Genomic DNA, 114165 nt, shown 5'->3' on the forward strand with positions numbered 1-114165 from the left:
GAGCTCGAGGTGCCCGTCATCGCCATCTCGCAGCTGAATCGTGGCCCGGAGCAGCGCACGGACAAGCGCCCCGCGATGAGTGACCTGCGTGAGTCGGGCTCCATCGAGCAGGACGCCGACATGGTGATCCTGCTGCACCGTGAGGACGCGTACGAGAAGGAAAGCCCTCGCGCGGGCGAGGCTGACCTCATCGTGGCCAAGCATCGCAACGGCCCGACGGACACGATCGTCGTCGCCTTTCAGGGGCACTACTCGCGCTTCGTGGACATGGCTACCGGCTGACGCCCCTTGTGGTGTGTACGTCGTACACGGCAAGCTGTGTACGACGTACACACCGCTGCTCGAGGAGACGTCCATGCCACACCACCAGCTGAGGGCGCGCACCGCAGGCGCGCTCTACCTCGTCACCTTCGCCTCCTCGATCCCCGCCCTCCTGCTCCTGGGTCCGGTTCTGGCGGGAGGAGGCGCCTATGTCACCGGCGCTGACGCCGATGCCCGTGTCACCGCGGGCGCTGCTCTCGACGTCGTCAATGCCCTGGCCTGCATCGGCACCGCCGTCGCCCTCTACCCGCTGGTCAGCACCTGGGCCCCAGGGCGTGCCGTGGGCTTCGTGGCCTCACGCGTTCTCGAAGCGGCTGTGGTGCTCACCGGGGTGGCCTGCGTACTTGGCGTGCTGGCCCTGCGGCAACAGGTGGCCGCGCGAGGTCTCGACGAGACAGCGGCGCAAGCTGCCGCCGCGGGCCTCATCGCCGTTCGGGATGCAACGTTCCTGCTCGGGCCGGGACTCATACCCGCCCTCAACGCCGTCCTGCTCGGCTCAGCCCTCCTGGCCGCGCGGGCGCTTCCGCGGATCATCCCTGCGGCGGGGCTCGTCGGTGCACCGCTGCTGCTCGCCTCAGCGACAGGCACCCTCTTCGGGGTCACCGGCCAGACGTCCTCGCTGGCCGCTGTCGCCGTCGTCCCGATCTTCCTCTGGGAGCTCTCCCTGGGCCTGTGGATGCTGGTGCGCGGGCTGCACCTGCCCACCGTTGACACCATCGTCGACGGCGCCCCTCGCGCCCGAGGCCTCAGGAGCGGCGCGAGGGCCACCCTGCCTCGTGGAGCCGCTCGACGGCGTCGAGCACGAGGTCCAGTGCGAAGCTGAACTCGAAGTCCTCGTCGCAGCCCTGCCCCACGGTGGTCAGATCGCCGCCGGTTGCGGCCAGGGCGATCGCGACGATGTGCGGGTACTGGGCGCTGAAGGCCGCAACCTCTGCCGCCGAGGGCGCAGCCGCAGGCTCCGGCAGCCCCCCCGACACCGACGGAGGTGGAGCGGTGAACGCCTCAGGGCTGAAACCCCACACGCGATGGCCCAGCAGGTGCATCGCATGGTGGGTGAGGTCTGCGGAGACGCCTCCTGCCATGAACGCGCCCGCCACGCGGTCCAGATGGGACAGCACCGCCGGGCTGCGCACCGTGCTCGTCTCGATGAGGCGGCGCAGCCACGGATGCTGCTGCAGCACGGCACGCGCCGACAGCGCATGTGAGCGGACCGCCTCCTTCCACGGCAGGCCCGGTGCGGGAGCCGCAAAGCGGGAAATCATGGCGTCGACGAGGCCGGCCATCAGGTCGTCCTTGCCGGCCACGTGCCGGTAGAGAGCCATGGGGACGACGTCGAGCTCGCCCGCCAACCGACGCATCGTGACGGCGTCCGTGCCCTCGGCGTCAGCCAGCGCCGTGGCTGCAGAGAGGGCTCGCTCGCGCGTCAGCGGTGTGCGGGCGCGGTCAGGCGGGTCCGGTGAGTCAGACGGCTCGGACGACTCAGAACGCTCGGACGACGCGGAGTGCACCGCTGCATCCTCGCCGCTCGCGCCGACGTCGGAAGAGTGTCAGGCCACGTCAGCGTTCATCGCCGCGACGAAGTCGCGCTTCACCTCGCGCCACGCCTCGTCGGTCATGGTGCGCCGCCAGTACGGCGAGCACGACATCGCCGACCGCTCCAGGCCGCGCTCGGCGAGCAGGTGGCGGCGCACCGCGCGGATCTCCTCGGCCTCGCCGTGCACAAAAGCGTGGACGACGCCGTCGCGCCAGGTCAGCGCCCGTGTCGCCTCCACCAGCAGCGCGCCGTCATGGGCCGCGTCGCCGGTGCGGTGGAGCCACGCGACGTCGGCGCCGTCGGGCGCGACCAGCGGCACCTCGTGCTCCGGGCCGTCGCACACGAGCCGCACCACCACGGATGCGTCGTCCGGAAGCACCTCCAGAGAGGCAGCGATGGCCGGCAGAGCCGACTCGTCACCGAGCATGACGTGCCAGGCGGCCTCGGGATCTGGCCGGTACCCGGAGGCAGGTCCCTCGAAGACGAGCACGTCGCCGGGCTGAGCCGCCGCTGCCCACGGCCCCGCGACGCCCGAGGTCCCGTGGACGACGAAGTCGATCGCGAGCTGGCGGGCGTCGTCGTCCCACGAGCGCACCGTGTACCGCCGCCGCGCCGGCATCTGCTCGCGCGGGAGGCCCGCCTCACGCAGCGCCTGGGGGTCGAACACCGGGCCGTAGGCGGCGCCCGGCGCGGGGATCGCGATGTTGACGTAGGCGTCGGTGCCCTCGGCGGGCCGGAACCCGTCAAGGCCCGGCCCATCGAGGACGACGCGCACCAGCGTCGGCGTCAGACGCTCGACTCGCACCACTTCACCATGCATCCCGCCATGCTAGACGGAATTTAGGTTACCCTTAGTTCAGCCCCAGCACTGCTTCGAGGCCCAGTCGGTGCCCTTGCTGTAGAGGCCGTCCGCGGGCTTGTCAGTGACCAGCTGGGACCCCGTGTTGAAGAACGCCAGCCCCGGGGAGGACTGCGGCACGTCGCCCGTCAGGGCGTGGTCGATGACGGCGTCGATGCCCAGGCGCGCCATCCGCAGCGGGAACTGCATCGCCGTCGCGCCGATCGCCCCGTCAGCGGTGGCTTTGATGCCCTCGCAGCCGCCGTCGATGGAGACGACGACGACCTTGTCCGCCCGGCCCGCTGCGACGAGCGCGGTGTGAGCGCCCAGCGCGGAACCCTCGTTGATCGTGTACACGAGGTTGATCGCCGGGTCCTTGGCGAGCAGCTTCTCCATGGCGGCCTGGCCGCCCTCCTTGTCCCCGTTGGTGGTCTCGTGCCCGACGATGCGCGGGTCGGACTCGTCACCGATGACCTTGGGGTCAGCGAGGTCGATGCCGAAGCCCGTCAGGAACCCCTGGTCACGGGCGACGTCCACCGGGACGTGGGCGGGGGTGAGGTCGAGCATGGCGATCCGCGCCGTCGCCGGGTCGACCTTCGTCGCGGCCCACTGACCGATCGAGCGGCCCGCGGTGAAGTTGTCCGTGGCGAAGGTCGTGTCGACGGCGTCCGCCGGGTCCGTGGGCGAATCGAGCGCGACGACGAGCAGCCCGGCCTTGCGGGCCTCGGCGATGGCCGGCAGCACATCGGCCCCAGACGGGGTGATGAGGATGCCCTTGGCGTCGGCCGCGATGAGCTTCTTGATGGCATCGATCTGGGTGGCGGTGTCGGTCTCGCCCTTACCGGCGTAGGAGCGCACGTCGACCCCGAGGGCCTTGCCCTCCTGCTCGGCGCCGGCGCGCAGCGCCTTGAAGTAGCCGCTGTCAGCGGACTTCACGATGATGCCCACCACGGGCTTGTCGGACGACGCGGCGTCACTGGATGCGGCACCGCAGCCCGCGCTTGCGAACAGTGCGGCGCCCGCGAGGGCCGCGGCGACGAGCCGGGCGCGGGTGGGGCGCACGGTGCCGGTTGAGGTGGACGAGGGGTCAGGGGTGGTGGAGGCGGTCATGGCTGCTCAGCTCCGGGACGTCGGGGGAAGTGTGGGGGCGGCGATCAGACGCTGATCGGCGGCGCGGATCACGTGCGGCTCAGTACCGGAACTGGGCCAGGTTGTCGCGCATGGAGACGGACAGCTCCGACAGCTCCCGGGACGACGAGCTGGCGGTGGACGCCGCGCCCTTCGTCTGGTTGCTCGTCTCGACGACGGCCGCGATGGCCTGCGCGATGCTCGTCGACTGCGACGAGATGTCCGTGACGTTGCGGGCCATCTCCGCCGTCGTCGCGGACTGCTCCTCCACGGCTGAGGAGATGGTGAGCTGCTTCTCGTGGATGGTGCCGATCACCGAGCTGATCTCGGCGATCCGCTCCACCGCGAGCGCGGTGGTCTTCTGGATGGCGTCGATCTTGGCGGTGATGTCCTCGGTGGCGCGGGCGGTGCCCTGCGCGAGGTCCTTGACCTCGCTGGCGACCACCGCGAAGCCGCGACCGGCTTCACCGGCGCGTGCGGCCTCGATGGTGGCGTTGAGCGCGAGGAGGTTGGTCTGAGCGGCGATCGTGGTGATCGTCTGGATGATCTCGCCGATCTCGGTGCTCGCGGTGTCGAGGTCGGCCACGGCCTGGGAGGTCTCGGCGGCAGCGGTGACGGCACCGGAGGCGACCTGGGAGACCGAGCTGGCTTGCTGGGAGATCTCGGCGATGGAGGCCGTCATCTCCTCCGTGGCGGCGCTGATGGTGGACGCGGCGATCGAGACCTGCTGTGCCGAACCCGCGACGACGCTGGTCTGGGCAACTGACGCTTCTGACGCCGTCGTGAGGTCGACGGCCACGTGGTCCATGCCCTGGGAGGCCTCGGCCAGTGTCGAGGCTGACTGCGAGAGGGAGGCGATGGTGCCGCGCAGGGAGCGCAGCGCGGCGCCGAGGGCCCGGCCCATGTCACCGATCTCGTCACGGTCGTGTTCGTCGACCTCGGCGGTCAGGTTGCGCTTCTCGACCTGCTGCAGGGAGGAGACCATGCGGCGCACCGGCACGAGGACGGAGCGGCCGACCCACACGTTGGCGACGATGAGCACGATCAGGCCGACCAGGCCACCCACGCACAGCCCCATGACGGCCCGGGAGCGGATCTCTTCGGCCTGGGCGCGGGCCTGGTGCGCCTCGGCGTCGATGAGGTCACCGACCACCTTCTGCTGCAGCGTGATCGCAGCGGCGGAGGCGGCGAGCTGGCCCAGCATGGACCGGCCCAGGTCGCTGCGGGGGTCGACCTTGGGGAGCACGGCCATCTGCTCCTGCGCGCTGGCCATGTACGCCTCGTAGTCCGTCTTGAGCGGCGTGACGGCGTTGCGCGTCCGCGTCGAGAGGATGCTGGTGTCGAGGGCCTTCCAGTCGTCAGCGGAAGCCTTCTGCGCTGTCGTGAACGCGGCCATGGCGGCGTCCGCGTTGGTGCCGCCGCCGGACAGGAGCGCGTCACGCAGTGATACCTGCGCCTGCTCGATGCGCTCCGCGAGCGCCGTCATCCGCGCGTCGGCCCCGCTCAGCTCGAGCGCGTGCGTGCTGCTCGCGGAGACAGAACCGAGGGTGGCTACGGCGGAGCCCGACAGCGCGGCGACAAGGACGGCGCCGGTGCCGGCCAGCAGCGTGAGCTTGGCCTTGATGGTGAAGCGACGGCGCTTCAGGGCGCTGAGGGGCACGAGGACCTCCGGACGGGCCGGTGTGCGTCTCACACCGATGTGTCCCAGATCGGCCCCTCAGCGCTCCACTGAAGCGATGACGAGTGAAGGTCCCCCCAAGGGGGTGCCTCCACGGGGTTCGATGACCGCTCCGGTCAATCCCCTGGTCACTGGCTGCGCGAGCGCAGCAACCACAGCGGATCGTCGAGGAAGCGGCGCGCGCACTCCAGTGATCCCGGGAGTTGGGCGTCGAACAGGCCCGGCGGCAGGGCGTCGGCGCGGTGGCCGGTGGTCCAGCCCAGCATCTGCACCCGTCGCAGCATCGACAGGGCGCAGGCGTGCAGCAGGTCTGCCTCCGACAGCGGGGCCACCTCCCGGTAGCCCGCCACCCACGCCTGGGCCATGGCCGGGGCGTAGGGCTCGTGCTCGACGAAGCTCAAGGCGGCGGCGAAGTCGTAGAGGTAGTAGCCGAAGCCGCAGTCGTCGAAGTCGATGACGGTGAGGGCGCCGTCGTCGTCGGCCATGATGTTGGAGGGGCGCAGGTCCGCGTGGATGAGTCCCCAGTGGGGCGGCTCGGCGGGTAGATCGGCCAGCAGCTCCAGGGCTCGGTTCTGGGCGCGTCCGAGCAGCAGCTCGTCCTCGAGGTGCTCGACGGCGGGCTCCCACGGGCCCCAGCGGGCCGTAGGGCCGACCAGGTCGGGGATGCTCCACGTGAATCGCTCGAAGTCGTGCGGCGCCTCCCACTGACGCGAGTGAGCGTGGAAGAGGGCGGACCAGCGGCCGATGGTGCGGTAGCAGGAGGCGGGGTCGTCCAGGTCTTCCAGCGGCGAGCCGTTGACGAAACGCGTGGAGACACACGCCCAGCCGTGGCCGCGGGTGTCCTTGACGACGGCGGTGAACCCGCCCCGCAGCGTGAGTACCGGGTCGATGAGGCGCACCTCGTCGAGGGAGTGCAGTGCTCCCAGCCACGCGAGCTCGCTGGCGATGGCCGCGGGGCCACCCACGTATCCCGGCTGCGACACGCGGACGACGCCCACGGGTCGTCCGTCCAGGTCGAGGCGGAAGGTGGCGTTCTCCGAGACGGTGATGAGCGGCATGTCCACCCGCATCGGTTCCAACCCCCACGCCGCGCACACGCCGCGGTGGAGCCAGTACGGAGCGGGCGCTCCCTGCGACAGCGCGTCGAAGGCGTGCAGCGAGACCTCGGTACGCGGCTGGCCTTCCTCGGGAACAGGCTCCCCGCCCGGGGCTGTCATGGCGGTCACCACGTCAGCCTCGCCGTCGGATGCCCGCCGAGGTGGCGGCGAAACAGGTCCTTAACTCGGCTGCCGCAGACTCCGCCCGTGCCCACGCGCTCGACCATCATGGACACCAACAGCTTCCGCCCTGAGGACGCCGAGGGAGTCAGCGAGCGCACGCTCGCCCTCACGCGCCGCCGGTCGCAGCTGCTGGGCCCGGCCTACCGCCTCTTCTACCGCGACCCGGTGCACCTCGTGCGGGGCATCGGGAGCCACCTGTTCGACGTCGACGGCGAGCGCTACCTCGACGTCTACAACAACGTGGCCAGCGTCGGGCACTGCCACCCCCGTGTCGTCGCGGCCGTGCAGGAACAGGTGGCCACGCTCAACACCCACACCCGGTACCTGCACGAGGCGGTGCTCGACTACGCCGAGGACCTGCTCTCCACAGCACCCGACGAGATCGGCCAGCTCATGCTGCTGTGCACGGGCTCGGAAGCCAACGACCTCGCCGTCCGCGTGGCCCAGGCTCATACCGGTGCGCGCGGCGTGATCATCTCCGCCGAGGCCTACCACGGCAACACCGACACCGTCTCGCAGCTCTCGCCGGCCCTCGGGACCGCCCAGCCGATCGGCACCTGGGTCCGCACCGTGCCCGCTCCGGATGCGCGGTTGGCTGCCGCAGAGGGCTCCGACGACGTCGCGGTGTGGTTCGCGAGCAAGGTGGCAGCCGCCGCTGACGACCTCGCCGCCGCAGGTCACGGCGTCGCGGCGCTCCTGGCCGATTCGATCTTCTCCTCCGACGGCGTCTACCCCGACCCGGCCGGCTTCCTGGCCCCCGCCGTGGACGCCGTGCGCGCTCGCGGCGGGGTGTTCATCGCCGACGAGGTGCAGCCCGGCTTCGCACGAACCGGCCGGGCGTTCTGGGGCTTCGCGGGACACGGGGTGGTGCCGGAACTCATCACTACCGGCAAGCCCATGGGCAACGGCATCCCCGTCTCGGGGCTGCTCGCGCGCCCGGAGGTGCTGGCGTCCTTCGCCGGGCACCTGCCCTACTTCAACACCTTCGGGGGCAACCCGGTGTCCGTCGCCGCCGCGCAGGCCGTTCTCGACGTCATCCGCGACGAGGACCTCCAGGGCAACGCGCTCCGTGTCGGCACCGCTCTCCAGGACGACCTGCGCACGCTGGCCGCCCGCACGGACCTCCTGGGCGAGGTGCGCGGATCCGGCCTGTACATCGGCCTGGAGGTGGTCGACCCGGAGACCGGCGCCGGGTCGAAGGCGCTAGCCCTCGACGTCGTCGAGGCGCTGCGGCAGCGCCGCGTGCTGACCTCGGTCTGCGGTGCCGGCGGCGACGTCCTCAAGTTGCGTCCGCCGCTGGTGTTCAGCCGCGCGGACGCCGCGTGGCTGCTCGAGGCCCTGGACGATGCTGCGCGCGCCGTCGGCTTGACCCGCAGGGCCGCAGGTTGAGCCGACGGTGCTGGTGAAACCGTGCTAGCGGGCGGACGAGGTCAGACGGACAGGACGGTGCCGACGCTCAGACGGTCGGGGTTGGACCCGATGACCGCGACGTTGGCGGCGTGCAGCGCCTGCCAGGTCGTGCCCGTGGAGGCGGCGATGCGCGACAGGGTGTCGCCGGGCTTCACGGTGTAGCTGTTCCCGGAACCCGCTGTGCTCGCTGCGGATGCGGTAGATCCGGCGGACCCAGTGCGCTGGCTGGAGCGTGAGGCAGCCGGCGCCTCGCGGGAGGCAGTCACCTCCGAGGCGCTGCCGTCGCGTGCATCGGCTGAGGTGAGGCCGAGCTTCGCGGAGCATGAGGGCCAAGCTCCCCACCCCTGGGCCGCGAGCACCTTCTCGGCGACGGCGATCTGCTGCTCGCGGGAGGCGAGGTCGGCTCGGGAGGCGTACTGAGCACCGCCGAACCCGCGCCAGGTACTGGCGGAGAACTGCAGGCCTCCGTAGTAGCCGTTGCCGGTGTTGATCGACCAGTCGCTGGTGCTCTCGCACGCGGCGAGGCGGTCCCAGGTGCTGGGTGAGGCGGCCTGCGCTGCGGTGCCCGACAGGGCGACCAGAGGCGCTGCGGCCAGGGATGCGGCTGCTGCGAGGGCGAGCAGGCGACGGCGGGTGCTTCGGACCGGGGCGGGTGTCTGCTGCGTCATCAGGGGGCCCAGGCTGACACACATCACGGAGAGTGTCGAAGATGGTCTTCAAAGGCCTCTGATGTCACTACCGGTGACGAATGGGTGGGAGGTGCTCCCGCCGCAGGTCAGATGGAGAGAACCTGTCCGACGAAGATGCGGTGCGGGTTGCTCCCGATCACGGAGGCGTTGGCCGAGTAGATCGCCTGCCAGGTGGTGCCCTGGGCCGCGGCGATCTTGCCGAGCGTGTCACCCGGCGCGACCGTGTACGTACCGCTTGCGGCGCGGTCAGCGGAGCGGGACACCGACGGGGTGCGCTGCGCGGCGACGTCCTCCGTCGAGGGTGCGGCCCCGGCTGAGCCGGCCTTGTCCGCGGCGCCCAGGCCCAGCTTGCGCGAGCACGCCGGCCAAGCGCCCCACCCCTGGGTGTCGAGCACCTTCTCGGCGATGGCAATCTGCTGCTCGCGGCTGGCCAGGTCGGCGCGGGAGGCGTACTGGCCTCCACCGAACCCCTTCCAGGTGCCGGCGGAGAACTGCAGGCCGCCGTAGTAGCCGTTGCCGGTGTTGATGCCCCAGTCGCCCGTGCTCTCGCACTGCGCCAGACGGTCCCACGTGGCACCCGAGGCAGCGGAGGCCGGCGCAGCAGCAGCGACCACCGGCACCACAGCCACGGCCGCCGTGGCTGCCACGCCGACCGCCGTGCGGGTCAGTCGGCTGGGCTCGGGCTGCGCGCGGTGGCGGGCGGTACGGCTCACAGGTGACCTCCGTGTCGACGCTGGTGCCGACGGTCCTCGGGGTCCGGCGAGCTCCTGCTCGACCGGGCGTTCACCCACAACCTACGGACGGGCTGTCCGCGCCTGGGGGCTTTTGGGTGAACTTGTGGATGACGCGCCGCCATCTGCCACGCCGTACCGTCATGAGGTGCCCCCGGATGGCCCAGCGCGCACCGATCCGCACACAAGCTCTCCCGGCGAGGCTGGCGCGGTTCCGCGGACGGTGCTGCACGTCGACCTCGACGCCTTCTACGCGTCCGTGGAGCAGCGCGACAAGCCGTCGCTGCGAGGCAAGCCCGTCGTCGTCGGGGGCACCGCCTGGCGCGGGGTGGTGGCCACCGCCTCCTACGAGGCCCGGGCCTTCGGTGTCGGGTCAGCGATGCCCACGGCGGCAGCCCGACGGGCCTGCCCCTGGGCCGCCTACCTGCACCCGCGCTTCGCCGCCTACCGCGCCGCGTCCGCGCGGGTCATGGCGCTCCTGGCCGAGCTCGCCGGGCCGCCGGGCCTGCTGGAGCCGCTCTCGCTCGACGAGGCGTACGTCGAGCTGACGGCGTCGTCTTCCGGTCCCGACGACGAGGCGGTGCTCGCCGCGGCGGCCGCCTTCCGTGAGCGCGTCCGCATCGAGGTGGGGCTCACGGCGTCGGTGGGGGTGGGCACGAGCAAGCTCGTGGCCAAGATCGCCTCCGACCTGCGCAAACCCGACGCGCTGCTCGTGGTGCCCGCGGGTGCGGAGCGCACCGTGCTGGCGCCGTTGGGCGTGCGCGCGCTGCCCGGGGTGGGACCCGCCACCGAGGCACGCCTGGCGACGCTCGGGGTGAGCACGGTGGGGCAGCTGGCGGCCACCGACGAGCGCGAGCTGGTCTCGCTGCTGGGACGGGCCTCGGGCACCGCCCTGCACGCCGCCGCCCTCGGACTGGATCCGCGACCGGTGGTACCCGAGCGCGAGGCGAAGTCCGTGAGTGCCGAGGAGACGTTCACCACCGACGTCGTCGACAGGGGCGTGCTCGCAGCGGAGCTGGCGCGTATGGCGGCTCGAGTGGCCGACCGATTGCTGGCCTCGGGGTTGCGGGGCCGGACGGTGACCGTCAAGGCCCGCCGCTACGACTTCTCCACCCTCGCCCGATCGGCCACCACCGGCCCAGGCAGTGGAGGTGCGGGCAGTGGAGGTGTGGCGACCGCGGAGGAGATCGTCGCCGCCGCCACCCCCCTGCTCGCGGCCATCGACGCCACTGGCGGGCTGCGGCTGCTCGGCGTGGGTGTCTCGGGGCTGGTCGGTGCTCTGGACGGGCTCGAGGAGCCGATCCAGGGTGACCTGCTCGCCGAGCTCGACGCACCGCTCGTCCGCGCCGCGGAGGGCGACCACAGCGGTCACGAGCACGAGGGCAGGGACGATGACGACGACGGCGGCGACGTGCCGCCACCTCCCCCGCCTCCCGCAGAGCACCCGGAGGTCCTCGAGCGCCCGGGACGCACGGCGGTCACCTGGATCCCCGGACAGGACGTGGTCCACGTGGATCACGGCATGGGGTGGGTACAGGGATCCGGCGTCGGCAGAGTGACGGTCCGCTTCGAGGGGCCGCACACCGGTGTCGGGCGGGTGCGGACCTTCGCCGTCGACGACCCCGATCTGGCCCCCACCGACCCACCGGAGTGGGTGACGTGGTCCGATCGGTCGCCTACAGGCCGCAGCCGATGATGCGCCTGGGGCTGTTGAGATTCCTGAGGTGAATGTGGCGTGCCGATACCCGGGGAGCCAGATCATGGGGCACACTGGGGGTGCGCGGCAGTGTCCGAAGCACCAAGCCACAGCTCCGAGTGACAGTCCCGAGCTGGCAGCTTTCCCCGGACCGCCCACCAGATCACCTCTCGCGCCGCGCCGGCGTGACGCCCCGGCGAGAGGTGGCCCGCCACCCAGTGCCGCCCCGGGACGACCCCGGCGACGCGCGCCGGACAGGCCCGCGCCGCGCCCCTCCGCGCGCCGGGGCCCGAGAGGAACCTCCTGACCATGTCGCCTGTCAACACCCCCGGCCACAGCAACCCCGGCCACCACAACCCCGGCCACGCCTCCCCGGGCCGTGCCGCGGGAGGCGCTGCCCGCGAGGGCGGCGCTGAGGGCGGCGCTCCGCGCCGTCGCCGCGGCGGTCGCGGGCGCGGCAACGGCGGCCAGGGCGGCTTTCAGGGCGGCGGCCAGGGTGGATCCACCACCGGCGCCGCTCAGGGTCGCGCCACGTCGTCCCGGTCCCTCGCACCCGGGTCCCTCGCGCCGGGCGCTCCGCCGGTGGGGTCCGCCCAGGCCGCGACCTCGCTACCCCCGGCTCAGCGCAGCGCGCAGGTGCCAACCACCCCGGCGGCTGCCCCCTCCACGTCGGCTCCCGTCATCCCGGCGACCCCGGCAATCCCCGCAACGGCGCAGGTCGCCGGCACCGGGGCCTCCTTCGCCGAGCTCGGCGTGCCGGCCCCCCTCGTCGCGGCGCTCGAGGCGCGCGGCGTCACCAGCCCGTTCCCCATCCAGGCCGCCACGCTGCCGGACACCCTTGCCGGGCGCGACGTGCTCGGCCGTGGTCGCACCGGGTCGGGCAAGACCATCGCCTTCGCGCTGCCCCTCGTGGCCCGGGTGGCCGCCGGCCCGGCCCCGCGCAGCCCGCGCCGTCCTCGCGGTCTTGTGCTGGCCCCCACGCGTGAGCTCGCCACCCAGATCGCCGCGACCGTCGAGCCGCTGGCCGAGGCCGCCGGCCTGCGCACCACGGTCATCTTCGGCGGCGTGCCGCAGGGCCGCCAGGTCAGCGCGCTGGCCGCCGGTGTCGACCTGCTCATCGCCTGCCCCGGCCGCCTCGAAGACCTCCTGCGTCAGCGCGAGCTGACGCTGGACGGCGTCGAGGTCACCGTCCTGGACGAGGCCGACCACATGGCCGACCTGGGCTTCCTGCCCGGCGTCAAGCGCCTCCTGGAGGCCACCCCTCGCGGTGGCCAGCGCCTGCTGTTCTCCGCAACGCTGGACAACGGTGTGGACGTCATCGTCAAGCGGTTCCTCGTCAACCCGTTGACGCACTCCGTGGACAGCGCCGCCGCGCCGCCGCCGGCGATGACCCACCACGCGCTCCACGTGGCCGACGCAGGCGCCAAGACCGACGTGGTCCAGCACCTCGCCTCCGGCACCGGGCGTCGTGTGCTGTTCCTGCGGACCAAGCACCAGGCGAAGAAGCTGGCCAAGCAGCTGACCGCCGCTGGGATCCCCGCGGTGGACCTGCACGGCAACCTCTCGCAGAACGCCCGCGTGCGAAACCTCGACGCCTTCACCTCCGGTGAGGTCAAGGTCATGGTCGCCACCGACATCGCGGCCCGCGGCATCCACGTCGACGACGTCGAGCTCGTCGTCCACGTCGATCCCCCGACCGAGCACAAGGCCTACCTGCACCGATCCGGGCGCACCGCCCGCGCCGGGTCCGGCGGTGACGTCGTGACCGTCGTGCTGCCCGAGCAGGCCCGCGAGGTGGCGCAGATGATGCGCCAGGCGCGCGTCTCCGCCGAGCAGCACCAGCGCACCACGGCGGCGTCGCCGGTGGTGATCGAGCTCACCGGTGAGGTGGCCCCGCACGTCGAGCCTGCGCCGCCGGCGCCCCCGGCCGCTCCGGCGCGCTCCGGCGCTCCCCGGTCTTCCGGGGCATCCCGCAACGGCGCTAACGGCGGTAACGGTGGCGGCGCGCGACGTGGCGGCGGGCGTTCGCGCGGTGCCGCGGGGACGGGCGGCGGAAGCCGTCGCGGCGGCCAGGAAAGGCTCACCTCATATCGCTGAGGGCAGCCTCACCGAATATCGAAAGGGTCTCGTGATTTATCACGATCGGGCGCTGACCAGCGGCGTTGCATAAGGCGAAGTCAATCTCGAGCCGATATGGTGAAGGCACGGAATTCTTCGTCAACACCCTGGAGGTCACCGTGGCCACGCTCGAGATGCCCCCTGTCACCGAGTGCACCGTCGCCGGTTGCTCCTACAACCACGATGGCTGCCACGCCTTCGCGATCACCGTCGGCTCCGCTGACGGCTCCGCGGACTGCGGCACGTTCATTCCGCTCGGCACCAAGGGCGGCCTGGACAAGGTCGTGGCCCAGGTGGGTGCCTGCTCGCGCAGCAACTGCACCTTCAACGCCGACCTCGAGTGCACCGCGAGCTCGATCCGCGTCGGCGCCGGGGCCAGCGGCTCCGACACCGCAGCCTGCCTGACCTTCACCGCCGCCTGACCTCACGGGCGCTTCACGTCCAGACGACCGCCGGTCGCCACCTCGGGTGGCGGCCGGCGGTCGTCGTTGGTGACGCAGGGCGCACACTGGTCCTGACATGCCGCCCACCACCGCCCCCGTCCCCCCGTGGCGCGCCTGGTTGGTCTGGGGCGTCGGCGTGGCCGCGTACGTCGTCGCCATCCTCCAGCGGACGTCCTTCGGTGTCGCCGGGCTCGACGCGGTGGACCGGTTCGACACCACGGCTGCCGCCGTCTCGGCGTTCACCGTGCTGCAGCTGCTGGTCTACGCGGTGCTCCAGGTGCCCGCCGGGGTGCTGCTGGACAGGTTCGGCACCCGCCGCCTCGTGGTCACCGGTGGCCTGCTCATGGCCGGTGGCCAGCTCGTGCTGGCCTTCGGGGAGGTGCTACCGCTGGCCGTGGCCGGTCGCGTGCTCGTCGGCGCCGGCGACGCACTCACCTTTATCAGCGTGCTGCGCCTGGTGGGCGCGTGGTTCCCGGCGCGGCAGGCGCCCGTGGTCACACAGCTCACCGGGCTCCTCGGCCAGATCGGACAGATCCTCTCCGCGGTGCCGCTCGTTGCGCTGCTGTCAGGGTCGGGATGGACGGCGGCGTTCACCTCGGCGGCGGCGCTCGGCGTACTCGCCGTCGTCCTCGTCGCTGTCGTCGTCCGTGACGCGCCCCACACCCGCACCCGGTCGGGCCCTCCACTGAGCTGGGCCACCGCCGGCAAGGACCTGACCCGCGCCTGGAGCCAGCCCGGCACGCGCCTGGGGCTGTGGAGCCACTTCGTCACCCAGTTCCCCGGCACGGTGTTCGCCCTCATGTGGGGCTTTCCCTTCCTCGAGCGAGGGGAGGGCGTGCCGCAGGAGGTCGTGAGCACGTTGTTCACGGTGTACGTCGTCGCGGGTCTGGTCGCGGGACCGCTCCTGGGGGTGCTCGTGGCGCGGCACCCGCTGCGCCGCTCGTGGCTCGTGCTGACCATCGTGGCGGCGAATGCCGCCGGCTGGACAGCGGTCATCGCCTGGCCCGGGCCGGCGCCCCTGTGGCTGCTGACGCTGCTCGTGCTGGCCCTCGCCAGCGGCGGGCCCGGGTCGATGGTCGGCTTCGACTACGCGCGCACCTTCAACCCGGCCGATCGCCAGGGCACCGCCACGGGCATCGTCAACGTCGGCGGTTTCGTGGCGAGCCTGGTCACCGTGCTCGCCGTGGGCGTGGTGCTCGACGCCACCGGGGGTGACTACTCCCTTGACGACTTCCGCACGGCGTTCAGTGTCCAGTACGCCGTCTGGGCTGTCGGCGTGGTCGGCGTACTCGTGAGCCGGCGTCAGGTGCGCTCCCGCCTGGCTGCGGAGGGAGTGGTGATCCCTCCCCTGCGGACCTCGCTGGCGGAGCGGTTCAGGCGGGAGGGACGGGGATGACGGGCAGCGAGCCCGTGGTCACCGGGTCCGGCGGGGCCAGGTCGCTCGGGCGCAGCCGGTACACGCGCAGGTGCAGGTCGTAGTACTTGTCGGTCTCGCCGACCCATTCCATGCCAATGCGCCGAGCGCTCCACTCGCCGCGCTCGTTGCCCGGCCGCACCACGGCGAACACCTCGGCCGCACCCTGGGCGAACGCCCACGCCGCCAGCGCCCGCGCGCCCTCGGTGGCGTAGCTGTGCCCCCAGTGCTCCGGCGCCAGCTGCCAGGCGATCTCGACGTCCTCCCCGTGGGGCGGCATGGTGCGCAGGACGAGTGCGCCGACCACGACGTCATCCTCCTTGCGGGCCAGGGCCCAGCGCCCGACGAACTGGCCGGCGTCGTCTCCCGGGCGTCCGTGTTCGGCGCGCCACTGCTCGATGAGGGCGGACATGGCCGCCTCGTCGGGCACGGCGTCGGCAGCCGGGGCGAGCCAGCGAGAGACCTGCTCGTTGCCGAACACCGCCAGCGCCGCGGCGGCGTCGGAACTCTCCCAGTTGCGCACGACGAGGCGTTCGGTGGTCACCAGGTGGGTCACGCCGACACCGTAGCGAACGCTGCTGAGGTGGCTATCCGAGGAAGATCGCTACCCGGTGGGTGACGATGCTGGGGTGCCCGGTTCCGAACGACGTCCCGACAGATGCGTCCGCGACGCCGACGTCGTGCTGCTCGGCGGCGGCGGCGCGGGCATCGCGGTGCTGCACCACCTGGCGCTGCACCTGCTGCGCCAGCAGCATCGGCGCCCGCTGCGCGTCGTCGTCGTCGATCCCCTCGACAGGCTCGTCCACCGGCCTTCCGATCGAACCTGGTGCTCGTGGCTGCCGCGAGGCGGCCCGAGCGAGGCGGTGCTGGCGCCGGCCGTGCACCGCTGGTGGGACACCGTGCACCTGGTGGCCGCCGACGGCACCGACGTGCCGTTGGACCTCGCACCGCTGCGCTACGTCATGGTCCGCGGGGAGGACTACTACGCCCACGTGGCGGAGGTCGTGGGGCGCGCGCAGGCGAGTGGGAGCCTGCAGCTGGAGCATGCGGCGGAGCTCGCGGAGGGCGTCGAGGAGCACGACGACGGCGTGCGCGTGATCTTGCCGCGGGCAGCCCTGCGGACGCGCACCCTGCTCGACTCCCGGCCCGCGCCGCCGTCCCGGCCGGGTGCGTCGAGCCTCGTGCAGGAATTCCTGGGACGCCGGTTCCGCCTGCCCGGCGCGGGGATCGACGCCGACCGCGCTGTGCTCATGGACTTCTCCGTGCCCCAGCCTGACGTCGGTCTCGCCTTCGGCTACTGCCTGCCGACCGACTCCGCGTCTGTGCTGGTGGAGCACACCGCGTTCGTCCCCCGGTCCCTGGGGCAGGTGCACCACGCCGCTGCCCTGGACGCTTATCTGCCCCGTGCTCTGGGGACGACGGCGAGCGCCGACCTGCGCGTGGAGCACGAGGAGACCGGCACCATTCCCATGACCGACGCGCCGTTCCCGCAGCGCCCGCCCGCTCCTCCCGGAGCACGCCGCAGCCGTGTGGTGAAGCTGGGGACGGCGGGCGGCGCGGTACGTCCTTCCACGGGATACGCCTTCAGCGCTATGCAGCGCGCAGCCCGCGCGCTGGCCGGCCAACTGGCAGCCGGGGTACCGGGGGACCGGCTCGACCTCCCGCGCCCGTACCCGCGCAGGCACGCGTGGATGGATGCGCTCCTGCTGCGCGCCCTCCTCGACGGGCCGCGGCGCGGGGGCATCGACGGTCCGGAGTTCTTCGTGAGGTTGTTCACCAGCAATCCGCCGCAGCGCGTGCTGCGCTTCCTGGACGGGCTGACGTGCCCGACCGAGGAGCTCGCGCTGATGGCCACCTCCCCGCGCGGGCCGATGCTGCGGGCGGCGGCCGCGGACGCCGCCTGGCGCCTGGGGGTTGGCCGATGAACCTCTCGACCGACGCACCTCTGCACCGGCGGTGGTCCGTCCGGCGGCTTCTGCTCGTGGCGGCAGCCGTCCTGGTCGCGGCAGTGGTGGCCATCGGAGCAGATGTGCTGCACCAGGGCCTTCTCAGCCGCCTCGACGCACCGGCGAAGGAGCTGGGGGAGCGCCTGCGCTCCCCGGACCTCACCCCGGCGGTACGCCTGCTCTCCGACCTCGGCACCACGCCGTACCGGGCAGTGCTGGCCGCTGCGCTCGTGGTGCCCCTGGCCGTGCGGTGGCGAACGTGGCGACCCGTCGTCTATGGCGTACTCGTGGTGGGCCTGGCGCCGGCGGTGAGTGCGAGCACCAAGCGGCTCGTCGACAGACCGCGCCCGCCGGCGGCCGACGCGCTCGAGGCGCCGCTGGACCCGTCCTTCCCCAGCGGTCACGCCACCGCCTCGGCGGCGCTGGCCACCGGCATGGCACTCCTGGCGGTCTGCGCGGTGCGCTCCGCGTGGGCGCGGATCGCCGTCGTGGCTGCGGCCGGGGTGTTCGCCCTCGTCGTGGGGCTCACGCGGGTGTACATCGGGGCGCACTGGATCACCGACGTCCTCGCCGGGTGGTGCACCGGGGCGGCCGTCGCCCTGGTGCTCGCCGCAGCGGTCAGGCCATGGGTCAGGCCGGGGGCCGATTCTGTCAATTCTTCTTGACAACCCTCGCCAGCGTCAATCAACCTTGACGTCGTGGGAGTCCACGACGAGGAGGTGGCGGCCTTGGCGGCACTGGTGTCGCGAGCCGGTGATGACGACCCGCTCCAGGCCCTGGCAGCCCTGGCCGCTGCTCGCCGGGAGCTGGAGACGCTCGAGATGCTCGCGGTGCGCCGGGCGCGTGTGCGTTCGGCATCTTGGGCCGCGATCGCTCAGGCCATGGGCGTGACCCGGCAGGCCGCCCACCAGCGGTTCCGCCTCTCCCGCTGGGGCGATCGCTGAGCGCGTCCCCGGCGCCCGCTGACACCGCCGCGCCGCAGTCGACGGTGCGGCGCGAGGGGCTGCGGAGCCTGCTGCCCCACCTGCGGGATCACCGGCGGCCGCTCGCGGCCGCTGCCGCGCTGTCGCTGGTCACCGCTGCGGCGGGCCTGGCGCAGCCTCTGCTGGTGCGCCGCGTCATCGACGGCGTCCAGGTCGGCGCTTCCGTGGGGACGGCCGTGGCGGCCGTCGTCGTCGTCCTCCTCGCGGGGTCGCTGATCGGCGCGGTTCAGCAGTACCTCCTCCAGCGCACGGCGGAGGGTGTCGTCCTGGCGACCCGCCGCCGCCTCGTCGGCAGGTTGCTGCGCCTGCCCGTCGCCGAACTCGACGCTCGCCGCACGGGCGACCTCATCTCCCGGGTGGGCTCCGACACCACCCTGCTGCGCGCCGTCGTCACCTCCGGCCTCCTCGAGGTGGCCTCCTCGGCGCTGCTGGCCATGGGGGCGGTGGTGGCCATGGCCCTGGTGGATCCGCTGCTCCTCGGGGTGACCCTCCTCGCCGTCGGCGTGGGCGTGGCCGCCGGGGTGGGCGTGGGTCGCCGGCTGCGCGAGCTGGCCCGGACGTCGCAGGAGCGGGTGGGGGCCATGACGGCCGCCGTCGAGAGGGCCCTCGGTGCGGTGCGCACGCTGCGCGCCTCGGGCGCGACCGACCGGGAGGTCGACGCGGTCGGCCGTGCCGCCGAGCAGGCCTACGACGCAGGGGTGCGAGCTGCCCGGGTCCAGGCGGTGATCTCGCCGCTCGTCGGTGTCGCGGTGCAGGGCGCCTTCGTCGCGGTGCTCGGCGTGGGTGGCTACCGGGTGGCGAGCGGATCCATCAGCGTGGCCGACCTCGTGGCCTTCATCCTCTACCTGTTCCTCCTGGTCATGCCCCTGGGGCAGCTGCTCGGCGCGTACTCGCAGCTGCAGCTGGGCCTCGGGGCGCTCTCCCGGGTGGAGGAGGTGCTCGCCCTCGGCGAGGAAGACCCCGGACCGCGCGCCGACCCGCCGCCGGCCCGTTCCGCGACGCCCGGCCCGGCGGCCCTGCTGGAGCTGGACAGCGTCTCCTTCACCCACCCGGGCAGCCAGACGCGCGTGCTCGACGGCGTCTCGTTCCGCGTGGAACCGGGCACACGGACGGCGCTCGTCGGGCCGTCGGGCGCGGGCAAGTCGACGCTGCTGGGGCTGCTGGAGCGCTTCGCCGACCCGACCTCCGGCAGCATCCGGCTGGACGGCGTCGATCTGCGCGACCTTCCACGGGCCGCGCTGCGCGCCCGGCTCGGGTACGTCGAGCAGGAGGCGCCCGTCCTCGCCGGCACCCTGCGGGAGAACCTCCTGCTGGCCGCCCCGCGCGCCACCGATGACGAGGTGGCCGGGGTGCTCGCGGCCGTCGGGCTCTCGGCGCTGGTCACCCGCTCGCCGCTGGGGCTGGACGCGCCGGTCGGCGAGGGCGGCGTGCTGCTGTCCGGTGGCGAGCGGCAGCGGCTCGCCATCTGCCGCTCCCTGCTGGCCAACCCCGACCTGCTGCTGCTCGACGAGCCCACCGCCAGCCTCGACGCCCGCAACGAAGCAGCCCTGGCCCGCGCCCTCGACGCCGTGCAGCAGCGCTCCACGGCCCTGATCGTGGTGGCACACCGGCTCTCGACCGTGGTCGACGCCGACCAGATCGTGGTACTCGACGCGGGGCGCGTGGTGGGCATCGGTCGCCACGAAGAGCTCCTCGAGAGCACACCGCTCTACCGGGAGCTCGCCATGACGCAGCTGCTCGTGGCCGACTGACCCGCCGGAGGTCGGAGCAGGTCAGGTCAGGCCGAGCGGCCCCGCGAGGTACTGGTACCCGACGAAGGCGACGACGTCGAGCAGCGTGTGCGCCACCACGAGCGGCATCACCCGGTGCGTGCGCCAGTAGACGAGGGCGAACACCACCCCCATGACGAGGTTGCCGAAGCCCGGTCCGTAGCCCTGGTAGAGGTGGTAGCTGCCGCGCAGCAGCGCGCTCGCGGCGACCACCCACATGACCGTCCATGCCGATGGCGACAGGCGGCCCAGCCAGCGCGGGCGGCGCAGGCCCAGGCGTGGTAGCCGGTCGAGGAGGTAGGCGACCACCAGCACCTCCTCGAGCAGCGCGTTCTGCAGCGCCGAGAGGACGAGCACCGGAACCGTCCACCAGGCCTCGTTGAGCGCCGATGCCTGGACCTGCGCGGTGAAGCCCAGCGCTCGACCGGCGACGTACAGACCGAGCCCGGGGATCCCGATGACCGCTGCCAGGCCGACGCCGTGCAGGAGATCGCGGCCGGGGCGGCGCAGGTCCAGACCGATCCGGTGGCAGACGCGAGCCAGCGCCGGGAGCAGCGGCCCGCGGCCCGACGTGCCGCCGGCCAGCAGGAACAGGCAGAGGAGCACGGGCACCAGGGCGAAGCCGATGCCGAGCAGCTGGTACGTGAGGTCGAGGTACGGCCTGGGGCTGCGGGAGGGGTTGAGGGTGGCGGTGCCGGCGGCGACACCGCCCGCCGCCGTGGCCAACGCGATGAGCTGGACGACGGCGTAGACGCCCGAGCGACCCAGCGACAGCGCCGCGACGAGCAGGACCTCGCCGAGGACCCGCCCCCGCTCGAGCGGCTGGTCGTCGACGGAGACCGGAGCAGCTCCGGTGCCTACGGCGGTCGGGGCGTCATCGGAGGAGCCGGCGGCTCCGCTTCGCTCCACCTGCGTCACGGTGCCAGTGTCCGTGCGGGCGCTGGAAGCCCGCTGGGAGGGATCGACCCCCCGGGCAGCGGCCCTCAGAGCATGGCCAGCGTGGCGCGCGACGTCGCGAAGGGATCGTCGATGTCCCAGCCGTTAAGCGGCTGAAGGGCAGACGCACTCATCTCACGGTCTTACCGTGGAGGGGTGAGCACCGGCATCGTGGGCTTCGTCCTGTGGGGCACCATCCTCGTCATCGCGCTGTTCATCGCGCTCGTGGCCCGCGCCGCCTCCAAGGAGCGCCGCGAGGGCCCGAGGAAGCACCTGCGCGAGCCCGTCCTCAAGGGCTGGGACCAGGTGGCGCCGCCCGGCCAGGAGCGTCCCCGCTCCTGACGCCTCAGACCGTGCGGGCGAGCTGCTCCGCGATGCCCGTGTACGTGCCGGGCGTCAGCGCCAGCAGGCGCTCGCGGGCGTCGTCGGGCAGGCCCAGGCCGGACACGAACGTCCGCATGCCCTCGGCATCGACGCGGCGACCGCGGGTGAGCTCCTTGAGGCGGGAGTACGGGTCGTCCATGCCGGGCACTCCCGCCACCGACGCCGCGCGCATCACCGACTGGACGGCCTCACCGAGCACCTCCCAGTTGGCGTCGAGGTCGCGGGCGAGAGCGGCGTGGTCGACGTCGAGACCGGCCAGGCCCTTGCGCACGTTGTCGATGGCCAGCAGGGAGTGGCCGAACGCCGTCCCGATGTTCCGCTGCATCGACGAGTCGGTGAGGTCGCGCTGCAGCCGAGACGTCACGAGCGTGGAGGCGAGCACGTCGAGCAGGGCGTTGGAGACCTCGAGGTTCGCCTCGGCGTTCTCGAACCGGATCGGATTCACCTTGTGCGGCATGGTGCTCGAGCCGACGGTGCCCTGGCCGCGGACCTGCGCGAAGTAGCCGAGCGAGATGTAGCTCCAGACGTCGGTGCACAGGTCGTGCAGCACGCGGTTGAACCGGGCGACGTCGCTGTAGAGCTCGGCCTGCCAGTCGTGGCTCTCGATCTGGGTGGTGAGCGGGTTCCACTGCAGGCCCAGGCCCTCCACGAAGGTGCGGGACACCTCCTGCCAGTCCGTGGTGGGGACGGCGACGACGTGCGCCGCGTACGTGCCGGTGGCGCCGTTGAGCTTGCCGAGGAACTCGGCGCGCTCGACCCGGCGCAGCTGCCGGTCCAGGCGCGCCGCCGTGACCGCGAGCTCCTTGCCGAGCGTGGTGGGGGTGGCGGGCTGGCCGTGGGTCCGGGCCAGGGCGGCGGCGCCGGCGGCGTCGTGGGCCATCTGAACCAGCTGGGCGTGCAGCGCCCGTGCGGCGGGCAGCCACACCTGCTGCACGGCTCCACGCACCATGAGCGCGTAGGAGAGGTTGTTGACGTCCTCGCTGGTGAGGCAGAAGTGGATGAGCTCCACGAGGTCGGCGGCACTGCCGGCGGCCAGCTGGCGACGCAGCCACACCTCGACGGCCTTGACGTCGTGCACCGTCTCCCGCTCGATGGCGGCCATCTCCTCGACGACGACGGGCCCGAACCCATCGACCAGGGCGCGCAGCGACGCCGTCTCGGCGTCGGTGAGCCGACGGGCGCCAGGGACAGCACCGACGGTGGTGAGGTGCACCAGCCACTCGACCTCGACCCGGAGCCGCTCGCGGTTCAGGGCAGCCTCGGACAGGTGCTCGACGAGGGGGGCGACGGCGCCGCGGTAGCGCCCGTCGAGCGCGCCGAGTGCGTAGCCGGCCTCGGCCAGGGGCGCCGAGGACGACGGCAGCGAGGACGACGACGGTGCGGCAGCAGGCGTGGAGGTGCTCACGGAGCCTCATTCTCCCAGGCGCGAGAACGCCCCCGCGCCATGCGGCACGGGGGCGTTCAGAGCAGAGGCGGCGCTTGCGGTGGACGGACGCTCTCGTCGTCGTCCTCCGAGGTCCTCAGTCGACGGAGACCAGGCGGACCGGGACGCCGGCGGCCAGACGCAGGCGGGGCGTGTCGACCAGCACGAGCTGCACCTGGGGCTCGGCGACGGCGCCGGAGCAGCCCGCGGCCCCGACGACCTGACCGGGCAGCACGCGGTCACCCCGGCTGACGCGCACGGAGCCGCGGCGCAGGTGCGGCATGACGGCGTACCGGCCGGCCCCGCAGTCGAGCACCACGTGGTTGCCGAACACGGCGCGAGCGCCGACCAGCTCGCGTACCGCGTCGAGCAGGCCCCCGGCGAAGCGGGCCAGGTGCCCCTGCCGGCAGGCGTGGTCGCGGGAGCCGTCCACCACGCGCAGCACCGTGGCGTCGGCGGGTGCCAGGACCGGCTCGCCGAACGTGGCGGCGTCGCCCACCGGCAGCAGGCCCACGCGGCGCGCGAGCGCAGCGCGGCGACCGGGCACCGGCACCGCGGCCGGGTCGGGCACAGCGACGTCGAGGACCAGGCCCACGGCGTGCGCCCGGCCGTAGGAGCCGGCACCCGTGGAACCCGACTCGTCGACCTCCACGCAGCGTCCGGACAGCGGCGAGGCCAGCACCTGCACGGAGCTCCACCGGCCGCGGGGCGCCGCCACCGACAGCAGCGCGGCGAGCGCGACCAGCGCGACGCCCGCCAGACCGGCGGCGGTGGCCGCGTCACCGGCCAGCACGGGCCAGGGGAGCGGCAGCAGGTGCAGCGCCACACCGGTCACCACGAGGGCCGCACCCGCCGCGGAGGACACGCCGCGCAGGCGTGCGCAAGCACGCACCGTGAAGGGGGTGCGGGTCGGGGTGGTGACCACCTCCAGGCGGTCGCGATGCGGCTTCTGCGGGGTTCGGGGTGCAGGGAGGCCCGGCGGCGCGCTGGGCGCTGAGGAGACCAGAGGGGCACCGCCCTCGAGCAGCACCAGCTCGTCGAGCAGCGAGCGGGACGGGTGCGGGATCTCCGGCACTGCGGTCACTTCGTCACGCTAAGCACACGGGGGTCCGATTCCTCGGCGCCACGCCGTGAGCGTGTCGTTGCGTTGCGCGACTGCTCTCTGTGACCGTTCCCCGCTGCTGGCCGTCGCTGCTGGTCGATCCAGGTCAGCCGGTCAGCTCAGGTCAGCCGGTCAGCTCAGGGCAGTGGGCGGCCTCCGCGAGGCAGTACGGCCGATCCGGCGCGCGCCGGATCGAGCGGGACGTCGCTGAGCAGCAGCGCGGGCCCGCGCCGCAGGCGTCCCGAGCTCAGGGGCTCGCACCGCAGGCCACCCCGTCCCCGCAGGGCGGCGTGAGCACCCGGCGCCAGCTGCCGGTCCATCCACGCGCACGGGGCCGCCTGCCGCCGGCCTGCCAGCAGCACCGGACCGTCCCCACAGTCGATCGCGAACACCCTGCCCCGCAGCGGTTCCAGCTCGGCGCCCCGGAGGACGACGTTGCGCCGGGCCAGCAGCGGGTCGAAGGCGGGGACGGCGAGCTGCGCGGCCACCGCCTCCAGCGCCTCCACGGCGAGCAGGGTCACGGCAGCGTCCAGGTGGGCCGCCTTGCCGAAGAACCGGTCCCCGACGATGCCTCGGCCGGCGACGACGTCGGCGATCTCACGGTCTTCGGAGGTGGCTTCGTCGACGGGGAGCGGGCCGTCCTTCGGGCGGCCGAAGTAGCGGTGCACCGGAGAGACGAGCAGGTGCAGCACGTCCACGGGCGTCGAGTGCTCGAGCTCGGCGAGCGCGTCCGGTGGTGGTCCGCTCACCGGCGCAGGGGGCCGGGGCCGCAGTGGACCGGCACCTGGGCCACGCGCCACCCGCCGCGGGCCGCTGCGGCGAGCACCTCCTCGGGGCTGGTGTCGTCCAGGGCAGTGAGCAGCTGGCGCCGGCACGCCAGGACGCGGGCGGCGTCGGTGAGGCGCAGCGGCGGGCCGCTGGCGTCGTGTCCCGCCGCGGCGCTCTCGGCGGCGAGGTGGCGGTTGAGGCGCCGGGTCGCGGCGGCGTCGAGCAGGCGCCGGTGGGGCGGCCAGCAGGACAGGGAGGTCATTCCCCAGCCGGCGCGGCGCAGACCCACCACAAGGTCGGCGCTGCCCCGTGCGATCGGCTCGGCGAGCCGGTGCAGCTCACGGGGGTCCACGCCGCTGCGACCGTCGAGGAGGACGACGACGGGCGCGGTCGTGCGGGCCAGGCCCGCCGCCCAGGCGGCGCTGAGGCCATCGGGGGCGTGGGCGTCCAGGGGGGCGACGACGCCGCGGTAGCCCTCGGGGAGGCGGTCCAGCACCCACCGCGGCGCCCGGCCGCCGGCCGCGGCGAGCACGGCGTCGACCCGGGCCGTGCCGGGGGGCGGGGAGCAGGCGAAGGTCGGTTCGAGGTCGCCGGTGGCGTCGTGCAGCCTCTCCACGGGGCTGACGGTACGGGGCGGCGGGGTGTTCGTGCGCACGTCGTCCGCCCACAGGCGTGGCGGCGGGCCGCGTCATCCACAGGCTGAGCTGACGGCGCTGGGCACGGCGGACCCATCGACCGACGATCGGCGCGTGCCCAACCTCAGTGGCCATGTGCCGAACCTGGGGGGCGTCCGCGCCTCCCTCGCCGCAGGTGATGACCTCGCGCAGCTGGCGGCGCGCCTGCACGGCGCTGCCGAGGCCGTCCGTGGTCAGGAAACCGTCCATCGTGAGCTGCTCGCGCTCGACTGGCAGGGTTCGGCCGCGTCGACCTTCAGGTTCGTCGTCGCCGGACGCGTCGAGAGGCTCGTGCGGCTTGCCGGCGAGCTGGACGAGCTCGCGCACAGCGCCGAGTGGCGTGCGGCCGCCGGTCAGGCGTTGCGTGCGGCCGAGGGCTGGCCGCAGTGAGCGCCGACGCCAGCGGGCTCGATGTCGTGGGAGGCGCCGGAGGCGTCGGTGCTGACCTCGACGAGGTGGACGTCGCCGTCACCCGCCTGCATCGCTGCGTGGCGGAGCTCAGCGACGCCGCCGAGGCCCTGGGGTGGGGCAGGAGCCTGCTGCAGGGGCTGGACGGCGCCGTCGTCGACCCGGGAGCGGTCATCGAGCTGGAGATCACCCTGACCCGTCTCCACCGGGAGATGAACGACGTCGCCTTCGACACCCTCACCCTCTCGGAGGCCGTCGCCGTGTGCGCCACCGTCTACCGCGATGCCGAGGAGGTGCTGCGCAACCGGTGGGGCGCCCTGGGCGCGACCGTGGGTACTGCCGTCAGCATGGAGTTCGGCCCGCTGCCGATGCTGGCCGGCGTGGCGCTGGTGACGGCCCTTCCGCGGCTGAGCATCCTCATCGACGGGGTCATGGACACCGTGGGTGAGCTGACCGGAGAGAAGCCAGCTGCCACGCAGGGGTTGACGGGCCTGCTTCCGGCCAGCGCCGAACCTCAGCTCACGCTCCCGCCCGGAAGTGCTGTCCCGCCGCTGCCGTCGCAGAGCGGGCCTCAGCTCACGGGCCCTGTCCCGTCGGGAGCCCTGGCAGCTGCGAGTTCTCCGGCCAACCAGACCTCCCTCGACCAGACCTCCCTCGACCGGGAGCCGCCCTCTGCCCTGCAGCGTGAGCTGCGGGACCTTGGCAACGCCGCCAGGGAACCCGCTGTGGCGTTCGCCGCCGGGTTCCTCGCCGGTCCTCTCGCGATGGCAACGCCCCCGGCCCCGCTGCTGGCCCGCGGCGCAGCCCGCGCGGGAGCAGCCCAGGGCATCGGGGCCAGCACCGACGTCGTCGTCGTCCCTCGCGCGCTTCCCGCGTCGGTGAGCGCAGCCGGGCCGTCCCGTGGCGTCGGCGACACGATCCGGCGCATCCACGCGGCGGATGACGGATCGGGGCCCGACGGCCGCATCCGTGTGGAGCGCATCACCCACAGCGACGGGAGCCGGGCTGCCGTGGTCTACGTGCCCGGGACGCAGGACTGGGCCGAGGGCTCTCCGCTCCCAGCGTCCTCGGACGCGATCCTGCGGGCAGTGGCAGGCGACACCTCCGCCTACAGCAACGCCGTGCTGGGAGCTCTGGTCGAGGCGGGCGTCACGCCGGGCGAGCCGGTGATGCTGGCCGGTCACAGCCTCGGAGGCATCGTGGCGGCGCAGATGGCCGCCGACCCGTCCGTCCGGGCGAGCTACGACGTCGAGGCCGTCCTCACCGCCGGGTCACCCATCGGAGCGATCGACATTCCGGCCGGTGTTGACGTGCTGGCGCTGGAGCACACCAACGACCCCGTGCCCGACGCCGAAGGTCTCGAGAACACGAAGACCAACAGCCACCTGACCACCGTGACCGCTCCCACCCCTCAGGGGTTGGACGCGCACGGCACCGACGGCTACGCGCTGCTGGGTGACGCGGCGGACACCTCGACGGCCCCGTCGCTGGTGGCCTACCGCGACGCGACCTCGCAGTTCTTCGCGGAGTCCGGATCGACGTCCCAGGTCACCGAGGTGGTCGCGCGGCGCATCGGGCCGTGACGCGGGTCCACCTCGGTGCCTGGACGCGGCACTCAGGCGTGGGTGCGGGCGCGGCGCTCCACGTGCAGGTCGTCCATGTCCTCCAGCTCGCGGCCCTTGGTCTCCGGCACCGCCTTGAGGACGAAGAAGAACGACAGCACCGCCAGTGCCGTGTACAGCCCGTAGGCGACCGGGAGCCCGATGGAGGCGAGCGTCGGGAAGCTGGTGCTGATCACGAAGTTGGCGATCCACTGGGCAGCCGCGGCCACCGCGAGAGCGGCGGCGCGGATCCGGCCGGGGAACATCTCACCGAGCAGCACCCAGACCACGGGACCCCAGGTGATGCCGAAGGCGACGATGAAGAGGTTGGCGGCCACGAGGGCGATCGGACCCCACGGCGCGGGCAGCGAGACCTGGTCTCCGTTGACCGCGCCCTGCGTGAAGGACAGCGCCATGACACCCAGCGACACCGCCATGCCCACCGAGCCGGCGAGCAGCATCGGGCGGCGACCCACCTTGTCGACCAGGGCGATCGCCACCAGGGTCACGAGGACGTTCGTGATGGCAGTGACGACCGAGAACAGGCTCGCCTGCTCGGGGGCGAAGCCGACCGAGCTCCACAGCGAGGTCGAGTAGTAGAAGATCACGTTGATGCCGACCGCCTGCTGGAAGACCGACAGGAGGATGCCCACCCAGACGATGGGCTTCAGCCCCAGACGCGGCCCCTTGAGGTCGCGCAGCGACGGCTCCCGCTCGGCCGCGAGGTGCTTGGCGATCTCCGCGATGCGGCGCTTGATGGTCCCCCGGTCCTTGAGGCCCTGGATGCTCGCGAGGACCCGCCCCGCCTCTTCCTGGCGGCCCTTGGCCACGAGGTAGCGCGGAGACTCCGGCACCGCCAGCGCCAGGGCCGCCCACACCACCGCCGGCACGAGGCCCACGAGGAACATCCACCGCCACGCCGCCAGGCCCCACCACAGCTCGGCGGCAGCGTCGCCGTCGACGAGGTTGGAGAGCAGCGCGTTGGAGATGAGCGCCGCCAGGATGCCGACGGTGATGGCGAACTGCTGCAGCGAGCCGAGCCGGCCGCGGATGGCGGCCGGGGAGACCTCCGCGATGTAGGCGGGGGCGATCACGGATGCGGCGCCGATGCCCACCCCGCCGATCGTGCGCCACAGGATGAGGTCCCACACGGCAAAGGCCAGCCCGGACCCGACGGCGCTGACCGCGAAGATGGCCGCGGCCATCACCATCACGCGGGTGCGGCCGTACTTGTCGGCCAGCGGACCGGCGAACCAAGCGCCCACCGCCGCTCCGAGCAGCGCGCACGAGACCGCGAAGCCCTGGAGGACTTCGCCCAGGTCGAACTGCTTCGCGATGGCCTCGACGGCCCCGTTGACCACCGAGGAGTCGAAGCCGAACAGGAACCCGCCGACGGCGGCGACCACCGCGATGGCGATGACCTTCCCGGTGGTCTTCTCCTCGCCGGTGCGGGAGACCCCACCGCTGCCCTGGGTCGTGCTGCTCATCCGTGAACAGTGCGCCTCACCTCTCGCCAGCGCACGCTGACTACTCTCATGATCACACTCATGGGTGCCTCGGTGTTCGCCCTACCGTGGCCGCGTGAACAGCCCGTCGTCCTCTCCGTCGTCGTCGCCATTGGCGTCACCCCGCGTGCGCGCGGCGATCAGCGCCCTGCCCGGGTACGTCCCCGGCCGACCAGCACCGGTGGCCCCCGACGGCACCTCCTACAAGATCTCCTCCAACGAGAACCCCTACCCCCCGTTGCCCGCCGTGCTGGAGGTGGTGCAGCGCGCGGTCACCGAGATCAACCGCTACCCGGACATGGCCTCGACCCAGCTCGTGTCCGCGCTCGCGGAGCGCCTCGACGTGCCGGCGCCGCGCATCGTCACCGGCACGGGCAGCGTGGGGGTGCTCAGCTCGTTGCTCCAGGCCGTGTGCGAGGCCGGTGACGAGGTCGTCTTCGCCTGGCGCTCGTTCGAGGCCTACCCGATCGTCGTAGGGCTGTCAGGGGCGACAGCCGTGCCGGTGCCGCTGGACGGCGCGGGGCGTCACGACCTCGACGCCATGGCCGACGCCATCACGGAGCGGACGCGTCTGGTGCTCGTCTGCACGCCCAACAACCCCACCGGACCCGTGGTGGGCGCCCAGGAGCTGGAGGCATTCCTCGGGCGCGTGCCGCGTGACGTGCTCGTCGTCGTCGACGAGGCCTATCTCGAGTTCGTGCGCGACCCCACCGCTGCCGACGGCCTGGCCGTCCACCGCGCGCACCCCAACGTCATGGTGCTGCGGACCTTTTCCAAGGCGTACGGGCTCGCTGGGCTCCGGGTCGGGTACGCCGTGGCGCACGAGCCCGTGGCCGAGGCGCTGCGCCGGGCCGCGGTGCCGTTCGGGGTCTCGAGCATCGCGCAGCTCGCTGCTGTGGCGTCGCTGGAGCAGGAAAAGGCGCTACTGGAGCGGGTCGACGGCATCGTCGACGAGCGGGAGCGGGTGGCGGCGGAGCTGACCCGCCAGGGGTGGCGCCTGCCACGGTCGGAGGCGAACTTCGTCTACCTGCCGGTCGGTAGTGCCACCCCGGACCTCGTGGCCGCCTGCGCGGAGGCCGGTCTGTCCGTGCGCGGCTACGGCAGCGACGGCGTGCGAGCGACGGTCGGTGACGCGGCCGCTGATGACGTCCTGCTGGAGGTCTGCGGGGCATTCCTCCAGCGGTGGAGCCCCGATCGGGTGGGCTGAAAGGGGTTGCTGCTCCAGGTGGCGCGCGTCGCTTCCCCTGGGGACCTACGGAACCGTAAGGTACGGTTCCGTAGGTAGCCCAGCACAGGAGGTCGTGTGCCCCTCGTCGCCCCCGCGCCGCAGGCGCCGGTGCAGCTGCTCGACCCCACCGGGGTGCGCCGCCGTGCCGACCAGATCGACGAGCCCGAGCTCGCCGGGTACGCCCAGCTGGTCGCCTCCGTGGACGCAGAGCAGCTACGGGCCCGGTACCGCGACATGGCGATGGTCCGCCGGTTCGACGTCGAGGCGACCGCCCTGCAGCGCCAGGGCGAGCTCGCCCTGTGGGCCAGCTGCACCGGCCAGGAGGCCGCCCAGGTGGGCGCCGGCCACGGCCTCGCCCCGCAGGACCACGTCTTCCCCACCTACCGCGAGCACGGCCTCGCCTGGGTGCGCGGGGTCGACCCCGTGCAGGTGCTCCAGCTCTACCGCGGCGCGAGCCACGGCGGGTGGGACCCGGCCGACCACGCCTTCCACCTCTACACACTGGTCATTGGCGCCCAGCTGCCCCACGCCACCGGGTACGCCATGGGCCTGCAGCGTGACGGCCTCGTCGGCACCGGAGACCGCTCCCGCGACAGCGCCGTCATGGCCTGCTTCGGTGACGGCGCCAGCTCCCAGGGCGAGGTCAACGAGGCGCTGAGCTGGGCCGGCGTCTTCAGCGCACCGGTCGTCTTCTTCTGCCAGAACAACGGCTGGGCCATCTCCGCCCCCGCTTCCCGCCAGAGCGCCGCGCCGCTGCACCTGCGGGCCGCCGGCTTCGGGATGCCCGGCGTACAGGTCGACGGTAACGACGTCCTGGCTGTCGAGGCCGTGATCCGCGCCGCCTCCGACCGCGCGCGCAGTGGTGGCGGCCCGACCCTCGTGGAGGCCGTCACCTACCGGGTCAACGCCCACACCACCTCCGACGACGCCGGGCGCTACCGCTCCCGCGAGGAGGAGGAGTCCTGGCGCCCGCGCGACCCGCTCACCCGCGTCGAGGCACACCTGCGGGCCATCGACTGTGCCGACGAGGCCTTCTTCGACGCCGTCCGCGAGGAGTCCGACGAGCTCGGCGCCCGCGTGCGCCGAGGGGTGCGTGAGATGCCCGACCCGGAGCCGACCTCGATGTTCGACCACGCCTACGCCGCCGAGCACCCGCTGGTCGCGTCCGAGCGTGCCTGGCTGCAGACCTGGCTGGCCACCGAGCCGGAGGAGGCCCGATGAGCGCGACCACCACCCGACCCGCCGCCGCGGACTCCGGCCGGCCAGGGTCGAGCACCAGCGCCGTCGCCGGGCCGACCACGCTCTCCCTCGCCAAGGCCATCACCGCCGCCCTGCACGACGCGATGGCCGCCGACGAGAAGGTCCTGCTCATGGGCGAGGACATCGGCCGCCTGGGCGGGGTGTTCCGGATCACCGATGGCCTGCAGGCGACCTTCGGGGAAGACCGTGTCGTCGACACCCCGCTCGCGGAGGCCAGCATCCTCGGCACCGCCATCGGGCTGGCGCTGCGCGGCTACCGGCCCGTGTGCGAGATCCAGTTCGACGGTTTCGTCTACCCCGCCTTCAGCCAGATCGTCTCCCAGCTGGCCAAGATGCCCGCGCGCATGGCGGGCACCGCGCAGCTGCCCGTCGTCGTCCGGATCCCCTACGGGGGCGGTATCGGCGCGGTGGAGCACCACAGCGAGTCGCCCGAGGCGTACTTCGCGCACACGGCGGGGCTGCGCGTCATCAGCCCCGCCACCCCGCAGGACGCGTACTGGATGCTGCGCCAGGCGCTCACCCAGCCCGACCCGGTGATCGTCATGGAGCCCAAGCGGCGCTACTGGGAAAAGGGCAGCGTCGACACCTCGGCCGAGGCGCTCAGGACCGCCCCCGGCCTGCACTCCGCCCGCGTGGCCCGGCCCGTGAACGGTGCCAGGGCCAGCGAGGGCGGCGCGGTCACGGTGGTCGCCTACGGGCCCACGGTGCGGGTGGCCCTCGACGCCGCCCTGGCCGCCGCGGAGGAGGGCGTCGAGCTGGAGGTCATCGACCTGCGCAGCCTGTCCCCCCTCGACATCGGCGCCGTCGAGGCCAGCGCCCGGCGCACGGGCCGCGTCGTCGTCGTCCACGAGGCCCCGGTGTTCCTCGGGACGGGGGCCGAGATCGCCGCGCGGGTCACGGAGAGCTGTTTCCACTCCCTCGAGGCGCCTGTGCTGCGCGTCGGCGGGTTCGCGGTGCCCTACCCGGCGGCACGCATCGAAGAGCACTACCTGCCCGACGCCGAGCGCCTGCTCGACGCCGTCGACCGCGTCCTGGCCTGAGCTGCCCCGACCTGAGCTGTGCTGACCACGAGGAGGCGCCCATGACCACCCAGACCACCACCCCGACCAGCACCCAGACCAGCACCACGAGCACCCAGCACTTCCTCCTGCCCGACGTCGGCGAGGGCCTCACCGAGGCCGACGTCGTCCGGTGGACCGTGGCCGTGGGCGACACCGTGACCGACGGCGACACCGTGGTCGAGGTCGAGACGGCCAAGTCCCTCGTGGAGCTGCCGATCCCGTTCACCGGCACCGTGGTCGGCCTGCTGGTCCCCGAGGGCACCACGGTCGCCGTGGGGACCCCCATCATCGCCGTGGAGACCGCTGCCCCGGGCGGGTCAGCCGCGCCCGAGGCGCCCCGTGACCACCCGCACCGGCCCGCGCCCGTCGCGCCGACCGGGCAGGGCGGCTCCGGCCTGGAGGGCGGACCCGTCTCCGCCGTCGAGCACGAGCACGAGGTGGAACGCGAGGCCGTGCTCGTCGGCTACGGCGTGCGCCCCGCCACCCACGGGCACCCCGCCCGCCGTCGCCGGACCGTGCGCCGCCAGGCTCCGGTCGGCGCTGGTGCGTCGGTTCCCGTGTCGCGTCGGCCCCAGCAGGACGGCACCGACAGGCCCCTCGCCTCGCCGCCCGTGCGCGCCATGGCCCGCGACCTCGGCGTCGACCTGGCCAGCGTCGTCGCCACCGGTGACGGTGGCGTGGTCACCCGTGACGACGTCCGCGCCTTCGTCGATGCCCGCGGCGCCGCTCCCGAGGCACCCCCCGGCCAGCGCGACGTGGTGGTGGAGCTTCCCACCGAAGGTGTTGTCGCCGACGGGCGCGAGACCCGCATCCCCGTGCGCGGTGTGCGCCGCGCCACCGCCCGCCAGATGGTGGCCAGCGCGTTCACCGCGCCCCACGCCACTGCCTTCGTCACCGTGGACGTGACCCGCTCCATGAAGATGCTCGAGCGCATCCGCGCCGAGCGGGAGTTCCGCGACGTGCACGTCTCCCCGCTGCTGCTCGTGGCCCGCGCCGTGTGCCTGGCGGCCGCGCGGCACCCCGGCATCAACGCCAGCTGGGACGAGCTCGCGCAGGAGATCGTCATCAAGCACTACGTGAACCTCGGCATCGCCGTGGCCTCCCCCCGGGGGCTGCTCGTGCCGAGCATCAAGGACGCCCACGACATGTCCCTGGTGCAGCTCGCGCACGCCCTCGGCGACCTGGTCTCCACCGCGCGCGCCGGACGCTCTCAGCCGGCCGACCTGTCCGGCAGCACCCTGTCGATCACCAACATCGGGGTCTTCGGCGTCGACTCGGGCACCCCGATCCTCAACCCCGGCGAGGCCGCGATCCTCTGCGTCGGTCAGGTGGCCAAGAAGCCGTGGGTGCACAAGGGCAAGGTCAAGCCGCGCGACGTGGTGGAGCTGTCGGTCTCCTTCGACCACCGACTCGTGGACGGCGACCTCGGCTCGAAGTTCCTCGCCGACGTCGCCCGGGTGCTCGAGCGGCCCGACACCGCCCTGCGCTGGGCCTGACCCGCACCGTGCGGACCGCAGCCGGGCGCCCGGCTGCGGTCCGGAGGCGGCTCTGGACCGCAGCGAGGCGCTCGGCTGCGGTCAGGAAGGGTTGAGGCGGCCGGCGAGGTAGCGCAGCGCCGCCAGGTAGCCCTCCGGGCCCATGCCGGCGACGACGGCCGCGGCCACGGGGGAGATGTAGGAGTGCGCCCGGAACGGCTCGCGGGCGTGCACGTTGGTGAGGTGCACCTCCACCAGGGGGGCGGTGAGCTGGGCGCAGGCGTCGCGCAGCGCCACCGACGTGTGCGTCCACCCCGCGGGGTTGAGCAGCACGCCGGCGCCGAGGTCGGCCGCCTCGTGGACCCATCCGATCATCTGGCCCTCGGTGTCGGTCTGGCGGCAGGTGAGCTCCAGGCCCAGCTGCGCGGCGACCTCGGTGCACTGCGCCTCCAGCCCGGCCAGCGTGGTCGAGCCGTACACGGCGGGCTCGCGCAGTCCCAGCCGCCCGAGGTTGGGGCCGTTCAACAGGAAGACGGGTGCGGTCACGCCGCCTAGGGTGCCAGCCGTGGCGAGGACTCTTCAGGTGAGCGTGCTCCAGGTCGGCTACGACGACGACGAGCCGGTCGCCGCTCGCGTCGACCGCGTCGCGGCACTGGTGGCTGAGCAGCGCGGAGCCGACCTTGTGGTGCTGCCCGAGCTGTGGGCCCCGGGCGGTTTCTCCTACCGGGAGTGGGAGGCGCGCGCCGAACCCCTCGACGGGCCGACCGTGCGGGCCCTTGCCGACGCCGCCCGCGCCGCCGGCTCCGTCGTCCACGGCGGGTCGCTGGTGGAGCGCACCGAGCAGCCCGGGCCGCAGGGCCGGCACCTGTGGAACACCTCGGTGGTGCTGGGACGCGACGGCGCGCTGCTGGCCAGCTACCGCAAGGTGCACCGGTTCGGGTTCGGGGCGGGGGAGCCGTTGCTCATGGAGGCCGGTGAGGACGTCGTCGTCGTCGACCTGCCGCTGGGTGCCGACGGCGACGGCGACGGCGACGGCAGTGCCAGCACCAGCACAAGGACTGGTCTCGCCACCTGCTACGACGTGCGGTTCCCCGAGCTGTTCCGCCGCCAGGTGGATCTCGGCGCCGAGCTGGTGCTGCTGCCCGCGGCCTGGCCGGCGGCGCGTCTGGCCCACTGGCGGCTGCTGACCCGCGCCCGCGCCGTGGAGGACCAGGTGTTCCTCGTGGCGGTGGGGACGGCGGGCACGCACGCGCGTACCCCGATGGCCGGCCACAGCGCCGTCGTCAGTCCGTGGGGCGAGGACCTCGCCGAGGCCGGCGCCGACGAGCAGATCCTGCACGTCGAGGTCGATCTCGGCGAGGTGGCCCGCTGCCGCGAGCAGTTCCCTGTGCTCGCGGACCGCCGCCTCTGACGTTCAGGCAGAGGCCGCGATGGCCTCGTGGAGGGCCGCTGCCGTGAGGTCGACGACGTCGTCCGGGTCGAGCGGCGTGCTCGAGAACGACAGCCGCAGGTGCAGGTGGTCTCCGTCGGAGAGCACCCCCAGCACCGTGGTGCCGCGCTCGTCGACGGCGATCGGCAGCGCGTCCGCAAGGTCAGCGGTGCCGCGCCAGGCCGGGCCGTCGATGACGACACGCGAACGCGCCGCGGGCGCGCAGTGACGCAGTCCGTCGAGGAGCTCCTCGCGCAGGTCCACGCGTAGCCGTTCGAGCGCGTCTGCCTCCCAGGGGGCGACGCGGTCGGGGACAGCGGTGCGGAAGGCATCGGCACCCACCTCCTCGCAGCGCGGTGCGCGGTGGCAGTGGACGTGCTGCACGGTGCCGCGCAGCAGCCGGCGCCCGCGCCAGCTGCGCAGCGCGCTCGTGAGGCTGTGGCAGGCGGCCAGGAGCTCCAGTGCGTCGGGCCGCTCTGAGGGCGGCACCTCCTCCAGGTCGAGCCACACCTGGACGCTGGCCAGCGGGACCGTGGCGTCGGGCAGAGCGGCGCTGCGCTCGACCTCCAGGACGCACGATCCGGGGGCGGGGCCGACAGGCGGCAGGTCGGGCAGCGTCGCGTCCGGCGGGAGGAGCAGCACGAGGCGGCCCTCGTCGTCGCAGCCGTGCAGGACGCCGGTGCTGCGCCATCCGGCGACGGCGAGCACCGCGACGCCGGACCCGGCGGCGACGGTGCGGGCCGTCACCGCCGCGGGCAGCAGGGCTGAGGACGGGGCGGGGGAGGCGGTCACGAGCGTCAGTCTGGACGCTCACTAGGCAATGAGGCAAGGCTTGCCTAACAAGTCGTGGAAATCCGGGCGTGGTCGCCACGCACGTACCCTCGACGTGTGGTGCTCGAGCGCGACCCGAAGACCGCCCGCGCGGCGGGGGCCGCTCCGTCCTCCCCCGTTGCCCTGGCGCTGGTGCTGGGTGTCCCCTGCGCCGTGCTGGCCCTCGTCATCGCGATGTTCGCGACCGGTGCGGCGACGCCGGGCATCCTGGGTGACGCAGGCCCCCTCGTGCGCTGGGGCCTGCCCGTGCTGCGCACCACGGGCGACCTCGCCGTCGCCGTCGTCCTCGGGTCCCTCCTCCTGCTCGCCTGTGCCCTGGTCCCCGCATCCCCCGCCTGGCGTGCGGTGGGGCGGCTGGCCTCCGGGGCGGCCGTCGTCTGGGTGCTCGCCGCCGTCGTCCTGCCGGTCTTCTCCTTCGCCGACATCGCCGGCACCCCGCTGACGACGGGGGGCCTCGGCAGCCAGATCGGCTTCTTCCTCACGCAGGTGCCCCCGGGGCGCACGCTGCTCGCCACCGCCGTGCTCGCGGTGCTCGCCGGCACCGTCGTCGCCCTGGGCATTGACACCCCCACGGCCGCCGCGTGGGCCGCCGTGCTCACCGCGGCTGCCCTGGTGCCCATCGCGCTCGGCAGCCACGGCAGCTCCGAGGGCGGGCACCGCACCGTGGTCTCCGGCTGGTGGCTGCACATGCTCGGGGCGGGCGTCTGGGTCGGTGGGCTGGTCGCCCTCGCCATCGCCGGACCTCACCTGCAGCGCGCGTTGCCCGCGGTGGTGCGGCGCTACTCCGCGCTGGCGCTCGGGGCCTACGTGCTCGTGGTCGTCTCCGGGCTGGCCAACGGCTGGGTGCAGGTCGGCTCCACCGCCAGCGGCCTGCTCAGCCCGTACGGGGCGCTGTTGATGGTGAAGGCGCTCGCGGCCGTGTGCCTGGGCGCGGTCGGCTGGTGGCACCGCCGCAGCAGCATCGCCGGGCTCGAGCGGGCGGCCGCGAAGAGCGACCGCGCAGCGACGGCCGCCGCGCTGCCGTTCTGGCGGCTCGTGGTCGGGGAGCTGCTCGTCATGGCCGCGACCATCGGCGTCGCCGTCGCCCTGGTCCGCACCGGGCCCCCGGCCAGCGCCGGCGGCGGTCCCCGCACGCTGGCGGAGCAGCTGACCAGCGAGGTCGTGCCGCCGTTACCGGCCACGCCGCTGCGCCTGCTCACTGAGCCCGCCCCCGACCTGCTGTGGCTCCTGGTGTGCGGCGCGCTCGCGCTGGCCTACGCCGCGGGCCTGCGGCGCCTGCGCTCCCGCGGCGACCGCTGGCCGGTGCGTCGCTCGCTGGCGTGGTTCTCGGGGCTGGTCGTGCTCACGTGGGCCACGTCCTTCGGGCCGCAGGCTTACATCGACCTGCTCTTCAGTGCCCACATGGTGGCGCACATGACGATCATGATGGTGGCGCCGATGCTCCTCGTGGCCGGCGCTCCGATCACGCTGGCGATGCGGACGCTGCCCAAGCGCAGCGACGGCAGCCGTGGCCCGCGCGAGTGGCTGCTGGTGCTCGTGCACTCGCGCTGGGCGCGCTTCGTCTCCCACCCGCTGGTGGCGGCGGTGCTCTTCGCGGGGAGCGTCATCGTCTTCTACTACTCGCCGCTGTTCGGGCTGGCGCTGTCCACGCACCTCGGCCACGAGCTCATGCAGCTGCACTTCCTGCTCACCGGCTACCTGTTCGCCTCCGCGGTGATCGGCGTGGACCCGGGCGCCTGGAACCCCCCGTATCCGTTGCGCTTGCTCCTGCTGCTGGGAACGATGGCCTTCCACGCCTTCTTCGGCGTGGCGCTGACCGGCGGCAACGACCTGCTCGCCGCCGACTGGTTCTCCCGCCTGGGCCTCGGCGTGGACGCCCTGGCCGACCAGCGCACCGGCGGCGCCATCGCCTGGGGCATCGGCGAGTTGCCCACCCTCGTGCTGGCCATCGTGCTGGCGGTGCAGTGGTCTCGCAGCGACGAGCGGGAGACCCGCCGCCGTGACCGCGCCGCCGACCGTGACGGCGACGCCGAGCTCACCGCGTACAACGCGATGCTGGCCGCCCGCTCAGGGGGCGCCACCCCCCGTGCTGGTAAGGAGAAGGAATGAGCCTGACCGAGGACGGCCCGCCCATCTCCACTCCGCCCTTCTCCGACCTGGTCGCCTACACCCGCCTGCCCCGCACGGGTGGCCTGGCGCTCTCCCCCGACGGCGCCCGCCTGGTGACCGCGGTCTCCCTGCTGGACGAGCGCGGCGGTCGCTCCACGACGTCCCTGTGGGAGGTCGACCCCACCGGCCAGCGCCCGGCCCGCCGGCTGACACGAGGCGCGAAGGGCGAGTCCTCCCCGGTCTTCACGCCCTCGGGCGACCTGCTCTTCACCTCCTCCCGTCCCGACCCCGCCGCGGCAGAGGGAGACGGGGACGACGACGCCCCGGCCGCGCTGTGGTGCCTGCCGGCCGGCGGAGGTGAGGCGCGGAAGGTCGCGGTGCGCCCCGGCGGTGTCGCGGGCGTCGTCGTGGCGCGTGAGAGCGGAACGGTGCTGCTCGGCAGCCCGACCCTCCCCTCGGCCACCGATGCCGCCGACGACGCGCGGCTGCGCAAGCTCCGCAAGGACACCCGCACGAGCGGCGTCCTGCACGACGCCCTGCCCGTGCGGATCTGGGACCACGACCTCGGCCCCGACCGGAACCGGCTCCTCGTGGCCGACGGTGTCCCCACGGCGCCGGTGCTGGCGGGCACGGGAGGTCGCTCGGGCAGCGGGAAGGACCGCCTCGATCTGCGCGACCTCACCGGTCACGTCGGCGCCGCGCTGCCCGACGACCCCGCGTGGACGATCACCGCGGACGGCTCGACCGTGGTCACCGAGTGGAACGTTCCCGAGGCGCGCGGTGACTCGCGGGTCAGCCTCGTGGCCATCGACGTGGCCACCGGTGAGCGCCGGACCCTCCTCGACGACAGCTCCTACCGCGACGGCACGTCCTACGACCACACCGCACCCGTCGCGGCGCCCACGGGCGGACGCGTCGCGGTGCTGCGGTGGAGGCGCGCGACGCCGTCGAAGTCGATGGACGTCGACATCGTCGTCGTCGACGCGGACGGCAGCGAGTCGTTCGTGCTGGCCGACAGCCAGTGGTGGGACCGCTGGCCGACGTCGCTGGCCTGGACGTCCGACAGCTCCGCGCTGCTCGTCACCGCCGACGACGGCGGACGCTGCCCGGTGTTCCGCCTGGATGTCTCGAACGACGAGGTGGAGCGGCTCACCCCTGACGAGGGCGCCTATTCCGACGTCATCGCCTCCCCCGACGGTCAGTGGATCTACGCGATGCGCTCAGCCGTCGACGCCCCGCCCACCCCCGTCCGCATCCCCGCGGCCGGCGGCGAGCCGGAGGTCCTGCCGGCGCCCGCGCACGCGCTCGGCGCCTGGGGAGGTGACCTTCCCGGCGGTGGGCCCGAGCTGCCGGGCACGCTCACCGAGGTCACCGCCACCGCCGCGGACGGCACGCCGCTGCGCGCGTGGCTCGCGCTGCCGCACGGCGCCGGGCCCGACAGCCCCGCCCCGCTGCTGCTGTGGATCCACGGCGGCCCGCTGAGCAGCTGGAACGCGTGGAGCTGGCGCTGGAACCCGTGGCTGCCCGTGGCCCGCGGGTACGCCGTGCTCCTGCCTGACCCGGCGCTGTCCACCGGGTACGGCCTCGACTTCATCCGACGCGGCCTGGGGCGCTGGGGCGCCGAGCCCTACACCGACCTCATGACCATCACCGACGCCGCGGTGGCCCGCGACGACGTCGACGCCGAGCGCACCGCCGCGATGGGCGGCTCCTTCGGCGGGTACATGGCCAACTGGGTGGCCGGGCACACCGACAGGTTCCGCGCGATCGTCACGCACGCCTCGCTGTGGGCGCTCGACCAGTTCTCCGGCACCACCGACTTCCCCGCCGAGTGGGCGCGGGAGATGACCGCCGAGATGGTGCGCGACAACTCCCCGCACGACCACGCCGACGCGATCAGCACGCCCATGCTGGTGATCCACGGGGACGACGACGACCGAGTGCCGATCGGGGAGGCGCTGCGCCTCTGGTACGACCTGCTGAGCCGCTCGAAGGCTGCGGACGGCGGCGCAGTGTCGACGTCTCACCGCTTCCTCTACTTCCCTGACGAGGGCCACTGGGTGCTCGGCGCCGGCAACGCCCGGCTCTGGTACGCCACCGTCTTCGCCTTCCTGGACCAGCACGTGCTGGGCGGGCCGTGGATCGCACCGAAGGAGCTCGGATGAGCGACGAGAGCACCACGAGGACGACGAACGTCCGGTGGGGCGTGCTGGCCACCGGTGGCATCGCGGCCACCGTCAGCGGCGACATCGCCCTCGTGCCGGGTGCGGAGCTGGCGGCCGTCGCGTCCCGCGACGCCGGCCGCGCTGCTGCCTTCGCGCGGGAGCACGGGTTCGCCCGCTCCTACGGCTCCTACCGCGAGCTCATCGAGGCCGGTGCAGACCGCAGCTCCGAGGCGGGGCTGGACGTCGTCTACATCGCCACGCCGCACGCCCAGCACGTGGCGCTGGCCCGTGCGTGCGTCGAGGCGGGTCTGCCCGTGCTCGTCGAGAAGCCCGTCGGTTGCACCGCCGCAGCCACGCGCGGGCTCGCGGAGCTGGCGCGCGAGCGCGGCGTCTTCGTCATGGAGGCGCTGTGGGCGCGCTTCCAGCCGAACCACGTCAGGCTTCGCGAGCTGCTGGCGTCCGGCGTGATCGGCGAGGTGCGGTCGGTGGCCGGAGACCTCGGCTTCGCCCTGCCCTACGACCCCGCCCACCGGCTGTGGGACCCCAAGCAGGGCGGCGGCACGCTGCTCGACACGGGCGTCTACCCGGTGTCCTTCGCGCAGGGCATCTTCGGTGGCTCCCCGCAGGCGGTGCACACCGTCGGGGTGCTCGCCGAGAACGGTGTCGACGCCGAGGCGTCGCTGCTGCTCGACTGGGGCGGCGGTCGTTCCGCGCGGCTGGGGTCGACGCTGCTCGCCCACGCCGGTGGCGCCGGCACCATCACGGGCACCAAGGGCCGGATCGAGGTGGCCGGCCCGCTGCACAAGCCGTCCCGCCTGCAGGTGTGGGCCGACGGCGCGCGGCGTGACGACGAGCCCTCCGAGGTGGTCGAGCTGCCGGTTCAGCCGACCGGGAGTCGGGGCTACGCCCCCATGGTCGAGCACGTGCACGAGTGCCTCGCCGCGGGCCTCGTGGAGAGCCCGGTCATGCCGATGACCGACTCGGTCGCCGTCGCCGAGGTGCTCGACACCGCCCTCGACGCTCTCGGCGCCGTCCACCGCGACGACGACACCGCCTTCGCCTGACCCCCTCTCGACCCCTGCTCGTTGGAGTCCGCCATGACCTCTCCCGTCCGTGATCATGGACGATCGGCCACCTCGCCGACCTCGCCGAGGCGCACCCGCGTCCGCGCGCCCGAGCTCGTGGGCCGCCGCTGGGTCGGAACGGGCGGTGCCGACCTGTCCCTGGCCGACCTGCGCGGCCGCATCGTGCTGCTCGACTTCTGGACCAGCTGCTGCGTCAACTGCCAGCACGTCCTCGACGAGCTGCGCGAGCTGGAGCACGAGTTCGCCGACGTCCTCGTCGTCGTCGGGGTGCACTCCCCGAAGTTCGCCCACGAGGGCACTGTCGAGGCGGTCGACGCCGCCGTCCTGCGCTGGGACGTGCGCCACCCCGTCCTCGACGACCCGCAGCTGGTCACCTGGCAGGCCTACGCGGCCCGCGCGTGGCCGACGCTGACCGTCATCGACCCGGAGGGCTACGTCGTCGCGTCGATGAGCGGCGAGGGCCACGCCCACGGCCTGGGGGTGCTGCTGCGCGAGCTGGTGGCCGAGCACGAGGCGAAGGGCACGCTCCGCCGGGGCGACCAGCCGTACGTCGCACCGCCCGCGCCGGACTCCGCCTTCGCGCTGCCCACGGCGATCCTCGCCCTCCCGCTGTCGGCGGGTGGCGGGTACCTGGTCTCCGACACCGCTCACCACCAGCTCGTCGTGCTCGACGACGACCTGGTCACCGAGCGCGCCCGCATCGGCACCGGTGAGCGCGGCCTCGTGGACGGCGGACCGGAGCAGGCGCGCCTGTCCGAGCCGGTGGGGCTGACGCTGCTGCCCCCTGACGTTGCGGCGCGGGTCGGCTGGGACGTCGCCGTGGCCGACTCCACCAACCACGCCGTCCGCGGCCTGCGTCTGGCGGACCTGTCGCTGGTCACCCTGGCGGGTACCGGCCGGCAGCTGCGCCGCCGCGAGGGCGGCGGCCCGGCGCTCGAGCAGGACCTGTCCACCCCGCTCGACACCGCCTGGTTCGACGACCAGCTGGTCATCGCCATGGCGGGCGTCCACCAGCTGTGGGCGCTCGACCCGGCGCCCGCTGGCCCGGCCGGCGCTATCGACGCCACGGGGGGTGTGGTGCGCGTGCTCGCCGGCACCACCGCGGAGGGCCTGCGCGACGGCGCCGCCGAGCAGGCCTGGTTCGCGCAGACCGGCGCGCTGGAGACCTCCGCCGACGGCTCGCGGTTGTGGGTGCTGGACGCCGAGACATCCGCGCTGCGGTGGCTGGAGCGCTCCGGGGACGCACCGGCGGACCGCGTGGTGAAGGACGTCGACGACGACCGCATGGCCAACGTGCTGCCCGTCGCGGGCGCGGGCTATGAGGTCGGCTCCGTGGTGGGCACCGGGCTGTTCGAGTTCGGCGTGCGCGACGGCGAGGCCGCGCAAGCGCTGCTGCAGCACCCCCTCGGGATGGCGCTGCTGCCGGACGGGTCCGTGGTGGTGGCCGACACGTACAACGGCGCGCTGCGCCGCTACGACCCGCTCGGCGGCGACGCGGGCGAGGTCACCACGCTCGCGAGCGGGCTCGCCGAACCGACCGCGCTGGCGGTGGAGCTGGACGACGACGGACGCGCGGCCACCTTCGTCGTCGTCGAGAGTGCCGCCTCCCGTCTTACCCGGCTGCAGGTGCCCGCGGCGGCGTCGAAGCTGGCGGGGGAGGCGCAGCGCGTGAAGCGCCCGCCGACACCGCTGGCCCCCGGGCCGGTGGCGCTGCGCGTGGCGTTCACCCCGCCGACCGGGCAGAAGCTCGACCACCGGTGGGGAGACCCGACGCGGCTTGTCGTGTCGTCGTCCCCGGAGGGTCTGCTGAGCGCGGGCGCGGGTGACGCCGAGGGACTGAGCCGGGACCTCGTCATCGACCCGTCGGCCCTGGGACCGGGCGCCACCGGCGTGCTGCACGTGTCGGTGCAGGCCGCCGCGTGCGACGGCGACCCCATGACCGGGGAGGTGCCGGAGTTCGCGGCGTGCCACCTCTACCAGCAGGACTGGGGCATCCCCGTGGTGCTCGACGAGACCGGCCCGTCCGAGCTGGCCCTGGACCTCCGCGGCGCCTGACCCCGTTCGCCCTTCCCGCACTTTCCGCGGCAAGTGCGGGAAGGGAGGGGGGCTATGGCGCACTTTCCTCGGCAAGTGCACCGGAGGGCGACGCCCGGTAGCGGCTCAGGTGCCGGGAATCTCCCAGCGGACCCCGGGGAAGCGCCCGAAGTCTCTGTCGAACGTGACGACCGTGGCACCCCACTGCAGCGCCAGGGCTGCGAGGTGCGCGTCGTTGACGAGGTTCCCCCCGCGACTGCCTGCTGCGGTGAGCAGTTCGTGCATCCGGTGGACGTGGCGGGAGTCCGGCTCAGGAGTGACGGTGTTGGCGCGGCCTACCCAGCCCTCGACGACCGAGGTGGCCGCCTCGACGCTCAACGGAACGTTGAAGAGGCGACGGTGGGTGCTGATGCGCAGGAACGCGACAAGGCTGAGCCAGGGCAGGAGGACGGTCTGGGTCGCCGAGTCCTCGTCGAGCCACTGCCGCGCGGCCCGGTGGTGCTCCGCCGCGGGGTTGACCGCGTAGAGCAGCACGTTGGCGTCGACGAGCTTCACGCGCCGCGTTCCATCTTCCGGATGATCTCCTCGTCCTCGAGGTCGCCGGCCAGGGCCAGTGCTCGGTCGAGGTTGACCCGAGCGGGCCCTCCCATGTCGAACGTGGGAGTCCGGTAGGGACGGACCTCGCGGGGGCGAGAGCCGTTGACGATGGCAGTGTTGATCGCATCTTTGAAGGTCAGGCCGCGTTCGGCCATGAGCCTCCTAACGATGGCGTCAGCCTCAGGTGTCAGCGTCACCGTGGTCCGCATCACAGCATCATAGCATCAAGATCACTACATCATGATGCGTCACCAGAAAGCGTCCTAGTGCCCTGGGTGCACCTCCTCATCCCGACGCGGGAAAGAGGGGGCGGGGGTCAGCGCCAGGGGGCGGCGTGGCCGAGGTGCGCCAGCACGGCGAGCACGCGGCGGTGGTCGTCGTCGTCCACCGTCAGCCCGAGCCGGGTGAAGATCGACGCCACGTGGCCCTCCACGGTCCGCTCGGTCAGCCACAGCCGCCGGGCGATCCCGGCGTTGGTCCGGCCCTCGGCCATGAGGGCCAGCACGTCCCGCTCGCGCGGGGTCAGCGCCCCCAGCGATCCCTGTGGGCTCGACGCTCGCCCGCCGAGCAGCCGGCCCACCACCTCGGGGTCGAGCGCCGATCCGCCGGCGGCCACGCGGCGCAGGGCATCGAGGAAGTCGTCGACGTCGAGGGCTCGGTCCTTCAGCAGGTACCCGAAGCGCCCAGAGCTCACCAGCTCCACCGAGTGGCGCACCTCCACGTGCTGCGACAGCAGCACGATCCCCAGCTCCGGGTGGCGCCGCCGCAGCTCGCGGGCGGCGCGGGCGCCGTCGTCGGTGAGGTCGGGCGGCATCCGGACGTCGATGACGGCGAGGTCGGGCACGTGCTCCTCGACGGCCGCCAGCAGGGTGGTCGCGTCGCCGGCCTTCGCGACGACCTCGTGGCCGGCGTCCTCCAGGAGCGCCGCCAGCCCCTCCCGGAACAGCGGGGAGTCCTCCCCGATCACGATCCGCACGGCAGCCGCACCTCCAGCAGCGTGCCCGCGCCCACTGGGCTCACCAGTCGCAGCTCGCCCCCGGCCGCCGCCACCCGGTCCGCGAGTCCCGCGAGGCCGGACCCCGACGACACCGAGGCCCCACCGCACCCGTCGTCGCTGACGCTGACCACGAGCGCGTCCTCGTCACGGGCCGCGACCAGCGAGATCGACGCCGCCCCGGAGTGCTTCACGGCGTTGGTGACGGCCTCGCTCGCCACGAAGTACGCGGTGGTGGCGACAGCCTCGGGCACAGCCCGCCGCGCCGCCGGTGAGCGCGTCCCGTCGTCGTCATAGTTGTCGCCGAGGTCGTTGCCGAGGTCCACGTGCAGCTGGACGGGCACCGGCAGCCGCTCGAGCATGGAGCCGAGTGCCGCTCCCAGTCCGTCGTCGAGGCTGGAGGGGCGCAGCCCGTGGGCGATCTGGCGCAGCTCGGCCACCGCCGTCGACAGCTGCTGCACCGCACCGTCGAGCACGCCGTCCAGCGGCCCGCCGGGCGAGGCACCGGGGCCGACGACGTCGAGGGCGCCGCTCGCGAGCCGCCGCTGCGCCAGGCGCAGCGCCATGCCGAGGCTGACGAGGCGTTGCTGCGCACCGTCGTGGAGGTCCTGCTCGAGGCGGCGCCGCTCCTCCAGGGACGCGGCCAGCAGCCGCCCCCGGCTCTCCGCGACCTCGCGCAGAGCCGACGTGAGGCCCACGCGCAGCCGCACCACCTCCACGACGAGGGCAGCCGCTGCCGCTGCCTCGCGCAGCAGGGTCCGTGAGGACCCGGGCGGCCCGACCAGCACCCCGACCTCCTCACCCGCCACCTCGACCGGCACCACCTGCTCCCCGGCGGCTGCGGGTGGCAGCAGGCGCCCCTCGGCGTCCACGTGCCCGTCACCCTGGCCCGCGCCGGGGAGGCGGTACCCAACCCTGACCGGGGCGTCGAAGGCGTTGGTGAGCACCGCCTGCAGCTGCTCGGGTCGCACGAGGCCCGCGTGGGCTTGCGCCTCCAGGGCGGCCACCGCACCGAGCACGCGCTGGCGCGAGGGGTCGACCCTCCGGTCGATGACGCGCCGCAGGCGCGTGCGCAGGGGCGAGAGGGCTGCGGCGCACACGGCGGTGGTCGCCGCGGCCAGCGCGGGGGAGTTGCGGCCCAGCCACAGGCCGCCCACGAAGGCGGCCAGCGTGTAGACGCCGAGCAGGACGGCGGACAGCACCGCGTACGTGGTGGTGGCGGCGAGCGCCCTGTCGACGTCGTACAGGTCGTGCCGGAGCACGGCGATGCCCGTGGCCGCCGGGATCGCCACCCCCACGGCCACCAGCCCGAGCACCGCGAGGTCGGGTCCGTCGAGGACGAGGTACGACAACCAGCACATGAGCAGCGTCAGCGGTACGAACGTCGCACCGAGGAGGAACCAGGTCAGCTGGGCGCGCTCCACGCCGGTGCTGCGCCGGTACCGGCGCACCGCCGCCACCAGGGACGCCACGAGCAGACCGAGCAGTGCGAACGGGGCCACGGTCCACACCGCCTCCGCCGCCGCGGCGACCGCGGGGCTCCCCGGCAGCGGCGCCGGCACCCCGGAGAAGGAGCTGTCCGGTGCCGGCGCCAGCAGCAGCGCGCCCAGGTGCGCCAGCGGCACCGCCACCACACCCACCGCCACCGGACGCCACCGCCGGCTGAGCAGCCGACCGGTGGGAAAGAGGAGCAGCAGCAGCGCCGGGGGCACGTACCAGGCCATCCACGAGGCCTCGGAGAGCGCAGCTCCCCACGCCGTCGTCGGCAGGACCGGTGCGGGGGCCGTGGACAGCTGCGTCCACGCGTCGCTGACCCCCATGGCGCACGGCACCAGCCCCTGCAGGCCGAGCAGTGCGGCCACCGGGCTGCTCGGGCGGCGCACCCCGACGAGCAGGGCCACCGCGAGGGCGACCAGCCCGACGGCGTCCATGAGGGCCAGGTAGAGGACGGGGACGACAGCGGGGTCCAGCAGAGCCAGGCGCGCGGTGGCCACCACGCACACCAGCGACGCCACAGCGCAGGTCAGCGCCCCGACCAGCCCCGGCCCGAGCGCCGCGGACCGGGCCCCCAGCTGGAGCTGCTCCGCGGCCACGCGCCGAACCGTAGGGCTGCGCGGCGCCCGTGGACAGGGGGCCAGCACGGGGGTGGCGGTCAGGTGCCCGCACGGCAGACCCGTCACCAGGGCGGGCGCCACGGTGGCGCCGTCCACTTCGCAGCACTCCGTCCGGAGGTCTCCCGTGAAGCGCTCTGCAGCCCTCGTCACCGGCCTCGTCCTCAACGCCCTGTCGGGGCTGGCGGGCCTGCCCACGCTCGTCGACCCGACCATGGGTCCGGCGCCGCTCGTCATCAACGTCGTCACCGGCGTGCTCGGGATCATCACGCTGGTCGGCGTGGTGCTCGTGTGGCGCTGGCGCAGCGGCCGGGTCGGCCTGGGCGTCACGCTCATCGTCGTCAGCCAGGCCCTCAACGTGCTGACCGCCGTCCCGGCGTTCTTCGCCGACATCCCCGTCGGCTACAAGGCGGCCATCGCCGTCGGTGTGGTGCTGACGGCCGTGGGCGTGGTCCTCGTGCTCCCCGCCCGCCGGGCCGCGAGCGAGCTCACGGCGTCGCCGGCGTGAGGGGCAGCACCGCCCTGACCCGACCGCCGCCCAGCGTCGGTCCCGCGTCTAGCGCACCGTGCAGCTGCTCGCACCGCTCCCTCATCGACGCCGTGCCGACACCCGCCACCCATGCGGGCGTCGGCGCGCCGTCGTCGTCGGCGGTGATGATCAGGGAGCCGTCCATGACGGCGAAGCCCACGCGGACCCGCAGCCCTTCGCCTGCGCGGTCCGGATGCTCGCGCGCGTGGCGGGCGGCGTTGGCCACCGCCTCCACGGCCACGCGGTAGGCGGCCACCTCCACGGCTGCGGGCAGCGACGGCGGCAGCCCCTCGCCGACCACCTCGACGTCCAGCGACGATGCGTGCGCCGCCCCCAGCCGGGCCACCTGCTGTCGCACCGCGCCGACCAGGCCCCGCTCGTCCAGCGCCGGCGGGCGCAGGCCCACCACGAGGCGGCGGACCTCGGCGATGGAGCCGGAGACGTCCTCGCGGAGCTCCGCGAGCAGCCCGTCGGCCCGGGCGGGGTCGGTGCCCACGAAGTTGCGGGCGGCGTCGGCGCTGTAGGCGATGCCGGTGAGCACCGGGCCGAGCCCGTCGTGCAGGTCCCGCCGCAGCCGCCGCCGCTCCTCCTCCAGCGCCGCGAGCGCCTGCGCCCGCTCCACGGCCAGCTGCCGGGTCAGGGCCAGGCCGTGCATCGCTCGGGCCAGCGGGGGCGCCAGCAGGTCGAGCAGCCGCCGCAGCTGCCCGGCTGCCTGCTCGTCGGGCAGGTCGACGACGACGACGAGCGCGCCCACGGGCTGCCCGCCCACGGCCAGCGGCACGCGCACCGGCGTCCCGCGCCCGCGCTCCCCGTCGTCGCCGTCGCCGTCCTCGCCGCGGACGGCGGCGGCCAGCAGGTCGACGTCGTCCCAAAGCTCGACCCTCGCGGCGCCCAGGTCGGCGCGCAGCGAGGCCACCCACGCCGCCGGGTCACTCTCGGAGCGCAGCTGCACCCCGAGGTTGCTCATCACCGCGACGGGGTCGCGCCGGCCGCCGAAGAGCAGCTCGTCGAACAGCCACCGCACCAGCAGCGCCACCGGGTGGAAGGTCGCCGCGACCCCGACGGCGAGCAGGGCGTAGCCGGCCTTGCGGGGCGGGGCCCCCGTCAACGCCCGCACGACCACCTGGCCGAGGGTGAACAGCGCGAGCGCCACCTCCACGCTGACCGCGTACCCGGCGAGCTGGGCGACGAGGCGCCGCACGTCCACCACGAGGGGCGCTCGCAGGCCGACGACGAGGGCCGCCACGGCGACGGCGCCCCCCAGCAGGACCGCCAGCGCGGCCACCACCGACCAGTGGCCGTCCGCGGAGGCCCCGAGCGGGGCGTCGGGCGGACCGTCGACGGCGAAGAGCACCTGGCCGGCCGCGAGCACCGGGGTGACGACCCCGGCGACCAGCCACAGCCAGCGCGTGCGCTCCACCTCCCGGCTGCGCTCGGTGCGCCACCACAGCAGCGCCGCGAGCGCGACGACCAGGGCACCCCCGCCGAGCACGTCGAGGACGGTGCCGCTGAGCGCGCCGGTGGCGGTCACCGCGCCGCTCCCGAGCACGGCGGTGACCAGGGCCCTGTCGACAGCGGCGTCCCGGTGCCGGTCCATCGCCGCGTCGGTGCGCAGCGGGACCAGCGCGACGGCCGACGGCAGGACCACGCTGCACGCCAGCACGACCGCCGCCGGGCCCGGGCCCGCCGCGGCACCGGTGGCTGCTGGCAGTAGGGAGGCGCCGGCCACCGCGAGCAGGCCCGCTGCGACCAGCAGCGCCACGGCGACGCGACGGCGGTCAGCGGGCGGAGCGTCGTGGGCGCCACCGGGCCCGGTGAGCAGCAGCGCGGCGCCCGCGGCGCAGACCACCGCGCTCCCCAGCACGGGCAGGTGATCGACGACGGCGCTCACCGGTGGGCCGCCGGTCTCAGCCGGCAGTGGGCCGGGCGCCCAGGCCGTGCTCGCGGGCCAGCACGATGGCCTCGGCACGGCTCGCCACCCGCAGCTTGGCGAAGACCGACGAGATGTGGTTGCCGACCGTCTTGGGCGCCAGGCCCAGGCCGCTGGCGATCGCCGTGTTGCTGTGCCCCGCGGCGATGGCGTCGAGCACCTGCAGCTCCCGGTCGGTCAGCTCGGGGAACGGGCGCACCGCCGTCGGAGCGGGCGCTCCCGACAGGCGCACGACCAGGCGTGCGGCGACGTCGGGGGCCAGCACCACCTGGCCCGCGTGCACGGCGTGCAGAGCGCGGGCGATCTCGTCGGCGTCGGCGCCCTTGAGCAGGTAGCCGCGGGCGCCGGCGCGCAGCGCGGCGACCACGGTGTCGTCGTCCTCGAACATCGTCAGCACGAGGACCGCGGCCCCCGGCACGGCGGCGGTCAGCCGGGCGGTGGCGGCCACACCGTCCATCCCCGGCAGCTGCACGTCCATGACCACCACGTCGGCCGCCAGCAGCTGCGCCTCGCGTACGGCGTCCTCACCGCTCGCGGCCTCCCCGGCCACCTCGATGCCGGGCAGCGAGGACAGCAGCGCGCGCAGCCCGCGGCGCACCACGGGGTGGTCGTCCACGAGCAGCACCCGCACCGGCGCGGTGGCTCCTGCGCCCGCGTCCGGGCTGCCGTCGTCCTCCAGCACGCCGCAGAGCATGGCCCCGCGCCGGGCCGCGGGCCAGGGCCTGCGTCCCCGTCGTCCGGGAGGGCTCCCGGTCGGGTGGGGGCGTGCCCCCTGAACTGGGACGCCGCCGGCGGCCACCCTCGTCCCGTCACGCCGTCCGGCGCCCGCCTCCCCGAGGAGCAGCCATGACCACCCACCCCGCCACCGGATCCGCCCCCGCAGGCGCAGCGCCCCGGCGGCACCGCCCGCTCGGTGCCCTCAACCACGTGGGGCTGGTGCTGGCCACCCTGCTGGCGCTGTCAGACCTCAGCGGGATCTTCCTCGTCGAGCCGCCCACCGAGACGAGCGCCCAGAACGGTCCGCCAGCGGAGGTGCTCTGGTTCGCGTTCGCCATGGCCGTCGTCACGCTCGCCGGCGTCGCCCTCGCGTGGGCGGGCAGATGGCGCGGCCCCGCGGTGCGGATCGCGGCCGTGGCGCGGATCCTCTCGGCGCTCACGGCGGTCCCCGCTTTCTTCGTGGGCGGGGTCCCGACGCAGCTGCTCGTGTGGGCGGCGGTGACGGTGCTGGTGACGGTGGTCGCCGTCGTGCTCATGCTCCTGCGGCCTCGCCGCCGGGCCTGACGAAGGGCCGGACGAAGGGCCTCGGACGGGGGACGGCGTCCCCCGCGACGCAGGTGCTGGCCCCGATGCGCCTCCGAGCTTCCGAGCCGCACCCTCGACACCGATCGAGCACCTTCCCGCTTCCCCTGGAGACCCGCTGTGGACCCGCTCGTGCTCGGCCTGCTCGTCGGTCTCGCCTCGGCCGCACCCCTCGGCCCGCAGAATGCCTACCTGCTGCAGGTGGGCCTCCAGCTCCCGACCACCAGGGCGTGGGGGGCCGCCGCCCTGGTGGTCGGGCTCGACGTCTCCGTCTCCCTCACCGGAGCTCTCCTGGCGGGGCGCCTGCTGTCCGCAGCACCCGGTCTGCGGGTGCCCGCCCTCACCGTCGGCGCGGCGGTGCTCCTGCTCGTGGGCGCGCAGATCCTGTGGCGCACCCGCTCTCGCCGCCGCCCCCGGCACCTCCTGGGCCTCACGACGACGACGGACGGGGCGGACGGCCCGCCGGTGAGCGGTTGGAGCAGGCGCCGGCTCGTCTTCGGCGCGCTCGCGGTGACCTGGCTCAACCCATCGGCGCTGCTCGACTCCTCGCTGCTGTTCGGCGGCCTCGTGGCCTCGACGCGACTGGCCGACCTGCCGGTGCTCGTGCTCGGCCTGTGCGCTGCGTCCGCCCTGTGGACGGCGGGCCTCCTGGGCGTGCTGCGTGCCGTGCGGGCGCGGCTCGTGGAACGGGCGCGGTGCTGGGTGGAACGGGCAGCCGGCGTCGTCGTCGTGGCGGTCGGGCTGCGCTTCGCCGCGCAGGCCGTCGGCGTCCTGTAGCCCCGCGCTCGGCGGGTGCGTCGGCGCTGCGTCAGCGGTACTGGCTGACCATCACGGCGCTGGTGCCCGGCTCCAGGGCCCGGAAGGTGTGCGGGAGGTCGGCCGGATAGGCGACGTAGTCGCCGGGGGCCAGTTCCACGGGGTCCTCGAGGATCCCGGCCAGCGCCCGGCCCGTCGCGAGGACCACGTGCTCGACCGAGCCCGTGGCGTGCGGCTCGGAGTTGCGCGGGGCGCCCGGCTCCGCGGTGATCCGGTACACGTCAAAGCTCACGCCGGGGGTGCTCGCGGCCAGCAGCGTGGCGCGGAAGTGGGAGCTCTCGGCCGCCAGCGTGGGGCCCTCTCCGGCGCGCAGCACTCTGACGGCGGGGGCGGGCGGGTCGACGAGCGCGGAGAAGGGCACGCAGAGCGCCGTCGCCAAGGACCACAGCGTCTCGACGCTGGGGTTGGCCGAGCCCGACTCCAGCTGCGACAGGGTCGACTTGGCGACCCCCGCGCGCGCTGCCAGGTCACCCATCGACAGGCCGGACCGCTGCCGGTGCTGCCGCAGGGCCGCGGCGATGGCGGCGATGGGGGCGCCGGAACCCGCACTCGTGCCGCTGTTCGCTGAATCGGTCATCGTGTTCGCCTTGACGAACGTCGCTGCATGCCCCCATTCTCGCAGAGTGCGTTCGCCCTACCGAACAGACGGCCTCGCAGACCGGATTGGCCACCGGATCGGCTCCCCCTGGCAGGACGTCGACCGGCGCCTCCTGCGTGACGTCCTGCTCGTCTGCGCCGCCGGCGCGGTGGTCGGCCTGTCGTTCGGCGCCGTCGCGGTGGCCTCCGGCACTCCGCTGTGGGTGCCGGTGCTGCTCTCCGTGGTCGTGTTCGCCGGAGCCAGCCAGTTCGTCTTCGTCGCCCTGGTCACCGGGGGTACCGCGCCGCTGGTCGCCGCCATGACCGGCGTGGTGCTCAACGCGCGGATGGTTCCGCTCGGCATGGGCGTGGCCGACGTCGTCCCTCGCTCCGGCTGGCGGCGGCTCGTCGCGGCCCACCTGCTCACCGACGAGTCCGCGGCGTTCACCCTGCCTCGGCGTGACCCCGCCGAGCGGCGCGCCGCGTTCTGGCTGACCGGCGTGCTGCTCTTCGTGCTCTGGAACGCCGGCGCCCTGGTGGGAGCGGTGCTCGGCGGGACGGTGCTCGCCGCCGTCGACCCCGGCACCCTCGGACTGGACGCCGCCTTCCCCGCCGTCCTCCTCGCGCTGCTGGTGCCGGCGTTGCGCACCGCGACCGACCGGCGCACGGCGCTGGCGGGCGCCGTCGTCGCGGTCGCCGCGGTGCCCGTGCTGCCGGCGGGGCTGCCCGCGGTGGCTGCCGTCCTTGGTGTGCTGACCGGGGTCCGTGGGTGGTCTCGCCGTCGTGCCGCCGATACCGAGGTCGAGACCGACGTTGAGGCTGAAACCGCCGGGGGCGCCTCGTGACCTGGGGAGTCGAGCACTGGGTCGGACTGGCGGTGCTCGCCGTGGCGACCTTCGCCCTGCGCCTGCTCGGTCCCTGGCTCGCGGCGCGGATCGGTGGCGGGGCCCGTGCCGAGAGCACCGACGCGCTGCTCGCGGGCCTCGCCGTCGCCGTTCTCGCCGGACTCGTGGTGACGCAGTCACTCTTCGACGGGCGCGACCTCGTGGGGTGGGCGCGGCCGCTCGGCGTCGTCGTCGCCGGTCTCCTGGTGTGGCGGAAGGCGCCTTTCCTCGTGGTGGTCCTCGCGGCAGCTGCCACGACGGCACTGGTGCGCCTGCTCGGCCTCTCCTGACCCTCCCTCTTCCCGCACTTTCCGCGGCAAGTGCGCGGCGGAGGTGCGGTCGACCGGGCCGGCGGCGCACAGTGCAGGGGTGGCAGCCAAGGCAGCGGCGGAAGAGCTCGACGTCGACGGCGTCGCGGTGCGCTTCACCAGCCCGGACAAGGTCGTGTTCCCAGCGCTCGGGGTGGACGGCGGCACCAAGCGGCACCTCGTGGAGTACTACCGCTCCGTCGCCCAGCGGAGCGAGGACGGCGAGATCGGGCCGCTCGTGCGCGCCCTGCTCGACAGGCCGACGTACGTGCAGCGTTTCCCCGATGGGGTGGACGGCGAGGAGGTCTACCAGAAGCGCGTGCCGGCGCATGCGCCGTCGTACGTGCGCACGACGCGGGTCACCTTCCCCTCGGGTCGCCACGCCGACGCGATGCGCGTCGATGCCGCCGCCCCTCTGGTCTGGGCGGCGCAGATGTCCACCGTGACGTTCCACCCGTGGCCCACCCGCGCCTCCGACACGGACCCCGAGGCCGTCGAGCACCCCGACGAGCTCCGGATCGACCTCGACCCGCAGCCGGGCACTGGCTTCGCCGAGGCCCGCGCCGTCGCGCTCGACGTCGTCCAGCCCCTCCTCGACGAGCTCGGGTACGCAGGCTTCCCCAAGACCTCCGGTGGCCGTGGCGTGCACGTCTACGTGCGGATCGAGCCGCGCTGGGAGATCAAGCAGGTCAGGACGGCGGCCATCGCCTTCGCCCGCGAGGTAGAGCGCCGTGCCGGCGGTCGCGTCACCACCGCGTGGTGGAAGGAGCAGCGCACCCAGGCGATCTTCGTCGACTACAACCAGAACGCCCGCGACCACACCATCGCCTCGGCCTACTCGGTGCGCCGCACCCCGCGCGCCACTGTCTCCACCCCCGTGACCTGGGCGGAGCTGGCCGACGTTGAGCCGGACGATCTGACGATGGCGACGGTGCCCGCCCTGCTGGCCCGCCGCGGTGACCCGATGCGCACCCTTGACGACGTGCAGCACTCCCTGGAACCGCTGCTGGAGATGGCCGAGCGCGACGCCGCGGCGGGGGAGGGGGAGATGCCGTTCCCGCCCAACCATCCCAAGCAGGACGGCGAGCCCAAGCGCGTGCAGCCGAGCCGTGACCGTGCCCGCCCCGGCGGCCCCGAGGATCCCTCCCGGTGAACGTCGGCCCGAGGCGGGCGGGGTACGACCGCAGACCGTCGGGGCTCGCTGCCCCCATCCGGCGGGGGAAGCCCTGCCGAGTGGCGGGCATGCCGTGCGACCTGCGTGGCAGCTGCTCTGGGAGGTTCCTGTGGATCAGCCGGTGGCGGTGTCCTACGGGTGTTGTGGTTGCTGAGGCGTCGTACGGTGGTCGTGCAGTCCTTGACCCGCTCTTGACCTTCAGGGGGCGTCGTTCAGGATGCAGCAGCCCGACCTCCGGGCGACCGATGAAGGAGAGACCAGATGGGTTTCCTTGACCGCCTGCTCGGCCGTGAAGACCGGTCGGGCTCCGACCGCAGCACTGCCTACGGGCAGCCGCGGCCCGTCCAGCCCCAGCCCACCTACCGCACCGACTACCCGACGCCCGGCCAGCCCTCCGTGGGCCAGCAGCAGGCCGCCGGGCCGAGGCAGCCCCTCAGCGAGGACGAGCGGGCCCTCGAGCGCTACCGCTACCTCCTGCGTACCGCTCCGCCGGACCAGCTGGAGCAGGCCCACGCCGAGGCGTTCGCCAAGCTCACCCCGCAGCAGCGCCAGCAGGTGCTGTCCGAGCTCAGCCAGCACGTCCCCCCGGCCGAGCGCGCTCCGAGCGACAGCCCGCAGGACCTGGCCCGCATGGCGACGCGCGCCGAGGTTCGCCAGCCGGGCACGCTCGAGCGGAGCTTCTCCGGAGCGGGTGGTCCGGGTGGATCCGGTGGCGGCAGGGGACTGGGCATGGGCGCCGTCATCGGTGGTGGTCTGCTGGCCGGTGTCGCCGGGGCTTTCGTGGGCACCGCCATCGCCGACGCCATGTTCGACGGGTCCGAGGGTGACGCCTACGCCCAAGGTTTCCAGGATGCCCAGGAGGACATGGCCGCCGATGCGGGGTACGACGGCGGCGGCTTCGACGGCGGCGGCTTCGACGGCGGCGACGACTTCGGTGGTGACTTCGGCGGCGACTTCGACGTCTGACCCGTCCCGAGCGGACCCGAGGACGACGAAGGCCCCCGCCCTGCCGGGCGGGGGCCTTCGTGCTGACGAGCGGACGACGGGAATCGAACCCGCGCTATCAGCTTGGGAAGCTGAAGTTCTACCATTGAACTACGTCCGCGTGGCGCCTCTGAAGACGTCCACCGTCAGCCTAGCAAGCCTCAGCGAAGACCTCAGACACCGTCCCGCTTGTAGCCGAAGAAGCTCTTCTTGCAGATGAGCTCGGCGACCTCGGCGGGCACCATGTCCTGCCAGGTCTCGTCGTGCGCGGCGATGCGCTTCAGCACGTCGCGCGACAGGATCTTCAGGTAGTCGGGGTTGAAGTCGGCCAGGTGCACGAAGCTGCCGCGGCCGGACAGGTAGTCGAACAAGGGCTGCAGCTGCTCGCCCACCTCGACGTCCTCGACCGTGACGACGTCACCGCTGGCCAAGTCGAGCTTGGGGTAGACGAACAGCTTGAGGTTGTTCTTGAGGAGCCGGCCCCAGCTCTCGAGGAGACCACCCGGCAGGTGCGCGTGGGTCTTCTCGTCGAACAGCACCTCCAAGCTCGGCAGGCCCATGACCATGCCGATCCGCTCGGTGGTGCGCGCCTGCAGGTACGCCGCCAGCCGGTGGTAGTCGGCGAAGTTGGAGATGAGCACCGTGCTACCGGTGGCCGACAGGAGGTCTGCGCGGGCGAGGAAGTCGCGGCGGTCGAGCTTGGAGCCGCCGGCGAGCAAGTTGCTCATGGTGAGCTCGGTCAGCGCGAGGACCTTCTTGGGGTCGACGGCCGGGTCCTTGACGAACGCGCGCTTGGCGCACTCGAGCATGTCGATGTTGACGTGTGTCGGGGGTCGGAAGCTGCCGCGCTCGACGAGCACCGAGCGCTTGCGCAGGGCCTCGGAGGGCTGCAGCACCTCGCGGTCGGGGCCGAACATCGCAACGCCGGACAGGCCGAGGTGCACGAGCTGCAGCGCCATGAGGCGGTTGTCGACGCTGCGGAACTCGATGCCCGAGAACTTGATCATGTCGACCTCGATGCGGCCCGTGTTGAGCTTGTCGAGCAAGCTCGCAACGACCTCATCGGGCTCGGCGCGCTCGAAGAACGCGGCGTGCAGCAGGTTCACGCCGATGATGCCGAGCGCCTCCTGCTGCTGGGCGGCGTCGTCGTCGAGCATCCGCACGTGGATGACGATCTCGTTGGGCTCGTCCTCGGGGTGCGCCTGGAAACGCACGCCCATCCAGCCGTGGCACTCGTTGCCGCCGCGGTAGCTGCGGGCCACCACGGTGTCGGCGAATGCGAAGAAGCAGGTGTCGTCACCGCGGGCCTCCGAGAGGCGCTCCACGTTGAGCGTGTACTCGTGCTCCAGCATCGCCTGGAGGCGGCCCAGGGAGACGTAGCGGTCCGACCGGCCGTAGACGGCGTCGGAGACGGCCATGTCGTACGCCGACATGGTCTTGGCGATCGTGCCGGCGGCACCGCCCGCGCGGAAGAACCAGCGGGCCACCTCCTGACCGGCGCCGATCTCGGCGATGGTGCCGTACCAGCGCGGGTCGAGGTTGATCCGCAGGGCCTTCTGAAGCGTGTCCTCGCCGACGTCCATGCCGCCCATCCCGTCGTCCCCGTCCGTTCTCCGAGCCCGGGAGGGCTCGAACCTCGCAGCGAGCGGTCACCATCGACTCAGCACTTGTCGGCGCCGATGATGGCGTGCTCTGAGCGACCTGACCACCTCCCCGGAGCGAACCGGAGATGATGATCTGGCCACCTGTCCCTGTCATCGGCGCGTCGGGCCCGGAACTGGAGCCCACTACGGTGTCGGCGTGCTTCTTTCCGACCGCGACCTGGTGGCCGAGGTCGACGCCGGCCGCGTGGTGCTCGACCCGTGGGACCCCGCGATGGTGCAACCCTCGAGCATCGACGTCCGGCTCGACAGGTACTTCCGGCTCTTCGACAACCACAAGTACGCGGTCATCGACCCCGCCCAGGAGCAGCCGGAGCTGACCCGGCTCGTGGAGGTCGACAAGGGCGAGGCCTTCGTCCTGCACCCCGGCGAGTTCGTCCTGGCCTCGACCTATGAGGCCATCACCGTTCCGGACGACCTCGCGGTCCGCGTCGAGGGCAAGAGCTCGACGGGCCGGCTGGGCCTGGTGACCCACTCCACGGCGGGTTTCGTGGACCCAGGTTTCTCCGGGCACATCACTCTCGAACTGGCCAACGTCGCCACGCTGCCCATCAAGCTCTGGCCCGGCATGAAGATCGGCCAGCTCTGCTTCTTCAAGCTGTCGAGCCCGGCCGAGCACCCCTACGGCAGCGCGCGGTACGGCTCGCGGTACCAGGGCCAGCGCGGACCGACCGCCTCCCGCTCCTACCTGAACTTCCACCTCACGGACGTCAGCGCGGGCTCCCCCGCCGACGACGCCTGACAGACACAGCGGACCCCGCCGTGGCCTCCCTCGTGCTCGGGCGCGATGCCGGCCGCGCGCTCGCGGGTTCCCACCTGCTGCTCCTGCCCGACGAGCTCCCCGAGACCGTCGTCCTCGGTCTGGTGCGTGCGCGCCATCCCGACCTGGTCTCCGTGGGCGGTGGCACCTGGCGGCTGGGGCGGTGGACCACGCTGCGCGGCCCGCTCCTGCTTGACGCGGCCGCCGCGGCCGGCTCGGCCGTGCCCGACCCGTGGCGCTGCGCGTGGGTGATCGAGTGCCCGGTCGACCGCGGCGACCCGCCCCTGCCCGGCACCACCGACCGGGAGGGCCTCCACCGCGCTTTCCCCGACGGCCTGCCCGTCATGGCTGAGCGCCGCGCCCTCGACCTGGCGCTGGCCCTCGCCCGCCGACTCGAAGGCGCCGTCCGCGTGGCCGCGCGATCCGACGGCACCGGGTGGGCCCTGCTCCAGCCCGACCCGTCCTCCTGGGTGGACAGGACCGTGCTCAGCCCCAGCTGGGTGACCCCCGAGGACGCTCTCGCCATCGCCGCGCAGATCGTCCCCGGGGCCGAGCTGGCGGTGGAGGGCACTGCGTGGGAGGGGCTCACGCCGGAGGCGATCGCGGCCCTGGAGGCAACTCACGACGACGACGCCCCCCCACCCGACCAGCGCGAGGTGCTGCACCTGGCCGCCGATGCCCGGGACGCCGCTGTCGCAGCGGGCGACGACGTGCTGGACGCGTACGCCCTCGTCGTCGTCCTCCCCGAGGGAGGGGTGGTGCAGTTTGAGGTGGCGGGAGCCGCCGAGCCGCCGCCCGCGCTGCACGGCGTCGAGTGGGCGGCGTCAGCGGTGACGTACAGCGCGGTGTGGTGGCCCGATGACCCGGCCGCTGCCGAGCACGAGGTGCCGGCTCCCGACGTGCGCCGCGCGCGAGCCCGCGCGGGTGCGGTGATCGAGGCGCTCACGGACGCCGTCGCCCGGGAGGTCGGTGGTGTGGTGGTGGATGCCGACGGCTTCCCCCTCGCCTAGCGAAAGCCTTCTGTTCGCGTGCTGTGGGTGCGCTCTAGTGGTGCGCCGCTGTCCAGAGACCACTGCCGCTGGGATTGAGTTGGTAGCGTCTTCCCATGGAAGCGGTGGTCGACTCCGTCGGGCGCATCGTGGTGCCCAAGGCCCTCCGTGACGCCCTCGGTCTCACACCGGGGACAAGAGTTGATCTATCGCGCTATGGGGCTGGCCTTCAGCTCGTACCGAGTGGGCGCACCGCCCGGTTGGTCGAGGAGGATGGCGTGCTGGTGGCGCGCGGCAGCGGGGGTACCCGCATTGACGACGACATCGTCAACGGGCTGCTTGATGCAGGGCGACGGTGACGTCCGGAGCGGTCCGGATGTTCGCACTCGACACCAGTGCGGCTGTCCCGCTCCTGGTCGCTGACCACACAGCCCACACGGCGCTCTCCCGGTGGAGCTCGGGGCGGGTCTTGCACCTCGCGGGCCACGCTGCAGCGGAGACGTACTCGGTGCTCACGAGGCTCCCCGGAGACCTCCGCCTGTTGCCGTCAGACGCGGCCACCCTGCTCGAACGGCGCTTCGTCTCGATGCTTGCCCTGCCAGACGATGTCGCAGGAACCCTTCCCAGAGTGCTCGCAGACCTCGATGTCAGTGGCGGGGCGGTCTACGACGCACTGGTGGCGCTCGCGGCGCAGCACCACGGCGCCATTCTCGTGACAAGAGACCTGCGCGCTCGTGACACCTACGAGCGCATCGGGGTTCCTGTGCACATCGTGTCCTAAGGGGCCGCCGCCGTCGGTGGTCGGTGCGAGACTCCGGCGTCGAACTCGAGGCCGGTCGGCGCATCGCTAGAGCAGGACCTCACCGAGCCATCGGATCACGGGCCCGACGACGACGGCGAGCACCGGCGCCGCCGCGCCGAGCATCCCCAGCACCACCAGGCCCGCCACGAGGCGCGCCAGCAGCGAGGGGCGGCCCGCCCCGGGCTGCCGCAGCGACCTCAGCAGCCCGTCCACGGGAGCGGTCCTGCCGTCAGGCGCTGACGTCCTGCAGCTTCTTGGGCAGGTGGCCCGCGCTCTTCTCGTAGAACTTGGCGGCCTCGCGGGTGGCGAGCATCCGCACGACGCCGACGACGGCGCCCGACACCACGGCCCACCCGACGGCCTCGGCGAGGGCCACGTGCGGGCTCAGCGGGTTGGCCGGGGGCTGCTTGCCGGTGGCCAGCACCCACAGCTTCTTGATGACGGAGCGCGCGGCGGACTGGGCCGCCAGTCCGCTGCCCGTGCCCAGCACGGTCCACACGAGGTTTCCCACGGCACCACCCTCCCAAGCCGGGTGGGAGCCGTCCAGCGGAGGGCGTACGGTTGCCCCGATCGACAGGGGAGCGCCGACCTCGTGGGAGGCGCTGAGAGTGCGGGAGACCGCAGACCCTCGAACCTGATCCGGTTCACACCGGCGTAGGGAGTCGAGCTTTCTGCCGTTCCGGTCCCGTCCGCTCGCGGACGGCCGGTCCGGCACCCCTCCTCGCGACCCTGCTGGGAGGCACCTGATGAGCACCACCGAAAAGTCCGACGCACCGTCCACACCCCGTCGCCGGCCCGCGGGCATCGGGGCGACGCTGGTCACCGCCGTCATCGTCGTCGCTCTCGCCGCCCTCGTGTGGCAAGGGCCGACGTGGTTCTCCGAGGACGGCGTCCCTGGGGCCGCCCAGCCTGGCCCGGCGGTCCTCACCCTCGTGCTCGGTGCGCTGGCCCTCGTGGGGTGGCGCACGGCGCCGCGGCGGTCGTGGCGGGTGGTCGACATCGTCGTCGCCAGTGTCCTCGGTGTGGCGGTGGGCTTGCTGTTCACGCTCTTCAACCTTGCGTGGAACCCGATCTCGGGTCTGCTGGGCGGCTTCGCGTTCCTCGGCGCGGTCCTGACCGGACCCTGGCTGCTGGGAGGGGTCGTCGGGGGGCTCGTCATCCGACGGCCCGGGGCAGCAGTCTTCGTCGAGCTCGTCGCCGCCGTGGTGTCCGCGCTGATCGGCAACCAGTGGGGCTTCTTCACCGTCATCTACGGGCTCGTCCAGGGGCTCGGCGCCGAGGTGGTGCTGGCGGTGCTCCTCTACCGGCAGTGGGGTCTGACCGCCGGTCTGCTGGCCGGCCTCGGCGCTGGCGCTGCCTTCGGAGTACTGGAGAACCTCGTCTCGAACGCGGCGCTCCCGACCGGCTTCCAGCTCACCTACCTGGCGCTCGCTGCCGTGGTGTCGGGGGCCATCACCGCGGGGCTCGGTGGCTGGGCGCTCACCCGAGCCCTCGCGCGCACGGGAGCGCTGGCGCCACTCGCGTCCGGCCGCAACGCTCAGCGCGTCTGAGCTACCCCCGGTGAGTCCGCTCGTTCGGGCCCGCGGATGGGGGTGGCGCTGGAACGCCCGCCGCGCCCACGCCGTCCGCGGTCTCGACCTCGACGTCGAGGCCGGTGAGCGGGTCCTGCTCCTCGGAGCGTCGGGGGCCGGCAAGTCCACCGTGCTCGCCGGTGTCGCCGGGCTCCTGGACGGCGGGCCGGACGGAACCGGCGAGGCCGAGGGGCAACTCCTCCTCGACGGCGTTCCCGCCGCCGAGGCACGGCTGAACGCCGTCGCGGCGGGCCGAGGCCAGGCGCGCACCGGTCTCCTCCTGCAAGACCCGCAGGCACAGACCGTGCTGGCCCGCGTCGGGGACGACGTCGCCTTCGGCCTGGAGAACCACGGCGTGCCCGTCGAGCGGATCTGGCCCCGCGTCGAGGCGGCCCTGGCCGACGTGGGTCTCGATCTCCCGCGCGACCACCCGACCGCCCGCCTGTCCGGGGGACAGCGCCAGCGCCTGGCGCTGGCGGGGGTGCTGGCACTCGAGCCGCAGCTTCTGCTGCTGGACGAGCCGACCGCGATGCTCGATCCCGAGGGTGCTGTCCGGCTGCGCGACGTCGTCGCCGAGCGACTGACCGCGACCGGCGCAGGCTGCCTGCTCGTCGAGCATCGGGTGGACCTGTGGGTCGACCTCGTCGACAGGGTCGTGGTGCTCGCCCCCGGCGGCGGTGTGCTCGCGGACGGCCCCACGCTGCAGGTGCTGGCGCAGCGGGGTGCCGAGCTGGCCGCCGCAGGCGTCTGGGTACCAGGCCACCGGCCCGTGCCCCGTTCCCGCGAGGGCAGCCACGGTGTGCTCCACCAGAACCCTGGCGCCGCCACTGACGGACGCCTCCTCATGGCGCTGGAGGACGTCGCCGTCGGCCGGCGCGGGCACGGGGCGGCGGTGCTCAGCGCCGTGGCGGCCCAGGTCGAGGCCGGATCGGTGACGGCGGTTCGCGGGGCCAACGGCGCCGGGAAGTCGACGCTGGCACTGGCGGTGGCGGGTCTGGTGCCACCGGTGGCCGGTCGAGTCCGCGCCGGGCGACCGCTCGTCGGCGACCCAGCGCCAGCGCCTTCGCGACGGCGCTGGCGCGACCGTCGCCGCGAGGTGGCGCCCGACGACCCCGCCCGCTGGACCCCGCGCGACCTCGTGGCGCGGATCGGCTCGGTCTTCCAAGACCCCCGGCACCAGTTCGTCGCCCAGACCGTCGCGGACGAGCTGGCCGTCGGACCGCGCAGGCTCGGTCTGGCGCGGGCCGAGGTCGCCGAGCGCGTCGAGGGGTTGCTGGAGCGGCTCCGGCTTGACCGCCTCGCTCGCGCCAACCCCTTCACCCTGTCGGGAGGGGAGCAGCGGCGCCTGTCCGTGGCGACCGCCCTTGCCACCCGACCCAGGCTGCTGGTGCTCGACGAGCCCACCTTCGGGCAGGACGCCCGCACCTGGGTCGAACTCGTCGAGCTGCTCGCCGAGCTGCGCGACGGGGGGACGGCGGTGGTGGCGGCCACCCACGACGTCGAGTTGTGCGAAGCCCTCGCCGACGTCACGTGGTGGGTCGGTGACGGGCGGCTGCGCGTGGACGTGCCCGCGAGATCGGCCAGCGGACGGTGAGCACAGGCCTGCTCGACCCAGGAGTCGTGCGCCCCACCGCGCTGGCGCGCGCCAACCCCGTGGCGAAGCTCGCCGTGGCCCTCGTCCTGGCGTTCGGGTTGCTCTTGAGCGTCGACATCGTGACGGCGGGCACCGCCGTGGTGCTGGAGCTGGCGCTCCTGCCCCTGGCGGGGCTGGGCGCGCTCGCGGTGCTCCGGCGCAGCGCCGTGCTGTTGCTGGCTGCCGTGCCGGTGGCCGTGGTCAGCGCACTGCTGGGTGTCGACTCCGGCGCCGTCCTGGTGGACCTGGGACCGATCAGCGTCACGTCCGGATCGCTGCAGACCGGTGGGGCGATCGGGCTGCGTGTGGTGGCGATCGCCTTGCCGGGCGTCGTCCTCCTGGCAACCACGGACCCCACCGATCTGGCAGACGCCCTGGCCCAGGTGCTGCACCTCCCTGCCCGCTTCGTGCTCGGGGCTCTCGCGGCGTTCCGCGTGGTGGACGTGCTACTCGACGAGTGGCGTCAGCTCGGTCTGGCGAGGCGGGCTCGTGGTCTGGGAGGAGACGGCCTGCTGGCCTCTGCCCGCGACGTGGCGGGGCGGGCCTTCGTCCTCCTCGTCATCGCGGTGCGGCGCGCTGCCGTGCTTGCCACGGCCATGGAGGCCAGGGGATTCGGGGCAGGCGAGCACCAGGGGGCCGACCGGACGTGGGCGCGCCCGAGCCGTCTACGTCCCGGCGACGTCGTCGTCGTCCTCGTGGGTGTGGCTGTCACGGTGGTCTCGACCGCTGCTGGCGTGGCAGCCGGCACGTGGGAACTCGTCATCACCTGATCGGTGTGCCTCGCGCGAGGTACGTCGATGACCGTGACTGAACTGTGATCCTCAGGCACCTGTCGGGGGTGGGGCTCCATTACCACGAACCCCTGGGGGCGCGACACATGCGCGTCACAATTGCGCAACTCCAGCGGAAACCTCACAAGCCAACCTCCTGCTTGTGAGCGCAGAGACCGTCCTGACCCGAGTGCCGACCCTCCGGGCGGCCGCCCCCTTCGCCGCACCGGAGCAGGCTCCGAGTGCGGCCCTCCTCGCGCAGCCGTGGACCCTCGTCGCCGGCGGCCAGCGCCTCGTGGTGCGGCCAGCGCGTGCACAGGACCTGCCGGCCCTGGCCGGCCTCCTCGTGCGGTGCTCGCCCACCACCCGCCTCGGCTGGTCTGGCCGCGGTGGCACGGTGCTCCCGCTGGTGCAGCAGGAGGCGTGGCTGCGCGAGCCCGGCGCCGTCATCGTCGAGTCCTCCCCGGGGCGCGCCGTCGCGGTGGGCGCCCTGCGTCCGGCTACCTGCACCGGCGAGGACGACCCGATCGCCGGTGCCGTCGAGGTGCTGGTCCACGACGCGTGGCAGCGCCGCGGCATCGGCTCTGCGCTGGTCGCGCACTTCGCCGGGGCCCTGCTCGTCCAGGGGCGCACCGAGCTCCAGGTCAACCCCGACGCAGACCCGGTAGCCGCTCAGGCTCTCCTCTCCGGGCTGGGTGCTCGTGTGCGAGGCCAGCGTCACGCGCACGGTCGCTGCCCGCGGGTCCACGTGCCGCGCACCGCGCTCGACATGCTCGGCCCGCTGCGCGAGCTGTCCTACCGCTGACCTCGTAGCCGTCCCGGCAGCGTCGCCGGGAACAGATGGCATCACCTGGGAGTTGAGTCAAGCAGGCTCAAGTGGAGCACCCCCCGTTCGACAGAGCGGACGGGACGCGCAAGACTTGAGCGGCATTCACTCAGCAGTCTGCTCTCAGGAGGAACCACCATGGCCCGAGCGGTCGGCATCGACCTGGGCACCACCAACTCCGTGGTCGCGGTGCTGGAGGGCGGCGAGCCCACCGTCATCGCGAACGCCGAGGGTGGTCGCACTACGCCGTCCGTCGTCGCGTTCGCCAAGTCTGGCGAGCCGCTCGTCGGTGAGATCGCCAAGCGTCAGGCGGTCACCAACGTCGACAGGACCATCTCGTCCGTCAAGCGCCACATGGGCACGAACTGGACGCAGGCCATCGACGACAAGAAGTACACGGCGCAGGAGATCTCCGCCCGCGTGCTGCAGAAGCTCAAGCGCGACGCTGAGGAGTACCTCGGTGAGCCCGTGACGGACGCCGTCATCACGGTGCCGGCGTACTTCAACGACGCCCAGCGCACCGCCACCAAGGAGGCGGGCGAGATCGCCGGCCTCAACGTGCTGCGCATCATCAACGAGCCCACCGCCGCGGCCCTGGCCTACGGCCTGGACAAGGGCAAGGAAGACGAGCTCATCCTCGTCTTCGACCTCGGCGGCGGCACCTTCGACGTGTCCCTGCTCGAGGTGGGCAAGGACGCCGAAGACGGCTTCTCCACCATCCAGGTGCGTGCCACCTCCGGTGACAACCACCTCGGTGGTGACGACTGGGACGCCGCCATCCGCGACTGGCTGGTCAAGCAGGTCAAGAACAAGGACGGGGTCGACCTGTCCAAGGACAAGATCGCGATGCAGCGCCTCCGTGAGGCCGCGGAGCAGGCCAAGAAGGAGCTCTCGTCCGCGACGAGCACCAACATCAGCCTGCAGTACCTCTCGATGACCGAGAACGGCCCGGTCCACCTCGACGAGAAGCTCACCCGGGCTGCCTTCGAGGAGATGACCCGCCCGCTGCTCGAGCGCACCAAGGCTCCGTTCCACGCCGTCATCAAGGACGCCGACGTCAAGCTCGGCGACATCGACCACGTCGTCCTCGTCGGCGGCTCCACCCGCATGCCGGCCGTGGCCGATGTCGTGCGCGAGCTGACCGGCGGTCGGGAGCCCAACCGCGGCGTCAACCCCGACGAGGTCGTCGCCGTCGGCGCGGCCCTGCAGGCGGGTGTGCTGAAGGGCGAGCGCAAGGACGTCCTGCTCATCGACGTCACGCCGCTGAGCCTGGGTATCGAGACCAAGGGCGGGGTGATGACCAAGCTCATCGAGCGCAACACGGCCATCCCGACCAAGCGCTCCGAGGTCTTCACCACCGCTGACGACAACCAGCCGTCCGTGCTCATCCAGGTCTACCAGGGCGAGCGCCAGCTGGTGCGCGACAACAAGGCGCTGGGCACCTTCGACCTGACCGGCATCGCTCCCGCTCCGCGCGGCGTGCCGCAGATCGAGGTCACCTTCGACATCGACGCGAACGGCATCGTCCACGTCTCCGCGAAGGACCGGGGCACCGGCAAGGAGCAGCGCATGACGATCTCCGGGGGCAGCGCGCTGTCCAAGGAGGACATCGAGCGCATGGTCAAGGACGCCGAGGCTCACGCCGAGGAAGACGCCAAGCGCCGCGAGGAGGCCGAGGTCCGCAACTCCGCGGAGCAGCTGGCCTACTCCACCGAGAAGTTCGTCTCCGACAACACCGACAAGCTCCCCGAGGACGGCGTGACCCGGGTCCGCACGGCCATCGCGGAGCTGAAGACGGCGCTCGAGGGCGACGACATCGACGCGGTGAAGACCAAGCAGGAGGAGCTGGCCAAGGTCAGCCAGGACCTCGGCTCTGCCCTGTACAGCCAGGGTGAGGGCGGTGCCGCTGGTGCGTCGGCGGGTGCTGGTGCCTCCGGTGCCGCCTCGGCGTCGTCCGCTCAGGACGACGTGGTCGACGCGGAGGTCGTCGACGACGACTCGGAGGGTCGCAAGAAGTGACCGCTGGTCCCCAGCAGCCCCAGCACGCCGAGGAGCCGGTGGTGGTGCGTGACAAGCGCCGCCTCGACCCCGAGACGGGCACGGTGCGTACTCCGCCCGGTGAGCAGCCCCTCGCAGGGGCTGCCAGCCAGCCGGAGCAGGGCGAGCAGGCGTTCACCGCCGACGAGCCCGCGACGGCGGAGGCCAGCGACGAGCTGGCCGCCGCCCGCGGCCTGGCCGAGGAGCGCCTGGGAGACCTGCAGCGGCTGCAGGCGGAGTACGTCAACTACCGCCGCCGGGTCGATCGTGACCGCGACGTCGCCCGCGCCAGCGCCACCACGAGCCTGCTCGAGGCGCTGCTGCCGGTGCTCGACGATGTCGAGCTCGCCCGTCAGCACGGCGACCTCGAGGGTGGTCCCTTCGCCGCCATCAGCGACAAGCTGGAAGCAGCCCTGGGTCGCTTCGGGCTCTCGCGCTACGGACAGGTCGGCGAATCGTTCGACCCGTCCGTGCACGAGGCGCTGATGCACTCCGAGAGCGCGGAGGTCACCGAGACGGTGGTGACCACCGTGCTGCAGCCCGGCTACAAGGTCGGGGAGAAGGTGCTGCGGCCCGCCCGGGTCGCTGTCACCTCCCCCGCCTGAGCACCCATCAGACCCGACCCGCGCCCCGGTTACCCCGGGGCGCGGGTCGGGGTGTTCCCGGAGGAACCCCATGGCCGGACAGGACTGGCTCGAGAAGGACTTCTACAAGACCCTCGGCGTCTCCAGCGACGCCTCACAGGACGACGTGCGCAAGGCCTACCGCAAGCTCGCACGCACCTTGCACCCCGACGCCAACCCCGGTGACGCCTCGGCTGAGGCGCGTTTCAAGGAAGTCGGCGAGGCGTACTCCGTCCTCAACGACCCCGAGCAGCGCCAGCAGTACGACGCCGTGCGCGCCATGGCCGGTGGCCGAGCCCGCTTTACCTCGGGTGCCGCCGGGCCGTCTGGCCCGGGCGGGGCTGCGGGCTTCGAAGACCTCTTCGGAGGGCTCTTCGGTGGTGCGGGCGGCGCACAGCGCGTGCGTTACGGCGCTCCGGGTGGCGCGGGTGCGGCCGGTGCCGGGCCCGACGTCGAGGACCTCTTGGCGAGCATGTTCAGCGGTGCCGCAGGGCGTGGAGGCCCTGCCGGCTTCCAGGCACCACCGGGTGCCGGCGGGCGGCGCACCGGCGTCGATCTCGAAGCCGAGACCACGCTGCCCTTCGCCGACGCCGTCGGCGGCGCGACCGTCACGCTCAGCGTGGACGGCCAACCGCTGACCACCCGCGTTCCGCCGGGGGTCCGCGACGGCCAGCGCATCCGCTTGCGGGGCAAGGGGCGCCCGGGTCCGCGCGGCGGAGATCCCGGTGACCTCTTCATCACCGTCCACGTGGAGCCGCACCCAGTCTTCACGCGTGACGGTGACGACCTGCGCCTCACGCTACCCATCACCTTCGACGAGGCGGCGCTCGGCGCCGAGGTCACGGCTCCCACTCTCGACGGCGGCACGGTGCGCCTCAAGGTGCCGGCCGGTACGCCGTCAGGGCGCACGCTGCGCGTCAAGGGGCGGGGCGTCCGCCGTGGGGACAACTCCGGCGACCTCCTGGTGACGACGCAGGTGGTGGTCCCACAGCGCCTGGACAGCGCGGCGCGCGCCGCCGTCGAGGCCTTCCGGGCCGCCGTCTCCGGTGCCGACGGCGCGGATCCCCGCGCTGACCTGCTCGCTCGCGCCCGCGGCGCCGCCGGGGGGAGGTGACGCCTCGTGGAGCAGCGGGACGACAGGTCGGGCCTGCACCCCGACGCCGCCGTCTTCGTGATCTCGGTCGCTGCTGAGCTCGCCGGCATGCACCCGCAGACGCTGCGCCAGTACGACCGGCTCGGCCTCGTCTCGCCCTCGCGGACGTCAGGACGGGGACGGCGCTACTCCCCGCGCGACGTCGTGATGCTGCGCGAGGTGCAGCGCCTGTCCCAGGAGGAGGGCGTCAACCTCGCGGGCATCAAACGCATCCTCGAGCTGGAAAACCAGGTCACCGCGCTGCAGTCGCGGGTGGAGGAGCTCACGGACGAGCTGGGGCACGTGTACGCGGCGCTCCAGCGGTCCCGGCGGGTGTTCGCCGCCGGGCCTGAGGGTGACGTGGTTGCCGTCGAGCGCGGACAGCGCCCTCGGCGCTCCACCTCAGCGTTCGGACGCCCCTCAGGGGCGCTCGTCGTCTGGCGCCCGCCCGCGCGCTGACGCGCTCCCGGCGGACTGTCAGACCCTGGCCCTAGCGTGCCGATCGGCGCGGATGGGCCGGGTGAGGTGGCGGGAAGTTCCGCCCAGCATCGAACATTCGTTCTAGTATTCAGTGACCAGAACGTGAGGGTGTGTTGACGGTTTGTCACACGCGCCACGTACGTCACGTCTGTCACACTTGTCATTTAGGGTGGGTCCGGCAGGCGAGAACTGAGGAGGCGGCTCCGATGATGCGTGTGGACCACAGGGTGGTCGAGGCCCTGGACGAGCACCGCCGTCTCATCGACGAGCAGGGCTGGTCGGTCGTCTCCGTCGGGGGCGCCGGGCGTCGTGCCCTGCCGTTCTCCCACACCGTCGGCCTCACGCGGCTGGGGCACCCCGAGCTGCTCGTCAGTGGGCGTGGTCCCGCCGAGGCCCGCTGCCTGCTCGGCGTCCTCGGTGACGAGGTGCTCGCGGGCCACCGGTTCCACGTGGGCGACGTGCTGCGCCGCGGCCCGTGGCCGCAGCTGCGGCTCCTGCGCGTCACCTCGCCGGAGGCGCTCGTGGTGGCGCAGGCCGTCGCCGCGGACGACGTCGAGATCCCCGCGCTGCAGGTCGTCTGGTGCGACGACGACGGTCGCTGGCCGTGGGATCCCGACCGCCCCACCGGCGCCGTCGGGCAGCAGCTGTTCGCCCGCGCCCCCAAGATCGCCGTCCCTCGCCAGTTCTAAACCTCTCGCGAAGACTGCGCCCGGCGTCGACCTCGTACATCTCGGCGCCAGACGCTATTGGGTAAACCCCTTCGTTGACGATCAAGGACCTGCGCGCCACGTCGGCCTCGTCAGGACAGTGCCCAGTTGAGGCAGTTTCCGAGGGTGGGAAACAGTCGCGCAGTAGGTGGTAGGCGTACAGTTTCTTGTACCAGAGGACGATCTGGCTGCAGGAGGTGATGTCGGTGTCTGTGACTGCGAGCGAAGCCCGAGCGCGGCTGTTCCCGCTCATCGAGCAGGTGAACGCTGACCAGGTGGCGGTCGAGATCGTCTCCAAGAAAGGGACGGCGTATCTCGTGCCGGCTGCTGAGTACGAGTCGCTGCTGGAGACCATGCATTTGCTGCGCTCGCCCGCCAATGCGGAAAGGCTGCGCGCGAGCGTCGCCGCTGCGCAAGGAGGTCGCGTCCAGGAGCGGGCACTCGTCGAGCCGACCGCGCCCGAGGTCTCGTGAGGCTGGTCTTCACCGAGGAGGGCTGGCAGGACTATGAGACGTGGGTTGACCAGCGCAAGGTGCTGCTCAGGATCAACCGCATGCTCGAAGAGGCGAAGCGCGATCCGGGTTCGGGGATCGGCAAGCCCGAGCGGCTCTCTGGTGATCTGGCCGGTTACTGGTCGCGGCGGATCGACCAGGAACACCGCCTCGTCTACACGGTGATCAGCGGTGATCTCGTGGTGGTCCAGGCCCGCTACCACTACTGACGCAGCTGGTACCTCAGTGCCAGATGCGGGCGGAACGTTCGCGCCAGTAGGTCGCGGGCTCCTGCGCCAGCGGCGTCAGAGCGTGCAGGGCGTCGTCGTCGAGATCGAGCCGTGCTGCGGTTGCTCCGCTGGCGACCTGGTCGGGCGTCACCGCACCTGACAGCACGACGCCGGCCCACGGTTGGGCCAGTGCCGTGGCGAGTGCCAGCTGGTCGAGCGGAACGTCGATCTCCGCGGCGATGCGCTGGGCGTCGGCGTCGCCACCGGGGGCCAGCCGTCCGTTGGCCAGGGATTCCTTGACGACGACGAGCCACCCGGCAGCAGCGGCCTCCGCGAGCGCACGTCCCGCCGAGGGCTCGAGGGGGTTCCAGGTGGTCTGGACGGCACTGAACAGCGGCTCGCAGTCGACGTCGACCTCCAGGGCAGAGCGGACCACGTCTGCCTGGCGCGGCCCAGACGCCGACAGGCCGATCCGCAGGCCCCGCTCGCGCTCGGCGGCCAGGGTGCGCAGGAGGGCGTCGTCGTGGAGCACCGGACTGTCCGGCGTTACCGAGTGCACCTGGTAGAGACGCAGGTGATCGCCGAGCAGCGCGCGGGTTTCGGCCAGCTGCTCGCGGAAGGCCGCGAGGGAGTGGTCCTTGACCTCGTGGACCTCGGCGTCCATGCGCCACCCGCCCACGTACCGGTAGCCCCACTTCGAGGCGACGACGAGCCGCGGGTCTGCTGCGACGTCGGGGCGCGACGCCAGCCAGTGCGCGAGGAACTCCTCCGCCCGTCCGTAGGAGCGCGCGGTGTCGAAGTGCCGCACCCCCGCAGCCCAGGCGGCGTCGAGGACGGCGGCCGCGCGGTCCCGCATCGCCTCGACGGACCTGTCGGCGCCGAGGTCGTCGTCCCGACCGGCGGTGATGTACGCGGGCCGCCCCAGTGCCGCCAGCCCCAGCCCGAGTCGGGCGACGTCGTCCATGACGCCGTTGTACCCGATGTCCGACGTCCGGAATCGCCGGACTGTCGTACGTGTGTTCTAGCTTCTGTGGTGCGGGGGATCGGCGCGAGATCAGGAGCGAGAGCCATGTGCGACGTGTGCAACGGAGAGCCGCTGGAGCAGGTGCTGGCGCGCTACCAGCGGATGGTGGATGAGTACGGCTGGGCGGTCATGGGCGTGGAGGCGGACGGTCCACGCAGGCCCGGCTTTGCGTACACGGTGGGCCTGTGGGCGAAGCACGGTCATCCGGAGCTGCTCATCAGCGGCTGCCCCGTCCACTCCGGCTCTGTCGATGTTCTGAACGACCTGGCCCAGCACGTGGCGGAAGGGCTGCGCCTCGACCGTGGCGAGGCGGTCCCTGAGTGCATCGAAGAACGTGTCGTCACAGTCGACGTCGCCGACGTGCGTCGGCTCGAGATTGCCCAGGCGTTGGAGGGCAACGACGACGTGCTCATCCCAGCACTGCAGCTCGTCCGCCCTGATCCCCGCGGTCGCTGGCCGTGGGAGCCAGGCTGGTCGGAGCCGGGAGTGGAGTACTTCGGGCGGCCACTACCGCGGCCGCGGTCCAGTTCACCCCGAGGCGGGCGGGTGGGGCAGCGACACCAGCCGCGTCGACACGGACGACGGTGAGCCCGCTCGGGTAGGCGTCAGGTCCCTTGGGGTGGCGACGCGCTGCCGTCACCCCGAGGTGGCGCCGCAGCGAAGATCTCAGCCACCCTGTGAACAGCCGCAGCGGCTGAGTTCCCGGATCGGGCAGGGTGGAGGACATGGCGTCGACCGCGGTGCTTCTGACGACGATCCTGGCTGCCTTCGCCCTGCTCGCGGGGGCTTTCTATGCCCTCGTGATGTCGGTAGGAAATCGCATCACCGACCTCGGTACGTCAGTGGGCCGGCGCATCGACGCACTTGGCTCGGAACTGGGCGGGCGCATCGACAGACTCGATGGGCGTATCGACAGGATCGACGGGCGGTTGGACGCCGTCCACGAGGAGCTCACGGTCGTGCGCGCCGCCCTTGCGGACTCGACAGTCGCGTCGGCCCCATCGAACAGAAGCTCGCCTGATCGAGCTCGACGCCGTCGTCCCCACTGGCCTGCAGGGTTCAGCGTCAGCCCTCAGCAGCCTCTGCTCCGGAGACCGGGTGCACGGCGACGATGCGGTCCAGGCGGAACGTCCGTTCCTCACCGTCGGGCAGGGAGGTGGCTCGCAGCGACGTCTTGCCGGCCTCCTGCCCGATGAGGCGCAGGGAGCCCAGGCGACGACGGCTCCGCGTCCCGACCACGGTGACGTACTCGATCTCCACCTCGGACCCTGCTGACTCGCCACCTTCCAGCGCTGCCAGCAGCAGCTGGTGCTCGTGAGCCTTCAGCTGCGGTGCGAGCTCGGCCAGCCGGTCCGGGCGCCCCTGGCTTGCGGCGGCGCGTGACGGGCGTGCCGCCGGCTGCGTCTTCCGCTTCGCCGGCGCCGCTTCGGGCTGGGCTGGCTTGGACGGCTTGGCCTTGGTGGTCTCCGTGGGCTCATCACCGCGTGCGTCGGCCGTTCCCGCAGCCCCCGACCCAGGGACGAGGTCGACTACCGTCCCGGCCTCCTCCGGCATCGGCAGGTACCCCGCGGCGCGCAGCGCCGTCAGCACCTGCTCGGGCGTCGCCGTCGTCGTCGCCACCGTGGGGGCGATCCGCACCAAGCCGAGCTTGCCCAGGGCGCGATCGGCGCAGACCTGCGCCAGCAGTGGCTCGTCGGGGCAGCGCAGCACGCTCACGGCCGGGCGGACGCGCAGCACCCCGTGGGTGCGGGCCACGTCGCGGACGAGGTACACGAGCGGCTGCGGGAGCCTCCCACCAGCGGCCACGGACTCCAGGCGGTGCAGCAGCCCGTCCGCCCCGGCGCCCTCGTCGAGCGCCCTGCGGACGCTGCCCGGTGACAGCCGCCACACCACCGCGCCGCCGCGCCCCTCCCGGTCAGCGCAGGAGTCGAGGAGCCGGCTCACCCCGGCCGCGGGGTCTCCGGGGACGACGGCGGTGAGGTCCGCCCCGAACAGCACCTCGTCGATGCTCGACGGCATCGCACCGCCGAGCAGCTGCAGTGCGCCCGCCTCGTCGCCGGCCAGGAGCAGACGGCCCAGCGGCGCCAGCGCACCGCGGGCGATGAGGCCAGCCCGCTCTGCCTCCTGCCACGCGTAGCTGTAGGGCGTGTCGGTGGCGTAGGCGTGCACGGCGTGCGCCGCGGGGAGCTCCCACCGGGCAGCTGGTGCGATCTGCTGCAGGGTCGTCGCCTCCAGCGGGCCGAGGCGCGCCAGGGCTGACAGGAGAGCTGTCCGACTGGCAGCGCACCCGCCGCATCCTTCGGGGAGCAGCAGCGGCGGCCGGGGCTTGCCGTTCTGATCGGGTTCGGTGAGGTGGTCGGGGGCGGCGAGCCACGCCGTGGCCAGCGCCAGGGCGCGTTCGGCGGGGTCACGCTCGCGCCAGGCCACGCCCTCCGGTGAGACCGTCACGGTGTCTCCCTCGGGGCTGTACCCGCCCGGGGCGCCCAGCAGTGCGCCGTGCTCGTCGGCGATCAGCCCCCGCAGGCCGAGGACGTCGAGGGCGAAGCGGACGGTGGCCTCGTCGGTGGTGAACAGCTTGGCGAGCCGACGCACCTCGCGCACACCGACGCCTCCGCTGCGCAGCTGCGGGAGGGGAGCGCGCTCCAGCTCGTCGACCAGTGCGGTGGCGGTGGCGGTGAGCTCGTGCAGCGCGGCGCTCGCCGCAGACGCCACCGCCTCTTCGGAGACGGTGTGCACGGGGATCTCGGGGCGCACCGGATCGAACGGAAGGGGCACGCCGTCCGGACGCAGCGCCATCACCACCTCACGGGGCAGCGCGGGGCCGAAGGAGTAGAGGCCGAAGACGTCGTACGGGGACACCGGGTACGTCTCCCACCCCCCGTAGCCGTAGCCGCCGCGCCGGTTGCGGTAGGCCAGGCCGTGCTGCTCGGCCCAGCGCAGCGCCTCCTGCTCGTGCTGCATCGCCGCGGGTGTGACATCAGCCGTTCCCGTCGGGGTGAACCGGGCGGCCAGCGCCTTCCGCACCCGCGGGGGCGCGGTGGAGACCACGGAGCGCACGAGCGCTTCGTCGAGGAGCGCAGCGTGCAGTGCCGCCAGTGACGACTGCCGGTTCTTGGGACCCGAGACCCGGCGGTTCAGCTTGCGCAGTGCGGTGTCGGCCTCGGTGCCCGTCAGCTGCTCCACGACCTCCTCGACGATCGGACCGAGGGGCTGGGGCGGCTGCACCCGGCGACGCAGCCGGGGCGCGGGGTGCACCACCTCGCCGTCGTCCCACACCAGGGCCCGCTCCAGCAGGTGCTCCAGGCACGGGGCCAGCGTCGTCGTGTCCGTCCCCAGCAGGTCGGCAAGGCGTGGGCGGGTGGTCGCCCCGACCAGCAGCACCGCAACGAGCACCTGGGTGGGACCGAGTGGCAGCGCGGTCGAGACCGCGGCCAGGGCGTTCCCGTCGATCAACCGCTCGGCAAGGCCCGCCGGCCCGGCCGCACCACGCTTCCGCCCAGGAGCGGGGCGCGTCGTGTCCGGTCGGGCCGCCTCGACCCGAGCGCGCTGCTCCGGTGTCCATCCGGCGACGTGCTCGGCGAACGCGCGCACCTGCTCCTCCTCGGCCATCACCGGTCAAGTCAAGCGCAGATGCGGTCGTGGGTGGCGCACGCCCATGATCACGAGGGGAGGGGGGTGCTGGTGGCGGGAGCCCGGGGCGCGGATAGCGTCCGGAGGCGTGAGTGACCTCGCCGCCAAGGCCCAGACCCTGCTCGACCTGCACCGCGCCCCGGAGCTGCTGGTGCTCGCCAACGCGTGGGACGTCGTGTCCGCGCGCGCGGTGGCCGCCGTCGAGGGGACGAAGGCCATCGCCACGCCCAGCCACGGCATCGCGGCGACCTTCGGCTACGAGGACGGCGAGCAGATCCCCCTCGACCTGCACCTGGACATGGTCGCGCGCATCGCCTCCGACGTCTCCCTGCCGGTGACCATGGACTTCGAGTCGGGCTACGGGGACCCGGGCGAGACCACCCGCCGTGCGATCGCCGCCGGAGCGGTGGGCGGCAACCTCGAGGACGGGCTGAGGCCCCTGGAGGAGTCGGTGGCCGCCGTCGAAGCGAGCCTGCGCGCGGCGCGTGACGCCGGCGTGCCCGGCTTCGTGCTCAACGCCCGCACGGACGCGTTCACGAAGGCCCCTGCCGGACAGGACCCCACGGACACGCTCGCCGAGGCGATCACCCGGTGCAAGGCCTACCTCGAGGTCGGCGCGCCAGTGGTGTTCGTGCCCCGAGCCGCGCAGCGCGAGCACGTCGAGGCGCTCGTCTCCGAGCTCGGCCGCGGCGTCGTCACGCTGATCTCCATCCCCGGCGTCTCGCTGCCCGCGCGTGAGCTGGAGCAGCTCGGGGTGGCCCGCCTGTCCACGGGGCCCTTCACCCAGCGCGTGGCCCTCACCGCCCTGCAGGACGCCACGGCGGAGCTCCTCGCTGGCGGCGTGCTGCCGCCGGGTACGCGCGCTCTGAACTGACCGCCTTTCAGTCGGCGATCGATTCCAAGCCTTCAGTCGGCGATCGATTCCGAGCCGACGGCACGGTCTTCGGCACGGCGCGGCCCGCTCCTCCTGTCAGGAGCGGGCGCGTCGTCGTCCCCCGCCACCACCACGGTCCCGTCGAGGCCCTTGGCCCGATACATGGCTTCGTCGGCGCGCTCCTGCAGGACGACGGCGGACGTCGCGTGCAGCGGGGCGACCGCCACACCGGCGCTCGCCCCGACCGAGGCGGTGCTGTGCCCCAGGCGCACGGGCCGGCTCAGCACCGTCACGGCCGCGGCGGCACGGCGGCGGGCGGTCGCGCGATCGGCGCCGGGCACCACGAGGGCGAACTCGTCGCCGCCCAGCCGCACCACCACCTCGTCGCTGCCGGCGCTCTCGCGCAGGCGCCGGGCCAGCTCCACCAGCAGCTCGTCACCGGCGGCATGACCCAGCGTGTCGTTGACCGCCTTGAACCTGTCGAGGTCGATGACCACCAACCCGACGACGGCGCCGCCCTCCACCCCCGCGAGTGCTTCCTGGAGGGCGCGCCGGTTGCCCAGCCCGGTGAGTGCGTCGGTCATGGCCTGCGCTCGGATGTGGTTGAGCGCATCCAGCTGACGGAACACCACCACGGTCTTGGCCGTGACCAGCACCATCGTCAGCAGGGCGGCCCAGGCAGCCGCGCTGGTCAACGGCTCCACCAGGTGCCACGCGATCATGCCGATGCTCGTGGTGGTGAGAACCACCGGGGCGATGACCACGTCCGAGGTGCTCTCGAGGGCTGTCTCGCCTGCCGCGGGATCGCGCAGGAGGACGGCGATCGTGAGGGCGGCGGCGACGCCGACCCGCAAGACGGCCGCTGCGTCGGACCCCGGCCCGTACCCGGCCGAGGCAGCGAGTCCTGCGACCTCCGCGGCGAACAGCATCGCGGCGCCGGCGGTCAGGGTCCTCATCCGCGGATCGTGGGGGCGCAGCAGCAGCGTGGCGGTGAGAGAGAAGGTGGTGGCGATCTGCGCCGCTCCGGTGGGGACGAGCACGATCGTTGCCCACCCCCCACCGATCCCGGTGGACCGCTCCAGGAGCGGTGCGCCGAGCGCCCAGGTGACCCCCAGCGCCAGAACGGCGCCGCCCGCGATGTCGAGCCAGCTGCGTGCGGCCGAAGTGATCAACCGGCTGCGCAGCATCCGCATCTGGGCGATGACCAGGGATGCGCTGAGCGCCAACGAGGCTGTCCCCGCGAGCACCAACGGGGCGGCGGCGCCGCGCAGCGGCACGACGTCACCGATCGCCGTGAGGACCAGAAGCAGCAACCCGGCAGAGCACAGTGCCACGCCGCCCGGCGTGGCCCCGCCTCCCGGCACTGGCTCTCCTCGTGCTCGCTGCCAGCGGTTCGCTAAGAGCAGCACGAAGATGGCGACGAGCGCCCCCGCTGCCACGATCGCGGGGCTCAGATGGCCCACGGTCGCCTCGGATCCATGGCCCCCCCAGCCCGCGCCCTCTCCGGGCAGCGGAGGGCGCAACGTCCGATCCTCTCAGGCGTCGATCACCGGCGGAGAGGCATCCGTGACACGACGGGGCTGGCGGCGGCGTTGGCGCGCCCGGCAGGATCGCCTCATGGCAGATGAGTCCTCCGCATCCTTCCCTGGCCCCCGCGCCGACATCGGCGTCACCGGTCTGGCGGTCATGGGCCGCAACCTGGCCCGAAACTTCGCCCGGAACGGCCACGTGACGGCCCTGTACAACCGCACCCAGAGCCGTGTGGACGAGCTGATCGAGCAGTTCGGTGACGAGGGTGACTTCGTGCCCAGCACCGACCTGAAGTCCTTCGTGGCCTCCCTCAAGCGCCCACGCCGCATCATGATCATGGTGAAGGCCGGGAAGGCCACCGACGCCGTCATCGACGAGCTGGTGCCCCTCCTGGAAGAGGGCGACATCGTCATCGACGGCGGCAACGCCCACTTCGACGACACCCGCCGCCGCGAGCAGGCCCTCAAGGCCAAGGGCCTTCACTTCGTCGGCACCGGTGTCTCCGGTGGCGAGGAGGGTGCGCTCAACGGGCCGAGCATCATGCCCGGCGGCTCGAAGGAGTCCTACGAGGCCCTCGGACCGATCCTGGAGTCGATCGCCGTCGCCGTCGACGGCACCCCCTGCTGCACCTACGTCGGCCCCGACGGTGCGGGCCACTTCGTGAAGATGGTCCACAACGGCATCGAGTACGCCGACATGCAGCTCATCGCCGAGGCGTACGAGCTGCTGCGCCAGGGCCTGGGCAAGACCCCCGCCGAGCTCGCCGACGTGTTCCGCACCTGGAACGAGGGCGACCTCGAGTCCTTCCTCATCGAGATCACCGCGAGGGTGCTCGACAAGACCCACCCCGGTGCCGACGGCTCGCCGGTACCCCTGGTCGACCTCATCGTCGACGCCGCCGAGCAGAAGGGCACCGGCCGCTGGACGGTGCAGACGGCCCTGGAGCTCGGCGTGCCCACCACGGGCATCGCCGAGGCTGTCTTCGCGCGGTCGCTGTCCGGCTCGGTGGACCAGCGCAAGGCCGTGCAGGCCGCCGGCACCCTGGTCGGTCCCACCGGCGGGTCGCTCGCAGGCGCCGAGGCGGAGGGCTTCGTCGACGCCGTCCGTGACGCGCTCTACGCCTCCAAGGTGGTCGCCTACGCGCAGGGCTTCGACATGATCCAGGCCGGATCTGACCAGTACGGCTGGGACGTCGACAAGGGCGCCATGGCCACCATCTGGCGCGGCGGCTGCATCATCCGCGCGCAGTTCCTCAACCGCATCAAGGAGGCGTACGACAAGGACGCCCACCTGGCCTCGCTGCTCCTGGACGAGTACTTCGCCGCTGCCGTGGGCAACGCGCAGGACTCCTGGCGCCGCGTGGTGGCCACCGCCGTCCGGCTGGGCATTCCGGTGCCGGGCTTCTCCAGCGCCCTGTCCTACTACGACGGCCTGCGCCGCGAGCGCCTGGGTGCCGCGCTCGTGCAGGGCCAGCGCGACCTCTTCGGCGCACACACCTACGGCCGCGTCGACAAGCCCGGAACGTTCCACACGCTGTGGTCCGGCGACGGCTCCGAGGAGCGCCAGGACGCCCACTGACGCACGTCGTCCGCCCACAGGCGGGTGTCGCGGGTTCCCTGTCCACAGGGCCCCGCGGCACCCGCCTGATGCTGTCCGCACCCGCCGTCAGCCTGGCTGGCGAGCGGGTCGAGGGACCCGCAGCGAGGTGGGTGCTGACGTGGGATCGCTGTACCGGGGACCGTGGAACGGCTCGGCGTGCGCGTGCGGGCGGCCGGGGTGCGACGGGTCGGGCGCGCGCGAGGAGTGGCAGGAGCTGCTCGACCAGCTCCACGAAGACGTCGACGACGACGCCTGGCCCGAGGAAGACGTCCATGGCGACGGAGCCAACGACGATTTCGACGACGACGACGGCGGCTGGGGTGCCGGCCCCTACGGCCAGGGTCCGCCGCGCACCACAGCGGAGCTGATCTCCGACGCGGGGGACGCGCTGCGCACGGGCGGGCGGACCACCGCGGCCCAGGTGCTGGCCGCCGGGCGCGAGGACGAGGTGGACCTCGCCGTGAGGGCGCTGCTGCTGGAGACCCTCGAGCGTCGCTGGGACCGCGGCTGGGAACCCGCTGACGTGCTGCGCTGGACGCGTCGCCACCTGGGCGCCGACCGCGTTCCGCTCGCGGGGCTGGCGATCGGTGCCGAGCTGGCGCGCCGGGGCCGGGCCGACCTGCCCCGGCGCTTCCGCCAGCAGGTGGAGGCCGCGGGCGTCGGCGTGGGCGAGGCGTCGCTCGGCTTCCTGCGCGACGCCGGGGCGGACCAGCGATCGCTGGGTGCCGCGGAGGCGTTGTGGGCCCCGGTCTGGGCCGTCGTCGCCGCCCAGGCCCTCCAGCTGGCGCTGGAGCTGGATCGGCAGCCGCCGCTACCGGTGATCGGCACCGCGCCCGACGAGTCCCCGTGGACGCGGCCGGACGCGGCGCTCGAGGGAGCGGACCTCAAGGTGCTCGAGCGGGTGCGCCTGCTGCTGGCCAAGGCCGAGTCGACGACGTTCCCCGCCGAGGCCGAGGCGCTCACCGCGGCGGCGCAGAGCCTCGTGACGCGGCACAGCCTGGAGTCTGCGCTCGCCGCGAGCTCCGCGGCGGGCAGGCCCGGCGCGGGCGCGGGCTCCGCACCGAGCGGCGTGCGGATCGGGGTGGACGCCCCCTACGAGGGGCAGAAGGCTGCCCTGCTGGCGGCGGTGGCGCGCGCCAACCGGTGCAGCGCGGTGTGGCTGCGGTACGTGGGCTGCTCGATGGTGGTCGGCTTCGCCGCGGACCTCGCCGCCGTCGAGGTGCTGTTCACCTCGCTGTTGACGCAGGCCGTCCGCGGGATGACGGCGGCGGGCGCCGACGTGCGCCCCGGTGCGCGGACGCGGCGGCCGGAGTTCCGCCGGGCCTACCTGGAGTCCTTCGCCCGCCGCATCGGCCAGCGGCTCGACGAGGCGGCGCGCACCTCGGACTCCGAGGCCGCCGACCCCCGCCTGCTGCCCGTGCTGCGGGAGCGAGCGGCGGCGGTCGACGCTGCGGTGGCCGACGCCTTCCCCGAGCTGGTCACCCGCCGAGGCCCGCGGACGCTGGACCGGGCCGGATGGGCTTCCGGGTGGGCGGCTGCCGAGCTGGCCTCGTTGGACGCCGGGCAGGCCGTCACCGGGAGGGCGGCCCTGCCGAGCGCCGAGGGCGCCTGACGAACGGCCCCTGCCGCAGGCACGTCGCGACCGGCGCGGTGCTCCCTCCGAAAGGTTGGGAGGGGAGTGCCTCGCCGGTCGCGGGGTAGGGCACCCGTGAGCCGGTGGAGCAATCGCTGGTGCATACCTCGAACCGAGGAGCCTTCGTGTACCTCCACGTCCAGCAGCTCATCCATGACATCGCCCAGGACGAGCCGGACCCCGCGGCCGCCAACGCCCTGCAGGAGGGGCTCGGCGGCCAGTTCGGCGAGATGCGCACGATGATGCAGTACCTGTTCCAGTCGATGAACTTCCGCGGAGACCCCCGCTCGAAGCCCTACAAGGACCTCATGCAGGGCATCGGCACCGAGGAGATCAGCCATGTCGAGCTCATCGGGACGACGATCGCCCGGCTGACGGACGGTTCCCCGCGCTACCAGGGCAAGCAGACCGACCCGCTCGACGCCCCGGCCGCGGGCGGCGCGACGCCGCTGGCCAACGCCCTGAGCGAGGGCAACATCCACCACTACCTCGTCGGGGCGCAGGGGGCCTTGCCGGTCTACTCGGCCGGCAACCCGTGGAGCGGCTCCTACGTCTACAACTCGGGCAACCTCGTGCTCGACCTGCTCTACAACCTCATGCTCGAGTCGACGGGTCGGCTGCAGAAGTGCCGCCTCTACGAGATGACGAGCAACGCCACCGCCCGCTCGACGATCTCCTACCTCATCGTCCGCGACCAGGCCCACGAGAACGCCTACGCGCGGGCGCTGGAGACCCTCGGCGTGGACTGGAAGAAGACGCTGCCGATCCCCAAGACCAACGCCGAGCGCTTCCCGGAGGTCGCCGCGCTCGTGGAGAAGGGCCTGCAGAGCGTCAACTACACGTTCGACCTCACGGGGGCGAGCGAGGCGAGCAAGATCCTGCGCGGGCCGTCACCGTCGAACGACGGCACCGAGCTGTCGGTGCCGCGCCAGGCGCCCGAGGGTGGTGAGCCCATCGTGGTGGCCCCGCCGCGGTTCGAGGAGTACGCCCCCGGCGTCGACCCGGAGCTGCTGGAGCTCATCGCCGCCACGGCCGAGCTCGAGGCCGCCGAGGTGGAGAACACCTTCGAGGCCGTCGCGAAGGGCTGACCGCGCAGCTGGCGTTCCGGCGACACCCCGGGAACAGGGGTGGTGCGGGCGGGGTTGAGTCTCATAGGCTCAAGTCGTTCGCATCACTCCCGGAGGTCCTGTGGAGCTCAAGCTCACCACCAAGAGCCAGGAGGCGCTGGCCGCTGCTGCGTCCAGCGCCGTGGAGGCCGGGCACGCCCACGTGCTGCCCGCCCACCTGGCTCTCGCCCTGCTCGAGCAGGACGGCGTCGCCGCCGCCCTGCTGGCGGCCACCGGCGCCCAGGTGGCGCCCGTCCGCGAGCAGCTGCGTGCCCAGCTGGCGGCCCTGCCGTCGGCGTCCGGCGCCACCGTCGCCACCCCCCAGCTCTCCCGCCCCGCCCTGCAGGCGCTCACCGCCGCCCGCACCGCCAGCGAGGCCCACGGAGACTCCTTCGTCTCCGCGGATCACCTGCTCGTCGGGCTGGCCAGCGTCGAGGGCCCCGAGTCCGTCGCGCCGCTCCTGGCCCGCGCCGGCGCCACCCGTGACGCACTCATCGAGGCGCTCCCGGGCGTGCGCGGCGGCGCCCAGGTCACCACCGCCGACCCCGAGGGCACCTTCAAGGCCCTGGAGCAGTACGGCGTCGACCTCACAGCCCGTGCTCGCGAGGGCAAGATCGACCCGGTCATCGGCCGCGACGCGGAGATCCGCCGTGTCGTCCAGGTCCTGGCCCGGCGCACCAAGAACAACCCCGTCCTCATCGGCGAGCCCGGTGTCGGCAAGACCGCCGTGGTCGAGGGCCTGGCCCAGCGCATCGTCGACGGCGACGTGCCCGAGTCGCTGCGCGGCCGCCGCCTCATCAGCCTCGACCTCGGCGCCATGCTCGCCGGTGCCAAGTACCGCGGTGAATTCGAGGAGCGCCTCAAGTCCGTCCTCGACGAAATCAAGGGCTCCGACGGCGAGGTCATCACCTTCATCGACGAGCTCCACACCGTGGTCGGCGCCGGCGCCTCCGGCGGCGAGGGCGGCCTGGACGCCGGCAACATGCTCAAGCCCATGCTCGCCCGCGGCGAGCTGCGCCTCGTCGGCGCCACCACGCTGAGCGAGTACCGCGAGCGCATCGAGAAGGACGCCGCCCTCGAGCGCCGCTTCCAGCAGGTCTTCGTTGGTGAGCCCTCCGTGGAAGACACCGTCGCCATCCTGCGCGGTCTCAACGAGCGCTACGAGGCGCACCATGGCGTGGAGATCACCGACGCCGCACTGGTGGCCGCCGCGACGCTCTCGGACCGGTACATCACCGGCCGCCAGCTGCCCGACAAGGCCATCGACCTCGTCGACGAAGCCGCCTCCCGGCTGCGTATGGAGATCGACTCCTCCCCGGAGGAGATCGACGCCCTGCGCCGCGCCACCGATCGGCTGCGCATGGAGGAGATGGCCTTGTCGGCCGAGACCGACCCTGCTTCCCTCGATCGCCTGGAGCGGCTGCGCGCCGATCTGGCCGACCGCACCGAGCAGCTGGCAGCACTCACCGCCCGCTGGGAGCAGCAGAAGGCCGGCCTCAACCGCGTCGGTGAGCTGAAGCAACAGCTGGACGACGCGCGCTCCCGCTTCGAGCGTGCCTACCGTGACCTCGACTACGCCGTGGCCTCCCGCATCCAGTACGAGGAAATCCCCTCCCTGGAGCGTCAGCTCGCCGAGGCCCAGGCTGCTGAGGAGGACGGCGGCGCCGCCGGTGGCGGTGCGCCGCTCGTCGGCGAGCGCGTCGGCCCCGACGACATCGCCGCCGTCGTCGCCGCCTGGACCGGCATCCCCGTGGGCCGGCTGCTGGAAGGTGAGACCTCCAAGCTTCTGCGCATGGAGGAGGTCATCGGGCAGCGCCTCGTCGGGCAGCGAGACGCCGTCCGCGCGGTCTCCGACGCCGTCCGCCGGGCCCGCGCAGGCATCTCCGACCCCGACCGGCCCACCGGCTCGTTCCTCTTCCTCGGCCCGACGGGCGTCGGCAAGACGGAGTTGGCCAAGTCCCTGGCCGACTTCCTCTTCGACGACGAGCGCGCCATGGTGCGCATCGACATGTCGGAGTACGGCGAGAAGCACTCCGTCGCCCGGCTCGTCGGCGCGCCACCCGGCTACGTCGGCTACGAGGCCGGCGGGCAGCTCACCGAGGCCGTGCGGCGCCGCCCGTACAGCGTGGTGCTCCTCGACGAGGTGGAGAAGGCCCACCCGGAGGTCTTCGACGTGCTGCTGCAGGTCCTCGACGACGGCCGCCTCACCGACGGCCAGGGCCGCACCGTCGACTTCCGCAGCACCATCCTCGTGCTGACGTCCAACCTCGGCAGCCAGTTCCTCGTCGACTCATCGCTGTCGTCCGAGCGGCAGCGCGACGGGGTCATGGCTGCGGTGCGTGCCGCGTTCAAGCCGGAGTTCCTCAACCGCCTCGACGAGGTGGTCGTCTTCGACGCGCTGAGTACCGAGGACCTCGCCCACATCGTCGACCTGCACGTCGACGCCCTCGCCCGGCGCCTGTCCGACCGGCGCCTCCAGCTCCACGTGACGCCCGCCGCGCGCGAGCTGCTGGCCCTGGAGGGGTGGGACCCGGCCTACGGCGCCCGGCCCCTGCGCCGCCTCGTGCAGCGCGAGATCGGCGATGCCCTGGCCCGTGAGCTGCTCTCCGGCGGCATCCAGGACGGCGACGCCGTGCTCGTCGACACCTCCGCCGAGCCCCTGGGCTCCGGCCGCGACCGCCGCGCGCTGAGCGTGCGGCGCCTGGCCCCCGGCGAGCAGGTCCCCGACGGCAGCGGGGTCACCCCAGCTACGGATGGGGCCACAGGCGGGGCCGGAGACCCGGGCGAGCTCAAGGCGCTGCCCAGCGCCTGAGGCTTCCCAGAACCCCCCAGGTCTGAGGACGACGACGGGGGCCGGACGCTTCCAGCGTCCGGCCCCCGTCGTCGTCCTGGTCTCTTTCGAGGTCAGCTGCTGGGCTGGTCCGCGCAGGCGGTGGCCAGGTAGTCGCCCTCGAGCTCGCCGCCGGAAGAGCGCAGCAGCCCGACGGTGTTCCGCAGGGCCTCCTGGAACGCCGGCGCTCCGACGTACTCCTCGACGAGTTCGGTGGCGGCGGCGTCGTCGGCGTAGACGTCCATGAGGCGATCCTCCACGCCACGGTCTCCGAAGGTCGCGCAGGCCGTCGCGTCCGTCCACGCGGCCCGGCCGGTCCACCGACCGGCATCGCCCGTGGGTGAGGCGCCCGCCGTGCTGTTCGACGTGTCCTCGGAGGGGCTGCTCGCTGAGCTGCCAGATGAGCTGCCTGGTGAACTGCTCGGTGCGTTCGCCGACGGACTGGGCACGGTGGAACTCTCCGCCGCGGCTGCTGAGGCCTCCGACGACGCCGAGGCGCTCGCCGGGGTCTCGGTCGTCTCGGAGCACCCTGCGACGAGCGCCGCGAGCCCCAGCGCCGCCGCGGCCAGGCCCGTGCCGCGCGTTCTCGCCCGCAAGCGCCCGGCCGTCACGATCATGGCGCGATCACGGTGCGGTCGATCCAGTGGCCACCAGCGCGACCACGAGCAGGAGCCACAGCGCGAAGGCCAGGATCACCAGGGCCAGCACGGCGATCGACACCCAGAGGCCAGCCAGCGCCAGGCCACGGCCCTGGGTGCCGTCGCGTCGGGTGTTCTTGAGCCCGAGGATGCTGAAGACCAGGCCGAGCGGTGCGAAGACGAACGCGAACACGAGCCCGAGCACGGCCATGGTGTCCGTGGGGCGGGCGGGAGGAGGCATGACCGGGGGCGGCGGACCTCCGTAGCCGTAGCCGGCGGTGGGCTGGGACACGGGGGCCTCCCGGGGGTCGGTGCGCTGGTGGGTGCGTCGGTCGTTGCCACCAGCGGCGATCAGTGGCGATCAGTGGGGTGATCAGGGATCGGTACAGAGACTGCCGCACGGGCGTCCTCCCCGGCAGCTACCGCACCGTGGTTCACCCGAGCAGGGCGCCCACCTCTGCCGCGATGACGTCGGGGCGTTCCACGAGCATCATGTGCCCAGTGCCGGCCACCACGCGGAGGTGGGCCTTCGGCAGTGCGTCGACAAGCGCCTGGGCGTGAGATGTCGGGGTGAGCCGGTCGTGGTCTCCGACCACCACGCGGACGGGAGTGCCCGCCGCCGCGAGCAGCGGTAGCGCGGCGCTCTCGTCGTGGGCCATGAGGGCGGAGAACCACTCGCCGGTGGTGCGGCCCGACACCCTACCCATGGCGCGCATGGTGTCGGCGACCAGCCGCGGGTCGACCCCGGGCCCGTAGTTGGTGCGCTGCGCGAGCAGCCGCGGTGCCCTCGGCACGAGCACGTCCTGGGGCAGGCGGGCGAGTGCCGCCATGAGGGGCACCAGCGGGCGTCCCGCCGAGGACAGTCCTCCCGCGGAGGTGCTGACCAGCACCAGGCCCCGCGTGCGGGCGCCGAGCAGGCCGGGCACGCGCGCGCTCGCCGACAGCAGCGCCATCCCGCCCATCGAGTGGCCCACCACCACCAGCGGCCCCTCGGGGGCGCAGGTGTCGACGACGGCGGCGAGGTCGTCCGCGAGCCGGCTGATCGCCGCGATGGGCCGTGCCGCGGGGGCCAGCGGGCCCCGGGCGGCCGACGAGCCGTGCCCGCGCTGGTCGTAGCGCACCACACGGACGTCGGGGCGCTGCTCGGTGAGCACCGCGACGGTCCGGTCCCAGACGGCCGCGGTGAGGGTCCACCCGTGGACGAGCACCACGGTCGGTGGGGCCGGACGACGGCCGGCGAGGCGCTCGCGCCACCGCGGAGCCGGAAGCCGGGCGGGTTCGTGGACGTACGTGGCCAGGGCGGCGCCGTCGTCGGCGAGCACCCACCCGTCCGGTTCGCGCGGCCAGGCCAGGGCCCCCGGCGAGCCACCGAGCTCCTCGAGCTCGACGGCCGGCTCCGACGCGGCGTTCTCGCCGCGGTCCGATGTCGTCAGCTGCGTGGTCGCGCCGCCGGAGCGCCGCGGGGGCTGCCCGCCGAGGCGGCGGGTGGACCCGGCGAGCCCGGCGTCCCGCCAGGTCCGTGGGGCTCCTTGGGTGGACTGAGGCGAGGAGCGGAGGGACGATCGCAGGGACAGGCGTCGCGCAGCTCTCACCGGGTCTCGGCTCCCACCGGGTCTCGGTTGCACCTGGTCTGTCGGTGTGGGTTTCAGTCGAGGTCGACGACGACGGGGGCGTGGTCGGAGGCGCCCTTGCCCTTGCGTTCCTCGCGGTCGATGGAGGCGCCGGTCACCCGTGCGGCCAGCGCGGGTGAGCACAGCGCGAAGTCGATCCGCATGCCCTCGCGACGGGGGAACCGCAGCTGCTTGTAGTCCCAGTACGTGTAGGTGCCGGGCCCGGGGGCGTGCGGCCTCACGACGTCGGCGAAGCCCGCGTCGACCACGGCGTAGAAGGCGTCTCGCTCGGCAGGTGTCACGTGGGTGGAGCCCTCGAAGGCGTTCATGTCCCACACGTCGTCGTCCTGGGGGGCGACGTTCCAGTCACCGCACAGGGCCACCTGGGCCTGTGGGTCAGCGGCGAGCCACCCGGCTCCCGCCTCGCGGAGCGCCGCCAGCCACTCCAGCTTGTAGGCGAGGTGAGGGTCTTCCAGGGAGCGTCCGTTGGGCACGTACAGGCTCCAGACCCGCACCCCACCGCACGTGGCGCCGATCGCACGAGCCTCCGCCGCGGCCTCGACCTCCGGGGAGGACGTCCACCCCGGCTGCCCGGGAAAGCCGACCTCGACGTCCTCCAGCCCCACCCGCGAGAGCACCGCGACGCCGTTCCACTGGCTCAGGCCCGCATGGGCCACCTCGTACCCGACCTCACGGAAGGCGTCGTAGGGGAACTGCGCGTCCTTGCACTTGGTCTCCTGCAGGGCCACCACGTCGACGTTGCTGCGCTGCAGCCAGGCCACGGCCCGGTCGACCCGGGCGCGCACGGAGTTGACGTTCCAGGTGGCGATCCGCACGTCCGCGACGCTACTGGACGCCGCTGGGGGCACTCAGCGCGAGCTGGCCGGCCGCGTCGGCAGCGTCGAGCGCTCGACCTCGTCGCGGCCCGCGGCGGCCAGCTGGGCGGCCTGGGCCTCCAGCTCGCGGATGCGCTCGGCCTCGGCCGCGGCGGCCAGCCGGGCCTCCTCGCCGTGGAGCACGGGCGCGCGGGTCAGCGCGCGGCGCGTGAAGACGCCGTAGACGAGCAGGGCCACCAGCAGCGCGCCGGACATGATCAGGGCCATCGACGTGGCGGGCGCGAAGGGCAGGGCGCCGCCGAGCGGCGCCGCGGCGGCGGCCACGCCGTGCTGGGCGGCGCCTAGCAGGGCTGCGGTGGCCCCGGCCGCCGTAGCGTGCCGCTCCAGCGCCAGCACCGGGCTGTTGGGGATGACCAGCCCGATGCAGAACATCGTGGTCCACAGCGGGACCAGCAGCCCGAACAGACCACCTGCGCCGGTGGTGGCGGCGGCCACGAGCAGCAGCCCGCTGGTGGCTCCGGCCACGAGACCGCTGACCAGCAGGCCCTGCGAGGAGAACCGGTGCACCAGGGAGCCGTTCACCTGCGTACCCAGCACGAGCATGCCGCCCCCGGAGGCGAAGACCAGACCGAAGGTGGCCGCGCTGAGCCCGTACTGCTGCTGGAACGCGAACGACGACTGGGCGACGTACCCGAAGATCGCCGACATGGCCATGCCCGCGACGAGCACGAGCCCGATGAGCGCCGGGTCGCGCAGGAGGCCGACGTAACCGCGCAGGGCCGGGAGCAGGCGGAAACGGCGCCGCTGCCGCACCGGCACCGTCTCGGGCAGCAGCACCGCGACGGCCACGGCCAGCGACGCGGAGAGCACCGCGAGCGCCACGAACAGTCCGCGCCAGTGGAAGAGCTCCAGGAGCACGCCGCCGAGGGTCGGCGCGAACAGCGGCGAGGCACCCACGATGACCATGAGCCGGGCCTGCAGGCGCGCTGCTCCTCGACCGTCGAACTTGTCGCGGACCACCGCCAGCGCGATGACGGCTGCCGCGGAGGTACCGAGGCCCTGCAGCACGCGCAGCGCCGAGAGGACCTCGATCGAGGGAGCGAGCGCGCACAGCAGGGACGCGACGACGTGGACGCCCAGCCCGATGATCAGAGGACGACGGCGGCCGACGGCGTCGGACAGCGGGCCCACGAGGAGCATTCCCAGGGCCACGCCGGCCATGGTGCCGGTGAGCGTCAGCTGCACCTGCGAGGCGGAGGCCCCCAGCTCGGACTCGAGCTCGGGGAAGGCGGGCAGGTACAGGTCGATGGTGAAGGCGCCCAGTGCGGCGAGGCTGCCGAGCAGCACCACCCACGCGGCGCGGCGGCGCAGCGGGAGGGCTGTGAAGTCGCGTTCAGGGAGCGAGGTGGGAGGGGTCGGCTCGTTGGTCGGCTGGGGAGTCGGCACAGTGGTGGGCACAGTCCTCGTCGGACGTCGGGTGGGGACGGCGATTGCTTGTGACAACCAGCCGGCTCCCAGTTTCTCACGATGGACGCCATTCGTCACGGAAGATGTCGAACGACCGGTCGGGATCGCTGGGTGATCGCCCGCACGTCATGGTGCATCCCGCAGGTCGACCAGACGCGCGCCGGAGGGCTCGCTTTCACTAGCCTCACCCGCGTGACCAGCGACGCCACCAGCGCTCAGACCCCTTCCGCGACGGGCGCGGCCCGTGCCCGCCTCCTCCAGCTCATCTCCGACCTCGCCGTCGTGCGCGGTCGGGTGACGCTCTCCTCGGGGGCCGAGGCCGACTACTACGTGGACCTGCGCCGGGTGACGCTCCACCACGAGGCCGCCCCGCTGGTCGGCGAGGTCCTGCTCGACCTGCTCACCGAGCAGCTCCCCGGTGGCCTGGAGGGTGTCGACGCCGTGGGCGGTCTCACCATGGGCGCCGACCCGGTGGCCTGCGCACTGCTGCACGCCTCGAGCGTCCGCGCCGCCGCGGGGCAGGGCAGCCCGCTCGACGCCTTCGTCGTGCGCAAGGAGGCCAAGGCCCACGGCCTGCAGCGCCGCGTCGAGGGCCCTGACGTTGCGGGGCGGCGCGTCGTGGCCGTCGAGGACACCTCCACCACCGGCGGCTCGGTGCTCACCGCCGTCACCGCGCTGCGCGAGGCGGGCGCGGACGTGGTGGCCGTGGCCGTCATCCTCGACCGGGCCACCGGGGCCAAGGAGGTCGTCGAGGCGCAGGGGCTGCCCTACCTGACCGCCTACTCCGTGGACGAGCTCGGGCTCTGACCGGCGCCGCGCCCGCCGTCGTCGTCCTGCTGACCTTCACGGGGAGCGGGGCCGCGGCGGCGGGCCAGGCGGTTCCTCACCGCGGCGACCACCGGCACCACCACCGACAGCGCGACGGCCGTGCCGGCCACCACGTAGGCGGCCGTCTTGAGCCACGGCACGGTCGCGGCGAAGTAGCCCAGCACGATGAGCCCGGCGCCCCAGATGAGCGCCCCCGCCAGCGTCGCGGCCAGGAACTGCGAGTAGCGCATGCGGGAGACCCCCGCGAGTACCGGCACGAAGGTGCGTGCCCACGGGATGAACCGGGCGACCACCAGTGCCACCGGCCCGAACCGCTCGTAGAAGGCCTCCGCGCGCGCGAGGTGCACGAGCACCTTCGGGGGGCGCTTCTCCAGCCACGGGCGCCCGTATCGCGCGCCGGTCCAGTAGCCGACCGCGTTGCCGGCCGTCGCCGCGACCGCCGTGCCACCGGCGAGCAGCCACAGGCTCACCCCCGGTGACGCCTGCGCGACCAAGCCCGCCGTAAAGAGCACCGTGTCTCCGGGCATCCAGAACGCGATCAGGACGCCCGACTCCACGAACACCAGGGCCCACACCACCGCGTAGAGGGCACCGGCGGACAGCTCGGCGAGGTCGGGCACGGTGTCGCGTCGGGCTGCTCGTCCTCAGACGAGGTCGACGACGTCCGCGATCGAGTCGAGGATGCGGTGCGGCCGGAACGGGTACCTGTCCACGTCGGCGAGGGCGGTGGAACCCGTGAGCACGAGGATCGTCTCCAGGCCCGCCTCGATGCCGGCGACGACGTCGGTGTCCATCCGGTCACCGATCATCACGGTGCTCTCGGAGTGCGCGTCGATCCGGTTGAGGGCCGAACGGAACATCATCGGGTTCGGCTTGCCCACGTAGTACGGCTCCCGGCCGGTGATCTTGGTGATCATCGCGGCGACGGCGCCCGTGGCGGGCAGCTTGCCCTCCAGCGACGGCCCGGAGGCATCGGGGTTGGTGGCGATGAACCGCGCCCCGCCCTCGATGAGGCGTACCGCGCGCGTGATCGCCGAGAACGAGTAGGTGCGGGTCTCGCCGAGCACCACGTAGTCGGGGTTGGTCTCGGTGAGGGTGTACCCGGCCTCGTGCAGGGCCGTGGTCAAGCCGGCCTCGCCGATGACGTAGGCGGAGCCGCCGGGGTTCTGCTCGGCCAGGAACTTGGCCGTGGCCAGCGCCGACGTCCAGATGGCCTCCTCGGGCACGTCGATGCCGGAGGCGTGCAGCCGCGCGCGCAGGTCACGCGGGGTGTAGATCGAGTTGTTGGTGAGCACGAGGAAGCGCCGCTCGCGCTCGACGAGCCGCGCGAGGAAGGCGCTCGCGCCGGGAATCGCCGAGCCCTCGTGCACGAGGACCCCGTCCATGTCCGTCAGCCAGGTCACCGGCGACGTGCGCTCGCTCACGCGGCCCACCCTAGGCCGGGGGTGTCGCCCCGCGCGCGTCGCCGCTGGGCGGCTGACCTCCCGGAGGTCCGGACATTCCGGTGGCCGCCTGCGTCGTCGCGTCGATGCCGACCCGGAGGGTGACCACGTAGCCGGTGGTGATGTCGCCGGTGATCGAGGGGGTCTGGCTCACGCCCTGGTCGTCGCTAAAGACGCCGTCGGTGGCCAGGGAGACCTTCGCGAGGTTGGTCACCGACTGTTCGTACCCGGCGGCATGTGGTGCCTCGTCTGGTTGCGTCGTCGTCGTGGTGGAGGACTGGTGGGCAGGCTCGCGTCCGGTGGGCAGCCACAGGTCCGCTTCCCGGCGCGGAGGCGGACGTCAACGTGCCCACCGGACCTGAGGCTCCCCAGTTGAGACCGGGACGGCAGGGTGGCTGTGTGCAGGAAGGCCGGCGAGAGCTTGACGACGACGGCGACCGCGCCCGTGTGGTCGGGGTGGGGCCCTGGGCCGACGAGCACGTCGAGCCACCCCCGGACGACCCACGACTCGACCCCGAGCTGCTGCGCGAGGGTGACCGGCGCAACGTCGTCGACAGGTACCGCTACTGGAGCGAGGCGGCCATCCGGGTCGACCTCGCCGAGCGCCGGGCGCGCGACTGGCCGGGCGCGGAGCTCCACGTGGCCGTGGAGGGTTTCCAGCACGACATGAACGTCGGTTCGGTGGCCCGCACCGCCAACGCCGCGGGGGCGGCCGGCTTCCACGTGGTGGCCGACCGCCGCTGGAATCGCCGCGGCGCGATGGCCACCGACAGGTACCTGTCGGTGCACCACCATGCCAGTGCCACGGAGCTCCTCGCGTGGGCGCGCGAGCGTGACCTCGTCGTCGTCGGGCTCGACAACGCCCCCGGGGCGGTGCCTCTGGAGACCAGCGACCTCCCCGCCCGCTGCATGCTCGTCATCGGTTCGGAGGGGCCGGGCCTTTCCGAGGACGTGCTGAGCGCCAGCGCTCTGCTCGTGGAGATCGCGCAGTTCGGCTCCACCCGGTCGATGAACGCCGGAGCGGCGGCCGCGGTGGCCGTCCACGCGTGGCTGCGCCGGCACGCGTTCGGGCAGGTGCCACCGCGCGGCTGAGCGCTGCCCGCAGCGGGGAGGGCAAGGTACGTGGTGTCCGGCGTGCTCGGAGCCGGTGGGAGGATCTGCGGCGAAGCTCACACGAGGAGGGACCCACGCATGCCCATCGCCACTCCCGAGGTCTACGCGGAGATGCTGGAGAAGGCCAAGGCCGGCTCCTTCGCCTACCCGGCGATCAACATCACGAGCTCGTCCACCATCACCGCAGCCATCCAGGGCTTCGCGGAGGCCGGCAGCGACGGCATCATCCAGGTCTCCACCGGCGGCGCCGAGTTCGCGTCCGGCTCGACCGTCAAGAACATGGTGCGGGGCGCCGAGGCCCTGGCCGAGTTCGCCCACCACGTGGCCAAGGGCTACGGGGTCAACATCGCCCTGCACACCGACCACTGCCCGGCCGACAAGCTGGACACGTACGTGCGCCCCCTGATCGCCATCAGCGAAGAGCGCGTGAAGAACGGCCGCGACCCCCTGTTCCAGTCGCACATGTTCGACGGCTCCGCCGTCCCGCTGGACGAGAACCTCTCCATCGCGGCCGAGCTGCTGGAGCGCTCCGCGGCAGCCAAGATCATCCTTGAGATCGAGGTCGGTGTGGTCGGCGGCGAGGAGGACGGCGTCGCCAACGAGATCAACGACCAGCTGTACTCCACCCCCGAGGACGCCATCGCCACCGCGAAGGCTCTCGGCGTGGGCGAGAAGGGCTACTACCTCACCGCCCTCACCTTCGGCAACGTGCACGGCGTCTACAAGCCGGGCAACGTCAAGCTCAAGCCCGAGGTGCTCAAGGCCGCACAGGACGCCGTCTCGAAGGAGTTCGGCGGCGGTGACAAGCCGTTCGCCCTCGTCTTCCACGGCGGTTCCGGCTCCACCGCGGAGGAGATCGGCCAGGCCGTCGACTACGGCGTCGTCAAGATGAACATCGACACCGACACGCAGTACGCGTACACGCGTCCCGTCGCCGACTTCATGTTCAAGAACTACGACGGCGTCCTGAAGGTCGACGGCGAGGTCGGCAACAAGAAGAAGTACGACCCGCGCACCTGGGGCAAGATCGCCGAGGCCGGCATGGCGGCCCGCGTCAAGGAGGCCTGCGAGCACCTGCGTTCCGCGGGCACCTCGCTCAACGCCTGACGCACCCCGGCAGACGACGAAGGCCCCCGGCTCCGGCCGGGGGCCTTCGTGCTGTGGGACTCAGGCGACGAGCCCGCCGCCCGGTCCGCCGGGGTGGTCATCGCCACCGTCGCTGCCGTCGTCGCTGCCGTCGGGCAGCGTGTGGTCGATCCCGGGGTCGTCCTCAACCACCGTGAGGACCTGGCTGATGCTCGTCACCTGGATGAGGAAGCGGACCAGGTCGGGCGGCCGGATGAGCACGAGCTTGGAGGGACTGCGGGAGGCCAGGCGCGCGAGGAAGGCGACGCCGGTGGAATCCATGAACGTCACGTTGCGGACGTCGACCTCCACGGGGAGTCCCGAAGCCTCCACGTCGGCGGAGGCCTCCAGGAGGTCGTGGCCGAGCTCGGCGTCGACCTCGCCGGTCAGCACCACCCGAGCCTTGCGGCTGCCGAGGATGACGTGGACGGAGCCTGGTTCGCCGCCATCCAGTCCCTGCTCCGGACCTGCCACCCGCACCTCACCCTCACTGCATGGTCACCGCTCCCCACCGGCGGCGGCCGCTGGGCCCGCTGCTGGAGCTCCCACGGCTCCACGGACGATACGGGGTCTTGGCCCTGTCACGGCAGCGGCCTTCCCCAGGAGTCGTCCGGCGGCCCACTCCGAGGGGGCCCTCAGGCCGACGGGCTACGCCAGGGCCCCGGGCCCGCGGACGGCGCGCAGCGGTGCGCGACGTCGACGTCGTAGGCGTCCAGTGCGCCGCACAGCTCCAGCACGAAGCTGACGCGCTCGTCGGCTCCCCGCAGCACCGCACGCGCGCCGGCGCGTTTGGCCGTCTCGGCGAGAACGATGAGGAACGCCGCTCCGGCGGAGTCGACGAATGCCACGGAGCACAGGTCGACGACGACCTCCTCCACGTCCGCCTTGCTGGCGCGGGCGGTGAGTTCGGGGAAGCGTGCCCGCTCAGCGAGGTCGAGGTCGCCCTCGGCGCTGACGGTCAGCGTCGCCCCCGAGACGCTGGCCTCGATCACAGCTCGATCACGGACAGCGACGGTAGCCGACCGCTCCGCAGTCATGCGCGCCTCGTCCTGCCGGTTGATCCGGACGGCGGCAGGATGCAGCCATGTCTTCCCCGATGTCCCTGCCGACGCCCGGAGCCCCCGGGAGCCACGGTGGAGCCGTGCCGGGTCCGCCTCCCACGCTTCTGCCCGAGGACGGGCCGGAGGCCGTGGCAGCCGCCCTGCTGCGTGACGAGGTCGACCCCGCCGACGTGGCCGCGGCGCATCCCGCCGCGAGCCTGGCCTGGTCCGTGCTGGCCACCCGCGCCTACGCCGCGGGACACGTCGTCGAGGCCTACGCCTACGCGCGCACCGGCTACCACCGTGGGCTGGACGCCTTGCGACGCGCTGGCTGGCGCGGCGCGGGGCCGGTGCCGTGGCACCACGAGGCCAACCGCGGGTTCTTGAGGTCGCTCGCCGTCCTGGGCCGCGCCGCCGGTGCCATCGGGGAGGTGGACGAGGCGGAGCGCTGCGCCCAGTTCCTTGCCGCGTGCGACCCCGACGCCGTGGATCGGCTCGGCGGAGACCTCCGGGCATGAGCACCCGGGCCGGCGGCCCCGCGGGCCGCCGCAGCGCCGTCGTGGTGGGCGCAGGGATCTCCGGCGTTGCCTGCGCGCAGGCCCTGTCCGCGGGAGGGGTCGACGTCCGCGTCATCGACCGCGGCCGCCGCCTCGGGGGTCGCCTGGGTGTGCGGCGGGTCGAGCTGGCCGACGGTTCCCACCACGTCGTCGACACCGGCGCCGCGTACTTCACGGTCTCCGACGAGGGGTTCGCGGCGCTGGTGTCCGCCTGGAGCACCGACGGCCTGGCCCACCCCTGGACGGACACCTTCAGCCTCCTCGGCCCCGAGAAGCCGCCCGGATCGACCACCGGCCCGCAGCGGTGGAGCGCGCCGGGCGGTCTGCGCTCCCTGGTCGACCACCTCGCCACCGGGCTGGAGGTCACCACCGGCCGGGCCGTCCGCTCGGTGGGCGTGGCCGACGGCCTGCCCGCCGTCGACGGCGACGGCGTCGACGCCGTCGTCCTGGCCATGCCCGACCCGCAGGCGGGGCGCATCCTCGACGTCGAGGCCTCCCTCGGCCTGGCGTCGGCCCGGCGCGTGCTCGCGCGCCCGTGGGACCCGGTGACCACCGTGTACGCCACGTGGGACCACTCTTGGTGGCCGGCGCTGGACGCGGGCTTCGTCGCCGACGACCACCTCGTGTCCCTGGTGGCCGACGACGGCGCCCGCCGCGGCGACGGCGCCCCGGTGCTCGTGGCCCACACGACACCCGCGGCCGCGCGCCAGGCACTGGGAGACCCCGAGTCGCTCGTCGAGCCCGTGCTCGCGCGGCTGCCGCACCTGCTCGGCGTCGACCCGGCAGCAGTGCCGGCGCCGCGCTCCGCGGCAGTGCACCGGTGGTCCTACGCGGCGCCCACCGAGGTGCACGACGCCGCGTACCTGCTGACGGCCGTCGCCGGGGGGCTGCTCGGCGTCTGCGGAGACTCCTGGGCTGCCACCCCCAGCGGCAAGCCCCGGATCGAGCAGGCCTGGCGCTCGGGTCGCGACCTCGGGCGGGAGCTCGCCGAGCGCCTCGCCTGATCGGCCGTCCTCGCCGCTCACGCCCGTTCTCAGGAAGGCACGAGGACCTGCCACGCGTCACCGGCGCACCGCCAGTGCCACCGCGTGCGGGGCTGGGACAGGTCGCCGTCGGCGTTGACCTCGAAGGGGCGCCCGTCGACGGCCTCGACCAGCACGTCGGCACCACGCACCGTGGCGGTGTCGTGACGCTCGATGTGCTGGCCGCGTGCCATCGCCACGGCGAACCCAGCGCGTGCCAGCGGTCCGGTGGCCGAGGACACGACGACGTCGACCTGCCCGTCGTGCGGCGTCGCGCTGGGCGACAGGCGCGCCCCGCCACCCACGGTGCTGCCGAGGTTGACCGCTACGAGGAGCACCCCGGAGCGCCCGTCGTGGACCTCACGCCCGTCGACCACGACGCGCAGGTGCCACGGCCGTGCGGCGATCCCGGCGGCGAGAGCGCCCGCGGGGTAGGCGAGCTTGCGCAGCACCTTCTTGGCGGTCTTCGCGCGCTTGGCCGCCGAGACCCCGATGCCGGCGTGGACGGCATTGACGACGACGCCTTCGTCGTCGTCCTCACCCTCGCCCGAGCCCAACGACACGACCAGCTCCACCGGCGAGGGACGGCCCTCCAGAGCGGTCCGGGCCGCCAGGGCGGGGGCGCCGACCTGCAGGCCGAGGCTGCGGGCCAGGTCGTTGCCGGTGCCCAGCGGCACCACCCCGATCGGCCCCACGGCACGCACACCGTCCAGGCCGCCGAGTTCGTGCAGGGCGCTGATGGCGGCGTGGACCGACCCGTCGCCACCGAAGATCACCAGGCGGCGGCCGTCAAGCCCCGCGAGTGCTTGGCGCAGGTCCTCGGGGCCCTTCGTGCGCGCCACCTCCAGTCCTCCCGGCGGCAGCGACGACTCGAGCACCGTCAGGGCGTCGCGGGCGGCGGGCGAGCGCGCGGCCCCCGCCCCCGCGTTGACCACGGCGAGGGCCGCCTCGGGGTGCTGGTGGGGGGATTCGTCACTCACCGGTCCACCGTCCCACCGTTCGAGGTGCGGGGTCGCTCGGGTTCGGGTGCTGGCCCCCCGACCCGCTAGCCTCTGGCGGTAACGACTCCCAGACCCTCAGGAGGGTCCGCATGCCCGCGATCGTGCTCGTCGGCGCCCAGTGGGGAGACGAGGGCAAGGGCAAGGCCACCGACGTCCTCGGTTCCCGTGTCGAGGCCGTGGTCAAGTTCAACGGTGGCAACAACGCCGGCCACACCGTTGTCGTCGGCGACGAGAAGTACGCCCTGCACCTCCTCCCCTCAGGCATCCTCACCGCCGGGGTGACCCCGGTGATCGGCAACGGCGTGGTCATCGACCCGTCGGTGCTCTTCCAGGAGATCGAAGGTCTGACGGCGCGCGGCGTCGACTGCTCCAAGCTGCTCGTCTCCGCCAGCGCCCACCTCATCGCGCCCTACCACCGCACAGTGGACCGGGTCACCGAGCGGTTCCTCGGGGTGCGGCGCATCGGGACGACGGGCCGCGGCATCGGCCCGGCCTACGCGGACAAGGTCAACCGCATCGGCCTGCGCGTGCAGGACCTCTTCGACGAGAAGATCCTCGCGCAGAAGGTCGAGGGTGCCCTGGAGACCCGCAACCAGCTGCTCGTGAAGGTCTACAACCGCCGCGCCATCACGGTCGACGAGATCGTCGACGAGCTGCTGTCCTACGCGGACCGGCTGCGCCCCATGGTGTGCGACACCGGCCTGGAGCTCACCCGCATGCTCGACGCCGGCAAGACGGTGCTCTACGAGGGCGGCCAGGCGACGATGCTCGACATCGACCACGGCACGTACCCGTTCGTGACGTCGTCCAACGCCACCGCGGGCGGTGCCTGCACCGGCTCGGGCACGCCGCCCAACCGGATCGACAGGATCGTCGGCGTCGCCAAGGCGTACATCACCCGTGTCGGTGAGGGACCGTTCCCCACCGAGCTCCTCGACGACGTCGGCGAGGGCCTGCGCCGCGCCGGCGGCGAGTTCGGCACGACGACGGGCCGCCCGCGCCGCACCGGCTGGTACGACGCGCTCATCGCCCGCTACGCCTCGCGGGTCAACGGCCTCACCGACCTCGTGCTCACCAAGCTCGACGTGCTGACCGGCTACGAGCGCATCCCCGTGTGCACGGCCTACGAGGTCGACGGCGTCAAGCACACCGAGATCCCGCTCACGCAGACCGACTTCCACCACGCGGTGCCGGTCTACGAGGAGTTCGAGGGCTGGACCGAGGACATCAGCGGCGCCCGCGAGTTCTCCGACCTGCCGAAGGCCGCACAGGACTACGTGCTCGCGCTGGAGGAGCTGTCCGGCGTGCGCATCAGCGCGGTGGGCGTCGGTCCCGACCGCGACCAGATCGTCGTTCGCACCGACCTGCTGGAGGGCTGACCCCCGATGCCGAGCACCGCCGTTCCGACGACCTCACCGACGACGAGCGTGGTGCCGCCGCCGCGCCCGGTCGACGCCGCCGCCGTCGCCCGCACCCGCGAGCTCGACAGCGCTCACGTCTTCCACTCGTGGTCGGCGCAGAAGCTCATCTCGCCGATGGTGGTCACCGGAGCCGAGGGCTCCTGGGTGTACGACGCCGAGGGACGGCCCCTGCTCGACTTCTCCAGCCAGCTGGTCTTCACCAACATCGGGCACGGCCACCCCAAGGTGGTCGCGGCGATCGGCGAGCAGGCCGCCAAGCTCGCGACGGTGGCCCCGCAGCACGCCGTCGACGTGCGCGGTGAGGCCGCCCGCCTCATCACCTCGCACCTTCCGGGGAGCCGCCTCAACAAGGTGTTCTTCACCACCGGTGGTGCCGAGGCGAACGAGAACGCGGTGCGCGCGGCCCGGCAGCACACCGGCCGCCGCAAGGTGCTGGCCCGCTACCGCAGCTACCACGGCAACACCCAGACGGCGATCCACCTGACCGGAGACCCGCGCCGCTGGGCCAACGACTCCGGCGCCGAGGGCATCGTCCACTTCTTCGGGCCGTACCTGTATCGCTCGGTGTTCCACTCCAGCACCGAGGCCGAGGAGTGCCGGCGCGCACTGGAGCACCTCGAGCAGGTGATCACCCTGGAGGGCCCGAGCACCATCGCCGCGCTCGTCCTGGAGTCCGTGCCGGGTACCGCGGGGATCATGGTTCCGCCGCCCGGCTACCTCGCCGGCGTCCGCGAGATCACCCGCCGCCACGGCATCGTGCTCATCCTCGACGAGGTCATGGCCGGGTTCGGGCGCACGGGCACGTGGTTCGGGTACGACGTCCACGGGGATGGGGAGCGCATCGACCCCGACATCGTGACCATCGCCAAGGGCGTCAACTCCGGCTACGTGCCGCTGGGTGGCGTCGTGCTCTCCGACGAGGTGGCCGCCACCTTCGACGAGCGCGCCTTCCCCGGGGGCCTGACCTACTCCGGGCACCCGCTGGCGTGCGCCGCATCCGTCGCGACGCTGCGTGCCATGGAGGACGAGGGCGTCGTCGAGCACGCTCGCCACCTCGGCGAGGACATCATCGGTCCGGCTCTGCGCGACATCGCCGCGCGCCACGCCGTCGTCGGCGAGGTCCGCGGCACAGGCGTGTTCTGGGCGGTGGAGCTGGTGAAGAGCCGCGAGACCCGCGAGCCGGTGGTGCCGGCGGGCGCCACCGGCGCCGCGAACGCGCCCATGGCGGCGTTCACCAAGGCGTGCCTGTCCCGCGGGCTGCTGCCCTTCGTCAACGGCAACCGCACCCACGTCGTGCCTCCCTGCACCGTCAGCGACGACGAGGCCCGCTGGGGCCTGGAGCAGCTCGACGCCGCCCTCGGAGAGGTGTTCAGCGCGTGAAGGTCCTCGTCGTCGGCTCGGGCGCGCGCGAGCACGCTCTGGCGCGCTCGTTGGCCTCCGACGAGGCCGTGACCGCCGTGTGGGTCGCCCCCGGAAGCCCCGGCCCGGCTGCGGAGCCGGGGGTGCTGGGCTGTCTCCCCGTCGACCCGTGCGACGGTGACGCGGTCACCGCGCTGGCGCAGGAGCTGGGCGTCGACCTCGTCGTCGTCGGTCCCGAGGCTCCGCTGGTGGCGGGTGTGGCCGACGCCGTGCGCGCGGCGGGCATCGCGTGCTTCGGTCCCTCCGCCGACGCCGCCGCGCTGGAGGGCAGCAAGGCCTTCGCCAAGCAGATCATGGCCGCCGCGAGCGTGCCTACCGCCATGGCGCGCGTGTGCGGAACCGTCGAGGAGGTCGCCGAGGCGCTCGACCTGTTCGGAGCCCCGCACGTCGTCAAGGACGACGGCCTCGCCGCGGGCAAGGGCGTCGTCGTGACGTCGTCCCGTGACGAGGCCCTCGAGCACGCCGCCGCCTGCCTGTCCCGGGAGGGTGCGCAGGTGGTCGTCGAGGAGTTCCTCGACGGCCCCGAGGTGTCGCTCTTCGTGCTCTCCGACGGGACGTCGGTGGTGCCGCTGGCACCCGCACAGGACTTCAAGCGCGCCCTCGACGGCGACGAAGGGCCCAACACCGGAGGCATGGGCGCCTACTCGCCGCTGCCGTGGGCGCCGCCGGGCCTGGTCGACGAGGTGGTCGAGCGCGTCGCGCAGCCCGTCATCGACGAGATGCGCCGCCGCGGCACCCCGTTCGCCGGGGTCCTCTACTGCGGCCTGGCGCTGACGTCTCGCGGTGTGCGCGTGGTGGAGTTCAACGCCCGCTTCGGTGACCCCGAGACCCAGGTGGTGCTCGCGCGGCTGCGGACGCCGCTGGGGGCGCTGCTGCACGCGTGCGCCACGGGTCGGCTGGCGAGCCATCTGGCCGACGTGGGGTCGCTTCGCTGGTCGCGGGGTGCCGCCGTTGTTGTCGTCCTCGCGGCGCCGGGGTACCCGGCCTCGGCGAAGACCGGTGGTGCCCTCGCCGGCGCTGACGCCGGGGGCCTGCAGGAGCGGGCGTGGGTGCTGCACGCCGGGACGGCGCTGGACGCCTCCGGCGCACTGGTGTCCGCCGGCGGCCGCGTGCTGTCGGTGGTCGGCTCCGGTGACGACCTGGCCGCTGCCCGCGCCGCCGCCTACGAGCGGCTGGCCGGCATCTCGCTGGAGGGCGGCCAGTTCCGCAGCGACATCGCCCTGGCCGCCGCCGAGGGCACGCTCACCCTCACCTGACCCCCGTCGCCGAGGCGATCAAGGAACTGAGCGCCACCACGCTGTGGCCGCGGTCGGGAGGCTTCCGACCATCAGAGATCACGCAGATCTTGGCGATCGATCGGCTCCTCAGTGCTCGCTGGGCGGACCGATCGCCAAGATCTGCACCGGGTTGCTGGGGTAAGTGCGCAGCTCACGCCCCTGTTGTGGCGTGAAAATCCTTGATCGTCACCGAGGGGGTTGGGGCGAGGAGTTCTCCGGCTGAATCGGCGCATCGTCGAGTGATCGTCGCGGATTCAGGGTGTGAATGGCCGCCTCGGGCGCGCGGGGTGATGATGCGCTGTGGCCGCCAGCGCAGGCGAGGTCGAGCCTGTCGACCTGTCAGCGGACGACGACGCCTCCGACCCCCTCGATGACTCCGGGCACCACGGGGCGTCGCGTCGTCGCCCACGAGGGAGCACGGCAGCAGTCGCGGGTGTGCTGCTGATCGCGGGACTCGTCGGCGTCGGCAGCTGGCAGCACCGTGGGGCCCTCGCCGAGCAGCAGGCCGCAGAGCGCACCGCCGTGCAGAGGCAGCGCCAGGACGACGACGGACCCCGCGCCACCGCCCTGGAGCAGCGCCTCGGGCTGGTGAAGTCTGCCCGGACGGCCGTCGACGACGCCGTCGTCGGGCTCGACGCCGACGGTACGGACGGCATTGACGGCACGGGCGGGCCGGTGTGGTGGCCCGCCGACCTCGGTGCCCGCGCCGCGTACGCCGACGAGCCGCTGGACCTTCAGGTGATGGGCGAGTGGCTCCAGGCGCCGGGCACTCCCGGCGTCCAGCGCATCGGCTTTCGCCTGGTCACGGGACTGCCCGCGGCCAGCGGGAGCACGCCGTGCCAGGTGCCGGTGGTGAGGATCACCGACTGGGGCTGGGTGCAGGGCGGCGACTCCGCGCTCGGCTGCCGCGTCATGGCTGCCGGGGTGCGCGGCACGGCGGTGCGGGAGGGCGACACCGGCGACGGCGACTCCGCCGTGCGCCTGCGTGAGGTCGTGCTGGTCAGCGAGGGGCGCGCCGCGTCGGTGGCCGTGTGGAGCACCGGCGGCGCCCCATTGCCGCTGGACGGGCCGGCGCTCGGCGCCGCTGCCGCCGCGCTGCTGGTGGCTGGACCCGAACCATGACCGACGACTCGGTGGTGGAGCTCGACGACCAGGACGACGACGGCGACGCCGAGGTCCGCCCAGGCGACTCCGGGCGCGACCCCAGGCGACATCGCGGGCGCGTCGCCGTGGCGGGGGCAGTGCTCGCGGTCGCCGTCGTCGTCGTCCTGGTTCGCCACGAGGACCAGCGCGAGCAGCTGCGGGTCGCTGCGCTGGAGGTCGATCGGGCCGCCCGCGCCGCCGCGGAGGTCACCGTCTGGCAGGAGCAGCAGCGGCGCTCGCGGGAGCACCGCCTCCGCGAGGTCGAGGCACTGGCCCTGCTGCCGGAAGATTTGGCCTTCCAGCAGCGCCTCATGACCGCCGCGCTGGCCGGTGCCGCTCCGCGGCTGCCTGACCTCGACTGGTCGCGCGCCACGACGCGCACCGTCCGCACGACGGAGCAGCGCCTCGGTGACGGCTCCCCGCGGCTCCTCGACGCCGAGCGGACCGCGCGCCCCACCTCCGTTGACCGCGACGACGGGGACGGTGACGACGAAGAGGACGACGGCGACGGCGCCCTCCCGGTGCCCGCGGTGGCCGGGACACGTGTGGTGGGCCTGTCGGAGGGTGCCGGGGCGAGCGCCACCGTCGTCTGGCGTATCACCACGCCCCTCACCGCGCCCGCGGTCACCGACCCGTGCGCGGTGCCGGGAGCGGTTCCGGTCCCCGCCGTCGACAGCGAGTCCGGTGATCCGCCCGAGTGCGCCCTCCGCACTGTCACGAGCCCCTCCGGCGAGGAACAGGTGGTGGCGCTGCGAACGTGGCAGGAGACGCTCGGTGGCCCCCACAGCCCGGGTTTCGGCGCACCGGTGCGGGTGATCACCGTGCACCAGGCGGTGCTGGTCGTCGAGCAGCGATGGACGTTTTCGGTGGCAGCGACGGCCGTCGGTGCGCCCGGTACCGCAGCCTCCGTGCCGCCCCTCAGCCTCGACCAGGCGTCACTGGCGGTGCGCTGGGCGGCGGATGAAGCCCGCGGACGGCCCACCCCCGCGCCGCTGCGCGGCACACCCCTGCCAGGGTTTGCGGGGTGAGCACGCCTGAGACCGACGCCGCGTCCGCGCGCGACCTGCCGCAGGAGCTGCCGGGCTGGAGCCCGCTGCACGCCGGCAAGGTGCGCCAGCTCTACGCCGCCCACGACGACCCGTCACGGCTGCTGCTCGTCGTCAGTGACCGCATCAGCGCGTACGACCACGTGCTGGCCACCCCCATCCCCGACAAGGGCGCGCTGCTGACGGCGCTGAGCCTGTGGTGGTTCGAGCAACTGGAGGACTGGGGCCTCGTGCGCCACCACGTGGTGGGCGCCGGAGCTGAGCACGGCGTGCCTGGCCAGGTGGCGGGCCGCGCGATGGTGGTGCGGCGCCTCGAGATGCTGCCGGTGGAGTGCATCGCCCGCGGTTACCTCACCGGGTCCGGGCTCGCGGAGTACCGCGCCACGGGCTCGCTGGCCGGGGTGGAGCTGCCGCCCGGTCTTGAGGACGGCGACCGCCTGCGCGCGCCGCTGTTCACCCCCACCACCAAGGCAGCCGTGGGCCTGCACGACGAGCCGATCAACGAGGCCGGGGTCGCGGCCCTGGTCGGCGCGGAGCGCGGGGCGCAGCTCAAGCAGGTGACCGTGGAGCTGTACAGCCGCGGCGCGGCGGTGGCCGCCGAGCGCGGCGTGCTGCTGGCCGACACCAAGGTGGAGTTCGGTCTCGACCCCGACGGTGACCCCGCCGACCCGGCCTCGCTCGTCCTCGGTGACGAGCTGCTCACCCCCGACTCCTCCCGCTTCTGGCCCGCCGACGGCTGGCAGCCGGGCCGCGCGCAGCCGAGCTTCGACAAGCAGTACGTGCGCGACTGGCTGACCTCGCCCGCCTCCGGGTGGTCGCGCATCTCGACCGAGCCGCCGCCCCCGCTGCCCGACGACGTGGTCGAGCGCACCCGCGCCCGCTACGTCGAGGCCTACGAGCGGCTGACCGGACGCCGCTGGCAGTAACCCGAGCCGTGGGGCAGCGTGGGGGCCGTGCCCACGCCCTCGCACACCCACGACCTGCACCGCTCCGACGCGAAGACCACGCCGGCCGCTGACGTCACGGAGGCCGACGTCGTCGTCATCGGAGGCGGCCCGGTCGGTGAGAACGTCGCGGCCCGCGCCGTGCGCGGCGGCCTGAGTGCCGTCATCGTCGAGGCCGAGCTGCTCGGCGGGGAGTGCTCGTACTGGGCGTGCATGCCGTCCAAGGCGCTCATCCGGCCTACGCAGGCGCTGGCCGCGGCGCGGCGCCTGCCGGGCGCTCGCGAGGCCGTCACCGGCTCGGTCGATGCCGCCGCCGTGCTGGCCCGGCGCGACTCCTTCACCTCCGGGTGGGACGACGGCGGCCAGGTGGAGTGGGCTGTCGGTGCCGACATCACCGTGGTGCGCGGCCACGGCCGCGTCGCGGGTGAGAAGCGCGTGGAGGTCACCGCCCCCGACGGCACCACGACGACGATTGCCGCGCGCCGCGCCGTCGTCGTCGCCACCGGCTCCACACCGTCCCTGCCGCCGGTGGAGGGGCTCCGGGATACGCCCCACTGGGGCAGCCGCGAGGCCACCAGCGCCGCCCGCGTACCCGCCAGCCTGGTCGTGCTCGGGGCTGGCGTGGTGGGCTGCGAGCTGGCGCAGGCGTTCGCGCGGCTGGGGTCGACCGTGACGCTGGTCGCTTCCTCGACCCTGCTCAGCAAGAACGAGCCGAGAGCCGGCGAGCTGGTGGCCGACGCGCTGCGTGAGGAGGGCGTCGATGTGCGCCTGCACACGAGGGCGGTGTCGGTCAGTCGTGAGAGTTCCGATGAGGACGACGACGGCGACGGCCCGGTGACGCTCGTGCTGGCCGATGGCACCGCGCTGGTGGCCGACGAGCTGCTGGTGGCCACCGGCCGGAGGCCCGCGGTCGGCGACGTCGGCCTCGACACCGTGGGGCTGCCCACCGACGCGGCGCTGGCAGTCGACACCACGGGGGCGGCAACGGGTCTGGCGCAGGGCTCAGCGCTGGATCAGGGCGGGCAGCCGTGGCTGTACGCCGCTGGCGACGTCACGGGTGACGCTCCGCTGACGCACATGGGCAAGTACGTAGCGCGGGCCGTAGGTGACGTCATCGCCGCCCGGGCGAGGGGCGAGCAGGTGCACGACGGTGCGTGGGGCGCCCACGCGACCACCGCCCAGCAGCAGGCGGTCACCCAGGTGACGTTCACCGATCCCGAGGTGACGTCGGTGGGCCTGACCGCCGCCCAGGCCGAACGTGCCGGTCTGCGCACGCGGGTGGTGGACCTCGACATCGCCGTGGCCGGCTCCGCGCTGCACGCCGACGGGTACACCGGGTGGGCGCGGATGGTGGTCGACGAAGACCGGCGCGTGGTGGTCGGGGTGACGTTCGTGGGGCCGGACACCGCGGAGCTGCTGCACTCTGCCACCGTCGCGGTGGTCGGGGAGGTGCCGCTGGAACGCCTGTGGCATGCCGTGCCGGCCTACCCGACGATCAGCGAGGTCTGGCTGCGCCTCCTGGAGGCCTACGGGCTCTGATCCCGCCGTGATCATGGGCAGTTGGCCACCCTGGGAGCGATGGCCGACTGCCCATGATCACGGTCGTCGCGAGGGGGATCAGAACTCGTGGACGCCGTGGCCGCCGTCGTCGCGGATGTCCACGCCGCTGCACAGGCGCCCGATGTTCGCCAGGTAGCCCTTGCGGCCCGTGGCCGACAGCAAAGCGTCGTGCACCGGCACCGCGGCCACGGACGGAGCCACGGCTCGCAGGAAGTCGATCGTCATCGCCGACGTCGCCCAGGGCGCGTTGAGCGGCAGCGCGAGCACGTCGACGCCCTCGGGGGTGGTGTCGTACGCGTCACCCGGGACGAACAGCACCGGCTCGCCCGGCGCGCTGATCACCAGGCCCGTGTTGCCCACCCGAGGCACCTCCGGGTGGATGAGCGCGTGCTGACCGCCGACGGCGCGCACGGTCACCGCGCCCAGCTGCAGCACCTCACCGGGGTGGAACGCCGCCAGGTCGACGTCGCCGTCGTCCCCGAGGCGGGAGTCGGCCAGCGACGCCGCGGTCTCCGGTTCGGCTCGCAGCAGTGCGCCGTCGTTGCTCTCCAGCAGGGCCGGCAGCTTCTCGACGTCCACGTGGTCGGGATGCTGGTGGGTGATGACGACCGCGTCGAGGTTGCTCAGTTCTTCCCATCCGGTGGAGAACGTGCCCGGGTCGATCAGCACGCGGCTTCCGGCGGCCTCCACAAGCAGGCAGGCGTGTCCGAGGTGCGAGATGCGCATGCCTGCATCGTGGACCGACAGGGCACCTCCCGCGACCCTCTAGGCTGCTCACCCGTGGGACGCGTGCTGGTCCAGGTGATGCCGAAGCCCGAGATCCTTGACCCCCAGGGCAAGGCGGTGGCAGCGGCGCTGCCGCGCCTCGGCCTGACCGGGTTCGTGGACGTGCGGCAGGGCAAGCGATTCGAGCTGGTGGTCGAGGGTCCGGTGACGCCGGAGGTCCTCGCGCAGGCCCGCAAGGCCGCCGAGAAGCTCCTGGCCAACCCCGTCATCGAAGACGTCGTCGCCGTGGTCGACGCCGACGCCGCCGACCAGGCGGCGCACGCCGGGGCCTCCGCGTGAAGATCGGCGTCGTCACCTTCCCCGGCTCCCTGGACGACCGCGACGCCGCGCGCGCCGTCGTCCGCGGCGGCGGTGAGGCCGTCGCGCTGTGGCACGCCGACGCTGACCTGCGCGGTGTCGACGCCGTCGTCCTCCCCGGCGGCTTCTCCTACGGCGACTACCTGCGCGCCGGCGCCATCGCCAGCATCGCCCCGGTCATGGGCTCGGTGGTCGAGGCCGCACGCGGCGGAATGCCCGTGCTCGGTATCTGCAACGGCTTCCAGGTGCTCTGCGAGGCCGGCCTGCTGCCCGGCGCGCTCGTGCGCAACGACGTGCGCACCTTCGTCTGCCGTGACCAGCGCCTGCGCGTCGAGGACGCCAGCACCGCCTGGACCTCGGCGTTCGAGGCCGGCCAGGAGATCGTCATCCCGCTGAAGAACGGCGAGGGCGGCTACAACGCCGACCAGCGCACCCTCGACGAGCTCGAGGGCGAGGGCCGCGTGGTCTTCCGCTACCTCGGGGGCAACCCCAACGGCTCCCAGCGCGACATCGCCGGCGTCCGCGACGCCTCCGGGCGCATCGTCGGCCTCATGCCGCACCCCGAGCACGCCACCGAGCCCGGCTACGGGCCCAGCGAGCACGGCGGCGGCGCCAGCGGTAACGGCACCGACGGCCTCGGGTTCTTCACCTCGGTGCTCCAGGCGCTCGCGAGCGCCTGACCGCCCGTCCGGGTGGTGGTACCGGTCGTCATGCGCTCCACTGCCACGGCAGCGCCCGCGGAAGCGTCCTAGACCCGTGGACCGACCGACCGACCTGACCGGGAGCACCGGTGGAGACCCCGACGAGGGCTCCGACGACGTCGCGCGCGCCTTCCGCGCAGTACTCGACGGCTCCGCCGACAGCTCGTCGTCCGGTCCTCAGACCAGGACGACGACGGCGGGCGGCGCGTCCGGGCAGGCTCAGCCGGAGCGGCCGTCCTCGCTGCTGTCCGCCGTGGAGCGCCGGGCCGCACGACTCCAGCGCCGCCGTCAGGCGAGCGTGCTGGGCGGTGCCGCCGCGGCCGCAGCCGTGGCGGTCTTCGTCGGGAGCCTGGTGCTGCCCGGCATGCACCTGTCGTTCCCGGAGAGCACGTCCTCCGGTGGTTCCGCGGATTCCGCGGCGGCGAGTGGGCCGCAATCCGCCTCCGCGTCCAGCGCCTCGGAAGCGCAGGTGGGCGGCGCGAGCGGCGCCGTGCCAGACAGCGCCACGGGCAACAGCGCGGAGTCGTACACCGGCAGCCTTCTCGCTGCCGCAGGGCCGACGCTCAGCGACGCCTCGATGCTCACGGCCGCCGACCTGTCCGGCGCCTTCTCCGCACCCGTCCAGGAGTCCGCACCGGTCCAAGAGGCAGCGCCCACGTCACTTTCGACCTCCGTGCAGGAGTCCGCGCAGGGGCCCAACCTCAGGGCGCCGCTGGGCGCCTGCGTCGACGGTGACGCTGGCTTCGTGGACACGCTGCAGCTGTGGCGTGTCGACCTCCTCGCGGCGCCCTCGGCCTCTGCGGCGGAGCCGCCGGGCGTCGTGGAGCGCGTCGCCGTCGTCCCCGGTCCTGCTGCCGCCGCCTCCGCACTGGAGCAGGTCCGCCAGGCGCTGCCCGGGTGCACCGGTCCCGGGCAGGAGGGCACCGGGCCGACCACCGAGCTCGATGCGAGCTCCGTGACACCCGACGGTGGGCAGGCGGTCGTGCTGGCCTCCACGTCCGGCCAGGGCGCCCCGACGCTGCGGATCTACGTGGCGGTGGGCAGCGTGCTCGTCCAGCTGGACGCCACCTCCGACGCCTCCAGCGCTCAGGCCGCGTACGCCGCCCTCGCGCCCGCCGTCCGTACGGCGGTGACCCGGGCAACCGGCGGCGGTGTCACCTTCTCCGGGCCACTGCCCTCCGCGGGGGCGCCGTGAGCGTCGCTTCCCTGTTGCGCCGGCCGCGCACCGGATCCGCCCCGGGCTTCGAAGACCTCGTGGCCGCTCGCAGCGGCCCCCTGCTCTCGATGGCCCGGGGTCTCGTGCGCTCGGAGGCCGACGCGGAGGACCTCGTGCAGGAGGTGCTGGCCAAGGCCCTGGTTAGCTGGGAGAAGGTGAGCGCCGCATCCGACCCGGCGGCGTACGTGAACCGGATGCTCGTCAACCAGGCGATGAGCTTCTGGCGGCGCGCTTCCACGCGACGCGAGCGGTCGACGGAGCCCGAGGAGCTGCCGGAGCCGGTGACCGGCGGGATCGACGACGGCGCCGGACACCGCGGCGATCGCGACGCCCTGCTGACCGCCCTGCGTCGCCTGCCGCCGCGGCATCGTGCGGTGCTGGTGCTGCGCTACTACGAGCAGATGCCCGACGCGGAGATCGCCGACCTGCTGGGCATGGCACAGGCCACCGTGCGCAGCAGCGCCGCCCGCGGTCTGGCGGCGCTGCGGCGCGACGGCGTGCTCACTGACGACTCGACGGGCTGACCTCGGCTGCGTCGGAGCTTGCCGAGGCGCCCACCGGCATGCCGCCCTCGGGCAGGCCGCTGGCAGGTCCACCGGGGGCCGTGAGGTCGATGGTGGTGTCGGCGAGGGGCTCGTCGTGGGCGGGTTCGGGCTCCATGGGGCGCCACGCCAGGTGGTGGAAGAGCAGGTTCAGCACGAAGGCCGTGAGCACTGCGCCGGTGATGGCGCTGCCCAGGATGATCTGCACCCACGAGGGGAAGTTGCTGTAGATGCCCGCCTTGACGACGGGCAGCATGCCCACCCCGATGGCGACGGCGACGATCACCGAGTTGCCGCGGTCGCTCCAGTCCACGCGGGCCAGGGTGCGGATGCCGACCGCCGCGACGGTCGCGAACATCACCAGTCCCGCACCGCCGACCACGGGCGCCGGAAGCGCCGCGAACACCTCGCCGATCTTCGGGACGAGGCCGAGCACCACGAGGATCCCGCCGGCCGCGGTGACCACGAACCGGCTGCGGACACCGGTCATGGAGATCAGCCCGACGTTCTGCGCGAACGCGGTGTCGAGGAAGGCGTTGAAGGAACCGGCGAGCACACCCGACAGGCCGTCGGCGGCGAGGCCTCGCGCGAGGGCCTTCGGGGTCACGGGGCGCCCGACGAGCTCGCCGACGGCGAGCATGTCCGCGGTCGACTCGGTGAAGATCACGAGCATGACGATGCACATGGCGATGACGGCCGCCGGCGGGAACTCCGGGGCACCGAAGAGGAACGGCTGGGCCACGCCCACCCAGGACGCGCTGCCGACGGAGGCGAAGTCGACCAGGCCCATCGGTGCCGCGATGACCACACCCACGGCGAGCCCGACGAGCACGGCCAGCTGACCGAAGAACCCCCGCACGAACCGCATCACCAGCACGATCGTCACGACGACGGCGGCCGCCAGGCCCAGGTGGGAGGGCAGCGCGTAGTCGTCGGCGGTGGGGTCGTTCCCGGCGATGAGGCCCCCGGCGACGCCGATGAGCGACAGCCCGATGACGGTGATGGTGACCCCGGTGACCACCGGTGGGAAGAACCTCACCACCCTCGCGAACGGCACGGCGACCAGCAGCCCGAAGACGCCCGCCGCGAGGAACGAGCCGTACACCGCCTGCAGGCCGTACTCGCCGGCGATGAGGATCATCGGCGTCACAGCGGCGAAGGTGGCCCCGGCGACGACGGGCAGCCGCACGCCGAGCACCTTCCCGATGCCGAGGCTCTGGATGATCGTGATGACGCCGGCCACGAGCAGGTCGGCGTTGATGAGCAGGCCGATCGTGGTGGCGTCCAGGCCCACGGCGGCCCCGAAGACGAGCGGCACCGTGACGCAGCCGGTGTACATGATGAGGACGTGCTGGAGCCCCAGGGTGAGCAGCTTGCTGACCGGGGGTACCCGATCGACGGGGTGGACGCTGCTGGCTGGGCTGGGAGAGCTGGCAGGGCTAACGGGGCTGGCGGCCATGGGCACCTCCGAGGAGACGGGGAGTCGCCTGAGGGTGCGCTCAGACCTGCCTCGCCCGGTCACCGCGAGGTCACGTCCGTGTGACGAGCGCCGAGCAGCCAGCGGTGGCTCTGTCGTCGTCGTCCTCCTCCTGACCTGCGGTGTTCTTCGCTGTCCGACCGGGTCACTACGCTCTGGGGACGTGAGCCTGCTCGACACCGTGGACCACGCCGCAGCGACGCCTGACCACGAGCTGCCCTACGGCGAGCTCGGGCTCAAGGACGATGAGTTCGAGCGCATCTGCACGATCCTCGGCCGCCGCCCCACCGCGTGCGAGCTGGCCATGTACTCGGTCATGTGGAGCGAGCACTGCTCCTACAAGTCCTCCAAGACGCACCTGCGTCAGTTCGGGGTCAAGACCACCGACGCGATGCGCGAGAAGCTGCTCGTGGGCATCGGTGAGAACGCTGGCGTCGTCGACATCGGCGACGGCTGGGCGGTGACCTTCAAGGTCGAGAGCCACAACCACCCCAGCTACATCGAGCCGCACCAGGGCGCCGCCACGGGTGTCGGCGGCATCGTGCGCGACATCCTCGCCATGGGCGCGCGCCCGGTGGCCGTCATGGACTCGCTGCGCTTCGGTGCGCTCGACCACCCTGACACCGCCCGCGTGGTGCCCGGCGTCGTCGCCGGGGTCGGCGGGTACGGCAACTGCCTGGGCCTGCCCAACGTCGGCGGCGAGGTCATCTTCGACCCGGTCTACCAGGGCAACCCGCTGGTCAACGCGCTGTGCGTCGGCACGATGCGCCACGAGGACATCCACCTGGCCAACGCCACCGGCGAGGGCAACCTCGTGGTGCTGTTCGGCTCGCGCACCGGTGGCGACGGCATCGGCGGCGTGTCCGTCCTCGCGTCGGAGACCTTCGACGAAGGTGGCCCGTCCAAGCGCCCCGCGGTGCAGGTGGGCGACCCGTTCGCCGAGAAGCTGCTCATCGAGTGCTGCCTGGAGCTCTTCCACGCCGGCGTCGTCGCCGGCATCCAGGACCTCGGCGGCGCCGGGCTCTCCTGCGCCACGTCCGAGCTGGCCTCCGCCGGCGACGGCGGCATGGCCGTCCGCCTCGACACCGTGCCCCTGCGTGACTCCTCGCTGCGCCCCGAAGAGGTGCTCATGAGCGAGTCGCAGGAGCGGATGATGGCGGTGGTTGAGCCCCAGCACCTCGACGCGTTCATGGCCATCACCGGCAAGTGGGAGGTGGAGGCCACCGTCATCGGTGAGGTGACCGGCACCGGTCGCCTGCAGATCACGTGGCACGGCGAGACCGTGGTCGACGTCCCGCCGCGCACCGTCGCCCACGAGGGCCCGGTCTACGTGCGCCCCTGGGCCCGCCCGGCCGACATGGACGTGCTCCAGGCCGACCCGGCCGAGGCGCTGCCCCGCCCCACCACCGGTGAGGAGCTGCGGGGGCAGGTGCTGCAGCTCGCCGGCTCGGCCAACCTCTGCAGCCGCGCGTGGATCACCGACCAGTACGACAGGTACGTCCTCGGCAACACGGCCATGGCGATGCCCGACGACGCCGGCGTGGTCCGCGTCGACGAGGAGAGTGGCCTCGGCGTGGCGGTGTCGCTGGACGCCAACGGACGCTTCGCCCACCTCGACCCGCGCGTGGGTGCGCAGCTGGCGCTCGCGGAGTCGTACCGCAATGTCGCCACCGCCGGCGCGGTGCCGCTGGCCGTCACCGACTGCCTCAACTTCGGCTCCCCGGAGGACCCGGGCGTCATGTGGCAGTTCTCCGAGGCCGTCACCGGCCTGGCGGACGCTTGCGTGGAGCTCGGCGTGCCGGTCACCGGCGGCAACGTGAGCTTCTACAACCAGACCGGCCACGAGCCGATCCACCCGACCCCCGTGGTCGGCGTGCTGGGTGTTCTCGACGACGTCGCCCGCCGCACCCCGTCCGGGTGGGCCCTGCCCGGCCAGCAGATCTTCCTGCTCGGCACCACCCGCGAGGAGCTGTCGGGCTCGGAGTGGGCGTGGGAGGTGCACGGCCACCTCGGTGGGCTGCCCCCGGTCGTCGACCTCGAGCACGAGAAGGTGCTCGCGTCGGTGCTGGTCAACGCCTCGCGCGACGGTCTCATCGATGCAGCGCACGACCTGTCCGAGGGCGGCCTCTCGCAGGCCCTCGTCGAGGGCTGCCTGCGCCGCGGCGTCGGTGCCCGCGTGTGGCTGGGCGAGCTGTGCGAGCGCGACGGCATCGACGTGGCGACCGCGCTGTTCAGCGAGTCGGCCGGCCGCGTCGTCGTCGCCGTCCCCCGCGAGGAGGAGGTGCGCTTCACCGACATGTGCACCGCCCGCGGGATCGCGCACCTGCGCATCGGTGTCACCGACGGCGTGGAGGCCGACGGTGAGGAGGCGGTGCTCGACGTCTCTGCCGACGCCCCGCTGTTCACGGTGCCGCTGTCAGAGCTGCGCGCCGTGCACACGCGAACCCTCCCCGAGGTCTTCGGCTCCTGACCCCCTCCGTGATCATGGGCGGTTGGCCACTTTCAACGAGCGGTCGACGAGTTATCCACAGGCGCTGGGGCTTGGCCGGCGAGTAGGGACCCTGCCGGGCCACGCTCCACGCGTGGTCGTGCGTACTCCTCTCCTCGGTGACGTCCTCCCGCCGTTCACGCGGTCTGGGCTAGCTGACGTCGGGTTGACGCGCCATCAGCTAGCGGCGCTGCTCGCTAGCGGGGCGGTCGTGCAACCCCTCTGGGGCGTCTATCTCGACTCCCGCCTCCTCGGTGATCCGCTGGCCGTCGCCCAGGCGTCGGCGCTCGTGCTCCCACCGCACGTCGTCAGGTGCCGTGCCACCGCCGCGATGATCCACGGGGTCGACCCGCGCGGCCCGGCACTGGACACCTCCCCGGTGCCGCTGCAGGGGCTGGTGCCGGCCAGCAACCGCACCCCGAAGTGGCGCGGCGCGTCGATCTTCGAGGCGCCGCTGGATCCGCACGACGTGATGGAACTCGGTGGGGTGCTGGTCACCACCCCGGAGCGCACCGCGCTGGACTGTGCTCGGTACTTGTCGCCGCCGATGGCGCTGGCGGTGCTGGACCGGAT

Annotated in this window: 110 protein-coding genes, 1 tRNA gene, 1 pseudogene and 1 riboswitch (1 of these 113 running past the window's edge); of the genes and pseudogenes, 69 read left to right on the top strand and 43 right to left on the bottom strand. The window is 73.3% G+C overall.

The genetic code is table 11. From position 1 onward, the window contains the following. Window positions 1-282, top strand: partial view of a replicative DNA helicase gene (gene dnaB / locus BXY45_RS03160; protein ID WP_109772848.1) — the final stretch only. It extends 1089 nt beyond the left edge of the window; the window shows 282 of its 1371 coding nt (coding positions 1090-1371); its start codon lies off the left edge, out of view; it ends in the stop codon at window positions 280-282. Window positions 283-355: 73 nt separating this feature from the next. Continuing rightward, window positions 356-1144 (top strand): DUF4386 domain-containing protein, encoded by a 789-nt coding sequence (locus BXY45_RS03165; protein ID WP_109772959.1) that lies wholly within the window; start codon window positions 356-358, stop codon window positions 1142-1144. Here BXY45_RS03165 and BXY45_RS03170 read toward each other — a convergent pair. From BXY45_RS03170 to BXY45_RS03190, 5 genes are all read right to left on the bottom strand, one after another. After that, window positions 1068-1748, bottom strand: coding sequence for a TetR/AcrR family transcriptional regulator (locus BXY45_RS03170; RefSeq protein ID WP_425468302.1), 681 nt, complete (start codon window positions 1746-1748; stop codon window positions 1068-1070). The genes BXY45_RS03165 and BXY45_RS03170 overlap by 77 nt on opposite strands. A 120-nt stretch (window positions 1749-1868) precedes the next feature. After that, window positions 1869-2660 carry a siderophore-interacting protein gene (locus tag BXY45_RS03175; RefSeq protein WP_211319179.1) on the bottom strand — a complete coding sequence of 264 codons (792 nt, stop codon included), beginning with the start codon at window positions 2658-2660 and terminating at the stop codon, window positions 1869-1871. A 51-nt stretch (window positions 2661-2711) separates the two neighbouring features. Beyond that, window positions 2712-3803 (bottom strand): substrate-binding domain-containing protein, encoded by a 1092-nt coding sequence (locus tag BXY45_RS03180; protein ID WP_109772851.1) that lies wholly within the window; start codon window positions 3801-3803, stop codon window positions 2712-2714. 79 nt (window positions 3804-3882) lie between these two features. Next, a complete protein-coding gene (locus BXY45_RS03185) occupies window positions 3883-5481 on the bottom strand; it encodes a methyl-accepting chemotaxis protein (protein ID WP_109772852.1) in 1599 nt (532 codons plus the stop codon). A gap of 146 nt (window positions 5482-5627) precedes the next feature. Beyond that, window positions 5628-6716, bottom strand: coding sequence for a phosphotransferase enzyme family protein (locus BXY45_RS03190; protein ID WP_109772960.1), 1089 nt, complete (start codon window positions 6714-6716; stop codon window positions 5628-5630). Between the two features lie 87 nt (window positions 6717-6803). Between BXY45_RS03190 and BXY45_RS03195 the strand changes: the two genes are divergently transcribed. Beyond that, window positions 6804-8168, top strand: coding sequence for an aspartate aminotransferase family protein (locus tag BXY45_RS03195; protein WP_109772853.1), 1365 nt, complete (start codon window positions 6804-6806; stop codon window positions 8166-8168). Window positions 8169-8209: 41 nt separating this feature from the next. Here the strand turns inward: BXY45_RS03195 and BXY45_RS24455 are convergent, their stop codons facing one another. Then, entirely contained in the window at window positions 8210-8857 is a 648-nt protein-coding gene (locus BXY45_RS24455; RefSeq protein WP_109772854.1) for a LysM peptidoglycan-binding domain-containing protein, read from the bottom strand. A gap of 107 nt (window positions 8858-8964) precedes the next feature. Then, window positions 8965-9591, bottom strand: coding sequence for a LysM peptidoglycan-binding domain-containing protein (locus BXY45_RS24460; RefSeq protein WP_109772855.1), 627 nt, complete (start codon window positions 9589-9591; stop codon window positions 8965-8967). Between the two features lie 166 nt (window positions 9592-9757). Here BXY45_RS24460 and BXY45_RS03210 point away from each other — a divergent pair, with 166 nt between their 5' ends. From BXY45_RS03210 to BXY45_RS03225, 4 genes are all read left to right on the top strand, one after another. After that, window positions 9758-11305: a DNA polymerase IV gene (locus tag BXY45_RS03210; RefSeq protein ID WP_211319200.1), complete on the top strand. Its 1548-nt coding sequence runs from the start codon at window positions 9758-9760 to the stop codon at window positions 11303-11305. 309 nt (window positions 11306-11614) lie between these two features. Next, window positions 11615-13402: a DEAD/DEAH box helicase gene (locus BXY45_RS03215; protein WP_211319181.1), complete on the top strand. Its 1788-nt coding sequence runs from the start codon at window positions 11615-11617 to the stop codon at window positions 13400-13402. A 140-nt stretch (window positions 13403-13542) separates the two neighbouring features. Further along, window positions 13543-13845 (top strand): DUF1540 domain-containing protein, encoded by a 303-nt coding sequence (locus BXY45_RS03220; protein ID WP_109772856.1) that lies wholly within the window; start codon window positions 13543-13545, stop codon window positions 13843-13845. A gap of 97 nt (window positions 13846-13942) precedes the next feature. Continuing rightward, window positions 13943-15262, top strand: a complete 1320-nt coding sequence (locus BXY45_RS03225) for an MFS transporter (protein ID WP_109772857.1) — start codon at window positions 13943-13945, stop codon at window positions 15260-15262. On the opposite strand, the gene BXY45_RS03230 is transcribed toward BXY45_RS03225, so the two are convergent. Next, a complete protein-coding gene (locus BXY45_RS03230) occupies window positions 15240-15836 on the bottom strand; it encodes a GNAT family N-acetyltransferase (RefSeq protein ID WP_109772858.1) in 597 nt (198 codons plus the stop codon). The two genes, BXY45_RS03225 and BXY45_RS03230, sit on opposite strands and share 23 nt — an antisense overlap. Before the next feature lie 73 nt (window positions 15837-15909). On the opposite strand from BXY45_RS03230, the gene BXY45_RS03235 reads away from it, so the two are divergent. The 4 genes from BXY45_RS03235 to BXY45_RS03250 are packed head-to-tail and all read left to right on the top strand — an operon-like array spanning window position 15910 to window position 19960. Further along, complete coding sequence (locus tag BXY45_RS03235) at window positions 15910-17205, top strand: lycopene cyclase family protein (RefSeq protein ID WP_170131293.1); 1296 nt, start codon at window positions 15910-15912, stop codon at window positions 17203-17205. After that, a complete protein-coding gene (locus tag BXY45_RS03240) occupies window positions 17202-17891 on the top strand; it encodes a phosphatase PAP2 family protein (RefSeq protein WP_109772860.1) in 690 nt (229 codons plus the stop codon). The genes BXY45_RS03235 and BXY45_RS03240 overlap by 4 nt, the downstream gene beginning before the upstream one ends. A 33-nt stretch (window positions 17892-17924) precedes the next feature. After that, window positions 17925-18170 (top strand): hypothetical protein, encoded by a 246-nt coding sequence (locus BXY45_RS03245; RefSeq protein ID WP_245961622.1) that lies wholly within the window; start codon window positions 17925-17927, stop codon window positions 18168-18170. A 44-nt stretch (window positions 18171-18214) separates the two neighbouring features. Beyond that, window positions 18215-19960: an ABC transporter ATP-binding protein gene (locus BXY45_RS03250; RefSeq protein WP_211319182.1), complete on the top strand. Its 1746-nt coding sequence runs from the start codon at window positions 18215-18217 to the stop codon at window positions 19958-19960. Between the two features lie 21 nt (window positions 19961-19981). Here BXY45_RS03250 and BXY45_RS03255 read toward each other — a convergent pair whose 3' ends face one another. Continuing rightward, a complete protein-coding gene (locus BXY45_RS03255) occupies window positions 19982-20767 on the bottom strand; it encodes a CPBP family intramembrane glutamic endopeptidase (RefSeq protein ID WP_342799508.1) in 786 nt (261 codons plus the stop codon). Window positions 20768-21070: 303 nt separating this feature from the next. Here BXY45_RS03255 and BXY45_RS03260 point away from each other — a divergent pair, with 303 nt between their 5' ends. Further along, the gene (locus BXY45_RS03260) at window positions 21071-21256 is read left to right on the top strand and encodes a hypothetical protein (RefSeq protein ID WP_109772861.1); all 186 of its coding nucleotides are present in this window, start codon (window positions 21071-21073) and stop codon (window positions 21254-21256) included. Window positions 21257-21260: 4 nt separating this feature from the next. On the opposite strand, the gene purB is transcribed toward BXY45_RS03260, so the two are convergent. The 4 genes from purB to BXY45_RS24465 all read right to left on the bottom strand — a co-directional run bounded on the left by purB (window position 21261) and on the right by BXY45_RS24465 (window position 25207). Further along, a complete protein-coding gene (gene purB / locus BXY45_RS03265; RefSeq protein WP_109772966.1) occupies window positions 21261-22661 on the bottom strand; it encodes an adenylosuccinate lyase in 1401 nt (466 codons plus the stop codon). A gap of 157 nt (window positions 22662-22818) precedes the next feature. Further along, entirely contained in the window at window positions 22819-23805 is a 987-nt protein-coding gene (locus tag BXY45_RS03270; protein ID WP_109772862.1) for a peptidoglycan DD-metalloendopeptidase family protein, read from the bottom strand. 155 nt (window positions 23806-23960) lie between these two features. Further along, window positions 23961-24572, bottom strand: a complete 612-nt coding sequence (locus BXY45_RS03275; RefSeq protein WP_211319183.1) for an MOSC domain-containing protein — start codon at window positions 24570-24572, stop codon at window positions 23961-23963. Further along, a complete protein-coding gene (locus tag BXY45_RS24465) occupies window positions 24569-25207 on the bottom strand; it encodes a glycosyltransferase family protein (protein WP_146211062.1) in 639 nt (212 codons plus the stop codon). Before BXY45_RS24465 ends, BXY45_RS03275 begins: the two co-directional genes overlap by 4 nt. Window positions 25208-25232: 25 nt before the next feature. Between BXY45_RS24465 and BXY45_RS03285 the strand changes: the two genes are divergently transcribed. Together BXY45_RS03285 and BXY45_RS03290 are read left to right on the top strand one after the other, a co-directional pair. Continuing rightward, on the top strand, window positions 25233-25655 hold the full coding sequence (locus tag BXY45_RS03285; RefSeq protein WP_146211063.1) for a hypothetical protein: 423 nt from the start codon (window positions 25233-25235) through the stop codon (window positions 25653-25655). Further along, window positions 25652-27256 carry a PGAP1-like alpha/beta domain-containing protein gene (locus tag BXY45_RS03290; RefSeq protein ID WP_109772865.1) on the top strand — a complete coding sequence of 535 codons (1605 nt, stop codon included), beginning with the start codon at window positions 25652-25654 and terminating at the stop codon, window positions 27254-27256. The genes BXY45_RS03285 and BXY45_RS03290 overlap by 4 nt, the downstream gene beginning before the upstream one ends. A 32-nt stretch (window positions 27257-27288) precedes the next feature. Here the strand turns inward: BXY45_RS03290 and BXY45_RS03295 are convergent, their stop codons facing one another. Then, window positions 27289-28761: a sugar porter family MFS transporter gene (locus BXY45_RS03295; RefSeq protein WP_109772866.1), complete on the bottom strand. Its 1473-nt coding sequence runs from the start codon at window positions 28759-28761 to the stop codon at window positions 27289-27291. Window positions 28762-28855: 94 nt separating this feature from the next. On the opposite strand from BXY45_RS03295, the gene hisC reads away from it, so the two are divergent. From hisC to BXY45_RS03315, 4 genes are all read left to right on the top strand, one after another. Then, window positions 28856-29986: a histidinol-phosphate transaminase gene (gene hisC, locus BXY45_RS03300; RefSeq protein WP_211319184.1), complete on the top strand. Its 1131-nt coding sequence runs from the start codon at window positions 28856-28858 to the stop codon at window positions 29984-29986. A gap of 96 nt (window positions 29987-30082) precedes the next feature. Further along, window positions 30083-31228 carry a pyruvate dehydrogenase (acetyl-transferring) E1 component subunit alpha gene (gene pdhA / locus BXY45_RS03305; protein WP_109772868.1) on the top strand — a complete coding sequence of 382 codons (1146 nt, stop codon included), beginning with the start codon at window positions 30083-30085 and terminating at the stop codon, window positions 31226-31228. Then, the gene (locus BXY45_RS03310) at window positions 31225-32307 is read left to right on the top strand and encodes an alpha-ketoacid dehydrogenase subunit beta (protein WP_109772869.1); all 1083 of its coding nucleotides are present in this window, start codon (window positions 31225-31227) and stop codon (window positions 32305-32307) included. Before pdhA ends, BXY45_RS03310 begins: the two co-directional genes overlap by 4 nt. Before the next feature lie 41 nt (window positions 32308-32348). Beyond that, a complete protein-coding gene (locus tag BXY45_RS03315; protein WP_109772870.1) occupies window positions 32349-33824 on the top strand; it encodes a dihydrolipoamide acetyltransferase family protein in 1476 nt (491 codons plus the stop codon). An 81-nt stretch (window positions 33825-33905) separates the two neighbouring features. Here BXY45_RS03315 and aroQ read toward each other — a convergent pair whose 3' ends face one another. Beyond that, window positions 33906-34349, bottom strand: coding sequence for a type II 3-dehydroquinate dehydratase (aroQ, locus tag BXY45_RS03320; RefSeq protein ID WP_109772871.1), 444 nt, complete (start codon window positions 34347-34349; stop codon window positions 33906-33908). A gap of 37 nt (window positions 34350-34386) precedes the next feature. Between aroQ and BXY45_RS03325 the strand changes: the two genes are divergently transcribed. Continuing rightward, window positions 34387-35214, top strand: coding sequence for a carbon-nitrogen family hydrolase (locus BXY45_RS03325; protein WP_218566880.1), 828 nt, complete (start codon window positions 34387-34389; stop codon window positions 35212-35214). A 3-nt stretch (window positions 35215-35217) separates the two neighbouring features. Here BXY45_RS03325 and BXY45_RS03330 read toward each other — a convergent pair whose 3' ends face one another. After that, entirely contained in the window at window positions 35218-36024 is an 807-nt protein-coding gene (locus BXY45_RS03330; protein WP_109772873.1) for a hypothetical protein, read from the bottom strand. Window positions 36025-36120: 96 nt separating this feature from the next. Between BXY45_RS03330 and BXY45_RS03335 the strand changes: the two genes are divergently transcribed. Genes BXY45_RS03335 through BXY45_RS03350 form a run of 4 tightly spaced genes read left to right on the top strand, consistent with a single transcriptional unit; the run spans window position 36121 to window position 43477 of the window. Beyond that, a complete protein-coding gene (locus tag BXY45_RS03335; RefSeq protein ID WP_109772874.1) occupies window positions 36121-38172 on the top strand; it encodes a bifunctional copper resistance protein CopD/cytochrome c oxidase assembly protein in 2052 nt (683 codons plus the stop codon). Continuing rightward, complete coding sequence (locus BXY45_RS03340) at window positions 38169-40337, top strand: S9 family peptidase (RefSeq protein WP_172601918.1); 2169 nt, start codon at window positions 38169-38171, stop codon at window positions 40335-40337. Before BXY45_RS03335 ends, BXY45_RS03340 begins: the two co-directional genes overlap by 4 nt. Further along, complete coding sequence (locus tag BXY45_RS03345) at window positions 40334-41401, top strand: Gfo/Idh/MocA family protein (RefSeq protein ID WP_109772875.1); 1068 nt, start codon at window positions 40334-40336, stop codon at window positions 41399-41401. Before BXY45_RS03340 ends, BXY45_RS03345 begins: the two co-directional genes overlap by 4 nt. A gap of 33 nt (window positions 41402-41434) precedes the next feature. Continuing rightward, the gene (locus BXY45_RS03350) at window positions 41435-43477 is read left to right on the top strand and encodes an NHL domain-containing thioredoxin family protein (RefSeq protein WP_109772876.1); all 2043 of its coding nucleotides are present in this window, start codon (window positions 41435-41437) and stop codon (window positions 43475-43477) included. 105 nt (window positions 43478-43582) lie between these two features. Here the strand turns inward: BXY45_RS03350 and BXY45_RS03355 are convergent, their stop codons facing one another. From BXY45_RS03355 to BXY45_RS03370, 4 genes are all read right to left on the bottom strand, one after another. Beyond that, a complete protein-coding gene (locus tag BXY45_RS03355; RefSeq protein ID WP_109772877.1) occupies window positions 43583-44011 on the bottom strand; it encodes a TA system VapC family ribonuclease toxin in 429 nt (142 codons plus the stop codon). Continuing rightward, entirely contained in the window at window positions 44008-44262 is a 255-nt protein-coding gene (locus tag BXY45_RS03360; RefSeq protein ID WP_109772969.1) for an antitoxin, read from the bottom strand. The genes BXY45_RS03355 and BXY45_RS03360 overlap by 4 nt, the downstream gene beginning before the upstream one ends. A gap of 107 nt (window positions 44263-44369) precedes the next feature. Then, window positions 44370-45029, bottom strand: coding sequence for a response regulator transcription factor (locus BXY45_RS03365; RefSeq protein ID WP_109772878.1), 660 nt, complete (start codon window positions 45027-45029; stop codon window positions 44370-44372). Further along, the gene (locus BXY45_RS03370) at window positions 45017-47140 is read right to left on the bottom strand and encodes a sensor histidine kinase (RefSeq protein ID WP_146211064.1); all 2124 of its coding nucleotides are present in this window, start codon (window positions 47138-47140) and stop codon (window positions 45017-45019) included. The genes BXY45_RS03365 and BXY45_RS03370 overlap by 13 nt, the downstream gene beginning before the upstream one ends. Window positions 47141-47285: 145 nt before the next feature. On the opposite strand from BXY45_RS03370, the gene BXY45_RS03375 reads away from it, so the two are divergent. Further along, a complete protein-coding gene (locus BXY45_RS03375) occupies window positions 47286-47666 on the top strand; it encodes a hypothetical protein (RefSeq protein WP_109772880.1) in 381 nt (126 codons plus the stop codon). Here the strand turns inward: BXY45_RS03375 and BXY45_RS03380 are convergent. After that, window positions 47647-49578 (bottom strand): sensor histidine kinase, encoded by a 1932-nt coding sequence (locus tag BXY45_RS03380; protein ID WP_109772881.1) that lies wholly within the window; start codon window positions 49576-49578, stop codon window positions 47647-47649. The genes BXY45_RS03375 and BXY45_RS03380 overlap by 20 nt on opposite strands. 16 nt (window positions 49579-49594) lie before the next feature. Next, a complete protein-coding gene (locus tag BXY45_RS03385) occupies window positions 49595-50299 on the bottom strand; it encodes a response regulator (protein ID WP_211319185.1) in 705 nt (234 codons plus the stop codon). A 164-nt stretch (window positions 50300-50463) separates the two neighbouring features. Here BXY45_RS03385 and BXY45_RS03390 point away from each other — a divergent pair, with 164 nt between their 5' ends. Together BXY45_RS03390 and BXY45_RS03395 are read left to right on the top strand one after the other, a co-directional pair. After that, a complete protein-coding gene (locus BXY45_RS03390) occupies window positions 50464-50898 on the top strand; it encodes a hypothetical protein (RefSeq protein WP_109772883.1) in 435 nt (144 codons plus the stop codon). Window positions 50899-51036: 138 nt separating this feature from the next. Continuing rightward, window positions 51037-51693 (top strand): LysE family transporter, encoded by a 657-nt coding sequence (locus BXY45_RS03395; protein ID WP_109772884.1) that lies wholly within the window; start codon window positions 51037-51039, stop codon window positions 51691-51693. Window positions 51694-51724: 31 nt separating this feature from the next. On the opposite strand, the gene BXY45_RS03400 is transcribed toward BXY45_RS03395, so the two are convergent. After that, window positions 51725-52309 (bottom strand): helix-turn-helix domain-containing protein, encoded by a 585-nt coding sequence (locus tag BXY45_RS03400; RefSeq protein ID WP_109772885.1) that lies wholly within the window; start codon window positions 52307-52309, stop codon window positions 51725-51727. A 46-nt stretch (window positions 52310-52355) separates the two neighbouring features. On the opposite strand from BXY45_RS03400, the gene BXY45_RS03405 reads away from it, so the two are divergent. From BXY45_RS03405 to BXY45_RS03420, 4 genes are all read left to right on the top strand, one after another. Continuing rightward, window positions 52356-53153: an AzlC family ABC transporter permease gene (locus BXY45_RS03405; RefSeq protein WP_218566881.1), complete on the top strand. Its 798-nt coding sequence runs from the start codon at window positions 52356-52358 to the stop codon at window positions 53151-53153. Beyond that, entirely contained in the window at window positions 53150-53482 is a 333-nt protein-coding gene (locus tag BXY45_RS03410; RefSeq protein ID WP_109772886.1) for an AzlD domain-containing protein, read from the top strand. Before BXY45_RS03405 ends, BXY45_RS03410 begins: the two co-directional genes overlap by 4 nt. A 79-nt stretch (window positions 53483-53561) precedes the next feature. Further along, entirely contained in the window at window positions 53562-54653 is a 1092-nt protein-coding gene (locus BXY45_RS03415) for a DNA polymerase domain-containing protein (protein WP_109772887.1), read from the top strand. Between the two features lie 282 nt (window positions 54654-54935). Further along, window positions 54936-55640, top strand: a complete 705-nt coding sequence (locus BXY45_RS03420; protein WP_109772888.1) for a hypothetical protein — start codon at window positions 54936-54938, stop codon at window positions 55638-55640. A gap of 68 nt (window positions 55641-55708) precedes the next feature. On the opposite strand, the gene BXY45_RS03425 is transcribed toward BXY45_RS03420, so the two are convergent. After that, window positions 55709-55779 (bottom strand) — tRNA-Gly (locus BXY45_RS03425). 52 nt (window positions 55780-55831) lie between these two features. After that, window positions 55832-57241, bottom strand: coding sequence for a nicotinate-nucleotide adenylyltransferase (locus BXY45_RS03430; RefSeq protein WP_109772971.1), 1410 nt, complete (start codon window positions 57239-57241; stop codon window positions 55832-55834). 217 nt (window positions 57242-57458) lie between these two features. On the opposite strand from BXY45_RS03430, the gene dcd reads away from it, so the two are divergent. The 4 genes from dcd (at window position 57459) to BXY45_RS03450 (ending at window position 59849) form a co-directional block, all read left to right on the top strand. Then, window positions 57459-58061 carry a dCTP deaminase gene (dcd, locus tag BXY45_RS03435; protein ID WP_109772889.1) on the top strand — a complete coding sequence of 201 codons (603 nt, stop codon included), beginning with the start codon at window positions 57459-57461 and terminating at the stop codon, window positions 58059-58061. Between the two features lie 20 nt (window positions 58062-58081). Continuing rightward, window positions 58082-59089, top strand: coding sequence for a hypothetical protein (locus BXY45_RS23105; protein ID WP_109772890.1), 1008 nt, complete (start codon window positions 58082-58084; stop codon window positions 59087-59089). Between the two features lie 95 nt (window positions 59090-59184). Next, a complete protein-coding gene (locus tag BXY45_RS03445) occupies window positions 59185-59427 on the top strand; it encodes an AbrB/MazE/SpoVT family DNA-binding domain-containing protein (RefSeq protein WP_109772891.1) in 243 nt (80 codons plus the stop codon). A gap of 17 nt (window positions 59428-59444) precedes the next feature. Then, window positions 59445-59849: a PIN domain-containing protein gene (locus BXY45_RS03450; protein WP_109772972.1), complete on the top strand. Its 405-nt coding sequence runs from the start codon at window positions 59445-59447 to the stop codon at window positions 59847-59849. A gap of 66 nt (window positions 59850-59915) precedes the next feature. Here the strand turns inward: BXY45_RS03450 and BXY45_RS23110 are convergent, their stop codons facing one another. Together BXY45_RS23110 and BXY45_RS03455 are read right to left on the bottom strand one after the other, a co-directional pair. After that, window positions 59916-60083 (bottom strand): hypothetical protein, encoded by a 168-nt coding sequence (locus BXY45_RS23110; RefSeq protein ID WP_170131294.1) that lies wholly within the window; start codon window positions 60081-60083, stop codon window positions 59916-59918. 16 nt (window positions 60084-60099) lie between these two features. Beyond that, window positions 60100-60381, bottom strand: a complete 282-nt coding sequence (locus BXY45_RS03455) for a DUF4235 domain-containing protein (RefSeq protein WP_109772892.1) — start codon at window positions 60379-60381, stop codon at window positions 60100-60102. Between the two features lie 54 nt (window positions 60382-60435). Further along, window positions 60436-60548, top strand: a riboswitch (TPP riboswitch). A 266-nt stretch (window positions 60549-60814) separates the two neighbouring features. Here BXY45_RS03455 and BXY45_RS03460 point away from each other — a divergent pair. From BXY45_RS03460 to BXY45_RS03510, 11 genes are all read left to right on the top strand, one after another. Beyond that, a complete protein-coding gene (locus tag BXY45_RS03460; protein WP_342799509.1) occupies window positions 60815-61420 on the top strand; it encodes an ECF transporter S component in 606 nt (201 codons plus the stop codon). A gap of 10 nt (window positions 61421-61430) precedes the next feature. After that, the gene (locus tag BXY45_RS03465) at window positions 61431-63035 is read left to right on the top strand and encodes an ABC transporter ATP-binding protein (protein ID WP_109772973.1); all 1605 of its coding nucleotides are present in this window, start codon (window positions 61431-61433) and stop codon (window positions 63033-63035) included. Continuing rightward, window positions 63032-63844 carry an energy-coupling factor transporter transmembrane component T family protein gene (locus BXY45_RS03470; RefSeq protein WP_211319186.1) on the top strand — a complete coding sequence of 271 codons (813 nt, stop codon included), beginning with the start codon at window positions 63032-63034 and terminating at the stop codon, window positions 63842-63844. Before BXY45_RS03465 ends, BXY45_RS03470 begins: the two co-directional genes overlap by 4 nt. 163 nt (window positions 63845-64007) lie before the next feature. Then, complete coding sequence (locus BXY45_RS03475) at window positions 64008-64649, top strand: GNAT family N-acetyltransferase (RefSeq protein WP_109772894.1); 642 nt, start codon at window positions 64008-64010, stop codon at window positions 64647-64649. Window positions 64650-64808: 159 nt separating this feature from the next. Continuing rightward, window positions 64809-66689 (top strand): molecular chaperone DnaK, encoded by a 1881-nt coding sequence (gene dnaK / locus BXY45_RS03480; RefSeq protein ID WP_109772895.1) that lies wholly within the window; start codon window positions 64809-64811, stop codon window positions 66687-66689. Next, on the top strand, window positions 66686-67312 hold the full coding sequence (gene grpE, locus BXY45_RS03485; protein WP_109772896.1) for a nucleotide exchange factor GrpE: 627 nt from the start codon (window positions 66686-66688) through the stop codon (window positions 67310-67312). The genes dnaK and grpE overlap by 4 nt, the downstream gene beginning before the upstream one ends. Window positions 67313-67382: 70 nt before the next feature. Then, complete coding sequence (locus BXY45_RS03490; protein WP_109772897.1) at window positions 67383-68444, top strand: DnaJ C-terminal domain-containing protein; 1062 nt, start codon at window positions 67383-67385, stop codon at window positions 68442-68444. A gap of 6 nt (window positions 68445-68450) precedes the next feature. After that, entirely contained in the window at window positions 68451-68921 is a 471-nt protein-coding gene (locus BXY45_RS24470; protein WP_281270543.1) for a heat shock protein transcriptional repressor HspR, read from the top strand. Window positions 68922-69157: 236 nt separating this feature from the next. Next, on the top strand, window positions 69158-69631 hold the full coding sequence (locus tag BXY45_RS03500; protein WP_170131295.1) for a DUF4262 domain-containing protein: 474 nt from the start codon (window positions 69158-69160) through the stop codon (window positions 69629-69631). 224 nt (window positions 69632-69855) lie between these two features. Next, window positions 69856-70122 (top strand): type II toxin-antitoxin system Phd/YefM family antitoxin, encoded by a 267-nt coding sequence (locus BXY45_RS03505; RefSeq protein ID WP_109772976.1) that lies wholly within the window; start codon window positions 69856-69858, stop codon window positions 70120-70122. Then, entirely contained in the window at window positions 70119-70370 is a 252-nt protein-coding gene (locus BXY45_RS03510; RefSeq protein WP_109772899.1) for a Txe/YoeB family addiction module toxin, read from the top strand. Before BXY45_RS03505 ends, BXY45_RS03510 begins: the two co-directional genes overlap by 4 nt. A 13-nt stretch (window positions 70371-70383) precedes the next feature. On the opposite strand, the gene BXY45_RS03515 is transcribed toward BXY45_RS03510, so the two are convergent. Next, window positions 70384-71334 (bottom strand): aldo/keto reductase, encoded by a 951-nt coding sequence (locus tag BXY45_RS03515; protein WP_109772900.1) that lies wholly within the window; start codon window positions 71332-71334, stop codon window positions 70384-70386. Window positions 71335-71439: 105 nt separating this feature from the next. Between BXY45_RS03515 and BXY45_RS03520 the strand changes: the two genes are divergently transcribed. Beyond that, window positions 71440-71982, top strand: a complete 543-nt coding sequence (locus BXY45_RS03520; RefSeq protein ID WP_109772901.1) for a DUF4262 domain-containing protein — start codon at window positions 71440-71442, stop codon at window positions 71980-71982. 477 nt (window positions 71983-72459) lie between these two features. Here the strand turns inward: BXY45_RS03520 and BXY45_RS03525 are convergent, their stop codons facing one another. Continuing rightward, complete coding sequence (locus BXY45_RS03525; protein WP_146211065.1) at window positions 72460-74985, bottom strand: helicase-associated domain-containing protein; 2526 nt, start codon at window positions 74983-74985, stop codon at window positions 72460-72462. A gap of 127 nt (window positions 74986-75112) precedes the next feature. On the opposite strand from BXY45_RS03525, the gene BXY45_RS03530 reads away from it, so the two are divergent. After that, a complete protein-coding gene (locus BXY45_RS03530) occupies window positions 75113-75898 on the top strand; it encodes an isocitrate lyase/PEP mutase family protein (protein ID WP_245961625.1) in 786 nt (261 codons plus the stop codon). 32 nt (window positions 75899-75930) lie between these two features. On the opposite strand, the gene BXY45_RS03535 is transcribed toward BXY45_RS03530, so the two are convergent. After that, a complete protein-coding gene (locus BXY45_RS03535) occupies window positions 75931-77262 on the bottom strand; it encodes a GGDEF domain-containing protein (protein WP_109772904.1) in 1332 nt (443 codons plus the stop codon). Window positions 77263-77515: 253 nt separating this feature from the next. Here BXY45_RS03535 and gndA point away from each other — a divergent pair, with 253 nt between their 5' ends. The 4 genes from gndA (at window position 77516) to clpB (ending at window position 84578) form a co-directional block, all read left to right on the top strand. Continuing rightward, on the top strand, window positions 77516-79006 hold the full coding sequence (gndA, locus tag BXY45_RS03540; protein ID WP_109772905.1) for an NADP-dependent phosphogluconate dehydrogenase: 1491 nt from the start codon (window positions 77516-77518) through the stop codon (window positions 79004-79006). 139 nt (window positions 79007-79145) lie between these two features. Continuing rightward, a complete protein-coding gene (locus tag BXY45_RS03545; RefSeq protein ID WP_146211066.1) occupies window positions 79146-80639 on the top strand; it encodes a DUF2786 domain-containing protein in 1494 nt (497 codons plus the stop codon). A gap of 146 nt (window positions 80640-80785) precedes the next feature. Beyond that, window positions 80786-81748: a manganese catalase family protein gene (locus BXY45_RS03550; protein WP_109772907.1), complete on the top strand. Its 963-nt coding sequence runs from the start codon at window positions 80786-80788 to the stop codon at window positions 81746-81748. 100 nt (window positions 81749-81848) lie between these two features. Continuing rightward, the gene (gene clpB, locus BXY45_RS03555) at window positions 81849-84578 is read left to right on the top strand and encodes an ATP-dependent chaperone ClpB (RefSeq protein WP_109772908.1); all 2730 of its coding nucleotides are present in this window, start codon (window positions 81849-81851) and stop codon (window positions 84576-84578) included. 92 nt (window positions 84579-84670) lie between these two features. Here the strand turns inward: clpB and BXY45_RS03560 are convergent, their stop codons facing one another. From BXY45_RS03560 to BXY45_RS03580, 5 genes are all read right to left on the bottom strand, one after another. Beyond that, entirely contained in the window at window positions 84671-85213 is a 543-nt protein-coding gene (locus tag BXY45_RS03560; protein WP_109772909.1) for a hypothetical protein, read from the bottom strand. Between the two features lie 7 nt (window positions 85214-85220). After that, window positions 85221-85526: a DUF4190 domain-containing protein gene (locus tag BXY45_RS03565; RefSeq protein ID WP_109772910.1), complete on the bottom strand. Its 306-nt coding sequence runs from the start codon at window positions 85524-85526 to the stop codon at window positions 85221-85223. A 142-nt stretch (window positions 85527-85668) separates the two neighbouring features. Beyond that, complete coding sequence (locus BXY45_RS03570; protein WP_109772911.1) at window positions 85669-86826, bottom strand: alpha/beta fold hydrolase; 1158 nt, start codon at window positions 86824-86826, stop codon at window positions 85669-85671. A 53-nt stretch (window positions 86827-86879) separates the two neighbouring features. Continuing rightward, a complete protein-coding gene (locus tag BXY45_RS03575; protein WP_109772977.1) occupies window positions 86880-87680 on the bottom strand; it encodes an exodeoxyribonuclease III in 801 nt (266 codons plus the stop codon). Window positions 87681-87713: 33 nt separating this feature from the next. Further along, complete coding sequence (locus tag BXY45_RS03580) at window positions 87714-89138, bottom strand: multidrug effflux MFS transporter (protein ID WP_146211067.1); 1425 nt, start codon at window positions 89136-89138, stop codon at window positions 87714-87716. A gap of 201 nt (window positions 89139-89339) precedes the next feature. Between BXY45_RS03580 and pyrE the strand changes: the two genes are divergently transcribed. Beyond that, complete coding sequence (gene pyrE / locus BXY45_RS03585) at window positions 89340-89954, top strand: orotate phosphoribosyltransferase (RefSeq protein WP_245961626.1); 615 nt, start codon at window positions 89340-89342, stop codon at window positions 89952-89954. Here the strand turns inward: pyrE and BXY45_RS03590 are convergent. Genes BXY45_RS03590 through BXY45_RS03600 form a run of 3 tightly spaced genes read right to left on the bottom strand, consistent with a single transcriptional unit; the run spans window position 89927 to window position 91631 of the window. Next, the gene (locus BXY45_RS03590) at window positions 89927-90595 is read right to left on the bottom strand and encodes a DedA family protein (protein ID WP_211319188.1); all 669 of its coding nucleotides are present in this window, start codon (window positions 90593-90595) and stop codon (window positions 89927-89929) included. The two genes, pyrE and BXY45_RS03590, sit on opposite strands and share 28 nt — an antisense overlap. Window positions 90596-90619: 24 nt before the next feature. Continuing rightward, a complete protein-coding gene (locus BXY45_RS03595; protein WP_109772980.1) occupies window positions 90620-91360 on the bottom strand; it encodes an HAD-IIA family hydrolase in 741 nt (246 codons plus the stop codon). Window positions 91361-91409: 49 nt separating this feature from the next. Continuing rightward, window positions 91410-91631 (bottom strand): hypothetical protein, encoded by a 222-nt coding sequence (locus tag BXY45_RS03600; RefSeq protein WP_109772913.1) that lies wholly within the window; start codon window positions 91629-91631, stop codon window positions 91410-91412. 185 nt (window positions 91632-91816) lie between these two features. Here BXY45_RS03600 and BXY45_RS03605 point away from each other — a divergent pair, with 185 nt between their 5' ends. Both BXY45_RS03605 and fbaA read left to right on the top strand, forming a co-directional pair. Further along, window positions 91817-92509 carry a TrmH family RNA methyltransferase gene (locus BXY45_RS03605; protein WP_109772914.1) on the top strand — a complete coding sequence of 231 codons (693 nt, stop codon included), beginning with the start codon at window positions 91817-91819 and terminating at the stop codon, window positions 92507-92509. Window positions 92510-92608: 99 nt separating this feature from the next. Further along, window positions 92609-93637, top strand: a complete 1029-nt coding sequence (gene fbaA / locus BXY45_RS03610) for a class II fructose-bisphosphate aldolase (RefSeq protein WP_109772915.1) — start codon at window positions 92609-92611, stop codon at window positions 93635-93637. Between the two features lie 60 nt (window positions 93638-93697). Here fbaA and BXY45_RS03615 read toward each other — a convergent pair whose 3' ends face one another. Both BXY45_RS03615 and BXY45_RS03620 read right to left on the bottom strand, forming a co-directional pair. Then, window positions 93698-94129, bottom strand: coding sequence for an STAS domain-containing protein (locus BXY45_RS03615; RefSeq protein WP_211319189.1), 432 nt, complete (start codon window positions 94127-94129; stop codon window positions 93698-93700). A gap of 161 nt (window positions 94130-94290) precedes the next feature. Next, window positions 94291-94647, bottom strand: a complete 357-nt coding sequence (locus BXY45_RS03620; protein ID WP_109772917.1) for an STAS domain-containing protein — start codon at window positions 94645-94647, stop codon at window positions 94291-94293. Window positions 94648-94739: 92 nt separating this feature from the next. On the opposite strand from BXY45_RS03620, the gene BXY45_RS03625 reads away from it, so the two are divergent. Then, entirely contained in the window at window positions 94740-95213 is a 474-nt protein-coding gene (locus tag BXY45_RS03625) for a DUF3151 domain-containing protein (RefSeq protein ID WP_245961628.1), read from the top strand. Further along, the gene (locus tag BXY45_RS03630; RefSeq protein ID WP_109772919.1) at window positions 95210-96256 is read left to right on the top strand and encodes an NAD(P)/FAD-dependent oxidoreductase; all 1047 of its coding nucleotides are present in this window, start codon (window positions 95210-95212) and stop codon (window positions 96254-96256) included. Before BXY45_RS03625 ends, BXY45_RS03630 begins: the two co-directional genes overlap by 4 nt. Before the next feature lie 29 nt (window positions 96257-96285). Here the strand turns inward: BXY45_RS03630 and BXY45_RS03635 are convergent, their stop codons facing one another. Next, window positions 96286-97254, bottom strand: coding sequence for a diacylglycerol/lipid kinase family protein (locus tag BXY45_RS03635; protein WP_109772920.1), 969 nt, complete (start codon window positions 97252-97254; stop codon window positions 96286-96288). Window positions 97255-97364: 110 nt separating this feature from the next. Here BXY45_RS03635 and BXY45_RS03640 point away from each other — a divergent pair, with 110 nt between their 5' ends. The 7 genes from BXY45_RS03640 (at window position 97365) to BXY45_RS03670 (ending at window position 106064) form a co-directional block, all read left to right on the top strand. After that, complete coding sequence (locus BXY45_RS03640; protein WP_109772921.1) at window positions 97365-98654, top strand: adenylosuccinate synthase; 1290 nt, start codon at window positions 97365-97367, stop codon at window positions 98652-98654. Window positions 98655-98660: 6 nt separating this feature from the next. Then, window positions 98661-100076, top strand: a complete 1416-nt coding sequence (locus tag BXY45_RS03645) for an aspartate aminotransferase family protein (protein ID WP_109772922.1) — start codon at window positions 98661-98663, stop codon at window positions 100074-100076. Next, window positions 100073-101371 carry a phosphoribosylamine--glycine ligase gene (gene purD, locus BXY45_RS03650; RefSeq protein ID WP_109772923.1) on the top strand — a complete coding sequence of 433 codons (1299 nt, stop codon included), beginning with the start codon at window positions 100073-100075 and terminating at the stop codon, window positions 101369-101371. The genes BXY45_RS03645 and purD overlap by 4 nt, the downstream gene beginning before the upstream one ends. A 321-nt stretch (window positions 101372-101692) precedes the next feature. Continuing rightward, complete coding sequence (locus BXY45_RS03655) at window positions 101693-102514, top strand: hypothetical protein (RefSeq protein ID WP_109772924.1); 822 nt, start codon at window positions 101693-101695, stop codon at window positions 102512-102514. Then, window positions 102511-103563 carry a hypothetical protein gene (locus tag BXY45_RS03660; protein ID WP_109772925.1) on the top strand — a complete coding sequence of 351 codons (1053 nt, stop codon included), beginning with the start codon at window positions 102511-102513 and terminating at the stop codon, window positions 103561-103563. Before BXY45_RS03655 ends, BXY45_RS03660 begins: the two co-directional genes overlap by 4 nt. Next, the gene (locus BXY45_RS03665; RefSeq protein ID WP_109772926.1) at window positions 103560-104507 is read left to right on the top strand and encodes a phosphoribosylaminoimidazolesuccinocarboxamide synthase; all 948 of its coding nucleotides are present in this window, start codon (window positions 103560-103562) and stop codon (window positions 104505-104507) included. Before BXY45_RS03660 ends, BXY45_RS03665 begins: the two co-directional genes overlap by 4 nt. 54 nt (window positions 104508-104561) lie before the next feature. Beyond that, on the top strand, window positions 104562-106064 hold the full coding sequence (locus BXY45_RS03670; protein ID WP_109772981.1) for an FAD-dependent oxidoreductase: 1503 nt from the start codon (window positions 104562-104564) through the stop codon (window positions 106062-106064). 78 nt (window positions 106065-106142) lie between these two features. Here the strand turns inward: BXY45_RS03670 and BXY45_RS03675 are convergent, their stop codons facing one another. Then, window positions 106143-106811 carry an MBL fold metallo-hydrolase gene (locus BXY45_RS03675; protein ID WP_109772927.1) on the bottom strand — a complete coding sequence of 223 codons (669 nt, stop codon included), beginning with the start codon at window positions 106809-106811 and terminating at the stop codon, window positions 106143-106145. Window positions 106812-106865: 54 nt separating this feature from the next. Between BXY45_RS03675 and purS the strand changes: the two genes are divergently transcribed. The 4 genes from purS (at window position 106866) to BXY45_RS03695 (ending at window position 109609) form a co-directional block, all read left to right on the top strand. Next, window positions 106866-107150 carry a phosphoribosylformylglycinamidine synthase subunit PurS gene (gene purS, locus BXY45_RS03680; protein WP_109772928.1) on the top strand — a complete coding sequence of 95 codons (285 nt, stop codon included), beginning with the start codon at window positions 106866-106868 and terminating at the stop codon, window positions 107148-107150. Next, the gene (purQ, locus tag BXY45_RS03685; RefSeq protein WP_109772929.1) at window positions 107147-107848 is read left to right on the top strand and encodes a phosphoribosylformylglycinamidine synthase subunit PurQ; all 702 of its coding nucleotides are present in this window, start codon (window positions 107147-107149) and stop codon (window positions 107846-107848) included. Before purS ends, purQ begins: the two co-directional genes overlap by 4 nt. A 76-nt stretch (window positions 107849-107924) precedes the next feature. Beyond that, on the top strand, window positions 107925-109064 hold the full coding sequence (locus BXY45_RS03690) for a sensor domain-containing protein (RefSeq protein WP_109772930.1): 1140 nt from the start codon (window positions 107925-107927) through the stop codon (window positions 109062-109064). Continuing rightward, on the top strand, window positions 109061-109609 hold the full coding sequence (locus BXY45_RS03695) for an RNA polymerase sigma factor (protein ID WP_245961630.1): 549 nt from the start codon (window positions 109061-109063) through the stop codon (window positions 109607-109609). Before BXY45_RS03690 ends, BXY45_RS03695 begins: the two co-directional genes overlap by 4 nt. Here BXY45_RS03695 and BXY45_RS03700 read toward each other — a convergent pair. Next, window positions 109587-111086 (bottom strand): nucleobase:cation symporter-2 family protein, encoded by a 1500-nt coding sequence (locus BXY45_RS03700; RefSeq protein WP_109772931.1) that lies wholly within the window; start codon window positions 111084-111086, stop codon window positions 109587-109589. The genes BXY45_RS03695 and BXY45_RS03700 overlap by 23 nt on opposite strands. Before the next feature lie 181 nt (window positions 111087-111267). Here BXY45_RS03700 and purL point away from each other — a divergent pair, with 181 nt between their 5' ends. Continuing rightward, window positions 111268-113574 (top strand): phosphoribosylformylglycinamidine synthase subunit PurL, encoded by a 2307-nt coding sequence (purL, locus tag BXY45_RS03705; RefSeq protein ID WP_245961631.1) that lies wholly within the window; start codon window positions 111268-111270, stop codon window positions 113572-113574. A gap of 229 nt (window positions 113575-113803) precedes the next feature. Beyond that, a pseudogene (locus BXY45_RS03710) lies at window positions 113804-114165 on the top strand (hypothetical protein); the annotation flags it as partial.

Origin of the sequence: Quadrisphaera granulorum, from assembly GCF_003149145.1 — a bacterium.
Lineage (GTDB): Bacteria > Actinomycetota > Actinomycetes > Actinomycetales > Quadrisphaeraceae > Quadrisphaera > Quadrisphaera granulorum.

What these genes read in the sequence shown, in the direction of transcription:
- BXY45_RS03630 (WP_109772919.1), top strand. Translation starts at nt 95,210, where the DNA reads ATGAGCACCCGGGCCGGCGGCCCCGCGGGCCGCCGCAGCGCCGTCGTG.
- BXY45_RS03315 (WP_109772870.1), top strand. Translation starts at nt 32,349, where the DNA reads ATGACCACCCAGACCACCACCCCGACCAGCACCCAGACCAGCACCACG.
- gndA (WP_109772905.1), top strand. Translation starts at nt 77,516, where the DNA reads ATGGCAGATGAGTCCTCCGCATCCTTCCCTGGCCCCCGCGCCGACATC.
- BXY45_RS03340 (WP_172601918.1), top strand. Translation starts at nt 38,169, where the DNA reads ATGAGCCTGACCGAGGACGGCCCGCCCATCTCCACTCCGCCCTTCTCC.
- BXY45_RS03295 (WP_109772866.1), bottom strand. Translation starts at nt 28,761, where the DNA reads ATGAGCAGCACGACCCAGGGCAGCGGTGGGGTCTCCCGCACCGGCGAG.
- BXY45_RS03445 (WP_109772891.1), top strand. Translation starts at nt 59,185, where the DNA reads ATGGAAGCGGTGGTCGACTCCGTCGGGCGCATCGTGGTGCCCAAGGCC.
- BXY45_RS03310 (WP_109772869.1), top strand. Translation starts at nt 31,225, where the DNA reads ATGAGCGCGACCACCACCCGACCCGCCGCCGCGGACTCCGGCCGGCCA.
- BXY45_RS03490 (WP_109772897.1), top strand. Translation starts at nt 67,383, where the DNA reads ATGGCCGGACAGGACTGGCTCGAGAAGGACTTCTACAAGACCCTCGGC.
- BXY45_RS03350 (WP_109772876.1), top strand. Translation starts at nt 41,435, where the DNA reads ATGACCTCTCCCGTCCGTGATCATGGACGATCGGCCACCTCGCCGACC.
- BXY45_RS03400 (WP_109772885.1), bottom strand. Translation starts at nt 52,309, where the DNA reads ATGACCGATTCAGCGAACAGCGGCACGAGTGCGGGTTCCGGCGCCCCC.
- dnaK (WP_109772895.1), top strand. Translation starts at nt 64,809, where the DNA reads ATGGCCCGAGCGGTCGGCATCGACCTGGGCACCACCAACTCCGTGGTC.
- BXY45_RS03390 (WP_109772883.1), top strand. Translation starts at nt 50,464, where the DNA reads ATGACCACCCACCCCGCCACCGGATCCGCCCCCGCAGGCGCAGCGCCC.
- BXY45_RS03215 (WP_211319181.1), top strand. Translation starts at nt 11,615, where the DNA reads ATGTCGCCTGTCAACACCCCCGGCCACAGCAACCCCGGCCACCACAAC.
- BXY45_RS03560 (WP_109772909.1), bottom strand. Translation starts at nt 85,213, where the DNA reads ATGATCGTGACGGCCGGGCGCTTGCGGGCGAGAACGCGCGGCACGGGC.
- BXY45_RS03165 (WP_109772959.1), top strand. Translation starts at nt 356, where the DNA reads ATGCCACACCACCAGCTGAGGGCGCGCACCGCAGGCGCGCTCTACCTC.
- BXY45_RS03240 (WP_109772860.1), top strand. Translation starts at nt 17,202, where the DNA reads ATGAACCTCTCGACCGACGCACCTCTGCACCGGCGGTGGTCCGTCCGG.
- BXY45_RS03640 (WP_109772921.1), top strand. Translation starts at nt 97,365, where the DNA reads ATGCCCGCGATCGTGCTCGTCGGCGCCCAGTGGGGAGACGAGGGCAAG.
- BXY45_RS03360 (WP_109772969.1), bottom strand. Translation starts at nt 44,262, where the DNA reads ATGCGGACCACGGTGACGCTGACACCTGAGGCTGACGCCATCGTTAGG.
- BXY45_RS03345 (WP_109772875.1), top strand. Translation starts at nt 40,334, where the DNA reads ATGAGCGACGAGAGCACCACGAGGACGACGAACGTCCGGTGGGGCGTG.
- BXY45_RS03520 (WP_109772901.1), top strand. Translation starts at nt 71,440, where the DNA reads ATGTGCGACGTGTGCAACGGAGAGCCGCTGGAGCAGGTGCTGGCGCGC.
- BXY45_RS03430 (WP_109772971.1), bottom strand. Translation starts at nt 57,241, where the DNA reads ATGGACGTCGGCGAGGACACGCTTCAGAAGGCCCTGCGGATCAACCTC.
- BXY45_RS03420 (WP_109772888.1), top strand. Translation starts at nt 54,936, where the DNA reads ATGGGTTTCCTTGACCGCCTGCTCGGCCGTGAAGACCGGTCGGGCTCC.
- BXY45_RS03625 (WP_245961628.1), top strand. Translation starts at nt 94,740, where the DNA reads ATGTCTTCCCCGATGTCCCTGCCGACGCCCGGAGCCCCCGGGAGCCAC.
- BXY45_RS03450 (WP_109772972.1), top strand. Translation starts at nt 59,445, where the DNA reads ATGTTCGCACTCGACACCAGTGCGGCTGTCCCGCTCCTGGTCGCTGAC.
- fbaA (WP_109772915.1), top strand. Translation starts at nt 92,609, where the DNA reads ATGCCCATCGCCACTCCCGAGGTCTACGCGGAGATGCTGGAGAAGGCC.
- BXY45_RS03660 (WP_109772925.1), top strand. Translation starts at nt 102,511, where the DNA reads ATGACCGACGACTCGGTGGTGGAGCTCGACGACCAGGACGACGACGGC.
- BXY45_RS03700 (WP_109772931.1), bottom strand. Translation starts at nt 111,086, where the DNA reads ATGGCCGCCAGCCCCGTTAGCCCTGCCAGCTCTCCCAGCCCAGCCAGC.
- BXY45_RS03190 (WP_109772960.1), bottom strand. Translation starts at nt 6,716, where the DNA reads ATGACAGCCCCGGGCGGGGAGCCTGTTCCCGAGGAAGGCCAGCCGCGT.
- BXY45_RS03515 (WP_109772900.1), bottom strand. Translation starts at nt 71,334, where the DNA reads ATGGACGACGTCGCCCGACTCGGGCTGGGGCTGGCGGCACTGGGGCGG.
- BXY45_RS03225 (WP_109772857.1), top strand. Translation starts at nt 13,943, where the DNA reads ATGCCGCCCACCACCGCCCCCGTCCCCCCGTGGCGCGCCTGGTTGGTC.
- BXY45_RS03180 (WP_109772851.1), bottom strand. Translation starts at nt 3,803, where the DNA reads ATGACCGCCTCCACCACCCCTGACCCCTCGTCCACCTCAACCGGCACC.
- BXY45_RS24455 (WP_109772854.1), bottom strand. Translation starts at nt 8,857, where the DNA reads ATGACGCAGCAGACACCCGCCCCGGTCCGAAGCACCCGCCGTCGCCTG.
- BXY45_RS03645 (WP_109772922.1), top strand. Translation starts at nt 98,661, where the DNA reads ATGCCGAGCACCGCCGTTCCGACGACCTCACCGACGACGAGCGTGGTG.
- BXY45_RS03595 (WP_109772980.1), bottom strand. Translation starts at nt 91,360, where the DNA reads ATGGACGGGGTCCTCGTGCACGAGGGCTCGGCGATTCCCGGCGCGAGC.
- BXY45_RS03675 (WP_109772927.1), bottom strand. Translation starts at nt 106,811, where the DNA reads ATGCGCATCTCGCACCTCGGACACGCCTGCCTGCTTGTGGAGGCCGCC.